This window comes from Enterobacter sp. CP102, assembly GCF_025152625.1.
In the GTDB taxonomy this organism is placed as follows: domain Bacteria; phylum Pseudomonadota; class Gammaproteobacteria; order Enterobacterales; family Enterobacteriaceae; genus Enterobacter; species Enterobacter soli.
In genome coordinates, this window is the sequence record NZ_CP104014.1 from 2,755,077 (window position 1) to 2,870,419 (window position 115,343).

Genomic DNA, 115,343 nt, shown 5'->3' on the forward strand with positions numbered 1-115,343 from the left:
CGAGAAAAGAGGGATCGGCGTTTCATTTTTGTGAAATTTACAATACGGCCTTATTGCCCTCCCGGGTGTTGAATTTGCGTATACTAATGCTTTGGTTGTCTTGATGGAGAGGGAAATCTGTAGTGGAAATCTCATTTGGGCGCGCACTGTGGCGCAATTTTTTAGGCCAGTCACCTGACTGGTACAAACTGGCACTCCTGGTATTTCTGGTCGTTAACCCCATCATTTTTATCGTCAGTCCCTTTTTTGCCGGGTGGCTGCTGGTGGCAGAGTTCATCTTTACCCTGGCAATGGCGCTGAAATGCTATCCATTATTGCCTGGCGGCTTGCTGGCATTTGAAGCGGTGGTCATCGGTATGACCAGTGCTGAACATGTCAAAGAAGAGCTGGCATCGAATCTTGAAGTGCTTCTGCTGCTAATGTTTATGGTGGCAGGCATCTATTTCATGAAACAGCTTCTGTTGTTTATATTCACGCGCCTGCTGTTAAGCATTCCTTCGAAAATGCTGCTCTCACTCGCCTTCTGCCTTGCCGCAGCCTTCCTGTCTGCGTTTCTCGATGCCTTAACGGTGGTCGCGGTAGTGATAAGCGTGGCGGTCGGTTTTTACGGTATTTACCATCGGGTTGCCTCATCCCGCCAGGGCGATGACCTCCAGGACGACAGCCACATCGACGCACATAATCGTGCGGTGCTGGAGCAGTTCCGCGCTTTCCTGCGCAGCCTGATGATGCACGCCGGTGTCGGTACCGCGTTGGGCGGTGTAATGACCATGGTCGGTGAACCGCAAAACCTGATCATCGCGAAAGCTGCAGGCTGGCATTTCGGCGAGTTCTTCCTGCGCATGGCGCCTGTCAGCGTACCGGTGCTTTTCTGCGGCCTGGCCACCTGCATTCTGGTCGAGAAGTTCAGCGTCTTCGGTTACGGAGCCAAACTCCCGGAGCCGGTACTCCAGGAGTTACGCAAATTTGACCAGCAAAGTCGTAGCCAGCGCACCCGGCAGGAAAGCTTGCGCCTTATCGCCCAGGGGATTATCGGCGTCTGGCTTATCGCCGCACTGGCGTTCCATCTCGCGGAAGTGGGCTTAATCGGCCTGTCGGTGATTATTCTGGCCACGTCGTTTACCGGCGTGACAGACGAACATGCTATCGGCAAAGCGTTTACCGAAGCCCTGCCGTTTACCGCACTGCTGGCGGTATTTTTCGCGGTTGTAGCGGTCATTATTGACCAGCAGCTGTTCTCGCCGATCATCGCCTTTGTGCTCAAGGCTGCTCCTGATTCGCAGCTTACGCTCTTCTACCTGTTTAACGGCCTGTTGTCGTCTATTTCGGATAACGTCTTTGTCGGCACCGTGTATATCAATGAAGCAAAAGCCGCGATGGAACATGGCGCTATCAGCGCCGGGCAGTTTGAGCTTCTGGCGGTCGCCATTAATACCGGGACGAATTTGCCCTCGGTTGCAACGCCAAACGGACAGGCGGCCTTTTTATTCCTGCTGACGTCTGCCCTCGCCCCACTCATACGACTTTCTTATGGAAGAATGGTATGGATGGCGCTGCCTTACACGCTGGTGCTGACGCTCGTGGGATTGCTTTGCGTCAAAATTACCCTCATTCCCTATACGCACTGGTTGCTACAAGCAGGTATACTTGCGGCGCAGTAAATCAGGCATATCGGGCAGTTCGCTGCCCGTTTGCGTTTTCGCATGATAAACATCCGATTACGCTTTAATTCGCAAGGCACAGGTGGCGCAGGAAACGAATTCGTTTACACTGCGCTTTCCAAGCATGTTCCAGGGAAATGATTATGTTGAGATTTTTAAACCAGTGCTCTCGCGGTCGCGGAGCGTGGTTGTTGATGGCCCTGACCGCCTTTGCGCTGGAAATGGTCGCTCTGTGGTTCCAGCATGTTATGGGGCTTAAGCCTTGTGTGCTGTGTATCTACGAGCGTTGCGCACTGTTCGGCATTATGGGTGCGGGTCTGGTTGGGGCTATTGCGCCAAAATCCCCGCTTCGCTATGCCGGCCTCGCCATCTGGATTTACAGCGCCTGGAAAGGCATTGAGCTGTCCTGGCAGCACACTATGATGCAGCTGCATCCGTCACCGTTTATGACCTGTGATTTTGCCGCCCGCTTCCCGAGCTGGCTGCCGCTGGATAAATGGCTGCCGCAGGTGTTCGTGGCATCCGGTGACTGTTCTGTGCGTCAGTGGGAGTTCCTGACGCTGGAGATGCCTCAGTGGCTGGTAGGGATTTTTGTTGCTTACTTCGTGGTAGCGCTGCTGGTACTGATTGCTCAGCCGTTCAAACCGAAGAAACGTGATTTGTTTGGGCGCTAATTTGCCCGGCGGCGCTTCGCTTGCACAGCAGCGCACATAAAAAAACCCGCTTCGGCGGGTTTTTTCGTATCAACGGTTGGGATGATTCATGATGTGGTCTTCCCAGTCCCGCACCTCTGACTCTTTCACCGCAATATGGCGCACGGAAATACGCTCGCCGTGCATCGCCGCTTTCGACCCCGTCAGCAACGGATGCCACGTCGGCAGGTCCTGACCTTCCGCCAGCAGGCGATAAGCGCAGGTATGCGGCAGCCATTCGAAGGTTGGCAGGTTATCGCGGGTTAACTTGATGCAGTCCGGCTCAAACTCGAAGCGACGCTCATAGTTGCGGCACTGGCAGGTTTTAATGTTCAGCTGTTTGCAGGCAACGTTGGTGAAATAGATCTCGTCTGAGTCTTCATCCATCAGCTTATGCAGGCAGCACTGCCCGCAGCCATCACACAACGATTCCCACTCCTCGTCGGTCATTTCGTCGAGAGTTTTGCTTTGCCAGAAAGGGATGTCGTTCATCAGGATGTCCACACGTCAAAAGAAAGCGCACCTTATAACGAGTCTGGCACGTTGATGCAAGTTTTGCCGCCCGAAGAAGGCGGCAAGTTGCTTTTACAGCACGCGGGTTTTCAGCGACTGGCCGTTAAAACTCACTTCCAGTTCGTCACCGCTGTTGAGCGGGCCAACACCTTCTGGCGTACCGGTCAGGATCACATCACCCGGTTTCAGGGTGAAGAAACGGCTCATATAGGCAATCAGCGGCAGGATCTTGTGGATCATATCGGCAGTGGTGCCCTGCTGGCGGAATTCACCGTTAACCTTCAGGTAAAGCGGCGTATCCTGCGGGTCAGCAGTGAACTCGCCCACTGGCACAAAACCGGAGATCGGGCAGGAATTATCAAACCCTTTGGCCTTTTCCCACGGCTGCCCGGCTTTTTTCATTTTGCCCTGCACATCACGCAGGGTAAGGTCCAGCGCGACGCCGTACCCAGCAATCGCTTTTTGCACGTGCTCTTCAGAGGCCTGACGCAGGGTTGCGCCAATCAGTACGGCCAGCTCCACTTCGTGATGAACCGAACCTAACCCCTGTGGCAACGCCAGCGGCTGGCGAATGTCACAAAGCGCAGTTTCCGGTTTAATGAACAGCACCGGCTCTTCTGGCGTGGCACTGCCCATTTCCTGAATGTGTTTCGCATAATTGCTGCCAACGCAGACAACTTTGCTGACGGGATAATCCAGTAATGCACCTTGCCAGTTATGATGTTGATACATTTACGACCCCTAAACGGTTGATGTGTTGTTCCCGGGCCTACCCGGGACTATTTCTTTCCGTTCACCTCAAGATGCTGTTTTAATAAATTCTCGGGTGGTGGCGGAAGCTGTAAATAATAGCCCTGTTCAGCTAATGCGGATTTCACTTTTTCCAGATCGGCATTAACCAGTTTCTTGCGCCCATCCAGCGGCAACAGCATCGCCAGCTGCGGACGGCCAAAGCTTTTCATTAATTCTTCAGGCACGCGGGAGAAATCGTCTTTCTTTTCGACATAAAGGTAGGTCTGGTCGCGGCTGGTACTTCTGTAGATCACACAAAACATGTTTTTACTCTGAATTCTCGGGTGGTTGCTTGCCTCAATATACTCCTGACTATAACATGCCTGATACTCTTCGGAATATCGCAACGACTGCGTTGTGGTTAATAGCAAATTGAGTAAGGCCAGGATGTCAAACACGCCCATCGAGCTTAAAGGCAGTAGCTTCACCTTATCAGTGGTTCATTTGCATGATGCAAAACCCGAGGTTATTCGTCAGGCGTTAGAAGACAAAATCGCGCAGGCTCCCGCTTTTCTGAAGCACGCCCCCGTCGTCGTCAATGTCAGTGGTCTTGATGCCCCGGTTAACTGGAAACTTCTCCAGCAGGCAGTGTCATCGACCGGGCTGCGCATTGTCGGCATCAGCGGTTGCAAAGACGCCGAACTGAAAGCCGAGATTGACCGCGCTGGGCTGCCCATTCTGACAGAAGGCAAAGAAAAAGCCCCACGTCCGGCACCTGTTGCCGAGCAAACACCCCCGCCGGCGGTGCAGAATGTTACACCTGTCACAAAAACGCGATTGATTGATGTGCCGGTTCGTTCCGGTCAGCGGATTTATGCACCAAACTGTGATCTGATTGTTACAAGTCACGTCAGCGCCGGTGCAGAACTCATTGCGGATGGCAATATTCACGTCTACGGTATGATGCGTGGGCGTGCGCTTGCAGGTGCAAGTGGCGATCGGGATGCACAAATATTTTGTACTCACCTGACGGCGGAACTGGTTTCCATCGCAGGTGAATATTGGCTGAGCGACAAGATCCCAGCCGAATTTTATGGCAAAGCGGCTCGTCTGCGACTGGCAGACGACGCGTTGACCGTTCAACCGTTGAATTGATCCCTTTTTAACAAGGAATTTCTATGGCACGCATTATTGTTGTTACTTCGGGTAAAGGAGGCGTTGGCAAGACCACCTCCAGCGCGGCCATCGCTACTGGTTTGGCCCAGAAGGGAAAGAAAACCGTCGTTATCGATTTCGATATCGGCCTGCGTAACCTGGACCTGATCATGGGTTGTGAGCGTCGTGTGGTGTATGACTTTGTGAACGTCATTCAGGGCGATGCCACGCTGAACCAGGCGCTGATTAAAGATAAGCGCACCGAGAATCTCTATATTCTCCCGGCCTCTCAGACACGTGATAAAGATGCCCTGACCCGCGAAGGCGTGGAAAAGGTGCTCGACGATCTGAAAAAGATGGAGTTCGACTTTGTGGTCTGTGATTCCCCTGCCGGTATCGAAACAGGTGCACTGATGGCGCTCTACTTCGCTGATGAAGCGATCATCACCACTAACCCTGAAGTGTCGTCCGTGCGTGACTCTGACCGTATTCTGGGTATCCTCGCCTCTAAATCCCGCCGTGCGGAAAATGGCCAGGACCCAATCAAAGAGCACCTGCTGCTGACCCGTTACAACCCAGGTCGCGTGAACAAAGGTGACATGCTGAGCATGGAAGACGTGCTGGAGATCCTGCGCATCAAGCTGGTGGGTGTTATCCCGGAAGATCAGTCCGTGTTACGCGCCTCTAACCAGGGTGAGCCGGTTATTCTGGATACGATGGCAGACGCAGGTAAAGCTTACGCCGATACCGTTGATCGTCTGCTGGGAGAAGAACGTCCTTTCCGCTTCATTGAAGAAGAGAAGAAAGGTTTCCTCAAACGCCTGTTCGGAGGATAAGTTATGGCATTACTGGACTTTTTTCTCTCGCGGAAAAAAAGCACCGCCAACATCGCTAAAGAGCGTCTGCAAATCATCGTTGCGGAGCGTCGTCGTAGTGACGCCGAGCCACATTACCTGCCGCAGCTGCGCAAGGACATCCTGGAAGTGATCTGTAAGTATGTGCAGATTGACCCGGAAATGGTCACCGTACAGCTGGAACAAAAAGACGGGGATATTTCGATTCTGGAGCTGAACGTTACGCTTCCGGAAGCGGAAGAATCACGCTAATCGTTTGTGATTTTGTAGGCCGGGCAAGCGTTCCGCCGCCCGGCAATCCCCCGGTGGCGCTGCGCTTACCGGGGCTACAGTTTCTTAACGCGGGTAGGATTCGAGCAATTTATTCAGACGTTCAGCCATCAGTTCCCCGCGCCAGCCTGCCATCATTTCCGGCAATCCATTCTGTGTTTTCAGCTTCCAGTGCCAGTTCAGCAACTGATTAATCTGACGACGCGACGCCAGCAATTCAGCGCCCAGTTTGCTCTCAGTTGCCACTTCCTGCACCAGAGCCTTAATGTCTTTAAACGCTTTGCGGTAACCCGGCATGTCCATCAGGTTCAGCAGCGGCTCTGGCAGCGCGTCATCCGGCGTTTGCTGGGCTTTTTCCACCAGCGCCAGCAGGGTTTTACCGTGGAAACGGATCTCGCTCCCGGAAAGGCCAATGCTGTCCAGCTCACCCATGCTGCCCGGCATATAACGTGCAACCGCCCAGAGATGTTCTTCACGAACCACAAAATTAACGGCCAGATCGCGCTCGCGCGCTTTACGCAGGCGCCAGTCGGCCAGCAACTGCAAACAGGCCAGCTGACGCGTACGCAGCTGCCACGCGTTGCTGATGTCACGCCAGGCCTCTTTCGGATCAACCACTTCCTGACGACGCTGTTGCGTCATACGACACTCGTCCAGCGCCGCAGGCAACCAGCCAGACGCTTCGGCTTCTTTCATCAGCTGGCCGGCAATCGGTAGCAGATAAAACACGTCTGCCGCAGCATATTCCAGCTGACGTTCGGTTAAGGGACGCGCCAGCCAGTCGGTACGGGATTCGCTTTTATCCAGTGCGATCCCCGTGTACTCCTCAACCATGGCCGCGAAGCCCCATGAGAGCGGACGATTGCTGAATGCCGCCAGGATCTGCGTATCAATCAGAGGTTGTGGCATGATGCCAAAGGTGTTGAGAAACACTTCCAGATCTTCACTGCCGGCGTGCAGGTATTTGGTGACGCCAGTATCCAGCAGCAGCTCTCGCATTGGCGACCAGTCGGTAATACCAAGAGGATCGATAAGTGAAACATGTTTACCGTCGTACATCTGAATCAAACCCAGCTGCGGGTAGTACGTTCGGGTGCGGACAAACTCGGTATCCAGCGCGATGGCGGGAAAATCACGCGTAACCTCGCACAGCGAAGCCAGCTCGTCGTTGGTGGTGATCATCTGGTAATTCAAAACGGTTTCTCTTTTGTTTGCGCCCATAAAAAACGCCGGCTAAACCGGCGTCTGGGCGATTAGCGTGAAGCTCATGCCTTATTGTCCACTTTGGCACGGGCTTCGTCACGTAATTCTCGTCGTAATATCTTCCCGACGTTGGATTTTGGCAGTTCATCGCGAAACTCAACCAGCTTCGGCACTTTATAGCCCGTCAACTGACGGCGGCAGAAGGTGATAAGTTCCTCTTCACTAAGCGAAGCATCTTTTTTGACCACAAAAATCTTCACCGCTTCGCCGCTGCTGCCGGAAGGGACACCCACAGCCGCTACTTCCTGCACGCCAGAGTGCTGCATGACCACGTCTTCAATTTCGTTCGGATAAACGTTAAAGCCGGACACCAGGATCATGTCTTTCTTACGGTCAACGATGCGCAGGAAGCCCTCTTCATCCATTACGGCAATATCACCGGTGTGCAGCCAGCCATCTTTGATGATTTCGTCGGTCGCATCGGGACGCTGCCAGTAGCCCAGCATCACCTGCGGGCCTTTCACGCACAGCTCGCCCGGCTCGCCCGGCGCGACTTCGTTATCGTTATCGTCGACCAGTTTGGCCTCGGTGGAAGGGACCGGCAGACCAATGCTGCCACTGTGGTAGTCGATATCGTGCGGGTTTACGCTGACCAGCGGTGCACATTCGGTCAGGCCGTAACCTTCCAGAAGATACTGTCCGGTGAGTTTCACCCAGCGCTCGGCCACCGCCTGCTGAACCGGCATCCCGCCGCCGGCAGAGAGATGCAGCGTTGAGAAATCGAGCTGCTGGAACTCTTTGTTATTCAGCAGCGCGTTAAACAGGGTGTTTACCCCGGTCATGGCGGTGAACGGGTATTTCGCCAGCTCTTTCACCAGCCCCGGAATATCCCGCGGGTTAGTAATCAGTACGTTCTGACCGCCGAGTTCAATAAACAGCAGGCAGTTCATGGTCAGCGCGAAAATGTGATACAGCGGCAGCGCGGTGATCACCAGCTCTTTACCCGGATGCAGCAGCGGCCCGTAGGTCGCATTAACCTGCTCGAGGTTCGCCAGCATATTGCGGTGGGTCAGCATCGCCCCTTTGGCCACGCCGGTGGTGCCGCCGGTGTATTGCAGGAAGGCCAGGTCTTCTGCAACCACTTCCGGCTTCACGTACTGCATCCGGTAGCCAGCATGAAGTGCACGGCGGAAAGAGATGGCATCCGGCAGGTGGTATTTTGGCACCAGACGCTTGACGTATTTGACGACAAAGTTAACCAGCGTGCCTTTGGCGGTGGAGAGTTGATCCCCCATGCGCGTCAGAATGACGTGTTTCACCTGGGTTTTGTCGACCACTTTTTCCAGCGTATGGGCAAAGTTGGACACAATCACAATCGCGGCCGCGCCGCTGTCGTTCAGTTGGTGCTCCAGCTCGCGCGGGGTATACAGCGGGTTGACGTTGACGACAATCATCCCGGCACGCAGGATACCAAACAGCGCCACCGGGTATTGCAGCAGGTTTGGCATCATCAGCGCGACGCGGTCCCCTTTTTGCAGCCCAAGCCCTTCCTGAAGATAGGCCGCAAACGCGCGGCTACGCTCCTCAAGCTTACGGAACGTCATTACCTCACCCATATTCACAAATGCGGGCTGGTCCGCGTAGCGCCTTACCGAGTGCTCAAATAATTCCACCAGGGATTGATAACGGTCAGGATTGATCTCCGCGGGGACATCTGCGGGATAACGGTTAAGCCAAACCTTCTTCAATGCATCACCTCTGAAATGAGTGTTCGTCGTCATCACAACCCCGATAATAAACAGTTTGTTAACATTATATTAACTCAGCGTACCAGTTTATTAATTGTTCAGATTTAAGGTTGCGAAGCGCGTCACTCTTTTTTTTCGTTTTATCCGTAAAAAAACAGAGACAGCGGCTGAGCCGCTGTCTCTTTCCTATTAATAACAGTTAGTTACTCGGTTACAACGGTCTGAACATGCGCCGGACCTGGGTTATACCAGCCCCATCCCGGATAGCCGTAACGGTATGGATGTGGGCCCCACATCCACGGGTCGATAGGCTGTGGTGGCATAATCACCTGCTGCTCAAGCCGCCAGCGTTTATAACCGTTGACCTGCATGGTCATGAATTTATACGGCGTACTGCCGATTTTGCCCTCTACCGTGCCGGTAATGGGGCCGACAACGGTCACCAGCTGTCCGCGGAAATCAACCGGGTCGAGGAAGCCGCTGACGTCAGCATAGATACGCCCGCGCGAGGCTTCGCCCAGGACCGGCCTTGCGCCGCTATCCAGAGGGACGGTGGCGATCTCCAGGCGGGTTTTCCCCTGCTGGTTTAAGACCTCAACCACCTTGCCGCCAAAACGCGCTTCCTGGCCAACGTAGAGCTCAGGCGCATTCATCACGCGCACCAGATCCTGCTGTGGCGTTGGGCTTGTTCCCTTGATCGCATCAGGAACGGTAACGCACCCGCTCAGCGCTGCGGCAACAATACCCGCCATCATCAGACGTACTACTTTAGTTTGAACCGCCATGGTGCGACTCCTTTTTCTCAGTTCCTGTTACTGAGATTCACTCGCGGCCCGGAAGTTTCTTCCACGCAACGGTGTTTCGCAAATAAACTGGTTCAGCTTGTTCAACTGCAACGGTTTTTCCTGCGCCGAGCAGCTGACAGGCGATAGGTAACATGTCTTCCGCGGCAGGCAGAAGCATGTTGCCGTCTACCAGCGTCACGCCGGTATCGTTCGCCATTTCCGGCCATGCTGGCCAGCCGGTCCCCACTGTCGCCCATTCGCCTGAGAGCTGTAGCAGACGTTCGGTTACGGCTTCCGGTTTAAGTACCGCTTCCGTCTCTTCACCGTGCCAGACGCCGTTTTCGTCGCGGGTATATTCCGCCCAGTAAACTTCGCCCATACGTGCGTCAATGGCCGCCAGCACGCGGGTTGCACCGGTCATGCGCCATGCGCCCTGCGCCATGGTTGCCAGTGTAGAAACACCGATCATCGGCAGTTCTGCGCCCAGGGCAAGCCCCTGCGCAATGCCGATACCAATACGTACGCCCGTAAAACTGCCCGGGCCCCGGCCGTAGGCCAGCGCATCAAGGTCGGTTAAGGCGGTGTTGCCCTGGGTGAGGATCTCTTTTACCAGCGGCAGGATCCGTTGGGTATGTTCTCGTGGGCACTCTTCGAAATGAGCACAGATAGCACCGTCGTTCCACAGGGCAACAGAACAGGCCTCTGTGGCGGTATCAATAGCCAGAATTCGCATGAGTCGTCGCGCTCTCGCAGTGGTCAGTCACAAAATGGCGCGCATTTTAGCACACCCCGGAGCAAATTACTCCGCCGTTGGGTTCGCGAGGAACCGAACCGCGCGTTTAATGTCCCGCGTGCGCGGCGCGGGCGGCAGGCTCGCCAGGAAAGTGGCACCATACGGACGCATCACCAGGCGGTTGTCGCAGATAACCAGCACGCCACGGTCGGTGACATCGCGAATAAGACGCCCTACCCCTTGCTTCAGGGTAATCACCGCATCAGGCAGTTGCACTTCGTCAAAGGGATCGCCGCCGCGCAGACGGCAGTCTTCCATGCGCGCTTTCAGTAACGGGTCGTCCGGCGAGGTGAACGGCAGTTTATCGATGATCACCAGCGATAGCGCATCACCGCGCACATCTACCCCTTCCCAGAAACTGCTGGTCGCCACCAGCAGGGCATTACCGGCGCTGACAAACTGTTGCAACAGTTGCCCTTTGCTGGTTTCGCCCTGCAGCAGAACCGGCAGCGTCATGGTGGCGCGGAACTGCTCGGCAAGGTCACGCATCATGGCGTGAGAGGTGCAGAGCATAAAGCAGCGGCCGTTGTTGGCCTCAATCATCGGTTTTAACATCGCCGCCAGATGGCGCGCCGCGCCCGGCTGGTTCGGCAGCGGCAGATTACGGGGAACGCAGAGCAGCGCCTGTTTTTCGTAATCGAACGGGCTTGGCAGCAGCAGGGATTCGGCCTGCTCAATCCCCAGGCGTTCGGTGAAGTGGTGCAAATCGTCATTTACCGACAGCGTTGCCGAGGTGAAAATCCAGCTCCCCGGTTTTTGCGCCATCACCTCTTTGAACTTATCCGCCACGGTCAGCGGCGTGAGCGCCAGCGTGAAATGCCGTGAGGTGCACTCATACCAGTAGCTGAAGCCCGGCTGGTTAATCTCTTTCAGCCGTTTGAGCCGCCCGCGATACAGCGTGGCGCGTTCAAACGCCGCATCTAACAGCGCGGAGCGTCCAAGCGAGAGTTTCGCCACGTCGTAGCAGAGTTCCAGGGCATCATCGAGCAGCAGCAGCGCGCGCTGGATATTTTTGTCCGCCAGCAGTTCACGCAGGTTACCGCGATAACCCGGCTCCCCAAGCTGTAAGCGGAAATCCTGCGCGCTTTGCGCCAGCCGGTCAGCGCACTTCTGCAGCTGTTGGGTGTCTTTCAATTCTGTGCGATAGGCAATGGTGAAATCTTTCGCCAGGTCCTGAAGCTGGCGGCTAGAGAGCGACTGACCGAAATACTGGCTGGCGATATCCGGGAGCTGGTGCGCTTCATCGAAGATCATCACGTCAGCCTCGGGGATCAGCTCGCCGAAACCGCTGTCTTTGACCACCATATCAGCAAGAAACAGGTGATGGTTTACCACCACGACGTCGGCGTCCATTGCAGTTTTGCGGGCTTTAACCACAAAGCAGTCTTTGTACAGCGGGCAGTCGCTGCCAAGGCAGTTGTCGTTGGTGCTGGTCACCAGCGGCCAGGCAGGAGAGTCTTCCGGCACGCTCGCGCAGGTGCTGATGTCCCCCTCTTCGGTCTGGTTCGCCCATGACCGAAGGATAATGACGTCGCTCAGCGTCTGTACCGGCAGATCGCCACCCGCCAGCGCCTGCTGTTCGAGACGCTCAAGGCAAAGGTAGTTAGAACGCCCCTTCAGCAGAGCCAGACGCCCTTTGTATTTCAGCGCTTTCGCCACCGTGGGCAAATCGCGGCTGTAGAGCTGATCCTGCAGCGCCTTCGATCCGGTGGAGATAATCACCTTCTTCTTCGCGCGCAGCGCCGGAGCAAGGTAAGCATAGGTTTTACCCGTGCCGGTTCCGGCTTCGACCACCAGCGGCTGAGCCTTATCGATAGCGTGCGCAACGGCGTGCGCCATCTGTCGCTGCGGCTCGCGCGGTTTAAAACCGGGGATAGCCTGCGCTAATTGACCTTCAGGGGAAAAATCGTCTGCCACGGTGCTCTCTCACTGTATTTTTGCACAGGGATTATGTCAGCCCATCCTTTCATGTGCCACCCCAAATAGTGACGACAGATGCACAATATGGCAGTCTTGCCGCCTGATACGAAAAATAACGAGGAAACGTTTATGACAATTGTGCGCATTGATGCCGAAGCACGCTGGTCTGATGTGGTTATCCATAACCAGACGCTGTACTACACCGGCGTGCCGGCAAACCTGGATGCCGATGCCTTCGAACAGACGGCCAACACCCTGGCACAGATTGACGCGATACTGGAAAAACAGGGCAGCGACAAATCCCGCATTCTGGATGCGACCATTTTCCTTGCCAGTAAAGATGACTTCGCGGCGATGAACAAAGCCTGGGATGCGTGGGTAGTGGCGGGTCACGCGCCTGTACGTTGCACCGTACAGGCCACGCTAATGAAACCGGAATATAAGGTAGAGATTAAGATCATCGCGGCGGTCTGAGCCCGATTACTCTTCGTCTTCATCCTCGAAACGCGCCACGATCCGCTCGCCGGTATGGGTGGCGCGAAGTTCATCTGCCACCTGTGCGATAGCCTGGCCGCTGCTCATCCCCTGGGACATCAGCTCCTGGATTTGCTCAACCGCTTTCTGCTGCTGCTCATGGCTCAGAGAAGGTAAACCTGCAAACATCGTCAACTCCTGCTAAATTGTCTGCGCTAATTATTTCACGCTGCCCGGTTGTTTGCCACACATGAAGATGCGCTTTCCCACTGTCATAACTTTACCCTGGCGTTCAGACGCCGCTGAATTCTGGTTTGCACGCCTGAGCCACCTCCCTTTTGCGATGCTGCTGCATTCCGGCCATGCGGATCACCCCTATAGCCGTTTTGATATTCTGGTGGCCGACCCGCTGAAAACGCTGACGACCAGTGACCTGCCGTTAACGGACGATCCGCTGATGCAGCTTCAGCAAGAAATTAACGCGCTGGGTTTATCTGCCACGCCCAACCCGGACCTCCCCTTTCAGGGAGGCGCACTGGGCCTGTTTGGCTACGATTTAGGTCGCCGTTTCGAAACGCTGCCCGAGATTGCACAGGCGGATATTCCCCTGCCAGACATGGCCGTAGGGCTGTATGACTGGGCGTTAATTGTTGATCACCAGAAAAAAACGGTTTCACTTCTTAGCCATGGTGAGGCTCATGCGCGTCTTGCCTGGCTTGAGGATCAGCAGCCTGCACCGGCGGAGACATTCAGGCTGACCTCAAAGTGGCGTTCGAACATGACCGAACAGGAATACGCGGATAAATTCTCCCGTGTTCAGGCCTATCTGCAAAGTGGCGACTGTTATCAGGTTAACCTGGCGCAGCGATTCCAGGCGACGTATCAGGGGGGTGAGTGGCAAGCGTTTACTCGTCTGAATGCCAGCAATAAGGCGCCGTTCAGCGCATTCCTGCGCCTGGAGCATGGCGCTATCTTAAGCCTGTCGCCGGAGCGCTTTATTCATCTGGCTGAAGGGACCATTCAGACCCGGCCAATTAAAGGTACGCTGCCGCGTCTGGCCGACCCTGTCGCCGACCGTCAGCAGGCAGAAAAACTCGCTGCTTCCCCGAAAGACCGGTCGGAGAACCTGATGATTGTGGATTTGATGCGTAACGATATTGGCCGGGTTGCGGAACCAGGCAGCGTGCGCGTACCTGAGCTGTTTGTGGTCGAACCCTTCCCGGCCGTACATCATCTGGTCAGTACCATTACCGCTCGCCTGCCGGGCTCGCGCACCGCCTGCGACCTGCTGCGTGCTGCCTTTCCGGGTGGCTCTATTACCGGTGCGCCAAAAGTGCGAGCGATGGAAATTATCGACGAACTGGAGCCCCACCGTCGCAATGCCTGGTGCGGCAGTATTGGCTATGTGAGCCTGTGCGGCACAATGGACACCAGCATTACCATTCGCACCCTCACGGCCTGCGACGGAGCGCTGTACTGCTCCGCCGGAGGAGGCATTGTTGCCGACAGCCAGGTTGAGGCGGAATATCAGGAAACCTTTGATAAAGTTAACCGTATCCTGAAACAACTGGAGAACTAACGGGTGGAGAACGATAACCTGACGCTGGATGATTTTTTGTCACGCTTTCAGCTTTTGCGTCCACAGACGCACCGCGAAACCCTGAATAACCGCCAGGCCGCCGTGCTGATCCCGGTGGTGCGGCGCGAGCACCCCGGATTATTGCTCACTCAGCGCTCACCGCACTTACGTAAGCACGCCGGCCAGGTTGCGTTTCCGGGCGGTGCGGTGGACAGCACCGATGCATCGCTAATTGCCGCGGCGCTGCGTGAAGCACAGGAAGAGGTCGCCATCCCGCCAGAGTCAGTGGAAATCATTGGCGTTTTGCCGCCGGTGGACAGCGTAACGGGTTTTCAGGTCACACCGGTGGTGGGCATTATTCCACCCGACCTTCAGTATCACGCCAGCGTGGATGAAGTCTCTGCGGTATTTGAAATGCCGCTGGAAGAGGCCCTTCGACTTGGTCGCTATCATCCTCTGGATATTCAGCGTCGTGGACATGCTCACCGTGTGTGGCTCTCCTGGTATCAGCATTATTTTGTCTGGGGCATGACGGCGGGCATCATTCGTGAGCTGGCGCTGCAAATCGGCCTGAAGCCTTGACTATACTTTACATTCCACCCTTTTCTGCCAGGTTTGCGATCGCTGTCGCGCTATTAGCAAAACAGGTGTTATCCATTAGTTTAATTCATGTGAATAGTTAAGCCGAGGCCAGTGTTCCCTCTTACACTATGCGCAGTTATAACATCGTTACTGGAAACCCGGTAACCCTGTCAGGAGTGTGAAAGTGATTAGTATATTCGACATGTTCAAAGTGGGAATCGGTCCTTCTTCTTCCCATACTGTAGGGCCGATGAAGGCCGGTAAACAGTTCGTCGATGACCTGGTCGAAAAAGGATTACTGGAAAGCGTTACCCGTGTTGCCGTGGATGTCTACGGCTCGCTGTCTTTGACGGGTAAAGGCCACCACACCGATATCGCCATTATTATGGGTCTGGCGGGCAATATGCCGGACACCGTTGATATTGATGCCATCCCGGCATTCATCCGCGACGTGGAAACGCGCGGTCGCCTGCTGCTGGCAAACGGCCAGCACGAAGTGGATTTCCCTCATGATGACGGAATGCGTTTTCGCAGCGACAACCTGCCGCTGCATGAAAATGGCATGACCATCCACGCGTGGAACGGCGAAAAAGAGATTTACAGCAAAACGTATTACTCCATTGGCGGTGGCTTCATCGTTGATGAAGAGCATTTTGGCAAAGACAGCGCTGGCGACGTCAGCGTGCCGTATCCGTTCAAGTCTGCCACCGAGATGCTGGCGTATTGCAAAGAGACGGGGCTGTCGCTCTCCGGCATGGTGATGCAGAACGAACTGGCGCTGCACAGCAAGAAAGAGATTGAAGACTACTTTGCTAACGTGTGGCAAACCATGCGTGCCTGTATCGACCGTGGTATGAATACCGAAGGCGTGCTGCCTGGCCCACTGCGCGTGCCGCGCCGTGCCTCTGCACTGCGCCGGATGCTTGTCACAACTGATAAGTTCTCCAATGACCCGATGAATGTGGTCGACTGGGTGAACATGTTTGCCCTGGCGGTAAACGAAGAAAACGCCGCAGGTGGCCGTGTTGTTACAGCACCAACCAACGGCGCGTGCGGTATTGTTCCGGCGGTGCTGGCCTATTACGACCACTTTATTGAATCTGTCAGCCCGGATATTTATATCCGTTACTTCCTGGCGGCAGGTGCGATTGGCGCGCTGTACAAAATGAACGCCTCAATCTCTGGCGCTGAAGTGGGTTGCCAGGGTGAAGTCGGCGTGGCCTGTTCTATGGCCGCAGCCGGTCTTGCGGAACTGCTGGGCGCAAGCCCTGAGCAGGTATGTGTTGCTGCCGAAATCGGTATGGAGCATAACCTCGGTCTGACCTGTGACCCGGTCGCAGGACAGGTGCAGGTGCCGTGCATCGAGCGTAACGCAATCGCATCCGTGAAAGCGATCAATGCGTCTCGCATGGCGATGCGCCGTACCAGCGAACCACGCGTATCGCTGGATAAGGTTATCGAAACCATGTACGAAACCGGTAAAGACATGAACGCCAAATATCGCGAAACCTCGCGTGGCGGGCTGGCCATTAAGGTACAGTGCGACTAATACCTCGCTCTCGCCCATCTGCAACGGATGGGCGAATTTTCCCCTTCTTTCTCGTCGCCTTACCATTTCCCCACTACACTATCTCTGTTGCTTCTGGCTTTTGGTGCTGGTGGCGTATCAGGCGACCGTTTTATGCAGACTGCACAAACGATCATAAAAAACTACCGCCGAAAACGCGTTATCGTCAGTGTCACGGTCGCGCTTCTTACGCTCATCCTAACGCTGGGAATTCGGTTTATTTCACAGCGCAATTTAAATAGAGAACAGATCCGCGACTTTACCAGCCACACCGTTAATTCAATGGATAAGGTTTTACTTTCGTTAGAAAACCATCGCGGGGTGCTGCAATCGCTGGTCGGGCAGCCCTGCACGCAAGCTCACCTTGTGCTGCGAAAACAGGCCGCCATTTTGCAAACCGTCCGCTCCATCGCCCTGGTCAAGGATGGTGTCCTGTACTGTTCGAGTATCTTTGGCACGCGGGACGTTCTGGTGCGCGAGATACAGCCCACGTTACCCGCTAACGCCCCCCGGCTCATTTTATCGACCGACCAGTGGCTGCTGAAAGGCAGCCCAATCCTCATCCAGTGGTATCCCGTTTCACAAAGCGGCGAAGATGGGGTGATGGAGGTTGTTAACATTGATCTCCTCACCCGAATGATGCTGGAGCCGCAACCCCCGCTGATTACTGACGTTGTCCTGACCGTGGGCAACAATTTCCTGCGCTACGGGCAAGAGGTGACGGATACCCTGACCTTTGATGATGGCGATTCGCTCCTGCACAAAGCGTCATCACGCTATCCCTTCAGCATTACGGTAAGTGGCCCCGGCCCCGGAAAACTGGCGCTGAAAAACCTGCCAACTCAGTTACCGCTGGCGCTCATGCTCAGCCTGCTGCTGGGCTATGTCGCCTGGCTTGCCACGGCCAGGCGAATGAGTTTCACGTGGGAAATTAACATGGGGCTGGCGACACGCGAATTTGAACTCTTCTGTCAGCCGCTGGTGAATGCCCGAACGCAGAAATGCGTTGGCGTTGAAATTTTACTGCGCTGGAATAACCCGCGTCAGGGCTGGATTTCCCCCGAAGTGTTTATCCCTCTGGCAGAAGAGCACAACCTGATCGTCCCGCTCACCCGCTATGTTATTTCCGAAACGGTTCGCCAGATTGGTTTTTTTCCTGCCTCCTCCGGGTTTCAGATAGGCATTAACGTTGCCGCGAGCCATTTTCGCCGCGCCACTCTGCTACAGGATCTCAACCGTTTCTGGTTTAACGTGCATCCGGTGCAGCAGCTGGTGATCGAATTGACAGAGCGCGATGCGCTTATGGATGTGGATTACCGGATAGTGCGCGAGCTTCACAATAAAGGGGTGAAACTTGCGATTGATGATTTTGGTACCGGAAACAGTTCGCTCTCCTGGCTGGAAAAGCTGCACCCGGATGTGCTGAAAATCGATCGGTCATTTACCACGGCGATTGGTACGGACGCGGTGAATTCAACCGTGACGGACATCATCATCGCGCTCGGTCAGCGGCTGAATATTGAACTGGTTGCAGAAGGTGTGGAAACCGGGGAGCAGGCGCAGTATTTGCGCCGCCACGGTGTGGATATCTTGCAGGGATTTTTTTACGCCCGGCCGATGCCGTTGCGGGAGTTTCCTGAATGGCTGGCGGGGAGCTCGCCCCCGCCAGCGCGTCATAACGGGCACATCGTGCCTTTAATGCCGTTACGTTAGAAACACTTACTCATCTTCGTCGTGTGCAGATTGCTCTTTAACAATACGCACCAAATCAACGCGATAGTCGTTCGCTTCGACAATCGTGATGTGCAGCGGCGGCAGTTCGATAACGTCACCGGTACGCGGAATTTGTCCGTTCACCGAGATGACCAGACCTGCCACGGTGGCAATGTCTTCTTCATCGTTGACCACGTTTTCCACGCCCAGCGTATGGGATAACGCGTGCAGGTCAGTGGTCCCTTTAACCAGCCATCCGTCACCATCGGCGACGATTTCCGGGGTTTCATCCGCATCAGGGAATTCACCGGCGATGGCTTCCAGCACATCCAGCGGCGTGACCAGCCCCTGCACAACGCCAAACTCGTTGGTGACGATAACAAAGCTGCCGCGGGCACGACGTAACACGCCCAGCAGGTTGATCGGATCCAGCGTTTCCGGCACCACGATAGCAGGCGACGCAGCAGCAATGGCTTCAACGTTGCCACCCTCTTCCAGGGCCACCAGCAGCTCTTTCGCGCGCACGATACCGACAATCTCGTCCAGCTCACCACGGCACACCGGGAACAGGCTGTGCGGTGATGAGAGCAACTGCTGGCGAATTTCATCCACGCTCAGGTTCGCGTCTACCCAACTGATTTCACCGCGCGGGGTCATGATGCCACGTAGCGAACGGGAGGCCAGAGAGAGCACGCCGTTAATCATGTAACGCTCTTCTTCAACAAACGCCCCTTCAGGCACCGGAACCGGGTTACGGTTGTCTGAATCAGACTGCACGTTCACCTGACGGCGACCCCCCATCAGACGCAGAATGGCATCTGCCGTGCGGGCGCGCAGCGGCTGATTCGACTGCTGTTTGATAAAGTTACGGCGCGCAATCTGGTTAAACAGCTCGATGATGATCGAGAAGCCAATTGCGGCATACAGGTAACCTTTCGGAATATGGAAGCCAAACCCTTCTGCCACCAGGCTCAGGCCGATCATTAGCAGGAAGCTCAGACAGAGTACAACCACCGTCGGGTGCTGGTTCACAAAACGCGTCAGCGGTTTAGACGCCAGCAGCATAACCGCCATCGCAATGACCACAGCTGCCATCATGACCGGCAGATGGTTCACCATACCGACCGCAGTAATCACCGCATCCAGCGAGAACACGGCATCCAGCACCACAATTTGCAGGACCACAACCCAGAAGCTGGCATAGCCTTTACCGTGGCCATCATCGTGCTGTCTGTTCTCTAACCGTTCGTGAAGCTCCGTCGTCGCTTTGAAAAGCAGGAATATACCCCCGACCAGCATGATCAAATCACGGCCGGAGAAGGTGTAATCCATCACGGAGAACAGCGGTTTGGTCAGCGTTACCATCCACGAAATGACGGACAGCAGCGCCAGTCGCATAATCAGCGCCAGCGAGAGGCCGATCAGACGCGCTTTATCACGCTGTTTCGGCGGCAGTTTGTCCGCAAGAATGGCAATAAACACCAGGTTGTCGATACCGAGAACAATCTCCAGTACCACCAACGTGAGTAATCCCACCCAGATTGACGGGTCCATTAAGAATTCCATGACAAGCTCCTGCTAAAGGAATGACGAAACGGTGCCCCACTCAACGTGGGCAAATCAAGGGTAGACAGAATTGATGCGTGGCGAGGAACGCCGGTGAAAAAGGCATGAAATAGCCTGAAAGATGTCTGACGTCGGTGACGGTCCATACAGTGGGCTGCTGCCCTATACTCCTGAACAATTAAACGGAGGCTAAACATATCAGAGACAATGGGTTTTTAGCAAAGATTTACGTTCCTTTGCAAACATCTGTAACACAAGTGCTTTAACTTACAGGAATTTCTGTAATGCGTAGCTAAATTACGGATCTTCATCACATAAATTATTTTTTCACTATCTAAAATAATTCGCGGAAGTCTTAGTTAATTTAACTCTAACCCTTATCTGAATCGATTCGGTTCACCTAATACGATTCTCAGTACGAATGCCTGGCAGACGTATTAATGATAATAAAAGGAGGTAGCAAGTGACCATTGCTATTGTAATAGGCACACATGGTTGGGCTGCAGAGCAGTTACTCAAAACAGCAGAAATGCTGTTGGGCGAGCAGGAAAACGTGGGCTGGATCGATTTCGTTCCCGGTGAAAACGCCGAAACGCTAATTGAGAAATACACTGCTCAACTGGAGAAGCTGGATACCAGCAAAGGCGTGCTGTTTCTCGTCGATACATGGGGCGGCAGCCCGTTCAACGCTGCCAGTCGCATTGTCGTCGATAAAGAGCACTATGAAGTCATCGCCGGGGTTAACGTCCCGATGTTGGTGGAAACCTTCATGGCGCGTGACGACAATCCGTCTTTCGATGAACTTGTAGCATTGGCCGTTGAAACCGGTCGCGAAGGCGTGAAAGCGCTGAAAGCACAGCCGGTTGCGAAGCCAGCTCCTGCGGCCGTAGCACCCAAAGCCGCCGCACCAGCCAAACCGATGGGTCCGAACGATTATATGGTTATCGGCCTCGCGCGTATCGATGACCGTTTAATCCACGGCCAGGTGGCAACACGCTGGACCAAAGAAACCAATGTTAAACGCATTATCGTGGTCAGCGACGAAGTTGCCGCCGACAAGGTGCGAAGCACCCTTCTGACTCAGGTTGCCCCACCGGGCGTAACCGCGCACGTTGTGGATATCGCCAAGATGCTCCGCGTTTATAACAACCCGAAATATGCGGGTGAGCGCGTGATGCTGCTGTTTACTAACCCGACAGACGTCGAGCGCATTGTTGAAGGCGGCGTGAAAATCTCCTCCGTTAACATTGGTGGTATGGCTTTCCGTCAGGGGAAAACTCAGGTCAACAACGCGATTTCAGTCGATGAGAAAGATATCGAAGCATTCAACAAACTGAATGCACGCGGTATTGAGCTGGAAGCCCGTAAAGTTTCCACAGACCAGAAACTGAAAATGATGGATTTGATCGGCAAAGTTGGGAAATAACCCCGCGCTGATTTTTCACATAAAGCTTATGTAATAGGAGAAGTGCAATGGAGATTACCACTCTTCAGATTGTGCTGGTGTTCGTCGTCGCATGTATTGCGGGTATGGAATCCGTACTTGATGAATTTCAGTTCCACCGCCCTCTGGTGGCCTGTACGTTGATTGGTGCCGTTCTCGGTGATATGAAAACCGGTATCATCATCGGTGGTACCCTGGAAATGATCGCCCTCGGCTGGATGAACATCGGTGCGGCGGTTGCGCCAGATGCCGCACTGGCATCCATTATTTCTACCGTTCTGGTTATTGCCGGTCACCAAAGTATCGGTGCAGGTATCGCGCTGGCGATCCCACTGGCAGCAGCAGGCCAGGTACTGACCATCATCGTTCGTACCATCACCGTAGCCTTCCAGCACGCGGCGGATAAGGCGGCCGAAAATGGCAACCTGACGGCGTTGTCCTGGATCCACGTTTCATCCCTGTTCCTGCAAGCAATGCGAATTGCAATCCCGGCCGTGATCGTTGCTATCTCTGTCGGTACCAGCGAAGTGCAGAGTATGCTGAACGCCATTCCTGAAGTGGTGACCGGCGGCCTGAACATCGCAGGTGGCATGATCGTGGTAGTAGGTTATGCGATGGTCATCAACATGATGCGCGCAGGCTATCTGATGCCGTTCTTCTACCTCGGCTTCGTTACCGCTGCGTTCACCAACTTCAACCTGGTTGCTCTGGGTGTGATTGGTGCGGTCATGGCGATTCTCTACATCCAGCTCAGCCCGAAATACAACCGCGTAGCGGGTGCTCCGGCACAGGCTGCTGGTAATAACGATCTCGATAACGAACTGGACTAGCAGGTGAGCGAAATGGTTGATATGACAAAAAATACCACTGAGAAGAAACTCACTCCGGGTGATATTCGTGGCGTGTTCATCCGTTCTAACCTGTTTCAGGGTTCATGGAACTTCGAACGTATGCAGGCGCTTGGCTTCTGCTTCTCCATGGTACCGGCGATCAAACGCCTGTATCCGGAAAACAACGAAGCACGCCGTCAGGCGATTAAGCGTCACCTGGAATTCTTCAACACCCATCCTTATGTAGCAGCGCCGGTTCTGGGCGTTACCCTGGCGATGGAAGAACAACGTGCTAACGGCGCAGAGATTGACGATGGTGCCATCAACGGCATCAAAGTCGGTCTGATGGGACCGCTGGCAGGCGTGGGCGACCCAATCTTCTGGGGTACTGTTCGTCCGGTATTTGCGGCGCTTGGCGCAGGTATCGCGATGAGTGGGAGCCTGCTCGGCCCACTGCTGTTCTTCATCCTGTTCAACGCCGTGCGTCTGCTGACCCGTTATTACGGCGTGGCATACGGCTACCGTAAAGGGGTGGACATCGTTAAGGACATGGGCGGCGGCTTCCTGCAAAAACTGACCGAGGGGGCGTCTATTCTCGGCCTCTTTGTCATGGGGGCGCTGGTTAACAAGTGGACGCACGTGAACATCCCGCTGGTGGTGTCGACCATTACCGGTCAGGATGGTCAGACGCGCGTCACCACGGTGCAAACCATTCTGGATCAGCTGATGCCAGGCCTGGTTCCACTGCTGTTGACCTTCGCCTGTATGTGGCTGCTGCGTAAGAAAGTGAACCCGCTGTGGATCATCGTTGGCTTCTTCGTCATCGGTATCGCGGGCTACGCTGTCGGCTTGCTGGGTCTGTAAGTTACTGCTTTATATACCGGGGGCTTGCCCCCGGTTTTTTTATCTGGAGGATGAATGACTGCCACGGACATCGTACTGGTTCTTTTTATTGCGGCCCTTCTGGCTTACGCCATTTATGATGAGTTCATCATGCCCCGCCGCCATGGCGAATCATTGCTCACCATCCCTCTTCTGCGCCGTAACCGCATCGATGCCGTCATCTTTGTGGGTTTACTGGTCATCCTGATTTACAACAACATCATGAGTCACGGTGCATTATTAACCACATGGTTATTATGTGCGCTGGTATTAATGGCAATTTATTTGTTCTGGGTCCGTTCACCAAAGGTCATCTTTAAAAGCCAGGGATTTTTCTTTGCTAATGTGTGGATAGAATATAACCGCATTAAAGAGATGAATTTATCGGAAGATGGCGTTCTGGTGATGCAATTAGAACAACGGCGTCTGCTTATTCGGGTCAAAAATATTGATGACCTCGAAAAGATATACAAGTTACTCGTTAAAACTCAATAAGTTAAATTTATAGCACTGGCTATATATTGCGGTATTTTCGCGCAAACAATATAGCCTTAGCTATATTACTAAACCAAAAAACACTTATATTCATTAACGATAATTTTACGCTTAAATCTAAATGAAAATCGTTATCAACTGGTTAATGGGATAATACTTTCCTGTTGTTGTTTTATATTCTAAAAATATGTTAAGGTTGCGCCCGTCGTTGGGGAGTAGCTGATTTCCTGTTTTCCAGGAAATGTACGTGTCAACATACTCGTTGAAAAACGTGGCGCGTACGGATCTTTCTGCACAGTTGCTGTGTACGAAAAGATCAGGCGAGACCATAGATACATTAACTGCTGTTTACTGGGGGCAGTGATGTGTCATATGGATATCTCCCGGTCTGGACGCTCTTATGAATATCTCTGCAACAATTCTTCTTGCTTTCGGCATGTCCATGGACGCTTTTGCAGCTTCCATTGGTAAAGGCGCCACTCTCCACAAACCAAAATTCTCTGAAGCATTACGCACCGGTCTTATCTTTGGTGCTATCGAAACGCTGACGCCGCTGATTGGCTGGGGTCTGGGTATGCTCGCCAGTCAGTTCGTCCTGGAGTGGAACCACTGGATCGCCTTTGTTCTGCTGGTGTTCCTCGGCGGGCGAATGGTTATCGAAGGTTTTCGCGGCAACAGCGATGAAGATGAAGCGCCGCAGCATCGACATGGCTTCTGGTTGCTGGTCACGACCGCTATCGCCACAAGTCTTGACGCGATGGCGGTAGGGGTTGGTCTGGCATTCCTTCAGGTCAACATCATCGCCACCGCTCTGGCGATTGGCTGTGCCACCCTGATTATGTCGACGCTTGGCATGATGGTTGGCCGCTTTATCGGCCCGCTGCTTGGCAAGCGAGCCGAAATCCTGGGCGGTATCGTGTTAATCGGGATTGGCGCCCAAATCCTGTGGGCACACTTCGCCGGTTAAACTTCGCGCTGCCAGCAGTGGATACTGAAATCTGTCTGGCAGCGAAACTCGTCCTGTTTCGCTAACGTTTCCCACACAGCCGGTTTCGCCCGCCATGCAAAGGGCGTCATCTGCAGCAAGGCTACCGCTTCATCCCCTTTGAGTTTCATCTCATACGCGACCGTCTGTTCCTGTTGCAGGCTAAAACCCGCCAGCTGTTCAGAATGCGGAGCATGTAAACGCACGTCATCGTAAATCATACCTTTCAACTCCATCAGATGACGCGGGCCCGGCGTAACGGTAATCACCCAGCCACCGGGTTTAACGACCCGTGCCAGCTCTTCAGCTTTACAGGGCGCATAAATTCGCACCACGGCATCCATGCTGGCATCCTCAAACGGCAGGCGATGGCTTGACGCCACGCAGAACGTCACCGACGAATAGCGCCTGGCCGCCGCGCGGATAGCCACTTTAGAAACATCCAGACCGTAGGTTTCAGCACCCTTCTCGCGAGCCACATCTGCAAACAGCGCCGTGTAGTAACCTTCACCACAGCCGATATCCAGAATGGCTGAAGGCGACGAGAGGTTGTCTGTCAGAAGCTGTGCAACGGTGTCTCTCAGGGGCTGATAGTGTCCGGCATCAAGAAACGCGCGGCGCGCCTGCATCATCTCTGCGCTGTCCCCCGGGTCACGCGAGCGCTTATGTTGCACCGGAAGAAGATTCACATAGCCCTCTTTCGCCATATCAAACTGGTGCCCTTGCGGGCAGGTAAAACTTTTCTCAGAACGCGTCAGGCGCGCGTGGCAAAGTGGGCAACTGAAGGACATGGTGGCTCCGGGCAATCATAAAGGGCGAAAGTGTACCGCTATTCGCCCGGGTTATAAACGCCTGGCTAACGCATGACGATAAGGTGAGTGGAATCCGCCGCTAATCCATCGGGTTTGACGTTTTCAAGCCGTAACACGTTCCCCATGATCTCGCTGAAAACCGGTGCTGATACCGCCCCACCGTAATAATCCCCGTTTTGCGGATCGTTAATCACCACCACTAACGCAAAACGCGGCTGGCTGGCGGGCGCAACGCCTGCGGTGTAAGCCACGTATTTATCGACATATTTACCGTCATCACCGATTTTTTTCGCCGTCCCGGTTTTAACGGCAACACGATAATCGCGTACCGCCGCCTTAATGCCACCGCCGCCCGGCAGCGCCACGCTTTCCATCATATGCTCGACTTCATGGGCAATCTCCTCAGACATTACCCTGTGCCCGATTACCGGAGGATCAATCCGGGTTATCGACAAAGGTCGCTCCAGGCCAAAGCTGCCGATGGTGGCGTAGACATGCGCCAGTTGTAGCGGCGTGACCATCAGCCCATAGCCGAACGCGAAGGTGGCCCGGTCGAGCTGGCTCCAGAATTTGCGCTGCGGCAGCAAGCCCGAGCTCTCCCCCGTTAAGCCAAGCCCGGTGTTCGTCCCAAAACCAAAGTTCTTATAGGTATCGAGCAACCGCTGGATCGGCATCGCCAGCGAGAGCCGCGACACACCTGTGTCGCTCGATTTTTGCAGGATCCCGGTCATCGTCAGTTCCGGGTAATACCCCACGTCCCGGATGCGGTGACCATCAAGCATGTACGGATGGGTATCTATCACGCTGTCTGGCTGCACCAGCCCTTGCTGTAATGCGGTCATCAGCACCAGAGGTTTGACGGTAGAGCCGGGTTCAAAGGTGTCACTGATGGCGCGATTGCGAAAATCGTTCAGCGTCGCTCCATCGCGGTTGTTTGGGTTGAAATCAGGGAAGCTTGCCATCGCCAGGATCTCGCCCGTCTGCACGTTAATCAGAACAGAGGCGCCTGATTCGGCTTTATTCCACGCGACGGCGTTATCCAGCGCATCTTCCGTAATGGTTTGCAGACGCTCATCAATGCTCAGCTTGATGTTATGCGCAGGAACCGGTGCTATTTCCGTCAGGTTTTCAACCACGCGCCCGTAGCGATCTTCCCTCACCTGCCTGACGCCGGCTTTCCCCGAAAGTTGAGCGTTAAAGCTTTTCTCAACCCCTTCAATGCCCTGCCCGTCAATATTCGTGAACCCTATCAGGTTGGCCGCAACATGCCCGGCGGGATAAAAGCGCCGGGATTCATCGCGCAAATTGATGCCTGGCAGATTCAGTTTATCGATCCATTGCGCCTGGGAAGGATCAACCTGGCGGGCAAGATAGATAAAGCGTCCCTGCGGGGTGCTGTTAATTCGGGCAGAGAGTGTGCCTAGAGAGAGATGCAGGGCATTCGCCAGCGCCTGCCAGCGTTCGTCATACCCCACACCGCCTTTTGCCAGCACGGTTTTCGGATCGGCCCAGACGGCTCTGACCGGTACACTGACGGCAAGCGGTCGATTTTCCCTGTCGACAATCATCCCGCGCGGTGCATCAATCGCCACCTCACGCAGCGAGCGCATATCTTCCTGCTTAACGAGATTGTCAGGTTTAATGATTTGCAACCAGGCAACACGGCCCAGTAAGAAAGCCAGACTACAAAAAATAGCAAGACATAGCAGCGCAAAACGAGCCGGGGTGAAGTTGCCGGCTGTCGTTATCGTTTTCTTTTTCACCTGAACCCCAGGTCCGTTGAACAACGCCCTGATTTAACGGGAAAAGACTGGCTGACGCGGTGAAAACAATGCTAATAACCTCGTAGCTTTGCAACAAGTTGCTAACAAGGCGTTCATTCGTAATATTTTGAAAGATAAGGTAATAAAAAAGCCCCGCATAAGCGAGGCTTTATATCTGAGATCGAAGCGCAGAAGCACTTCAGTCAGCAGTGGTTCGATCAGATAGCAGTTACGTTAACTGCAGCTGGGCCTTTCTGGCCGTCCTGAATTTCGAACTCAACGTTCTGGCCTTCAGCCAGAGTTTTGAAGCCGTTACCCTGGATTGCAGAGAAGTGTACGAACACATCTTTGCTGCCGTCAGCAGGAGTAATGAAACCAAAACCTTTAGACTCGTTGAACCACTTAACTTGACCTTTAATCTTTGCCATTTGCAAAATTCCTTAGAGTGTTTTCTTAGCCCGCAGGCATTGACTTAGATAAAACTGAGACATTACTGCTTGAGGCACTAATATAAGGTTCGGCAGAGAAGCGGTATTCAACGACAACGTGTTTACTCAGGACTTCTTTACTGAAAATGCCACACATAAACAGAACTGTACCTCGTTTGACCCAAAACGTGTTATCACACACAACGTTAATTATGGCAAGCCATTTTTAAACGTGTCTCGATCCGCCGCACAAATTCTGGCGCTGCCTCGTAACCTTCTGCACAATTATGCGCAATGTTTGCGGTCAGCATTACCAGCCTGAACTGCCTTAACGATGTTATCACAACCGCTGTAATCTAAGACTTTTTTACCTTAGCTCAATCACTTCGGTACGTCCAGCGCCGGGCAAAAGAATCCTCAATGCAATGATTGAGTTAGAACAAATTGTGAAAAGTTATGCTTAAATCATTGCAACGCGCAGGAACAGTTGTAATGAAAATACGATGTTAATAAACCCGCCTGAATTGTATTAAAATTCACCGCTTAATAAATGTCGTTATGCACCAAAATAATGAAATTTTTATGACTCTGCCTCAAAAGAAGGCAAGCAAAACGTTTCGATAAAAATAAAACTCTCGTTGAATGATTCAAATACAGAATATATGCAACACATCAGCGCTGCGTTTAGAAGGATAAATATTCACCAATTTTCAGTGTCCTGAATGAATCATTAACTGGTGCTAAATTAGCGAGCGCCTGATTTAACTCCTGCACAGGTTCTTCCAGCGATTCATCCCCCAGTTCAAACACACCCCAGTGAATAGGAAACGCCAGCGGGGCACCCAGTTGTTGCCATAAGGCAACGGCGGATTGTGGATCCATATGATGTACGGACATGAACCAGCGTGGTGCATACGCGCCAACCGGCAATGCGGCAGCGTCAATCTTGCCAAGGCGTTCGGGAATAGTGAGCAGCTCCGGCGTATACCCCGTATCACCGCTGAACCAGAAGCGATGTTGACGGCTTTCAAACACCCATCCACACCAGAGGGAACGATTTCGGTTCCATGGCGTGCGCATACTCCAGTGCTGCGCGGGTACAGCCGTTAGCGTCATCCCCTGCCAGCTGATGCTTTGCCACCAGTCGAGTTCAGTCACATTTTTTGCCCCTCGCCGACGAAACCAGCTCGCCAGACCTAATGGCACAAACACGTGCAGATCGGGGAAACGACGCAACAGATGACGAACGGTGGCGGCATCAAGGTGATCATAGTGATTATGGGAAATGACCAGAGCATCAAGCTGCGGGAGTTTATCGACAGAGATAGCCGGGGGCGTTTTACGCTCGGGCCCAACAAAAGGTAACGGCGAGGCGCGTCGGGAAAAAACGGGGTCGGTCAGGATATAATTCCCGTCCATACGCAACAGCAGACTGGCATGACCCAGCCACCATACGCCATCTTCGGGTAGCGCGTTAAGAATTACAGGCTGCCACCACTGGTTAAGAAAGGCGTCATATCCCAATGCGGGAGGTTTAGGCAAACCGGCTAATTTCCGCTCTTTTCGCCAGCGATCAATATCGCCCTGCTGATGGCCAGCGGGGAGCGTATTGCGAAAACCTGCGGGGGTGTGATGCTTCAGGGAGGGGTCATACCAGGGATTTTTCCAGACCACAGCCACCTCCCGTAAATCACAGATTAACGTTCAGCCACCAGGCGAATAAAATCGTCGTCTTCTTCTTTATCTTCAACAGCCGCTTCTTTTGCTTCTTCTTTCTCTTCTGGCTCGTTGGCTTCGCACAGACGGCGCAGTAAAGCATTCTGTCGTTTCTGCTGATCGAGCAACGCTTCCAGTAACTCAATTTGCTCGTTCGTGCGGGAGCTGGCACGGTTTACGAAGAACCACAGAACCAAACCCACAACCAGAATAACCAACGAGACAACCAGGGACGCCATACTCAGCAGCCCTGAATTCAGTAACTCACCCATTTCACCACCTCAATAAAAACGTCTATTTTACCACTGGTGCGAAGGAAGGAAATCACCTTGAGAAAAAATGCGTCTTACCACGGAATAAACTTATTGATTGCACAAACGCCACTGAAGAACTGTACATCCTGATCGCACATCACATTGATAGTCTGCGTCCATAGCACTACGCACGCTATCAGCACGATAACCAGAATTACCCAGCGTATTTTTTTCACTCCACACTCCGTCTTATGACCTGATGCAACCAGGTTAGCATGGCTATCTTAAACAGGGGCTAACTGTACTGTCATCAAGTACTTTTCGGAATAGTGCACTTGTTTCATTGCGTAAACCCGTTACGCTTAACAGCATGACAACTAACAAAAAGAGGCAATGATGCATTTAATCATTCGCACCATTATTGCGCTGGCCATTATCTGGATTGGCCTGTTATTAACCGGATACGGTGTCCTCGTGGGAAGCACAGAAAATGCGGCGGGCTTAGGCATTCAGTGTAAGTATGTGACCGCTCGTGGAGTCAGCACTGCACAATACCTGCATTCAGATAGCGGTTTCATTGGGTTAACCAACTGCCCGGTACTGCGCAAAATGACGGTCGTTATCGATAACGGCTAACTCCGCAAAGGGAATTCACAAAAAACGCCGCGTAAACGCGGCGTTTTTTTATTTTAGCCGGGATTAAAACGGATACTCGTTATAACCCATCTGCTCAGAGATTTTACGCGCAGCAGTATGCAGCATCGCCACATACTCGTGCAGACGTTCCTCAGAGAAACGCAGCGTCGGGAACGAAATACTCAGGCCGGCAATCACCACGCCGAAGCGGTCAAACACCGGCACCCCTATGCAACGCAAACCTTCTTCCTGCTCTTCGTTATCTTCGCCGTAACCCTGCTCGCGCACCTTATCGAGAACCGTTAACAGCTCATCAGTGCTGGTGATGGTTCGCTCGGTGCTGCGCTTATATTCCACACCGTCGAGGATCTGGGTCACTTCTTCACGATCGCGCCAGGCCAGCAGCACTTTACCGATTGCGGTACTGTACAGCGGGTTACGACGACCAATGCGCGAATACATGCGCAGGTTGTACATGGAGTCAATTTTGTGGATGTAAACAATGCTGTCTTCATCCAGCGCGCCCAGGTGAACCGTCTCTTTGGTTAAACGCGACAATTCACGCATCTGGATATCGGCGCTACGAATCAGATCGACATTCTGGAGTGCGCGGGCACCCAGTTCGAACAGTTTCAGCGTCAGAGAATATTTTTCAGATTCGCCTTCCTGCGCGACATACCCTAAAGACTTCATGGTTTGCAAAAAGCGATAAACGGTGCTTTTCGACATCATCACACGCTGCGACAACTCTGTAATACCAATTTCACGCTCTTCTCCGAGCGCCTGTAAGATGCCAAACACCTTCAGCACGGAAGAAACAGAATCTGGCTGCTTATCCAAATCCGCAATTGCCATTTATCACCTCATGGAGAGTGTTTTATAAAAATCAGAACCGGTTTTTATTATAAATTCCTGTCATCCTGCCTGCAATCAATCCGCGTTTACTTCGTTACAAATCTGCGACATAAAACCGAATTAACAATGCTAAAATAGTTACCCTGAGAATAATTTCACGTTGAGCTTTTCATTCCCCATGGAAAAAAATCCTTCTGATGGGCTGCCCTTGCCCCAGCGGTACGGCGCCATTGCCACCATTATTATCGGTATTTCGATGGCCGTCCTGGACGGTGCAATTGCTAACGTTGCCCTGCCAACCATCGCCAGCGACCTTCATGCCTCACCCGCGAGTTCCATCTGGATTGTGAATGCGTACCAGATTGCGATCGTGGTTTCTCTGCTTTCGCTCTCATTCCTCGGCGATATGTTTGGCTACCGTCGGGTCTATCAGTGTGGCCTGGTGGTCTTTACGCTCACCTCCCTTTTCTGCGCCCTGTCGGATTCCCTGCATACCCTGACGCTCGCCCGTATCGCACAGGGGTTTGGCGGCGCGGCCCTGATGAGCGTGAATACGGCTCTGATACGCCTTATCTACCCGCAGCGCCATCTGGGGCGCGGCATGGGGATAAACTCCTTTATTGTCGCGGTCTCCTCGGCGGCCGGGCCAACCATTGCCGCCGCAATCCTCTCCGTTGCGTCGTGGCAGTGGCTTTTTGCCATCAACGTGCCGCTGGGCATCATTGCTATCGTTTTTGCCCTGCGTTACCTCCCGGCAAATGGGCCGAAAAGCACAATGCCGAAATTCGATTTACCCAGTGCGGTGATGAATGCGCTGACCTTCGGTCTGCTGATCACCGCCCTGAGTGGTTTTGCGCAAGGTCAGTCCATCACCTTAATCGCCGCAGAAATCGTCGCAATGCTGGTTATCGGCTTCTTCTTTGTCCGCCGCCAGTTGTCCTTACCCGTGCCCCTGCTACCGGTTGATCTGTTACGCATTCCACTGTTTTCACTCTCTATTGGTACATCAATCTGTTCGTTCTGTGCGCAAATGCTGGCGCTGGTTTCTCTGCCCTTCTTCTTACAGAGCGTGATTGGCCGTACTGAAGTGGAGACGGGGCTGTTATTAACCCCATGGCCGCTGGCCACGATGGTGATGGCACCGCTGGCAGGTTATCTGATTGAGCGGGTTCATGCCGGTCTGCTGGGTGCGCTTGGTCTGGTGGTGATGGCGACAGGACTGTTCGCTCTGGCACTTCTCCCCTCCTCGCCTTCTGACCTGGATATTATCTGGCGAATGATCCTCTGCGGCGCCGGGTTTGGCCTGTTCCAGTCACCGAATAACCACACCATTATCACTTCCGCCCCACGCCATCGCAGCGGCGGTGCCAGCGGGATGCTGGGTACGGCGCGTTTACTGGGGCAAAGTACCGGGGCGGCGCTGGTCGCACTGATGTTCAACCTTGCCGGCCAGAATGGTACGCACGTGGCATTGTTTACCGCCGGGACGCTGGCAACCATTGCCGCGATTATCAGCGGGCTTCGCGTCACTCAGCCAGGCGTTCAGGCATAAAAAAAGCCGGGCAGAGTGACTCCTGCCCGGCTCTTCGTCCCACACTGCGTTACTTCAGGTATTCCCCGCTACGCAGCGCTTCGATACGTTTATCCAGCGGTGGGTGAGACATAAACAGCTCACTCAGCGATTTCGATTTACCGTTGATGCAGAATGCCATCATGCTGGTTGCTTCCTGCGGCTCGTAGCTGGTTTTCAGACGCTGCAACGCGGCAATCATCTTCTCACGCCCTACCAGTTTCGCAGAGCCCGCATCAGCGTGGAATTCACGGTGACGGGAGAACCACATGGTAATGATGCTTGCCAGAATACCGAACACCAGCTCAAGCACCATCGACACAGCGAAATAGATCAGCGGGTTACCGTTGCTCTCTTCGCCCTCGTCACGGTTGCCACTCATAAACCCTGCGGCAATCTGCGCCAGGATACGCGAAATAAAGATAACAAAGGTGTTCACCACGCCCTGAATCAGGGTCATGGTCACCATGTCACCGTTGGCAATATGGCTAATCTCGTGAGCGATTACCGCTTCGGCTTCGTCACGGCTCATGTTCTGCAACAGACCAGTACTGACCGCAACCAGGGACGCATCGCGGCGCGCGCCCGTGGCGAACGCATTGATGTCCGGTGCATGGTAAATGGCGACCTGTGGCATGGCGATACCCGCCTGCTGCGACTGCTGCGCAACGGTGTTCATCAGCCACTGTTCCATATCGTTACGTGGCTGCTCAATGACCTCACCACCCACGGATTTCAGTGCCATCCACTTCGACATCAGCAGAGAAACGAAGGAGCCACCAAAACCAAACAGCAGCGCCATAATCAAAAGGCCCTGAACGCTGCTCGACTGAATTCCTGTCAGGCTTAGCACGAGCCCGAATACCACCATAACCGCCAGGTTGGTGAGCAGGAAGAGCGCGATTCGCATCATAATTTTCTTTTAACCTCAGTTTAACAAAGCGCACTATGCGATTACCCACATCGTATGGGTATTGCGGCTATTTTCAAGGATTCGACGGGCGTAAGTCACCAGAAAGACACAACTTTACACAATTGAAAAGCTGATTGACGGGAGGATGCAGAACTAAAAAGAACAGGCACAATTACTTGTGCCTGTCTGGGGGGTTATTTTGCCGGTGCGGGTTGAACGGCAGGCTTGTCTTTTTCAAGATTCGCCAGGTCGAGAGCGATATGCACCGTCTCGTCCAGATACGGATCTGGCTCCTGGTAATCTTTAGGCAGATCGTCCAGTTTTTTCAGCAGCGGTTTGCCTTCACGTTTGAAGCGATCGTTGATACGCGCCAGACGGGTTGCATCATCCTCCGTGTTCTCTTTCTCACGCTGGGCGTAGTTAAGAGAAGCAATGTTCCGTTTATCTTTCATGGCATTGAAACGCGCAATGTCTTTCATGATGTACTGGAACTCAGGATCTTTTGCGATACGTTCGTTATGATCTTTCAGCAGTTCAGGACCAAACTGGGTCATGTCACCGGATTTCACATAGGTCGCAGCATTGATGCTATCCCACGGCAGTGCGTTATCTTCAAACTTCTCGCCGCTTTCAGTCTCTTCCGTGCCCGTAGGCATCATGATATCCGGCGTGACGCCTTTACGCTGCGTACTGCCGCCATTCACACGGTAGAACTTCTGAATGGTGTACTGTACTGAGCCCAGCGCTGGCCATTCAGGGCGCAGCATCTGATCGTAAATACGGTTCAGAGAACGGTATTGCTGAACAGTACCTTTACCGAAGGTAGGCTCACCCACAATCAGCGCACGGCCATAATCCTGCATTGCAGCAGCAAAGATTTCAGAGGCAGAAGCACTGAAGCGATCGACCAACACCACCAGCGGGCCTTTGTAATAAACCACGCCATCGGTATCAGAGTCTTCACGCACTTTACCGTTGTTATCGCGAACCTGAACCACCGGACCGGACGGAATGAACAACCCGGAAAGTGAGACGGCTTCAGTCAATGCACCACCACCGTTGCTACGCAGGTCGATGATAATGCTGCTGACGTTTTGCTTTTCCAGTTTCTGCAACTGTACTTTTACGTCATCCGTCAGGCCAACGTAGAAGCCAGGGATATCCAGAACACCGACCTTCTCTTTACCCACGGTTTTGACCGACATTTTCACCGCACGGTCTTCCAGACGGATACGTTCGCGGGTCAGGGTAACGATACGGGTTTTGGTGCCTTTACCAGCAGGCAGGATTTCCAGGCGAACTTTGCTGCCTTTAGGTCCCTTGATCAGCGCGACAACGTCATCCAGACGCCAGCCGATGACATCAACCATGCCCTGACCCGTCTGGCCAACACCAACAATGCGATCGCCAACGCTAATCGCTTTGCTCTTGGATGCAGGACCACCCGCCACCATGGAGTTGATTACTGTGTAATCGTCGTCCATTTGCAGCACCGCACCAATACCTTCCAGAGACAGGCTCATTTCAGTATTGAACTGTTCGGTATTACGTGGGGAAAGGTAGTTGGTATGCGGATCGATTTCGTGGGCAAACGCGGTCATGGCCAGTGAGAACACATCTTCACTGTTGGTTTGCGCCAGACGGCGAATGGCCGATTTGTAACGACGCGTCAGCGTGTCACGGATCTCTTTTTCGTCTTTGCCGGCGAGCTTAAGGCTCAGCTCGTCATATTTTACTTTTCCGTCCCACAGCGCATTCAGCTCGGCTTCATCTTTAGGCCACGGAGATTTGCTGCGATCCAGATTAAAGGTGTCGTTACCGGTGAAGTCCATCGGACGTTCCAGCACTTTCAGTGCGTACTGGTAACGTTCAAAACGACGCTTCTGTGCCAGGTTATACAGGTCGTAGAACAGATCCAGCTTACCGGAGCGCAGTTCATCGCCCACGTCAGCCTTACGTTTTGCGAACTGTTCAACATCGCTGGCCAACAGCACGTTATGGCTGTAGTCCAGCAAGTTTAAATAGCGGTCGAAGATTTTGGCCGAAAAGGCCTGATCGAGATCGAACTGACGATAGTGCGAACGAGTAAAGCGTGACGTCACACGCTCACTCACCGTCGCGTGCTGGGTCTCTTCCTTTAAAACCGGAATTTGATCAACACGCGTAATATCGTCCACTGCGAAAGCGTAACCTGTTATGGCAAACAGGCCCGCCAGCGCGGTGAGCTTAAAAAAAGTGTTCATGCCAGGCTTGGCCTCCGTTTCAGAACAACAAGTGTTCTGCGCGTACAATCATTGACATACCAGAAGTCAGCTGTACCCGAACGCCATCTTTGGTGATTTCCAGTACGGTGGCGTCCATCGCATTGTTACCCGCTTTAACCTTCAGAGCCTGACCTACGCTCAGCGCGTTGATGTCAGAAACTGGGGTGTGGCGCGGCTCTTCACGCGGAGCTTTCGCTGCTGCTGGTTTGTCAGTACGCGGTTTGCGATCGTTATTATCATTGCGACGTGGTGCAGGACGCGGTTTACGCTCACGACGAGGCGCTTCTTCCTGACCGTTTGCCGCTGCGGCTTCGCGTTTTTTCGCTTGCTGCTCAGCACGTTGTGCCTGAACACGGGCTTTCGCTTCTTCCAGCTGCTTGCGTGCGTGCTCTACGTGCTGCTCGTCCAGCTCACCGCAAGGGTTGCCGTCGAGATCGACACGCGTCGCGCCCGCTTTGATACCGTACAGGTAACGCCAGCTCGAAGTATAAAGACGTAAGGCAGAACGCAGCTGAGTTTTGCTGAGATTCATCTCACCTTCAACGCGTGCTACCAAATCCTGAAAAATACCGACTTTCAGGGGACGAGCTTCACCTTCAGCGCTAAAGCACTGCGGGAAACGCTCGGCCAGAAATGCGATAACTTCTTTACTGCTATTCAACTTAGGTTGATTTTCCATGAAATTTCCTGATTACAACGGACGTTGCCAACAAGCGCAGGCATGAACAGGCGACATTATAATGACGCCATCAGTAAATGCTACGTTATCCGTTGATTATCCTGCGACGCTCGCAAAGAATTTTTGATAATCGGTGGCTGCTAGTACTTTTTCAAGATGAGCGACCAGCTCGCGCAGCCCCTGTTCATCCTCGATCGTGAAGCGGCTAAAGACCGTGCTGTCAATGTCCAGAACGCCAATAATCTGATTTTTCACCACCAGCGGAAGGACGATTTCAGAATTACTGGCCGCATCACATGCAATATGTCCGTCAAAGGCGTGAACATCTTCTACACGCTGAACCTGGTTTGTCGCAACCGCAGTGCCGCATACGCCACGCCCCACAGGAATACGCACACAGGCGATTTTTCCCTGGAATGGCCCAAGCACCAGCGTTTTATCTTCAAGAAGATAAAAACCGGCCCAGTTAACATCGGAAAGACGTTCAAACAGCAACGCACTTGTATTTGCCAGAGTGGCTAAAAAGCTGGTTTCACCTGCCATTAATGCCTGGAAGTCGCGGTTGAGATCCGCGTAGAATTCTGTTTTGTTCATTATTCAATCACTTGGTTGTCTTACAAAATTACCGCATAGCCTATTAAAATAAGCATTAAATGCGCTCATGCTCAAGATGAATCAGTTCATGAGTTAATATAACCTTCAACAATACTTATCTGTGCGCGACTGATGGCTCTAAAAACACCCAAAATTACGCCGGCAAAAAAGATAACAGTTCATACGGTAAGCGATGCGCTGCCTCGTGCACATTATCAGCGTTGCCCTCAGTGCGATACGCTTTTTATGTTGCCGAAGATGAAATCGCACCAAAGTGCATTTTGCCCTCGCTGCGATGCAAAAATCCGCAGTGGTCGCGACTGGTCGTTAACCCGACTCGCGGCAATGGCGGTGACCATGCTGATGCTGATGCCCTTCGCCTGGAGCGAGCCGCTGCTCAAGCTCTATCTGCTTGGCGTGCGCATTGATGCCAACGTATTGCAAGGTATCTGGCAAATGACCCGTCAGGGCGATCCATTGACGGCAGCGATGGTGCTGTTTTGTACCGTTGGTGCGCCGCTAATACTGGTCGCGGCCATTGCTTACATGTGGTTTGGCAACATTCTGGGGATGAACCTGCGCCCTGTGCTGCTGATGCTGGAAAAGCTCAAAGAGTGGGTAATGCTCGATATCTATCTTGTCGGCGTTGGCGTTGCCTCTATTAAGGTACAGGACTACGCATTTTTGCAGCCAGGCATTGGCCTGGTGGCATTTCTCTCGCTGGTGTTGCTCAGTATTCTGACGCTTATCCATCTCAACGTAGAGCAACTCTGGGAGCGGTTTTATCCCCAGCGCCCTGCCACGCGCCCCGATAACAACCTGCGCGTGTGTCTGGGTTGCCACTACACCGGCCTGCCCGACGCTCGTGGACGCTGCAAGCGCTGCCATATCCCGTTAAGATTACGCCGCAACAACAGCCTGCAAAAATGCTGGGCGGCGCTGATTGCCTCGGTGGTATTCCTGATACCTGCGAACATGCTGCCAATTTCAATCATTTATGTTAACGGGGGGCGACAGGAAGATACTATCCTCTCAGGGATTATCTCACTGGGTCACAGCAACGTAGCCGTGGCTTCCATCGTATTCATCGCCAGTATTCTGGTGCCATTTACCAAAGTCGTGGTGATGTTTACGTTGCTTATCAGCATTCACTTTAAATGTGAGCAAGGATTACGCACGCGTATCCTGCTCCTGCGCCTGGTCACCTGGATTGGGCGCTGGTCGATGTTGGATCTGTTCGTGATTTCGTTGATGATGTCGCTCATCAATCGCGATCAGTTACTTGCTTTTACAATGGGACCCGCAGCTTTTTACTTCGGCTCTGCGGTGATATTGACTATTCTTGCAGTGGAATGGCTGGATAGCCGCTTACTTTGGGATGCACATGAGTCAGGAAACGCCCGCTTCGCCGACTGAAGCGAGAATTAAAACAAAACGCCGCATTTCACCATTCTGGTTGCTGCCGGTCATCGCGCTGATGATTGCTGGCTGGCTCGTCTGGACGAGCTATGAAGATCGCGGGAATACCATCACCATTGATTTCCAGTCTGCGGACGGCATTGTCGCCGGGCGAACCCCTGTTCGCTTCCAGGGTGTAGAAGTGGGTACGGTTCAGGATATTACGCTGGCGAAAGGGCTGAATAAGATTCAGGTTCGCGCCAGTATTAAATCCGATATGCAGGACGCCCTGCGCAGTGAAACACAGTTCTGGCTGGTGACACCAAAAGCCTCACTGGCTGGCGTATCGGGCCTGGATGCGCTGGTGGGCGGGAACTATATCGGCATGATGCCCGGTAAAGGCGATCCCCAGGATCACTTCACCGCGCTGGATACCCAACCCAAATACCGTCTCAACAACGGTGATTTGATGATTCACCTGCAATCCCCGGATTTGGGCTCGCTGAACAGTGGCTCACTGGTCTATTTCCGTAAAATCCCTGTCGGGCGTGTCTACGATTACACGATCAACCCCAACAAACAGGGGGTGACCATTGACGTCCTGATCGAGCGCCGCTTCACTAATCTGGTCAAAAAAGGCAGCCGTTTCTGGAATGTTTCTGGCGTGGACGCCGACCTGAGCCTGAGCGGTGCCAAAGTGAGACTGGAGAGTCTGGCGGCCCTGGTTAATGGTGCCATCGCGTTCGACTCCCCTGACAACTCCAGTGCCGCAACGGCAGACGACACTTTCGGGCTGTATGCCGACCTGGCCCACAGCCAGCGTGGCGTTATCGTCAAACTCGCCCTGCCGGATGCCAAAGGCCTGAAAGCCGGATCCACGCCGCTGATGTATCAAGGCTTGCAGGTGGGGCAACTCACCAAAATGACGCTTAATCCTGGCGGCTCGGTTACCGGAGAGATGACCGTCGACCCTGGTGTGGTCGACCTCTTGCGTGAAAAAACGCGCATTGAAATGCGTAATCCGAAGCTATCCCTGAGCGATGCGAACATCAGTAGCCTGTTGACCGGCAGCACCTTTGAGCTGATCCCCGGTGACGGCGAGCCTGCCAGCAGTTTTGTTATCGCCCCTGCAGATAAATCACTGCTGCAACAGCCTGGTGTCATCACGGTGACGCTGAATGCCCCGGAAAGCTACGGTATCGAAGCGGGCCAGCCGTTGATCTTACACGGCGTCCAGGTCGGCCAGGTGCTGGAGCGTAAACTAACGGAACAGGGCGTGACCTTCTCCGCTGCCGTCGAGCCGCAGTATCGTGACTTGCTGCATGGCGACAGTAAATTTGTGGTTAACAGCCGTGTCGATGTAAAAGTCGGTCTGGATGGCGTGGAGTTTCTTGGCGCCAGCGCCAGCGAATGGGTTAACGGCGGCATCCGTATTCTGCCGGGCGACAAAGGCCCGCTGCGCGACAGTTATCCACTGTATGCCAATCTCGATAAGGCGATTGAAAACAGCCTGAGTGATCTACCCACCACCACACTGACGCTCAGCGCTGAAACTCTGCCTGATGTGCAGGCGGGTTCGGTGGTGCTCTACCGTAAGTTTGACGTAGGTGAAGTGATTACCGTGCGCCCGCGTGCCGATGCCTTTGATATCGAATTGCATATTAAACCGGAATACCGTCATCTGCTGACCCCGAATAGCGTTTTCTGGGCAGAAGGTGGCGCGAAAGTGCAGCTCAATGGCAGCGGTTTAACCGTTCAGGCCTCCCCGCTCTCCCGGGCCCTGCGCGGGGCGATCAGCTTCGACAACCTCAGCGGTGCAGGTGCAAACCTGCGTAAAGGCGATAAACGTATTCTCTTCCCGTCAGAAACGGCAGCACGCGCGGTCGGTGGGCAGATAACGCTTCATGCATTCGATGCGGGCAAGCTGGCGGAGGGAATGCCCATTCGCTATCTGGGTATCGACATCGGGCAGATCCAGAAGTTAACGCTTATCACCGCCCGTAACGAAGTGCAGGCAACCGCCGTGTTGTATCCGGAGTATGTGCAGACCTTCGCCAGAACAGGCAGCCGGTTCTCGGTGGTCACACCGCAGATTTCTGCTGCGGGTGTTGAGCATCTGGATACTATCCTGCAACCGTATATCAACGTCGAACCCGGTCGTGGCAATGCCCGTCGTGACTTTGAACTACAGGAAGCCACCATCACCGACTCCCGTTATCTTGACGGCCTGAGCATTGTGGTTGAAGTGCCGGAAGCGGGCTCCCTGAATATCGGGACGCCGGTACTGTTCCGCGGGATTGAAGTGGGTACCGTCACCGGCCTGACGCTCGGGACATTGTCTGACCGCGTGATGGTAGCCCTTCGGATCAGCGAACGTTACCAGCATCTGGTGCGGAACAACTCGGTGTTCTGGCTGGCCTCAGGTTATTCGCTGGACTTTGGTCTGACGGGAGGCGTGGTGAAAACCGGGACCTTCAACCAGTTCATCCGCGGTGGCATCGCCTTCGCCACCCCGCCTGGTACGCCGCTTGCGCCAAAAGCGCAGCCGGATAAACACTTCCTGCTGCTGGAGAGCGAACCAAAAGAGTGGCGTGAGTGGGGAACCGCGTTACCGCGTTAATCTCAGGGCTCCGGTGTCAACGCGCCGGAGCCTTTATGTTACACTGCGCACCTGAATTATTCCCAGTGGTGTGCCCGTGGCTCAAAACTCCGTATTTCTTCCTGAACAATTCCTGGCGCAGATGCGCGAGGCGCTTCCTTCTCATCTCTCGTTTGACGATTTTATCGCGGCCTGCCAGCGTCCGTTACGCCGCAGTATTCGCGTCAATACACTGAAAATCAGCGTGGCCGATTTTCTGGCGCTGGTGTCGCCCTACAACTGGCAGCTGACGCCCGTCCCCTGGTGTGAAGAAGGTTTCTGGATTGAGCGTGATGATGAAGAAGCCCTGCCGCTGGGCAGCACCGCCGAACATCTGAGCGGGCTGTTTTATATTCAGGAAGCCAGTTCCATGCTGCCTGTTGCAGCGCTGTTCGCCGACGGCAATACGCCTGAACGGGTTATGGACGTCGCCGCCGCGCCTGGGTCAAAAACCACCCAGATTGCCGCACGCATGGGTAACCACGGGGCAATACTCGCTAACGAATTCTCCGCCAGTCGCGTTAAGGTGCTGCACGCCAATATCAGCCGCTGCGGTATCCACAACGTTGCTCTTACGCACTTTGATGGCCGCGTGTTTGGCGCGGCATTGCCTGAAGCGTTCGATGCCATTTTGCTGGATGCGCCCTGTTCCGGTGAAGGTGTGGTACGAAAAGATCCCGATGCGCTTAAGAACTGGTCCGTTGAAAGTAATCTGGATATCGCCGCCACGCAGCGTGAACTTATCGACAGCGCATTCCATGCATTGCGCCCTGGCGGCACGCTGGTCTACTCCACCTGCACATTAAACCGCGACGAAAACGAAGACGTCTGCCTGTGGCTCAAGGCGCAATATCCGGATGCTGTCGAATTTCTGCCGCTTGGCGAGCTATTTTCTTCGGCAAAAGAGGCGCTGACGCCTGAAGGCTTCCTGCATGTCTTCCCGCAAATTTACGACTGCGAAGGGTTCTTCGTTGCCCGTTTGCGTAAAACCTCCGCAATCGCACCGCTGCCCGCCCCGAAATTCAAAGTCGGCAATTTCCCCTTCACCCCCTTAAAAGGACGCGAAGCAGCACAGGCCGAAGAGGCTGCACGTAAGGCCGGGATTTTCTGGGATGAGAGCCTGCGCCTCTGGATGCGTGATAAAGAGATTTGGCTGTTCCCGGTCAACATTGAGCCGCTGATCGGAAAAGTTCGTTTTTCGCGTATTGGTATTCGCCTTGCAGAGGTACATAACAAAGGTTATCGCTGGCAACATGAAGCGGTGATTGCGCTTGCCGGTGAGGCAAATACTTTTGCCCTGACGCATCAGGAAGCCGAAGAGTGGTATCGCGGCCGGGATGTTTACCCTGAAAATACACCTGCGTCTGACGAAGTCGTCGTCACCCATCAGGGATATCCTATAGGGCTGGCGAAGAAGGTGGGTTCGCGCCTGAAAAACAGCTACCCGCGCGAACTGGTACGCGATGGCCGCCTGTTTACCGGTAACGATCGCACTGCCTGAAAAAAGCGCACTTTTTTACTGGCGATTTTGCTTCACCTGGCTACTCTAAAATCTGGGTGACCTACTGGTCATACCAGATTTTTAGCACAAACCCCGGAGAGCATTATGACGAAAACCAGCGTGCGTATTGGCGCTTTTGAAATCGACGATGCAGAATTGCGCGGCGAAACACAAGGCGACCGAACGTTAAGTATTCCCTGCAAATCCGACCCGGATTTATGTATGCAACTGGATGCCTGGGATGCCGATATCAGCATTCCTGCAATTCTTGATGGCGAACACTCTGTTCTTTACCGTGAGCACTACGATCGTAATTCCGATGCCTGGGTCATGCGGCTTGTCTGACCTAAAGAGAACCCGCCCGAAGGCGGGTTATTTATGCGTTACTGTAACTGCGCCAGCGTAAAATACCCGTCAAAGACTGCACCGGTATCGATATAGTGCAGATTATTAAAATCATAGCGTTTATCGAGGGGCGTATGCCCAAACCAGAAGTGATCCGCACCGCGAATCCCCTGCCCTTTACCCGCCATAAACCCCATTAAGCGGTTACGGTCCCACAAGACCCGCTGCTCGCTGACGGGTTTGTTCCATGCATACTCTTCTGAGGGGTAGTCTGCATGGGCAATTACGTTGAGACCGTTTGCACAGGTGATTTCAATAATCAGCGGTAACGTACGACACTCCTCAAGCAGCGTAAGCGCTCTTTTTTGCTGTTCGCTCTCAAGCCTGGCAAACCAGATGCCACCATTCATCGTCCAGAGCGAAAAATCATTATCCTGAAGGCTATCGAGGGCCATTTGTTCATGGTTACCCCGTACCGCACGAAACCACTTTTCGTGCATCAGTGCGAGGCAACTGACACTGTCCGGCCCACGGTCGATTAAATCCCCAACCGAGATAAGTAGATCCTCATAGGGATTAAAATGCCGACGCTTAAGTTCGTCCATAAGCCATTGATAGCAACCATGTATGTCGCTGACAACCCAGATATGACGCCACTGTGAACCATCGATTCGTTGATACATAACGCCTCCTCACAGGAGTATAGCCGCAACATAAAAGTCCATACGGAGCGACCAGGGTGATGTACCTTTTCATAAAGCTAAACAAACAGTAAACTAAGGGAAAATAAAACTCTCACCAGTATTAATCCACTTTTGCATGCCCCCTAAAATATGCAATGCATAAAATCTGAGGTTCTCACGTGTCAAATTCGCGCCTGCAAAACGATGTAGCACATTCTCATCGCGCAACTATTATTTCCGATCTGGTGAAAGGTAAACTCGTCCCAGGCCCAATCTGGCAAAAACGCGAGTATCGACTGAAGTTTCTGCTGCGCTCTCTGCTGTTCTGGTCTTCAACTCACCGGATGCTGGAAGCGCTGTCTCGTCGTGACGATTTTGATCAGCTTCTGGCCTCGCAAATCACCTTGCCGAGCAAAACTCACCGTCAGTATCTGATGCGCGGCATGAATGCCAACGATCGTGCTGAAGCCATCGTCAGCCACTATGAGTGGATCGATTCCCTGAAAGACGCCAGTCTGGTCAAGGCATTAACGGGCCCGCAGGAACAGTCGATTGTTGAGTTTCATGCTAAAGAAGGCGTCAGCTATAACGTCAATGCCATGAATGCCAGCAAAGCGGAACGTGAAGGTGAATGTACGTTGTGGCTGCGCGATAACGAAAATACCCTGCTCGCGAGCCTGACGTTCTGTGTGGCCCGTGAAAACGGCCAGCCGGTGCTGGTGATTGGCGGTCTGCAAGGCCCGCGCCGCAGCGTGTCGCGTGATGTAATTAAACAAGCTACCCGCGCCTGTCATGGCCTGTTCCCGAAACGCGTGCTGATGGAAGTGCTGTTCCAGCTGGCAACGCTTTCCGGCATCAAAGCCATTTACGCCGTTAGCGATGAAGGTCACATCTTCCGTGCGCTGCGTTATCGTCTGAGCAAAGGCCGCCATTTCCACGCCAGCTACGATGAGTTCTGGGAGTCTATCGACGGCAAAAAACTGTCCACATTCCGCTGGCAGTTACCTTTGCAGATGGAACGTAAATCCCTGGAAGAGATTGCCAGTAAAAAACGTGCTGAATACCGCCGCCGTTTTGAACTGCTCGATGAAATTGAAGCGTCAGTAAAATCACGCTTTTAAGCCTGAAACGGGTCAAAACCCGTTGTAAGATATGCCGCTTCTGGGCGGCATTTTTATCTCGCCCTCGCCCCGCATCCCATCTCCGAATCGCTTAAACACGAAAACGTAACAATGACAAAAAATACCTGGACGAACGCGGTGCAGAGTATGTTATGGTTGAGAAAGGATATGGAAAATTCGAGAAATTTTCGGGTGGTTTCGGGTTAACACCGGTAAGCACTGTGAAAAAACAAGCACATAAAAAGAGACCGAATACGATTCCTGTATTCGGTCCAGGGAAATGGCTCTTGGGAGAGAGCCGTGCGCTAAAAGTTGGCATTAATGCAGGCTAAAATCGCCTTGCCTTTTAAGAATAGATGAGAGCGCCAGGTTTTCCAGTCCACGGTAAAAGTGGCCTGAAAAAAAGCGCATCGACATCATAAAAACTAAAAAACCGCAGAGCTCTCGCAAGCGCCTGCGGTTTTTTTATTGGAAACCAGAATGCTAGCAGAGCTTGTCGGCGCGCTCGATAAACGGCGCCAGGCTCATTTTGTGGCCCGGGTTTGCCGGATCATCAATCTGGATCACGCTGATGGGTTTCCCGCTGCTTTTGCCGCTGGCGACCTGTTGCTCCGCAATATCATTAAGCGGGTATTGCACCAGAGTGCTTGGGTTAATGGCATACAGAGCATGACCAGGACGACAGGTCAGCATCACCTCTTCACGATCGAACGCCCATTTCTCTTTACCCACTTCAAAACGGCTGACCGTAATCACCTGCTGCGCTGCCAGTGCATTTCCGGCGCTGGCCAGCAGTAAGAGCGAAAGTAGTGTCTTTTTCATATGTTTTAACCTTCTCAGAAGGGTTCCCAGGTGGCGAAAAGACTGACCGTTGCCAGCACCAGCGCCCCCAGCACAACCTCTGCCTGTGTCATCCTGATAAAAATCTGTTGTTCTCGTCCGGCATCCGGTCGAAATCGTGGAACCAGAAAATACCGATTCGTCAGCGCAATTACCACCATCATTGCCACCAGCGCACATTTGAACAACAAAAGTTGTCCGTAGTGCGTATCCCAGGGAACATTTAGCCCAAGGATAAACAGCGCATTGATTACCCCGGTAAAAATGACGCCTGCCACCGCATAATGCCCCACGCGTGAAAAACGCATCATGGTGTAGATGGCAGCAACGTGCCAACGGCCTTTGGCCAGCTGCATACAAAACAGCAGTGGCAGCAATCCGCCGATCCAGGTTGCAGCACACAGCAGGTGCACTGCATGGTTTACGCGCTGCACGCCTCCGGCAATGCCTTCGTTCATCGCAGCGTGTCCGACGCCCGCCAGCAGGAAAAATTGCCCCATCGCCAGTAACAGTAATCGTGCCCCTTTCTGCGGCGCAATCCAGGCGGTTGCGGTGGTGACTAATGCCAGAATTACCTGCCACACCCAGACGCTGCCATATTGCGTCGAGGCCACCCTCCCCCAGATTTCCGGGCGCCACACGTCACTCCAGCCATTCCCCATCAACCCGCCCTGAAGACCAAACATCAGGAGCGCCGACAGCAGGCTAACTACTGCCATGATTTTTTGCTGTTGCTGAAAACGCCGCGTCATCAGCCTGTGCAGCGAAAACGGCGCGAGCCAGGCGCTGTACAACGCATTGCCGAAGATCAGCATTAGCGCGCCGAAGTGGATAAAACGCAGAACAACGTAGCTTAACGCCAGCATGTTATTTCACGCTGAAACGGTAGCTGCCTTTGGTTTTGTGGCCATCCACAGAAACCACATGCCATTCGACGAGATACGTCCCCGTCGTCAGCGTTTGATCTAAGGGCACAATCAGCTGCGTTTTGTCTTTCTCATCACGCTTAACCGCGCCTGTTTTGACCGTTTGCTGCTGATCCCCTGTCACGGTCACTCCGCTAAACGCAGGTTCAATGCCTTCTGAAAAATGCAGGGTTAACGCCCGTGGTGCCGTTGCGGCCACGGCGTCTGCCGCCGGAATTTGCTGTTTAAGATGCGCGTGCGCCAGGACAGAAGGTGTTACCACCGAAGCAATCAGAAAGGTTAACGCGCAAACCGCGCGGGTCGAGGAAAAAACCATCGCAATCATTCCTTTTTGTTATGTCTACATGACAGAGAATAACTCTGTATAATAAACGAGTCGAGGATCATCCTGCGCCTGCTTGTCAACGCCGTGCAATCGCGGTAACGTTGCCGCCGCAAAAAAAGGAGAAGGAAATGAAGATCAATCTGGCCGCCCTTCCTCAGGACGAGATGGACAAAGTGAATGTCGATCTCGCTGCCGCAGGCGTGGCATTTAAAGAGCGTTACAACATGCCTATCGTGGCCGAAGTTGTCGAACGTGAACAGCCTGCGCACCTGCGTGACTGGTTCCGTGAACGCCTCATTGCCCACCGTCTTGCTTCCGTCAATCTTTCGCGTTTACCCTACGAACCTAAAGTTAAATAACCTTAACGACGTGTTACATTTCCTTACACGGATTGTGGCAGGATAAGAAAACCCTGATATTTTAAGGTGTATTCTTAAAGCCTGCGACTCTGTGTATAAGGATGTCACGATGTCACGATGGAATATTGCTGCCGCCCAGTATGCCCGCCAGCATAACTGCGTGGATGCGCACGTTGAGCACCATTTACGCTTCATTGCCGAAGCCGCACGACAGCAGTGCGATTTGCTGGTTTTCCCTGAGCTTTCGTTAACCGGCCCGGGTGATGAGGTTCTGCCAGCCCCACCCAGCGATCGCCAGCTGGAGCCTCTGCTTCGCGCAAGCCAGATTTACCGTATTACCGTTATCGCCGGGATCACGCTGGAAAACCAGGGTCAGCGCCAGAAAGGGTTAGCCCTGTTTAGCCCGTGTTGCGATACCGCTCTGCGCTACCCGCAGGGAAGCAGCGCGAGCCTTACCCGCGATGATACGCAACTCACTATAATAGATACCCACTCCGACACGCCAAACCTCGACCCACTGGCCGCATTATTAACCAGCAGCCAGGATGTAGGCGATCACCGCTGGCGTCAGTCTATTAGTACCTTACAGCGATTTGCCCACAAATATTCGATTGCCGTGTTGATGGCGAATGCCCGCAACGGCAGCGCGCTGTGGGATGAAAAAGGGCAACTCATCGTCCGGGCCGATCAGGGTGAACTGTTATTGACTGGCTCCAGGGGAAGACAGGGTTGGCAAGGCGATATCATTCCTTTAGGCTAAGCGTTTTAGGGTCAGGAGCGATCAATGCTGCGCGTAATCGACACCGAAACTTGCGATCTTCAGGGCGGAATCGTGGAAGTTGCCTCTGTGGACGTGGTTGACGGTAAAATAGTCAATCCCATGAGTCACCTGGTGCGTCCCGATCGTCCGATTAGCCCGCAGGCGATGGCCATTCACCGCATTACGGAATCGATGGTGGCGGATAAACCCTGGATTGAAGAGGTCATCCCCCACTATTACGGCAGCCTGTGGTACGTGGCGCATAACGCCAGTTTTGACCGCCGCGTGTTGCCGGAGATGCCCGGCGAGTGGATCTGCACCATGAAGCTGGCCCGCCGCTTATGGCCGGGGATCAAATACAGCAATATGGCGCTCTACAAATCGCGCAAGCTAAGCGTGAGAACCCCTGAAGGGTTACACCATCACCGTGCGCTGTATGATTGCTATATCACCGCGGCACTGCTCATCGATATTATGAATACCTCGGGCTGGACGCCGGATGATATGGCAACCATAACCGGGCGCCCGGCACTGTTAACGACGTTTACCTTCGGCAAATACCGTGGAAAAGCGGTGTCTGAAATTGCCGACAAGGATCCGGGCTATCTGCGCTGGCTGTACAACAACCTCGACAGAATGAGCCCGGAGCTTCGTTTAACCCTTCGGCACTACCTGGGCGAATCCTAATTCCCGGCATGGCCAGGCAGCGTATCCTGCGCCAGGCCAATCAAAAAGGCATACTCCAGCGCGACCCCTTCGTACGATTTAAAACGCCCCGATTTTCCCCCGTGGCCGGAATCCATGTCCGTACAGAGCAACAACAGATTATCGTCGGTTTTTAACTCGCGGAGTTTAGCGACCCATTTTGCCGGCTCCCAGTATTGTACCTGCGAGTCATGTAACCCGGTGGTCACCAGCAGGTGCGGATAGGCTTTGGCCTCCACGTTGTCATAAGGGCTGTACTCTTTCATGTAGCGATAATAGGTTTCGTCCTGCGGATTGCCCCACTCCTCAAACTCGCCGGTGGTCAGCGGGATGGACTCATCCAGCATCGTGGTTAGGACATCAACAAACGGCACCTGGGCAACAATGCCCTTAAAACGCTCGGGTCGTGCGTTAATCACCGCCCCCATCAGCATTCCCCCGGCACTGCCCCCCATACCGAAACAGAGCCCCGGATCGCCATAGCCCTGCTCTATTAGCGCATCGCAGACATCAAGATAGTCATTGAAGGTGTTTTTCTTCCTGAGGAATTTCCCCTCTTCGTACCAGTGATGGCCCAGCTCACTGCCGCCACGCACATGGGCGATTGCAAAAACAAAACCACGATCGAGGAGGCTCAGCCTGCTACTGCTAAAATCGGCATCCATGCTGGCGCCATACGAGCCGTAACCGTAAACCAGCAATGGATTTTTGCCCTTACGAAAATGTTCCGGCCGATACACCAGCGATACCGGCACTTCCACGCCATCCCGGGCTTTCACCCACAGGTGTTCACTGCGATAGTTTTCCGACTCAAAACCCGCAACCGCAGCCTGTTTCAGCACCTGACGTTGCCCGGTGTCCATATCCAGCTCAAACAGCGTGTCCGGCGTAGTCATTGACGAGTAGCCGTAGCGCAGACGAGACGATTCCGGTTCCGGGTTGAAGCCAATCCACGTTACATAGGCCGGATCATCAAAGGCAATCCCCACCACTTCCCGCGTTTTACGATTGATCTGCCGCAGGCTGGTCAGACCGCGCTGGCGTTCTTCCACTACCAGCCAGTCAGTGAACAGCGTAAAACCTTCCAGCATCACCTGTTCGCGGGCAGGTATTAACACCTCCCATTTCCGCTCGTCGCGCACTTTGGTTTTATAAAGGCCGAAGTTTTTACCCTCGCGGTTTGAGCGCAGGTAAAAGCTGTGCTGGTAGTGATCCAGGCTGTACTCATGATCTTTACGACGCGGCAGAAAGCACAAAGGCTGCGCGTCAGGAAGCTCAGCATCCAGCAGCAGCACTTCTGAGGTGGTCGCACTGGCAAGGGAGATAACAACATAATGGCGGGACGTGGTTTTACTCAGGCTGACGTAAAAGGTTTCGTCTTTTTCTTCATACACCAGCTCATCCTGAGCGGCGGATGTCCCAACGGTATGGCGCCAGACCTGGTAAGGCAGCAATGTCACCGCGTGTTTTTTCACGTAGTAGACCGTTTCGGAATCATTGGCCCAGACAAAATCCGGTGACACGTTATCGAGCATTTCGGGATACCAGTTTCCGCTTTCAAGATTGCGAAAACGCAGGCCGTACTGCCGACGCGAAAGATAATCCTCGGCCAGCGCCATAATGGCGTTATCCGGGGAGATGGACATGCCGCCCAGAGTATAGAATTCGCTGTGGGCTGCGCGCTGGTTGGCATCCAGCAGGATTTCCCAGTCATCCCATTCCGCGCTCAGGGCAGACTGGCGTTGATACACCGGGTATTCGTTGCCGGGTTCGTAGATATGGCGATAGCGATAGCCATTTTTGGTCCAGGGGGCGGAGATATCGCGCTGCGGGATTCGCTCCACCATTTCGGCTAATAACCGGTCCTGAAGCGCCTGCTGACTGGCCATAACCTTGCGGCCATAGTCATTTTCCTGGTGAAGATAGTCGAGAACCTCCGGCCGGGAACGCGAATCGTCCCGCAGCCAGTAATAGTTGTCTATGCGTGTATCGCCATGCGTGGTAATGGCGTGAGGCTCGCGTCGGGCTTTTGGTGACATGTTATTTATTCGTTTTGGTTTTACACCCTATAAGGTTGGCAAAACACACGCACGATGCAAGCGAAACATCGCCGTTGGCCCCATCACTTAGCCCTGAAATCGGAAAGCGCAATTTCTTACCCACCTCATCAGGCCAGAGACAAGACAGACGCAAACGTTTTCGTTTATACTGCCCGCAACTTTTTCAGGGGGATTATTATGACTCGTTTAGGAACCGCGCTGCGTCCGTCAGCCACTCGCGTAATGCTGCTGGGCTCAGGTGAACTGGGTAAAGAAGTCGCCATTGAGTGCCAGCGTTTAGGCGTGGAAGTGATTGCGGTCGACCGTTATGCCGATGCGCCTGCCATGCATGTTGCCCATCGCTCACATGTCATAAACATGCTGGATGGCGATGCTCTGCGTGCGCTGATTGCACAAGAAAAACCGGATTTTGTGGTGCCTGAAATCGAAGCCATTGCCACCGATACGTTGATTGCGCTTGAGCAGGAAGGCCAGCGCGTTGTGCCTTGTGCGAAAGCGGCAAAGCTCACCATGAATCGCGAAGGCATTCGCCGCCTGGCGGCAGAAGAGCTGGCCCTGCCAACCTCCAGCTACCGTTTTGCCGACAGCAAAGAGACCTTTATCAGTGCCGTGGAAGAGATTGGCTACCCGTGCATCATTAAGCCTGTGATGAGTTCTTCCGGTAAAGGACAAAGCTTTATCCGCGACAGCGCCACGCTGGATAAGGCCTGGGATTATGCGCAACAGGGTGGCCGCGCAGGCGCCGGACGCGTAATTGTTGAAGGCGTGGTGAAGTTTGATTTCGAAATCACCCTGCTGACCGTCAGCGCCGTGGACGGTGTGCATTTCTGCGAAGCAATCGGCCACCGTCAGGAAGATGGCGATTATCGTGAATCCTGGCAGCCTCAGCAGATGAGCGCCCTGGCGCTGGAGCGCGCGCAGGAGATAGCCCGCAAAGTGGTTCTGGCTCTGGGCGGTTATGGTCTGTTCGGCGTTGAGCTGTTTGTTTGTGGCGACGAAGTGGTGTTCAGCGAAGTCTCCCCTCGCCCGCACGATACCGGGATGGTGACGCTGATTTCACAGGATCTCTCTGAGTTCGCCCTGCACGTCCGTGCATTCCTTGGCCTGCCTGTTGGCGGCATTCGTCAGTACGGTCCGGCAGCGTCGGCGGTGATCCTGCCGCAGTTGACCAGCCAGAACGTAACGTTTGATAACGTTGACAGTGCCGTCGGCGCAGGGTTGCAGGTACGTCTGTTTGGCAAGCCGGAAATCGACGGCACGCGCCGTCTTGGCGTGGCATTAGCCACCGGTGATAACGTGGACGATGCCGTGGCAAGAGCCAAAACAGCCGCGGCGAATGTTATCGTCGCAGGATAAAAAAACGGGCCAAAAGGCCCGTTTTTTATTTCGCAGGCCGGGTCACCCGGCTAGCAAACTTACTGTTTCGCGCCTTCAACCGCTTCGCGAGCCAGTTTAGTGATGCGATCCCAGTCGCCCGCTTCCAGCGCATCCGCAGGAACCAGCCATGAACCGCCGATGCACAGTACGCTTTTCAGCGCCAGGTAGTCACGGTAGTTCGCCGGAGAAATGCCGCCAGTCGGGCAGAAACGAACCTGAGAGAATGGGCCAGCAATTGCCTGCAACGCTTTGGTGCCGCCGTTAGCTTCAGCCGGGAAGAATTTGAACTCTTTCAGACCATAGTCCATACCCAGCATCAGTTCAGAAACGGTGCTGATACCCGGGATCAGCGGAATAGTGCCTTCGGTTGCGGCTTTCAGCAGTGGCTCAGTCAGGCCCGGACTGATAGCGAACTGTGCGCCAGCTTCAGTCACGTCAGCCAGCTGTTGTGGGTTCAGAACCGTGCCCGCACCGATAATCGCTTCCGGTACTTCTTTGGCGATCGCACGGATCGCGTCCATTGCACAGGCAGTACGCAGGGTCACTTCCAGCACGCGAACACCGCCAGCAACCAGCGCTTTTGCCATAGGTACGGCGTGTTCCAGCTTATTCACCACGATTACCGGCACGACAGGGCCAGTTTTCAGGATTGCTTCTGCACTTGTTTTCCAGTTTTTCATCAGAGTTTCTCTCGCCAGATCGATAATTCAGGTCGTCTTAAAACGTAATACAGGTCGCACCCTGTTCCGCGCCGGAGAGTTTCTCGCGCAGCGCGCTGAACATTTCGCGTCCGGTTCCCACGCGCGATGCGCTCAGGTCAGGAATATGCGGTTTACGGGCAGCAAGTTCAGCTTCATCCACCAGAAGGGTTAACTCGCCTGTCTGGCCATTGACGCGAATCATATCGCCGTCACGGACTTTCGCCAGCAGCCCACCATCGTATGCTTCGGGCGTCACGTGGATTGCAGAAGGCACTTTACCTGATGCACCAGAGAGGCGTCCATCGGTAACCAACGCAATTTTGAAACGGCGGTCCAATAATACACCAAGTGGTGGCATAAGTTTATGTAATTCTGGCATCCCGTTCGCTTTTGGCCCCTGATGACGCACGACCACCACGCAATCCTTGTCGAGAAGACCGGCATCGAAGGCAGGTAAAACATCGTGCTGGCTTTCAAATACCACAGCCGGAGCTTCGATAATCTGGTTCTCTTCCGGTACGGCAGAGGTTTTCATTACCGCGCGCCCCAGATTGCCGCTCAGCACTTTTGTGCCGCCGTGACGGGAGAACGGGGTATCGAAGGTCGCGATAACCTGTGCGTCCAGGGAGGCAGTCGCCCCATCACGCCAGTCCAGCGCGCCATTGTTCAGCCACGGCTCCATGGTGTAACGCTGCAAGCCAAAGCCTGCCACCGTATTCACATCTTCATGCAGCAAGCCGCCTTTGAGCAGTTCGCGCATCAGCACCGGTACGCCACCGGCCGCCTGGAAGTGGTTAATGTCTGCCGGGCCATTTGGGTACAGACGCGCCATCAGCGGGACTACGGCAGAGATGTCAGAGAAATCATCCCAGTTAATCAGAATGCCCGCCGCACGCGCCATCGCCACCAGGTGCATGGTGTGGTTGGTAGAACCGCCGGTTGCCAGCAGGGCAACAATCCCGTTGACGATAACTTTTTCATCCACCATTTTGCCCATCGGCATCCACTCGTTACCATTTCCGGTAAGGCGAGTAACCTGGCGGGCAGCGGCTTCGGTCAGTGCCTGACGCAGCGGCGCATCCGGCTGAATGAAGGACGAGCCAGGAAGCTGCATCCCCATAAATTCCACCACCATCTGGTTGGTGTTGGCCGTACCGTAGAAAGTACAGGTACCGGGAGCATGGTAGGAGGCGGCTTCAGCTTCCAGCAGCGCCTGGCGATCCGCTTTGCCTTCAGCATACAGCTGGCGGATACGCACTTTTTCTTTGTTTGGCAGGCCACTTGCCATTGGGCCTGACGGCACAAAAATCGCAGGCAGATGACCAAATGAGAGCGCCGCCATCACCAGGCCCGGGACAATTTTGTCACACACGCCCAGATAAAGCGCACCATCGAACATATTGTGCGATAACCCTACAGCCGCAGACATGGCAATCACTTCACGGCTCAGCAGGGACAACTCCATCCCATCCTGGCCCTGGGTCACGCCGTCACACATGGCCGGTACGCCACCCGCAACCTGCCCCACCGCATTCACGCTGTGCAGCGCATTACGAATGATGTTCGGGTAGACCTCATACGGCTGGTGCGCCGAGAGCATATCGTTGTAGGAGGTAATGATGGCGATATTGTTACGCAACATGCTTTTCAGCGAGTCTTTGTCACCCGGCTGGCAGGCCGCAAAGCCGTGGGCCAGGTTACCGCAAGCCAGTTGTGAACGATGTACGGTATCGCTTTTGGCCTGTTCAATACGGGCGAGGTAGGCAGAACGCGTCTCTTTTGAGCGCTCGATAATGCGTTGTGTTACGCGTAACAATGTCGGATTCATAAAAGCTCCTCTAATTTATCTGTCCGCGCTCGGGAGTTTACAAAGTCTCTGGCAGTTGTTAACAACGCTGAAACGCTTGGTGTCCGGAGCTCAGGGGCAAAATCGCTTCCGGCAGTGTAATAAAAAAAGCTCCGCGGGGAAATCCACGCGGAGCTTAAAAGATTAAAAATTGTGCCACTAACTGTGTTAGATCATGTTACCGGTAAAATAACACCTTCGGGCTAGAGGATTATCCTACTCAAACTCATTCCAGGAGCGGCCATCACGGGTGATCATCGCCACAGAGGCGACAGGTCCCCAGGTGCCCGCCTGATACGGTTTTGGCGCGTCCTGATCGGCAGCCCAGGCTTCGGTAATGGAATCGACCCATTTCCACGCCTCTTCCACTTCATCGCGACGTACGAACAGCGCCTGAATACCACGCATGGTTTCCAGCAGCAGACGCTCGTAAGCATCCGCGAGGTGCGTTTCATTGAAGGTTTCGGAGTAGCTCAGATCAAGCTTGGTGGTTTGCAGGTTGTGTTTGTGATCCAGGCCTGGCACTTTGTTCAGGATCTGGATATCCACACCTTCGTCCGGTTGCAGACGGATGGTCAGCTTGTTCTGCGGCAGTTCCTGCCAGGACTCTTTGAACAGGTTCAGCTCAGGGTTTTTAAAGTACACCACCACTTCAGAGCATTTGGCCGGCAGACGTTTACCGGTACGCAGGTAGAACGGAACACCCGCCCAGCGCCAGTCGTCGATATCCACGCGGATTGCCACGAAGGTCTCGGTGTTGCTGGCCTTGTTCGCGCCCTCTTCTTCCAGGTAGCCCGGCACTTTTTTGCCCTGGGCAAAGCCTGCAGTGTACTGGCCGCGAACGGTTTTCTCACGCACATTTGAACGGTCAATGCGGCGCAGAGATTTCAGCACTTTCACTTTGGCATCGCGGATGCTGTCAGCCGTCAGGTCAGACGGAGGTGACATGGCGATCATGCACAGAATTTGCAGCAGGTGGTTCTGGATCATGTCGCGCATCTGGCCGGCCTGGTCAAAGTAACCCCAACGCCCTTCGATGCCCACCTCTTCGGCCACGGTAATTTCCACGTGATCGATAGTACGGTTGTCCCAGTTGTTCACAAACAGGGAGTTCGCAAAGCGCAGCGCCAGCAGGTTCAGTACCGTCTCTTTACCGAGATAGTGGTCGATACGGTAAACCTGGCACTCTTCAAAGAACTCGCCCACCTGATCGTTGATTTCGCGGGAGGTCGCAAGCGAAGTCCCCAGCGGTTTTTCCATCACCACGCGTGCAGGTTTGGCGTTCAGTTTTGCTTCGCCCAGACCTTTGCAGATGGCGCCGAAGGTGCTTGGCGGCATCGCGAAATAATTGATGGTGACGCGGTTTTTCTGATCCAGCATATCGCCCAGGCGGGAAAACGCGCTGACGTCGTTCACGTCCAGGTTACAGAAATCGAGGCGTCCGCTCAGCGTATCCCACAAACTTTCATCGATTTTCTCTTTCATGAAAGTTTCGAGCGCTTCACGCACGACTTTGGTATAAGCGTCCTTGTCCCATTCGGCGCGCCCGACACCCAGGATACGGGTATCCGGATGAAGTTGACCCGCTTTTTCCAGTTGATACAGGGAAGGCAGCAATTTCCGGCGTGCAAGATCGCCTTTAGCGCCGAAAATGACCAGGTCACATGCCTGGGCTGTTTGCGTTACCGCCATGTCATTCTCCTCAGTTGGATAACCTGGTACTTCTGCCAGGTATCGTTGTAATTTTATTACAATGCACTGTACTGCTTTTACGTCATTCCCGAAACCATTAGCGCTTAACGTCACGTGCGATACCGTGATTTTTCGCCAGTCAAACGCCTGCGGCACGGCAAAAACGCTGGATCCGTTGAATCTTTGTACTGCCCGGTCACGACAAAACCCGACAGCGATCAAGTAATGAAAAAAAACAACAACATTTCTTGTCGTACATTACCCTTTAAGGAAGCCCGAGGGGTAATATCGACTAAATCGAATCATGATTTCATCAATCAATGAAATCGTTTCCACCCATGAGCGCCTGGTTAACGATGAACATGCTGGAAAAAATCCAGTTTCAACTGGAACACCTTAGCAAATCCGAGCGAAAAGTGGCTGAAGTTATTCTCGCCTCCCCCGCTCAGGCGATTCATTCAAGCATCGCCGCTCTGGCACAGGAATCGGGCGTTAGCGAACCAACGGTGAACCGGTTCTGTCGAAGCCTTGAAACGCGTGGCTTCCCCGATTTTAAACTGCATCTGGCACAAAGTCTGGCAAACGGTACGCCGTATGTTAATCGCAATGTGGATGAAGACGACAGCGTTGATGCCTATACCGCGAAAATATTTGAATCCGCGATGGCAACGCTCGATCATGTCCGTCAGTCGCTGGATATGACGTCGGTTAATCGCGCGGTCGATTTACTGACCCAGGCGAAGAAGATAGCCTTCTTCGGTCTGGGCTCGTCCGCCGCGGTTGCTCACGATGCCATGAACAAATTCTTCCGCTTTAATGTTCCGGTCATTTATTCCGATGACATTGTGCTGCAACGCATGAGTTGTATGAATTGTAGCGAAGATGATGTGGTGGTTCTTATCTCGCATACCGGACGCACCAAAAGCCAGGTGGAACTGGCCCAACTGGCGCGAGATAATGATGCTATGGTGATAGCGCTTACAACCGCAGGCACACCGCTGGCACGAGAAGCGACTCTCGCCATCACGCTGGATGTGCCGGAAGACACCGACATGTATATGCCAATGGTGTCACGTCTTGCGCAACTCACCGTGATTGACGTACTGGCGACCGGTTTTACCTTGCGTCGTGGGGCAAAATTCAGAGATAACTTGAAGCGGGTCAAGGAAGCGCTCAAGGAATCGCGTTTTGATAAAGAATTGCTCATAAAGAGCGATGTTCCCTAATAGTTAATAATGATGTTTTAACGATTTACGGCACTCGGTCAGTTCCCTGTTGCCTTGCAGCAGACAGAACGCCGATTCAATGTTCACGCAACACCAAAATTGTTTCAGTCAACGGAGTATTACATGTCCAGAAGGCTTCGCAGAACCAAGATCGTAACCACCTTAGGCCCGGCTACCGATCGCGATAATAACCTCGAGAAAATTATCGCCGCAGGCGCCAACGTGGTACGTATGAACTTCTCTCACGGTACGCCAGAAGACCATAAACTGCGTGCAGATAAAGTGCGTGAGATCGCGGCTAAACTGGGCCGCCATGTTGCTATTCTCGGTGACCTGCAAGGGCCAAAAATCCGTGTATCAACATTCAAAGAAGGCAAAGTTTTCCTCAATGTTGGCGATAAGTTCCTGCTGGATGCCAACCTGAGCAAAGGTGAAGGCGATAAAGAGAAAGTTGGCATCGACTATAAAGGTCTGCCTGCTGACGTGGTACCTGGCGACATTCTGCTGCTCGACGATGGCCGTGTTCAGTTGAAAGTGCTGGAAGTTCAGGGCATGAAAGTGTTCACCGAAGTGACCGTGGGCGGCCCGCTTTCCAACAACAAAGGCATTAACAAACTCGGTGGCGGCCTCTCTGCGGAAGCGCTGACCGATAAAGACAAAGCCGACATCGTTACTGCTGCGCAGATTGGTGTGGATTACCTGGCGGTCTCCTTCCCACGCTGTGGCGAAGATCTGAACTACGCTCGCCGTCTGGCACGTGATGCAGGCTGCGATGCGAAAATCGTTGCCAAAGTTGAGCGTGCAGAAGCCGTTTGCGATCAGGACGCGATGGATGACGTTATCCTGGCCTCCGACGTGGTGATGGTTGCCCGTGGTGACCTGGGCGTTGAAATCGGCGACCCGGAACTGGTGGGTATCCAGAAAGCGCTGATCCGCCGTGCGCGTCAGCTGAACCGCGCCGTGATCACTGCGACCCAGATGATGGAATCGATGATTACCAACCCAATGCCAACCCGTGCAGAAGTTATGGACGTGGCAAACGCCGTGCTGGATGGTACCGATGCGGTCATGCTGTCTGCTGAAACCGCAGCAGGCCAGTACCCGGCTGAAACCGTTGCTGCCATGGCGCGCGTGTGTCTGGGCGCTGAGAAGATCCCAAGCATCAACGTTTCTAAACACCGTCTGGACGTGCAGTTCGACAACGTGGAAGAAGCTATTGCGATGTCCGCAATGTACGCGGCAAACCACCTGAAAGGTGTTACCGCCATCATCACCATGACCGAATCTGGCCGTACCGCACTGATGACGTCCCGTATCAGCTCCGGTCTGCCAATCTTTGCGATGTCCCGTCATGAGCGTACTCTGAACCTGACTGCGCTGTATCGTGGCGTGACGCCGGTTTACTTCGACAGCACCAGCGATGGCGTTGCCGCGGCGAACGATGCCGTTAACCTGCTGCGCGACAAAGGCTACCTGGTGTCCGGCGATATCGTTATCGTGACTCAGGGTGATGTGATGAGCACCGTGGGTTCAACCAACACCACCCGTGTTATGACCGTCGAATAATTCCGGTGGTGTTAAAAAGCCCCCTCCTTGCGGAGGGGGCTTTTTTTATTTCTTCGGGAAAAGCTCTTTGCGTTTATAGGGCTCTTTTTCGCCCGGCTTACGCGTTTTAAGCAGCTTGAGTATCCACGTGTACTGTTCCGTATGCGGCCCCACCAGCAGCTCAACCTCTTCATTCATCCGGCGCGCAATGGTGTGATCGTCTGCCGTCAGCAGATCATCCATTGGCGGGCGCACCTCAATGCTCAGGCGGTGCGTGTTACCGTCATAAACAGGGAACAGCGGAATAACGCGGGCGCGACAGACTTTCATCAGGCGGCCAATCGCTGGCAGCGTGGCTTTGTAAGTGGCAAAGAAATCGACAAACTCGCTGTGCTCAGGCCCGTGGTCCTGATCCGGCAGATAGTATCCCCAGTAGCCCTGACGCACAGACTGAATAAAGGGTTTGATACCGTCGTTACGCGCGTGCAGGCGGCCACCAAAACGGCGGCGGACGGTGTTCCACACATAATCAAAGATCTTATTCCCCTGATTGTGGAACATGGCAGCCATCTTCTGCCCTTGCGATGCCATAAGCATGGCCGGGATATCAACGCCCCAGCCGTGAGGAACGAGGAAGATCACCTTCTCGTCATTGCGGCGCATCTCTTCGATGATTTCGAGCCCTTTCCAGTCAACACGGCTGAGCAGCTTCTCCGGCCCGCGCAGCGCCAGCTCTGCCATCATCGCCATTGCCTGCGGTGCCGTGGTGTACATCGCATCGATGATGGCTTCGCGCTCGGCGTCGCTTTTCTCAGGGAAGCAATAGTAGAGGTTAATTTGCGCGCGGCGACGGGCGCTTTTGCCCATCCGCCCGGCAAGGCGGCCTATCTTGCCGAGAACAGGATCGCGGACAGAGGCCGGCAGCAGTGCGATACCGGCAAACGCATAGACACCCAGCCAGGCGCCCCAGTTGGAGGGATGGCGAAACGACGGCTCAAACTCAGGAATGTACTCAATGTTATTTTTTTTTGTTTCCATGCTGATTCCAGGGAAGATGACGCAAAATAAAGAACAATGCGGATAGTGTAGCGAGGCTGGCGCTTACGCACAAAAGAAAAAGCCGGTGCGCGAAGGCACCGGCTTTACAAAACACGAGGTTAGTCAAAACGCAGTTGCGGCATCACTTCTTTCACCTGCGCCAGATAATCGGTGCGATCTTTACCGATCAGGCCTTCGGTGCGCGGCAGCTTCGCCGTCAGCGGGTTCACCGCCTGCTGGTTGATCCACACTTCATAGTGCAGGTGCGGCCCGGTTGAACGTCCGGTATTGCCGGAAAGCGCGATACGATCGCCACGTTTCACCTTCTGCCCCGGCTGAACCAGCAGTTTACGCAGGTGCATATAGCGGGTGGTGTAGGTACGACCATGGCGCACGGCAACATAGTAACCCGCGGCACCACTGCGTTTCGCCATCACCACTTCGCCATCACCCACCGCCAGTACAGGGGTGCCCTGCGGCATTGCGAAGTCAACACCACGGTGCGGCGCAACACGGCCGGTTACCGGGTTCAGACGGCGCGGGTTAAAGTTAGAGGAAACACGGAACTGCTTCGCGGTCGGGAAACGCAGGAAACCTTTCGCCAGACCCGTACCGTTACGGTCATAGAACTTGCCATCTTCAGCACGGATGGCGTAGTAATCTTTGCCATCAGAACGCAGACGCACGCCCACCAGCTGGCTTTGCTCGCGCTTACCATCCAGCATCTCGCGGGACATCAGCACCGAGAACTCATCGCCTTTCTTCAGCTTACGGAAGTCCATCTGCCACTGCATCGCTTTGATCACCGAGCTAATTTCCGCGCTGGTCAGGCCCGCATCACGCGCGCTGCTGACGAAACTCGCCCCTACCGTGCCTTTCAGCACGCTGTTGACCCAGTCGCCCTGCTGCATTTCACTGCTCATTTTGAAACCGTTTGCAGTGCGATCGTAAGTACGGGTTTCGCGGCGAGAAACTTCCCACGTCAGACGTTGTAAATCGCCTTCTGCGGTTAAGGTCCAGGAGAGTTGTTGGCCGATTTTGAGGTTACGTAAGTCTTTATCGGCGGCGGCGAGCTGGCTGATATCCCCCAGCTCTATGCCGTACTGGTTCAGTACGCTGCTGAGCGTGTCTCCGGTAGATACCACATATTCGTGGTTACCCGCTTCGGTGTCGGTTTTGTCGTCCAGTTCATCCTGAGGAATCGCTTCGTCTTCCTGAGCTGCCTGATCGATAGGCTCGCTGGCCTCAGGCAACAGGGAACGGATTTCGCTCTTCTCAAGCTCAATGGTTTTGATGACGGGCGCAGAACTCGGATGGTAAACATAGGGCCGCCATACGGCGACCGCCAGAGTGAGAACTGTAAGCGACCCCAGCATAACGCGATGGGGTCGGGGCAGATTGTTAAATGCCAGGGCGACAGAGCGGGCTATCTGTTGCACGTATTCACTTCCTCGTTAATCTCCTTTCAGGCAGCTCGCATACTGGTTCGCCAGTTGGCTGAGGAACTGCGAATAGCTCGCTTTGCTCAACTGGATATTCGTTCCTAGCGGGTCAAGGGTTCCCATGCGCACGGATGTTCCCCTGGCCACGGCTTCTACGACCGCTGGCCTGAACTGTGGCTCAGCAAAAACGCATGTCGCTTTCTGCTCAACCAACTGTGTTCTGATTTCATGTAAACGCTGCGCACCAGGCTGAATTTCAGGGTTGACGGTAAAGTGCCCGAGCGGGGTCAAACCGTAGTGTTTTTCGTAGTAGCCATAAGCGTCATGAAAAACGAAATACCCTTTGCCTTTCAGCGGTGCGAGCTCGTAACCCACCTGTTTATCGGTTGCGGCTAAACTTGCCTCAAAATCCTTCAGGTTGGCGTCTAATTTGGCTCGACTTTGCGGCATAAGTTCCACTAATTTGTCATGGATTGCAACCGCCGAAAGCCGCGCTATCTCTGGCGAGAGCCAAAGATGCATGTTGTACTCGCCGTGATGGTGATGGTCGTCACCTTTTTCACCTTCAGCGTGGTTGTGCTCACTTTCGTGTTCGTCGTCGTCAGTCCCTTTCATGAGTAACGGTTTCACGCCTGCAAGGTCCGCAATGGTGACCTGCTTTTGCGCCGGAACCTGCTGGGCAGACTTCTGCATGAACGCTTCCATCTCCGGGCCAATCCAGACGACTAAGTCCGCGTTTTGTAAGCGTTTTACATCAGATGGGCGCAAGGAATAATCATGTTCAGAGGCACCGTCAGGGAGCAAAACCTGGGTCTCCGTTACGCCATCTGCAATGGCAGAGGCGATGAAGCCAAGGGGTTTAAGCGAAGCGACAACGGCAGCGTTAACATCTTGTGCTGTTGTACCCCAAAGGGCAGCGGATAATGCTGCGAAAAGAAGCGTATTTTTATGTAACATAATGCGACTATTCATCGTAATAAGTTCGGGGAATGTGATATTATAACATTCGATGACTTCTGCAAGCTTAAATTGACATGACGACTTTGGTTTCTCTCGAAAATATTTCGGTGTCATTCGGTCAGCGCCGCGTCCTTTCTGACGTTTCGCTGGAACTGAAACCCGGTAAAATATTGACACTGCTCGGCCCTAATGGTGCCGGGAAATCCACCCTGGTGCGCGTGGTTCTGGGTCTGGTAGCACCCGATGAAGGTGTTATCAAACGTGATACCAAACTGCGTATTGGCTATGTGCCGCAAAAATTACACCTGGACGCCACTCTGCCACTGACGGTGAGCCGTTTCCTGCGGCTGCGTCCAGGCACGCGTAAAGACGATATCCTTCCCGCGCTGAAACGCGTGCAGGCCGGACATCTGATCGACGCCCCTTTGCAGAAGCTCTCTGGCGGCGAAACGCAGCGCGTTCTGCTGGCTCGCGCATTACTGAGCAGCCCGCAACTGCTGGTCCTCGATGAACCAACTCAGGGTGTTGACGTGAATGGCCAGGTTGCGCTGTACGATTTAATTGATCAGCTTCGCCATGAGCTTGACTGCGCGGTGCTGATGGTTTCTCACGACCTGCATCTGGTGATGGCAAAAACCGACGAAGTACTGTGCCTGAACCACCATATCTGCTGCTCCGGCACGCCGGAAGTGGTGTCGATGCACCCGGAATTTATCTCTATGTTTGGCCCTCGTGGAGCCGAACAGCTTGGCATCTATCGCCACCACCACAATCATCGCCATGATTTGCAGGGACGGATTGTACTGCGTCGGGGAAATGGACACTCATGATTGAACTGTTACTGCCCGGCTGGCTGGCCGGGATTATGCTTGCCTGCGCCGCAGGGCCGCTGGGCTCTTTTGTTGTGTGGCGCAGAATGTCCTATTTCGGCGATACGCTGGCGCACGCTTCTCTGCTTGGCGTTGCCTTTGGTCTGCTGCTGAATGTAAACCCGTTTTATGCGGTGATCGTGGTGACGCTGATGCTGGCCGCCGGTCTGGTGTGGCTGGAAAAGCGCCCTCACCTCGCCATTGATACGTTGCTCGGCATTATGGCACACAGTGCGCTGTCACTGGGTCTGGTGGTCGTAAGCCTGATGTCGAATATTCGCGTTGACCTGATGGCTTACCTGTTTGGGGATCTGCTGGCCGTGACGCCGGAGGACCTGATCTCTATCGCCATTGGTGTGGTGGTCGTGCTGGCGATCCTGTTATGGCAGTGGCGCAACCTGCTGGCGATGACCGTTAGCCCGGATCTGGCATTCGTCGATGGGGTTAAGCTTCAGCGCGTGAAACTGCTTCTGATGCTGGTGACTGCCCTGACCATTGGTGTGGCGATGAAGTTCGTCGGGGCGCTGATAATCACCTCCCTGTTGATTATCCCGGCAGCAACCGCCCGTCGTTTTGCCCGTACGCCAGAGCAAATGGCCGGCGTGGCAGTTATTGTAGGGATGATTGCGGTAACGGGTGGGTTGACCTTCTCGGCGTTTTACGACACGCCAGCGGGGCCATCAGTGGTGCTGTGCGCAGCTGTACTGTTTATTTTCAGTATGATGAAGAAGACCGCACAGTAGCGGGTATGTCTCCCCGGTGGCGCTTCGCTTACCGGGGCTACAAAAGCCAAATTGTAGGCCCGGTAAGCGAAGCGCCACCCGGCATTATTTACGGCATTGCCGGTGGCGTAATTCCGAAATGATTCCACGCCCGCACCGTCGCCATACGGCCACGTGGGGTGCGCTGTAAAAAGCCCTGCTGGATAAGATACGGCTCCAGCACATCTTCGATGGTTTCGCGCTCTTCCCCAATCGCTGCCGCCAGGTTATCCAGCCCCACCGGCCCGCCAAAGAATTTATCCAGCACCGCCAGCAGCAGTTTACGGTCCATATAGTCAAAACCTTCGGCATCCACGTTCAGCATGTCCAGCGCCTGTGCGGCAATGTCTGCCGAAATGCTGCCATCATGCTTCACCTCAGCGAAGTCACGCACACGGCGCAGCAGGCGGTTGGCGATACGCGGCGTGCCGCGAGAGCGTTTTGCCACTTCAAATGCCCCTTCCTCGCTCATCTCCAGCCCCATGTAACGTGCGCTGCGGCTGACAATATGCTGGAGATCAGGCACCTGATAAAACTCAAGACGCTGCACAATGCCGAAGCGGTCACGCAGTGGTGATGTTAACGAACCGGCGCGGGTCGTGGCGCCAATCAGCGTAAACGGAGGCAGGTCGATTTTGATGGAGCGCGCAGCCGGGCCTTCACCAATCATGATATCCAGCTGATAATCTTCCATCGCCGGATAGAGCACCTCTTCCACTACCGGGGAAAGACGGTGGATCTCATCAATGAACAGGACATCATGCGGTTCAAGGTTGGTCAGCATCGCCGCCAGATCGCCAGCTTTCTCCAGCACCGGGCCGGATGTGGTGCGCAGGTTTACGCCCATTTCATTGGCAACAATGTTTGCCAGCGTGGTTTTACCTAACCCCGGCGGGCCAAAAATCAGCAGATGATCGAGCGCATCGCCGCGCAGTTTTGCCGCCTGGATGAAGATCTCCATCTGAGAGCGAACCTGCGGCTGGCCAATGTACTCATCAAGCAGCTTCGGGCGGATTGCGCGATCCACCACATCATCTGCCTGAATAGTGCCTGCCGATACCAGGCGGTCTGCTTCAATCATCCTTTACCTCACAATGCAGCGCGCAGCGCTTCACGAATCAGGGTTTCACTGCTGGCATCCGGTTTGGCGATTTTGCTCACCATACGGCTGGCCTCCTGAGGTTTATAGCCCAGTGCTACCAGAGCAGCAACCGCTTCCTGCTCGGCATCATCAGCCGTTGGCGCGCCCGGTGATGTCAGCACCAGGTCTGCCGCTGGGGTAAACAGATCGCCGTGCAGGCCTTTAAAGCGGTCTTTCATTTCCACAATCAGGCGCTCTGCGGTCTTCTTGCCGATGCCAGGCAGTTTAATCAGGGCGACCGGATCTTCGCGCTCTACGGCATTCACAAACTGCTGTGCTGACATGCCGGATAAAATCGCCAGCGCCAGTTTCGGCCCGACGCCGTTGGTTTTGATTAGCTCGCGGAACAGGGTGCGTTCCTGCTTGTTATTGAAACCGTAGAGCAGCTGCGCATCTTCGCGCACAACGAACTGGGTGAAGACAATGGCTTCTTTGCCCGCGTCAGGGAGTTCATAGAAACAGGTCATTGGCATATGGACTTCATAGCCTACGCCTCCCGCTTCAAGCAGCACTAACGGGGGTTGTTTTTCAATGATGATGCCTCTGAGTCTGCCTATCACGTGACGCTCCTGCGTTCTGGAAGAGTTAACTGCGGGTATAATAAAAAAAGGCTGGATAAACATCCAGCCTCATTTGTCATTATCGTAACCTGCCTCGCGCCAGATTGAGCCGTGAATCACTCATCTGCATCGCATTCTGGCTGACATGACAGTGGGTTATGGCGATTGCCAGCGCATCGGCGGCATCAGCCTGTGGGTTAGCGGGGAGCTTCAGCAGCGTGCGCACCATGTGCTGCACCTGACTTTTCTCCGCGCCACCATTTCCTACCACCGTCTGCTTAACCTGTCTTGCCGCGTATTCGAACACCGGAAGATCCTGGTTTACGGCCGCAACAATCGCCACGCCGCGCGCCTGGCCAAGCTTCAGCGCCGAATCGGCGTTTTTCGCCATAAAAACCTGCTCGATAGCGAAATAGTCTGGCTGAAACTGGGTGATAATCTCGGACACGCCTGCGTAGATCAACTTAAGACGTGACGGCAGATCGTCCACTTTGGTGCGAATACAGCCACTGCCCAGGTAGGTTAACTGGCGTCCAACCTGACGGATGACGCCATAACCGGTGACGCGTGAGCCGGGGTCAATCCCGAGGATAATCGACATCACGCGCCTCCTGTAAACGGTTTAAACGCTCTCATCAGAGAGTCGCTGCAACCTCATCAGAGATTTCACCGTTGTGGTACACTTCCTGCACATCGTCGCAGTCTTCGAGCATGTCGATCAGGCGCAGCAGTTTAGGCGCAGTTTCTGCATCCATGTCCGCTTTGGTTGACGGGATCATAGACACTTCAGCGTTGTCTGCTTTCAGGCCAGCCGCTTCCAGCGCATCACGCACCGCACCCATCTCTTCCCACGCGGTGTACACGTCGATAGCACCGTCATCAAAGGTCACAACGTCTTCAGCACCGGCTTCCAGCGCCGCTTCCATGATCACATCTTCGTCGCCTTTCTCGAAAGAAATCACGCCTTTTTTGCTGAACAGGTAAGCCACGGAGCCATCAGTACCCAGGTTGCCACCGGTTTTGGTGAACGCGTGGCGCACTTCGGCAACGGTACGGTTACGGTTGTCAGACAGACATTCAACCATGACCGCAGTACCGCCAGGGCCGTAACCTTCATAAATGATGGTTTCCATGTTCGCGTCTTCATCGCCGCCCACGCCACGAGCGATTGCACGGTTCAGGGTATCACGCGTCATGTTGTTAGACAGTGCTTTATCAATCGCCGCACGCAGACGTGGGTTAGAACCCGCATCGCCGCCGCCCAGACGCGCTGCTGTTACCAGCTCACGAATGATTTTGGTAAAGATCTTACCGCGTTTGGCATCCTGTGCCGCTTTGCGGTGTTTGGTGTTGGCCCACTTACTATGACCTGCCATAAAAAGTTCTCCAAAAATCGCGCCTTCTCAGGCAGCGTTAATTACAAATTCTTCAATCGCCTGCCGGTTGCTCCACGACTTGGTCAGTGCGGCGGCATCCACCGCATCCACCCAGCGGTAGTTCAGATGTTCAGTGAACACGATCTCCCGTTCATGGGGAAGCGCGAGACAGAACCACGATTCCGTATTGCGCTCGATATCCGGAGCATAGCGATGACGTAAATGGCTAAAAATTTCAAACTCCACCGTGCGCTGACAGTCCTTCAGGGTCAGTTGCTCGCAAGCAACATCAATCGCGACCTCTTCCTTTACTTCGCGCGCGGCGGCCTGCGGCGCAGTTTCACCCTCTTCCAGGCTGCCGGTAACCGACTGCCAGAAATCAGGATCGTCACGCCGCTGCAACATCAGCACCCGCTTCGTGTCCTGGGCATAAATGACAACTAAGACAGAAACGGGGAGCTTATATGTCATATCAGTTTTTCTCTTCCTTTTTCACCACGTCGATGCCCAGCTCAGCCAGTGAGGCCGGGTTGGCAAAGCTTGGTGCTTCCGTCATCAGACACGCCGCGGCGGTCGTTTTCGGGAAGGCGATAACATCACGGATGTTGTCGGTACCGGTCAGCAGCATGGTCAGACGGTCAAGGCCGAATGCCAGACCCGCGTGCGGAGGCGTACCGTATTTCAGGGCATCCAGCAGGAAGCCGAACTTCTCGCGTTGCTCCTGCTCGTTAATACCCAGGATACCGAACACGGTCTGCTGCATTTCACCGCTGTGAATACGTACGGAACCGCCGCCCACTTCGTAGCCGTTGATTACCATGTCGTAGGCGTTCGCCACAGCATCTTCCGGTGCTGCTTTCAGCTCTGCCGCGCTCATGTCTTTTGGCGAGGTGAACGGGTGGTGCATTGCTGTCAGGCCGCCTTCACCGTCGTCTTCAAACATCGGGAAGTCGATAACCCACAGCGGCGCCCATTTGGTTTCGTCGGTCAGGTTCAGGTCTTTGCCCAGCTTCAGACGCAGCGCGCCCATCGCATCGGCAACCACTTTTTTGTTGTCTGCACCGAAGAAGATCATGTCGCCGTCCTGCGCGCCAGTGCGCTCAAGGATAGCTTCCACGATCTCTGCGTTCAGGAATTTAGCGACCGGGCTGGTAATGCCTTCCAGACCTTTTGCACGCTCGGTAACCTTAATATAGGCCAGACCTTTCGCGCCGTAGATCTTGATGAAGTTGCCGTAGTCGTCAATCTGCTTACGGCTCAGGCTTGCACCACCTGGTACACGCAGGGCAGCAACGCGGCCTTTCGGATCGTTAGCCGGGCCGGAGAACACCGCGAACTCAACGGCTTTCACCAGGTCTGCCACGTCCACCAGCTCCATCGGGTTACGCAGGTCTGGTTTATCAGAACCGTAGCGACGCTCGGCTTCGGCGAAGGTCATGATTGGGAAATCGCCCAGCTCAACGCCTTTCACGTCGTTCCACAGGCCACGCACCAGCGCTTCCATCACTTCACGCACCTGTTCGGCGGTCATGAAGGAGGTTTCAACGTCGATCTGGGTAAATTCTGGCTGACGGTCAGCACGCAGGTCTTCGTCACGGAAGCACTTAACAATCTGGTAGTAACGGTCGAAGCCGGACATCATCAGCAGCTGTTTGAACAGCTGTGGTGACTGCGGCAGCGCGTAGAATTTGCCTTTATGCACGCGGGACGGGACCAGGTAATCGCGCGCGCCTTCCGGCGTGGCTTTGGTCAGCATCGGGGTTTCAATATCGAGGAAACCGTGGTCGTCCATAAAGCGGCGCACCAGGCTTGTGATCTTCGCGCGCGTTTTCAGGCGCTGAGCCATTTCCGGGCGACGCAGATCAAGATAGCGGTACTTCAGACGCGCTTCTTCGGTGTTGACGTGGTTAGAGTCCAGCGGCAGCGCTTCTGCACGGTTGATGATAACCAGGTCAGACGCCAGCACTTCGATTGCGCCGGTCGCCATGTCTGCGTTGATATTTTTCTCGTCACGCGCACGAACGGTGCCAGTGACCTGAATGCAGAACTCATTACGCAGCTCAGAAGCCAGTTTCAACGCCTCGGCGCGATCTGGATCGAAGAACACCTGAACGATACCTTCGCGGTCGCGCATATCGATGAAGATAAGGCTACCAAGATCACGACGACGGTTGACCCAACCACACAGGGTAACCTGCTGCCCGACGTGGGACTGACGCAGCTGCCCGCAATATTCTGTACGCATGAGATATCCCTTAATTAGCCGCAGGCTGTTTGTCGCCTTTAAATCAGGCTACGTTGTCGCAGCTTTAACTGTATGTCACAACTGGATGAAAAAAGGCGGCTATTATACTGGAAATTCCGCCCGACGATAAGAGAGAAGCGCGGCCTGAGGCACGTTTGCTGCACTCTTATTGCGCATTCTCACAAAAATTAACAAAATTATCCGCCCGGTAACAGGCAGGAACATCGTAAGGTGTAGCCGAAGCGATTAATTTGACTGGAGTTACTATGTTTACACTCGATGCCACCAAAACCGCCCTTGTGGTGATTGATTTACAGGAAGGGATCCTGCCATTTGCCGGAGGCCCGCACACCGCTGACGACGTGGTCAGCCGTGCCGCCCGTCTGGCGGAAAAATGCCGCGCCACTGGCGCGCCTGTTGTCATGGTGCGTGTCGGCTGGTCTGCGGATTTCGCCGAAGCGTTAAAACAGCCTGTCGATGCCCAGGCCGCAGGACATGCGCTGCCGGAAAACTGGTGGACATATCCGGTATCCCTTGGCAAACGCGACAGCGATATCGAAGTCACTAAACGCCAGTGGGGCGCATTCTATGGCACCGACCTGGAGTTGCAACTGCGTCGCCGCGGAATCGACACCATTATCCTGTGCGGGATCTCCACCAACATTGGCGTGGAATCAACGGCCCGCAACGCCTGGGAGCTGGGTTTTAATCTGGTCATCGTGGAGGATGCGTGCAGCGCAGGCTCTGCAGAACAACATCAGGGAAGCATGACCAACATCTTCCCGCGTATCGGTCGTGTGCGCAGCACCGATGAGGTGTTAAGCGCCCTATGATGTATGTGGGCCTGCCCCAGTGGTCGCACCCGAAATGGGTGCGCCTTGGGATAACCAGCCTCGAAGAGTATGCCCGCCACTTTAACTGCGTGGAGGGCAATACCACTCTGTATGCCCTTCCCAGAGCAGAGATTGTCGAACGCTGGCGAGAGCAAACCCGCGATGATTTCCGCTTCTGCTTTAAGTTTCCGGCAACCATCAGCCATACCGCGGCATTGCGTAACTGTGGTGATTTAACCGCTGAATTTTTTGACCGAATGTCGCCACTGGCAAATCGTATCGGCCAGTACTGGCTCCAGCTTCCTGCGACATTTGGCCCGCGCGACATGCCTGCCCTGTGGCAGTTTCTCGATGCCCTGCCCCGGGAGTTTACCTACGGCGTTGAAGTGCGCCATCCCGATTTTTTTGCCAAAGGCGAGGCTGAAAAAGCACTCAATCGCGGCCTGCATGAACGCACGGTTAACCGCGTGATCCTCGACAGCCGCCCGGTGCATAGCGCCATTGCGCATAACGACGCCATTATTGACGCGCAGCGTAAGAAACCGAAAGTGCCCGTCCATGCCGTAGTAACGGCCAGCAACCCGATGGTGCGGTTTATCGGCAGCGATAACATGCAGCAAAATCAGGACATGTTCGCCGTCTGGCTGCAAACCCTGCCGAAATGGGAACAGACCACCACGCCGTTCCTGTTTTTGCATACGCCTGATATCGCCCAGGCTCCTGAACTGGTCGATGCACTCTGGCAGGCCTTGCAGAATGCGGTTCCGTCCGTAGGCGACGCGCCCTCTATCCCACAACAATCTTCTCTTTTCTGATATCACCCCCTATCATGTAGACGTGCCATCTGCCAAAAACAGGGAGTTTGTATGGTCAGCGCGCTCTATGCGGTGTTAGGTGCATTATTGCTGATTAAATTTTCGTTTGATGTTGTGCGCCTCAGAATGCAGTACCGCGTGTCCTATGGCGACGGTGGTTTTTCCGAGCTGCAAAGCGCGATCCGTGTCCACGGTAATGCGGTTGAGTACATCCCCGTTGCGCTGATATTGCTGCTGTTTATGGAGATGAACGGCGCGGAAACCTGGATGGTCCACATCTGTGGCTTGCTTCTGATTGCAGGCCGGTTAATGCATTATTACGGCTTTCACCACCGCTTGTTCCGCTGGCGTCGTTCCGGTATGAGCGCAACCTGGTGTTCGCTTTTGCTGATGGTGCTGGCTAACCTTTGGTATATGCCGTGGGAGTTGGTTTTCTCCTTCCATTAGCGCACAATACGCCACTTTATTTTTCCCGGATTTTTACGTTATGTCTGATCGCGACACGCTTTTTTCCGCGCCTATCGCCAGTCTGGGCGACTGGACCTTTGATGAACGGGTAGCCGAAGTCTTCCCTGACATGATCCAGCGCTCTGTACCTGGTTACTCCAATATTGTCTCCATGATCGGGATGCTAGCTGAACGTTTTGTTCAACCCGGCACGCAGGTTTATGATCTGGGGTGTTCGCTTGGCGCATCAACGCTGTCGGTTCGTCGTAACGTTCGTCAGGAAGGCTGTAAAATCATCGCCGTTGATAATTCTCCGGCCATGGTCGAACGCTGCCGTCGCCATATTGACGCGTATAAGGCCCCAACACCGGTTGAAGTTGTGGAAGGTGATATCCGCGATATCGACATTCAGAACGCCTCAATGGTGGTTCTGAATTTCACCCTTCAGTTCCTGGTGCCGGAAGACCGCCAGCTGCTGCTGGACAAGATTTATAAGGGCCTGAACCCGGGCGGTGCGCTGGTGTTATCCGAGAAATTCAGTTTTGAGGATGCCGATGTGGGCGAGCTGCTGTTTAACATGCACCACGACTTTAAACGGGCGAACGGCTATAGCGAGCTGGAGATCAGCCAGAAGCGCAGTATGCTTGAAAACGTCATGCTGACGGATTCCGTTGAAACCCACAAAGCGCGTCTGCGTAAGGCCGGGTTTGAGCACAGCGAACTCTGGTTCCAGTGCTTCAACTTTGGCTCTCTGGTGGCGCTGAAAGCCGGGGATGCGGCATGATCGAGTTCGGTAATTTCTATCAGTTGATCGCCAAAAATCACCTTTCCCACTGGCTGGAAACACTGCCTGCGCAAATCGCCACCTGGCAGCGCGATCAGCAGCATGGTCTGTTAAAGCAGTGGTCGAATGCAGTGGAGTTTTTGCCGGAACTGACGCCTCATCGTCTTGATTTGCTGCACAGCGTAACGGCCGAAAGCGCAGAACCACTCTCCGCTGGCCAGACGAACCGTATCGAAACGCTGATGCGTAACCTGATGCCGTGGCGCAAAGGACCGTTTTCGCTTTACGGCGTGAACATCAACACGGAATGGCGTTCAGACTGGAAATGGGATCGCGTTCTGCCGCATCTGTCTGACCTCAGCGGGCGCACCATTCTGGATGTGGGCTGTGGCAGTGGTTACCACATGTGGCGCATGATTGGCGCAGGCGCGCATCTGGCGGTCGGCATCGATCCTATGCAGCTGTTCCTGTGTCAGTTTGAAGCCGTGCGTAAATTACTCGGCAATGACCAGCGTGCGCATCTGCTGCCGCTGGGTATTGAGCAATTACCGGCGCTGAAAGCCTTTGATACCGTGTTTTCCATGGGCGTGCTTTATCACCGCCGTTCCCCGCTTGAGCATCTGTGGCAGCTGAAAGATCAGCTGGTCAGCGGGGGTGAGCTGGTGCTGGAAACGCTGGTTATCGAAGGTGATGAGAATGCCGTTCTGGTGCCTGGCGACCGCTACGCGCAGATGCGCAACGTCTACTTTATTCCTTCCGCACTGGCGCTGAAAAACTGGCTTGAGAAGTGCGGTTTTGTGGATGTACGTATTGCCGATGTGAGCGTGACCTCAATTGAGGAGCAGCGCCGTACAGACTGGATGATTACCGAATCGCTGGAGCAGTTCCTCGACCCGGCAGATCACAGTAAAACCATTGAAGGCTATCCGGCACCGATGCGTGCGGTGTTGATTGCGACAAAGCCGTAGTCTTTTAGCCGGGTGGCGGCTACGCCTTACCCGGCCTACTCATAGATGGTTTTCTCCAAAATAGTTCAAGTTGCAGCAAGGCGGCAACGTAGCGAATCCCCTGGAGCTTACATCAGTAAGTGACCGGGGGGAGCGAGGCGGCCAACGCAGCTGCGGCTTGAAATATGAAGGAGAAAAAAAGGCCCCTGTGTAATTGGCAGGGGCCTGGTACAAGCAAGCATCATATTGGGCGACATGATGCGCGGTAAAAAGCGGTACGTTGCTACACGTGATGACGTTCAATCATCGATTTCATTACCGCAACCGACTCTCCATCTACACCGTAGCGTGAATACTCATCCGCTTCAGCATCCGTCGACATTGACAACCCTGTATTGCGATAACGCATAGGTGAAGGCATCCACTTGCCTGCTGAGCTATGAAGCTCTTCTACCCCTGCGTTTAAAAACAGATTCAGATTGCTGGCGCGAACTCCTGCGCCTGCCATTATTTTTAGAACACCGGAATGTGCTTTTAGTTCCCTAATTAATTGCAGTCCTTTTTCTGCGGACGACTGCTGACCCGATGTCAGGATACGCGCAACACCCAGTTCGGCAAGATTATCAAAGGCTTGCACCGGGTTCTTGCACATATCAAATGCACGATGAAAAGTGACTGCCAGCCCTTTCGCCGCATCCATAACCTGACGCATTCGCGGCATATCGACATTGCTGTCTTCATCAAGCAGGCCGATAACCAGGCCCGGGAATCCCAGGTCGCGAACGAGGGCGATATCTTCCAGCATGGCACTGAACTCACCCGCCGTATAACAAAAATCACCGCCGCGCGGACGAATGATCGGGTGAACCGGAATGGAAACCGCCTGACGGGCAGACTTCAGCATCCCGTAAGAGGGTGTTAAGCCCCCTTCTTTGGGCGCCGCGCACAATTCAATGCGATCGGCCCCCTGTTGTTGTGCGGTCACGGCACACTCCACGCTGTAACAACAAATCTCCAGCAGCGCCATTCAATCCTCCTTAAAGATCCACGAAACACACCATCATGACACGCCTGCCGCTGTGGGTCCTGGCGTGAGCTCACAAGTCTTACACTCAGGCTTCGCTGGCAACAATCTGTTCAATCGTCCACGGATGAAACTTCACGGTAACCTGCCCGTCGGTCACGGCAAGCGTCGGGTTTGGCAAACGCTCGAGCTCCCCTTTTGGTGAACTGGTTTTCACGAAGATACCCGGCTTGCTTAACCCTTCGTCAGACAACAGGGCCAGCGCGCGCGCGTTCAGGGTTTCAGGCTCGCCAGGCAGCACAATTTCGATGTGTTCCCAGCCTTCATGCGGATAGCGTTTTTCACCCGGCCACGGCAGCTCAACCACGCTGAATTGCCAGTGGGCAACGCAAACCGGTTCGTGCAGCTTAAACAGGCAAATTGGGCGTCCGTTGATGATGTTTTCGGACAGCAGCTCCCCACACTGCTCAAACCCACGACGCCAGCGCTCGGCGGTGGCATTCTGGTGGCAGCGCAGTGAAATGTGATCGGCCTCAAGCGGCGCAATATCCAGACCAAGACGGGTGGCAAGTTCTGTGAACGCCTGGGTGAAACGCGGGAGATCTGCTGAAATATCATGCAGTTCGTCAATAGATTGCCAGTTCGCCATAAAATCGTCTCTCAATATGTCGCAAAGCCGCTAATTTACTCTGTTGGCTCGTTTCTACCAACCGCAGCGTTGTGGTTTTTACGACTGCATGATTATGCACACTGCCTTAGCCTGGATTCTGCACAATCAAAGGCCCCCGCAATGCTGACGCCAGAAGGCATTTGCAGTATACTCCCGCCCTAAATTCTTAAACTGGCGCGGATGTGTTGTGTCCGCATCAAAAATGTAAGGTATCCAGGTGAATATTCAGGCTCTTCTCTCAGAAAAAGTCAGTCAGGCACTGATTGCCGCAGGCGCACCTGCGGATTGCGAACCGCAGGTTCGTCAGTCAGCAAAAGTACAGTTTGGCGACTATCAGGCTAATGGCGTGATGGCAGTGGCTAAAAAACTGGGAATGCCGCCGCGACAACTCGCTGAGCAGGTGCTGACTCATCTGGATCTCGCCGGTATTGCCAGCAAAACGGAAATCGCCGGCCCGGGCTTTATCAATATCTTCCTTGACCCGGCATTCCTGGCAAGCAACGTTGACGCGGCGCTGAAGTCCGATCGTCTGGGCGTAACCCAGCCAGAAGCACAGACCATCGTGATTGACTACTCTGCGCCAAACGTGGCGAAAGAGATGCACGTCGGTCACCTGCGCTCCACCATTATTGGTGATGCGTCCGTACGCACGCTGGAGTTCCTCGGCCACAACGTTATTCGTGCGAACCACGTGGGTGACTGGGGTACACAGTTCGGGATGCTGATTGCTTACCTGGAAAAACAGCAGCAGGAAAATGCAGGCGAAATGGCGCTGGCGGACCTGGAAGGCTTCTACCGCGAAGCGAAAAAGCACTACGACGAAGATGAAGTCTTCGCCGAGCGTGCCCGTAGCTACGTGGTGAAATTACAGGGCGGCGACGCGTACTTCCTCGAGATGTGGCGCAAACTGGTAGACATTACCATGTCCCAGAACCAGTTAACCTATAACCGCCTGAACGTGACCCTGACCCGTGACGATGTGATGGGTGAAAGCCTGTACAACCCAATGCTGCCAGGTATTGTGGCTGACCTTAAAGCGAAAGGTCTGGCGGTAGAGAGCGAAGGCGCAACGGTGGTGTTCCTTGATGAGTACAAAAACAAGGAAGGCGAACCGATGGGCGTGATCATCCAGAAAAAGGATGGCGGCTATCTGTACACCACCACCGATATTGCCTGCGCGAAATACCGTTACGAAACCCTTCATGCCGATCGCGTGCTGTACTACATCGATTCCCGTCAGCACCAGCACCTGATGCAGGCGTGGACGATTGTGCGCAAAGCGGGCTACGTGCCTGATTCTGTTCCGCTGGAACACCACATGTTCGGGATGATGCTCGGCAAAGACGGAAAACCGTTCAAAACCCGCGCTGGCGGCACGGTAAAACTGGCTGACCTGCTGGATGAAGCGCTGGAACGCGCCCGTCGTCTGGTGGCAGAGAAGAACCCGGATATGCCAGCCGATGAACTGGAAAAACTGGCTAACGCGGTCGGTATTGGTGCAGTAAAATACGCGGATCTGTCCAAGAACCGTACCACTGACTACGTTTTCGACTGGGATAACATGCTGGCGTTCGAAGGCAACACTGCGCCGTACATGCAGTATGCCTACACCCGTGTGTTGTCTGTGTTCCGTAAAGCGAATATCGACGAAAGCGTACTGGCAAATGTCGCAGTTCAGATCAGCGAAGATCGTGAAGCCCAGCTGGCCGCCCGCCTGCTGCAATTCGAAGAGACGCTGTCCGTCGTTGCACGCGATGGCACCCCGCACGTGATGTGTGCATATCTGTACGACCTGGCGGGTCTGTTCTCTGGCTTCTACGAACATTGCCCAATCCTGTCGGCAGAAAACGAAGCGGTGCGCAACAGCCGCCTGAAGCTGGCGCAGTTGACGGCGAAGACCCTGAAACTGGGTCTGGATACCCTGGGTATCGAAACCGTAGAACGTATGTAAAAAAGAAACCCGGCAATCGCCGGGTTTGTTGTTTTGTAGCCCCGGTAAGTGCAGCACCACCGGGGATCTCCACAAGATCAGAAGTACTTCCGCAGATACTCCGTCAGACACAAAATGGCCATCGCCTGACCATAAGGCATCGACGTCAGCGGGATCTGGCGATAAAACTCCAGGTTGCTGCCCATCCCCGTACCGAATGACGTTTGCAGTAACTCCCCTTCCGGCGAAATATTTTTCACGATGCCGCGAATCGCTTTATCGGCGACCTCTGCATACTCCGCCCCGACATAACGCTTACGCACGGCTTTCAGGATCCCGTAGGCAAACCCAGCGGTTGCTGAAGCCTCCAGATAGGAGTCAGGATCGTCAAGCAGCGTGTGCCACAGGCCGCTGTTGTCCTGACATTTTGCCAGGGCCGCAATCTGCGCGTTCAGAACCTGGACCAGGTAACGCCGCACGGCGTTGTTTTCCGGCAGATCCACAAGCTCGAGGAAATCCGGGATGACAATGGTCAGCCAGCTGTTGCCGCGCGCCCAGCGGGCCCTGGCAAAGTTATGGTTGCCTTCGTAGTTCCAGCCGTGGAACCACAGCCCGGTTTCCCTGTCCATCAGGTTCTGCACGTGCAGCAGGAACTGATACACCGCTTCTTCAACGTATTCCGGTTTGTTCAGCAACTTGCCGATTTTCGCCAGCGGCAGAACCGTCATCATCAGCGTGTCATCCCACATCTGCTGATGATTCTCTTCGGCCAGAGTGATGTGCTGCATCCCGCCGTGATCGGTGCGCGGCATCTCGTTCATCGCCCATTCTGCCCAGCTTTCCAGCCACGGTAGCCAGGCCGGGTTTTCCGTCTCTTCGTAGCGATAAGCCAGGGTCAGAAACGGTGACATCGTGTTGACATTTTTAGTGGTCGCCCCTTCCGCGAAGCGATCGGTAAACCAGCTGTCGATAATGTCTCGCATCGCGACGTCACCGGTCTGGCAGTAATACTGCCAGATGCCGTATAAGCCGACGCCATGCGTCCACTCCCATCCCGCCCAGCCTTTGGTGTCGATCACGCGCCCGTCGTCCAGTCGCAGCAAAAATTCGCCCGTTTTATCGTGAATGTTCACCAGATTATGCGTCACCTTCTGAATCAGTGATTTCAGCTCATCCCTGGCGATAAAACGCTCTGGCTGACGCAGTAACGGACTCTGTTTGACAGGCCACACTTTCATAATCTTAACCTCTGTTGTATGTCGAATTCAGTACCGCGCGATCCTTCAGAGAAGGTGCCGCGGGTTTATTACGATTCAGGTAACCGATGTTGTTATTGCCCCACAGTGACTCGTACGGCATCCCGGCGAGCATCTCCACCGTCTCACGGGCTTGCGGGGTTGCTGTTTCAGGCATCGCCCGGCCAGACTCACGCATTTTGGCGGTCTCTTCACGTAGCGTGCTGTGGGTCTGCAAATTGAGTTTGAAACGCAAGGACACCAGGAAGCCGCAGAACAGCACCAGGACGGTGCCCACGCTCAGGATCATCAGGATGGTGTGGCTCACCTCAGCAGGCTGAACCTTCTGGCCACTGACAAAGCCGGACATCTGCATCACGATACCGACCAGCATTACCGCCCCCGCCTGAGAGGCTTTACGGGTCAGAGTCATGATGCCGGCAAAGATCCCTTCGCGGCGCTGGCCGGTGATCACTTCGTCCACGTCAGCAATATAGGTGTAGGTATTCCACGGCACGTAGTTGATACCGCCACGGCCCAGACCCGCTACCGCGGAAACCAGCAACAGCAGCGAGTAAATGTCACTCAGACCGGCGTAATACAGCACGGCGTATGAAACAGACGCCAGACCGAACAGTACCACCACCATGCGGTAGGACGGCGCAGGCCCGAAGCGGATACACAGCGGGATCATGGCGATGACCGCAATGAACTGGAAGCTCGCCATCGTGCCGAGCAGGGTCGACGCCGTTGACGCTTCCTGCATCAGGACAAACACCACGTAGTAGGTGAACACGGCATTGAACACGTCCTGGGCGATGTAACCCCCCAGGTACATGCCCAGATGCTGACGGAAGATTTTAATGCGCAGCGTAGAGCTTAACTCCACAAACAGGCGGTTAAGGCTCTGCCCCAGAGACAGCTTTTTCTTCTCTTCTTCGGCACGCAGCGCCGCTTCGGTCCATTCTTCACGCGGGCGTTCCCAGGTAAAGCACCAGACGAAGATCAGCATCACCGCACAGAGCACAGAGAAGACCAGGCTTGCATAGAAGAAGGACACCGCGTTGTCTTTACCGAAGTGGGTCAGTAATACGCCCGGCAGGAATGAAGCCAGAATGGCCGACATCTGCGCCATTGAGATACGCGCGCCAGAGAATTTGGTTTTCTGTTTGAAGTCATCGGTCATCTCCGGTACCAGCGTTTCGTATGGCACCAGAATCATGGTGTAGACGACATCGAACACCAGATAGGTCAGTAGGTAGTACCAGAAGTTCATGTCCCCTACCCACATCAGTGAATAGCTGAACACGCAAGGAATACCGAGCAGGATAAAGAACTTACGCCGCCCGAAGCGTTTGCCAAACCAGGTCGTACCAAAGTTATCGGTTAAAAAACCCATTAGCGGGCTGACCACAGCATCCAGTACCCTTGCGGCGGCAAAGATAAAGGTTGCCTCGATAGGCGAGAGTCCACAGAAGGTCGTATAAAAATATAAAAGCCAGGCGGAGGTCAGCGCAGTCGTCCCTGCGCCAAGGAAATCGCCCGAGCCATAAGCAAGGTAATTTGCGAGTCCAATTTTACGTGTTTTCATTGCCGTCAACCCTAATCAGTGTTGGGAGACTCCCTGTAAACAACCTCATCCGGGAGTTTTTACACGGCTACAGTAAAAGTATCGCTGGGGTGATACCTTTCTGTTTCTGCCACCCTAAACAAGGGGATGGCAAAAATGCAAAGAGTGTCGCTACGCGTGTCACTGATTTATAAAACAGCGTTTCTTTTGCATCAAAAGCAGGTGTCATTTTTGCGAGCCAGCCACCAGAATCACCTGATGGCGGGCGTTAAGGCGGGTAGTTAGCGGTAGTTGACGATGACAGAGTTGCTCTGAACTTTCAGCGCCGGGATCAAACGCCCGCCGCCAGGAACTTCCCAGATAAAGCGGAGTGGCTCAAGAGCCGATACGCCGTTAAACGCCTGAGTTGTGCCGTTTTCTCCGTCGATTTCCGCACAGCGGGTCTGCGTACACAGGCGTACACGCAACCCTGCGGGCGTTGGGCCAATCAGCTTATAATTCCAGGCCACCAGCGTCATCAGGCCGGTGGCCGGTTCAGAAGGTGATAGCGGGCGTGAAGACATCGACTCACCGCGATGATTGAGCGTAATCCCCATGCTGCTGGCCTGCCATGTCCCCTCACCTGCGGCCTGCGCAGCCAGCGGGAAGAACAGTATCCAAAGCCACTTACGCATTATTTACCTCCAATGGTTGCCGTCATGCGGATATGGCGGTTATCCGACAGCTCCATGTTCGACAGCACCACCAGCTGCGTCAGGCTACGGCGCAGGAAGCGGGACAACAGCGGACGCAACGCGTGGTTCACCAGCAGAACCGGTGGCGCACCCAGCATCTCCTGACGCGCCAGCGCTTCCTGAGTTTGTGCCAGCAGTCGGTCTGCAAGACCCGGTTCCAGGCCACCACCGCCCTGTAAGGCCTGAAGCAGCAAGCGCTCCAGCGGAGTATCAAGGCCAATAACCTGTACTTCGCCTGTTCCCGGGAACCACTGTTGGGTAATCGCACGTCCCAGCGCCACGCGAACCACTGCCGTCAGCTCATGCGGATCGCTTTGCAGCGGCGCATGTTCCGCCAGGGTTTCCAGAATGGTCCGCATATCACGGATTGGCACTTTCTCATCGAGCAGGTTTTGCAGCACTTTGTGCAGCGTGGTTAACGTCACTACCCCCGGTACAAGATCTTCGGTCAGTTTCGGCATCTCTTGCGTGACGCGATCCAGAAGCTGCTGCGCTTCCTGGCGGCCAAACAGCTCCGCCGAGAATTGGCCGATCAGATGGTTAAGATGGGTTGCCACGACGGTACTGGCTTCCACCACGGTATAGCCCTGGATCTGCGCCTGCTCTTTCAGGGCACTCTCGATCCAGATAGCGGCCAGACCAAAGGCCGGATCGATGGTTTGCTCGCCCGGCAGAGTCCCGGCAGCCGTACCCGGGTTGATAGCCAGCCAGCGTCCCGGATAAGCATCACCGCTGCCAATTTCCACCCCTTTCATCAGAATGCGGTAGCGCGCCGGCGGTAAATCCATGTTGTCGCGGATATGGACAACCGGAGGCAAAAAGCCCATCTCCTGTGCGAATTTCTTACGGATACTGCGAATACGCCCAAGCAGCTCACCATCCTGCTGGAAATCCACCATCGGGATCAGGCGATATCCCACTTCCATCCCCAGTGAATCCTCCAGCTGGACATCGTTCCAGGTGGCTTCGACCGCCTGCGTATTCTCCTGTACTTTAACAGGAGCAGGCTCGGCCGCGGGTTTGGCTTCACGCCCGCGCATCCACCAGGCAAGGCCTAGCAGAGCGCCGGTAAACAGCAGGAACACCAGGTTTGGCATCCCCGGAACCAGACCGAGCAGCCCCAGTACCGCCGCAGCCAGCAGCATCACGCGCGGGTTGCTGAACAGCTGGCCAACCATCTGCTCGCCAACGTCCTGGTCTGTGCTGACGCGGGTAACGATAACACCCGCAGCGGTAGAGATAACCAGCGCCGGGATCTGTGCAACCAGGCCGTCACCGATGGTCAGCAGCGTATAGCTTTCCGCCGCGTGGCCCATGTCCATGCCGTGTTGCAGTACACCGACCAGCAGGCCGCCCACCACGTTGATCACCATAATCAGGATGCCCGCGATGGCATCCCCGCGCACAAACTTACTCGCACCGTCCATTGAGCCGTAGAAGTCGGCTTCCTGGGTCACTTCCGCACGGCGCTTTTTGGCTTCGTCTTCGGCAATAAGACCCGCATTAAGGTCGGCATCGATCGCCATCTGCTTACCTGGCATCCCGTCAAGCACGAAGCGCGCGCCAACTTCCGCAATACGCCCTGCACCTTTGGTGATTACCATAAAGTTGATGATAACGAGGATCACGAACACCACGATACCGATGGCAAAGTTACCGCCCACCAGGAAGTGACCGAAGGCTTCAACCACTTTACCCGCCGCCGCCGCACCGGTGTGCCCTTCCATCAGGATGATACGCGTGGAGGCCACGTTCAGCGCCAGACGCAGCAAGGTGGTAAACAGCAGAATGGTCGGGAACGCTGCAAACTCCAGTGTCCGCTGGGTAAACATCGCCACCAGCAGCACCATGATGGACAGTGCAATGTTGAATGTGAAAAGCAGATCGAGGATGAATGCCGGGAGCGGCAGTACCATCATCGACAAAATCAGCAGGATGAGAATCGGCCCGGCCAGAATCTGCCATTGCGTCGATTTCATGTTGCTCGGCAGGCGCAACATTGCCACCAGATTAGCCATCAGTGTCCTTCTCGTTCATAAAATCCAGCGCTTCTGGCACTGGAAGGTTTTCAGGTTTCACAGGTCGTTGACCACCTGCTAAACGCCAACGTTTCAATTGCCATACCCAGGCCAGCACTTCCGCCACTGCGGCGTAAAGCTGCCCCGGGATTTGTTGTCCGATTTCCGCATGGCGGTATAAAGCACGCGCCAGCGGTGGAGCCTCAAGAATGGGAACGCGATTCTCCGTGCCGATCTCACGAATACGCAGCGCAATCAGCCCGGCCCCTTTCGCCACCACTTTTGGTGCGCTCATTTTGTTTTCGTCATACTGCAACGCCACCGAGTAGTGCGTCGGGTTGGTGACAATGACATCGGCTTTTGGCACGTCTTCCATCATGCGACGGCGGGCAGCAGCACGCTGCATCTGGCGAATACGCCCCTTCACATGCGGGTCACCTTCCATCTGCTTGTATTCATCACGAATATCCTGACGTGACATGCGCAGTTTCTTGAAGTGGCTGTACAGCTGGAAGATAACGTCGAATCCCACCATCGGGATAATGCTCAGCACCACCAGCAGAGCACACAGCCCGACCAGATTCATGGCGTTACTCATGGCGGTGAGTGGCGATTCGCTGATAAGGCGCATCATTTCCGGCCAGTTGTGCAAAAGATAAAAACCCGCCGCGCTGCCCATCAGCGTGGATTTCAGAATGGCTTTCACCAGCTCTGCGCCGGTCTGGGCGGAAAACAGACGCGCGATGCCCGGCAGCGGATTAAGTTTGGAAAATTTAGGTTGCAGCGATTTGGCGCTGAACACCAGGCCGCCCAGCATAACAGGCGAGACGATAGCCACCAGTACCACGCCGGTTATCAGCGGCAGCAAGGCAATCATCGCATCTTTGATAAGCAGGATAATCTGGCTGAGGATAAGGTTCGGATCGTTGACCATGCTGTGATCAAAACGTAATCCGGTAGAAAGCATTCCGGCCAGTCTTCGGGCGAGCGACTCCCCACCCAGCCAGATAATACAAACACCCACCACTAAAATAAGCAGGGATGTCAGTTCTCTGGAACGGGGGATCTGCCCTTCCTCACGCGCTTTTTCAAGTCGGTGGGGTGTGGGGGCTTCCGTTTTGTCGTCGTTTTCTTCTGCCACTGTACGTGCTCGCAGCCCATTGAGTCACGGGTATCATGCCAGAGGTCAGGGCAATCAATGGCCGGAAAAGGGTCTATAACTCATCGTTTTTACCTGGTTTACTCTTCACAACGCTTTTTCAACACTACTTCATTTTTCAGAAAAGTGCCTGGATGTATTATTCGTTAACAATATTTGTTAAACCCTTACGTGTCTAAATACTTATTACTACAACTCATAAACAATAAGTTTACGGCAGCAACCATAATACGCAGAAATATCCATCGCAATGCAGAATTACATTTTTGTGATTTATATAATCAAATGCAAAGATCAATTCGATCAATAAAATCAAAAGATTCACCAAAGAAATAACTTGTTTATTAAGGCCATTTTATCCCCACCGTTCTTTTCAGCCCAAAATAAGGGTGTATACTCCCCGCAGAATCAGCACCACTATTACTAACCCCTTAATACTCAACGAGTAGATGCATTATTTATTAAAGGACACTATTTATGAAACGTACCAAAACTATGGTAGCCAGTTTTATTCTTAGCCTCGTTTCTGTTAGCGCTATGGCTGCGGAAATGAATGCAGGGACAATTCACTTTACCGGGCAAATTATTGAACCAAGCTGCACGATTGATGGTGATAACGGCACAGACAGTACTGTGCCTTTGGGTACGTATCCGAACTCAATATTTACTGAGGTGGGTAAAGAAAGCGAATTGATCCCTTTTAGTATCACGCTCTCAGACTGCCCGGTTAAAAGTGATGGGCTGCCATCAGTACAGCTAACGTTTAACGGGAGCACTGCTGTCACAGGTTCAACAACCTTGCTGGACGTCAGTAAAATCACCACCGAAGGCGACACCGCCGCGACAGGTATTGGCATTGCCGTGAGCCCGGAAGATGATAATACAGACTATATTGCCTTCGATGGCAGCGAAGATCAGGTGCATATTACACTACCCACGACGAAAGAAGATCAGGTTCATGCTGATTTCAATGCGCGGTATAAATCTTTTGCATCTGATGTCACACCAGGCGCGGCAGATGCCGACATGACAATTAACATTATTTACCATTAACAGGTTGTATCGGGCATTTATCCGTTCAATTTTTAACTAAAAAAATACACCCTCAGAATACTAAATAGAATAGTCCGAATAAGCCCGGATTATTCTATTTTATTTTAAAATCACGAACAGCAGGCTGACCATGCGTAAATTGTCGCAAGCATTTATCTATCTATCACTCATGATACCTACATTGAGCCATGCAGCAGGTGTCCAGATTGGCCGCACGCGTATTATTTACAATGCCGAAAAAAAAGAGATAGCCCTTCCGCTCGTCAACAAAGATAACGCACTTCCCTGGCTCATCCAGTCCTGGACGGACACTGGCGACGAGACAACGCGTGGCCCCTTTATTGTCACCCCCCCGCTTTTTCGCCTGGATGCACAAAAAGAGCAAAGTCTTCGCATCGCCTGGAATGGCGCCTCACTCCCTGAAGACCGCGAATCGTTGTTTTATATGAACATCCGCACCATTCCTGCAACCGCAAAAGAGGACAGCGATAAAAACATGCTGCGCCTTATTTATAAGACGCGCCTGAAGCTGTTCTGGCGTCCTTCAGGGCTTAAAGGGACACCCGGTGATACCTGTAAAAACCTCCATTTCCGCCAGGTTAAGAGTGACCTGATTGTCATTAACGATGGGGCATTTTACAGCGTTTTTGACAGCCTACAGTTCGGGAATATCCCACTACCGAAGGCCGATATGGTTGCGCCATTTTCTCACGTCTCGGTCCCTCTTCCGGCGAAGGCCTCAGGCGCTCAGGTTAGCTGGCGTTGTATTACGGATTACGGGAATGCATCGGAAAAATACACATCCACAATGATTCAGGGATAAATCAACAAAATGACGAATGGACTATGTCAGTTATTCGACAACCAACAGCGGTGATCTTGAGGTGACGGTGAAAGAAGCCGACGGCAGCGAGCACCGCTTCACCCAGCCCTATTCCAGCATCGCCGTAATGCAGCGCCCCGGTCATCTGAAGTATGAAGTGACCGCCGCACGCTACCGGGCCGACAGTGGCAGCGGGCAAAAAGAACCCGCGTTTGTTCAGGGAAGTGCCATCTATGGTCTGAACAATACCATGACGCTGTTTGGCGGCATCACCGCGTCTGAAGACTATCAGGCGGTCAACAGCGGCGCGGGTATGGCATTAGGCGAACTGGGTTCACTTTCAGCGGACGTAACGGTGGCCAAAACCCGTCTGGATAATGGCGAAGAAAGCACCGGGCAGTCTTACCGTCTGCTTTACTCAGGGAAAATCGATGCCACAGAGACCAACTTCACGCTCGGCAGTTATCGCTACTCCACGGCGGGCTATTACAGTTTTGCTGACGCCAACCAGAAGTATGAGGGTAATGAAAACGACTGGCTGTATCAGTACAACAAACGCAGCCGTCTTCAGGCCAGTATCAGCCAGAGCCTGTTTGGCAGCAGTTTTTACCTGAATGGCTATCAGCAGGATTACTGGGGAAGCTCGCGTAAAGAGCGCAGCCTTTCCGCTGGCGCGAACACCATCGTGGAAGGGGTCAGCCTGCACATGGCTTACACCTACAGTAAAACCAGCGACGACAGCAGCGACCAGATGGTCTCCTTTGGCTTCAGCATCCCGCTCAGCAAATGGCTGCCGCGAGCGTGGAGCAGTTATTCCTTAAGCAACAGTAAAAAGGGTTATACGCGACAAAATCTGGGTATCAGCGGCACCCTGCTGGACGATGAACGGTTGAGCTATTCGTTGCAACAGAGCCATGCCAACCACGATGCTGACGATAGCAGTAGCCTGTACGGTAGTTATCGTTCGCAGTACGCCAACCTCAATGCTGGCTATTACTACTCATCGGATAACAGCCAGCAGCTCAGTTACGGCGCCAGTGGCGCAATCGTCGCCCATCCACATGGGATCACGCTTGCTCAGCCATTAGGCGATCAGTTTGCCATCGTCAGTGCTTCCGGTGCGGCGGGTGTTCGTTTCAAGAATCAGCGGGGCGTCCGGACCGACTGGCAGGGAAATGCGGTGATCCCCTCTCTCACGCCCTATCAGGAAAACCGCATCCGTATCGATACAACCAGCCTGCCACAAGATGTAGATACCAGCGACACCGCCATTACCGTAGTGCCTTCGCGTAATGCTGCCGTGGCCGCGAGTTTTGACGCCCATGTCGGTTACCGTGCCCTGATCACGCTTGTCCGCCAGGATGGAAGGAACGTTCCTTTCGGGGCGATAGCGACGGAGAGAACGTCCAGTATGACCGGAATTGTCGACGATACGGGCACGCTCTACCTTGCAGGAATAAGCAAAAATGCTGAGCTTGACATCGTCTGGGGTGACACCAGCGATCAACGCTGCACGGCACCTGTCATGCTTACCGATTTGCAAATATCAAAAAACCCCACGGGGATCCGCCAGGCCCGCGTGCTATGTCAGCAGGAACAACCGCATGATCACTAAACGCCAGAAATTTGTTTTGACGCTCCTACAGGTCGCCCTGTACGGCTTCGCCTTCCCCCTTACAGGACACGCCGCCACGGCATTAACGAATTGTTTCACGGCCCCTCAGGATTACCAGATTTCCTATAGCCGGGAGCTCTCCACCACGGAGAACGTGGTGGGTAATGCAATCAATGATAACGAGCACCTTGTCGGTAGCGGCGCCGAAATGGAGGCTAACTGCAGCTGCCCAAAGGATCTGGATGAAAATACTACGATCATGGAGCTGACGCTTGCCGGTAGCCCTCTTAGCGCCGGCGCCAGCGGCTATGGCTATCTTACGGACTCTCTGGATATTCACGTATCTGGATACAGCGATGCAATTAATTCTCCTGATGGGGCAAATTTAACCAAACTCGATATCAACGATTACCCTTCGTCGCTCTCGTCGATGGAAAAAATGATCGAAAAGATAAAAACAACCGAGGGCACCGCCAGCGTTTGCAGTGAAAGCACCCGCCCTGAAAGCGATCCCCCCGTGAAACGGCAGTTCAGATGGAATGTCATTGTCGCAAGCTTTCTGGTCAAAAAAACCATTCTGGGAGAAGCGACTATTCCCCCGACCATCGTGGTACAAAACTATGCCTGCCTCTACTATGGATCCGGCAGCTGTGACCCAACCAACGCTGAGCAGGTATCAAACATCTGGTTAAGCGGTTCTCTTACTGCCCCATTAAGCTGCACAATAAACGAAGGAAGTACCATTGAGGTCGATTTTGGCGATCTGGTTTCCAGCCAGTTTGTTGCTAAGGGGCTCCAGCCCAAAGGCTTTACGCTGAAAGATGTCGACATTTCGTACCAGTGCGGCAATAACACGGTAGGTAAAAATGACAGGATTAAACTCACGCTGAGTGCCGATCAGGGGGTTGTGGACAGCAGCAATCCTGTGATCGCGAAAATGATCGGTAGGGATGATATCGGCGTCAGGGTGTTCGATGAGCGGAATCAGGATATTGCGCTGGACGGCAGCTACGAGTTTCCTGTCACGGTGGATGAACAAGGAAAAGGTGTGATTCACATCAAGGCAACGCCGGTCAGCACCACCAGTACGATACCTGAATCCGGGAGCTTTGAGGGTAACGTAACGGTAAAAATGGATCTTCGATAGACTACATCCCCTCAGGTTGAACGAACAACCTGAGGGGAATAACACTATCAGAAACCAAGGCTGTCCAGCAGATCGTCCACCTGATCCTGGCTTGCCACAACGCCCGCTTTGGTGGCGTCGAGCTGTGGGCCATTGAGCAGGCTTTCGTTCTCGCGTTTCGGACGCGCAGCCGGTTCCGGGATGTTCTCCAGCAGAACCATCAGCAGCTGACGCTCAATCTCCTGAATCACATCCATCATGCGCTTGATGACCTGACCGGTCAGGTCCTGGAAATCCTGCGCCATCATGATGTCCAGCAATTGCGCGTTGGTGAAGCTGGTGTGACCCGGCACATCCCCCAGGAACTGACGGGTATCGGTCACCAGCTCACGGGCATCCGCCAGCTCGATTGGGTTCTCGAACCACTCATCCCAACGCCTGGTCAGGGATTTCGCCCCTTTCTCCATCGCGTCCTGGTGTGGCTGTGATGCTTCAACGCTGTTCAGCGCACGTTCAGCCGCCTGAGCGGTCATCTGCACCACATAGTCCAGACGATCGCGCGCATCCGGAATCGCTTCCGCCGCTTCAGCAATAGCCTGATCCAGCCCTAATTCACGCAGGCTGTCACGCAACATGCGCGTCAGGCTACCAATGCGGGCAATAATGTCGCTCGGTGAATGTTCTTCAACGGGTTTCATAGCAGGTTGCAACATATCCATCACCTCACATGCCGAGTTTCTCGAAGATCTTACCGAGCTTCTCTTCCAGGGTTGCAGCGGTGAATGGCTTCACCACATAGCCGCTTGCGCCCGCCTGTGCTGCTGCAATGATGTTCTCTTTCTTCGCTTCTGCAGTCACCATCAGAACCGGCAAAGAGGCCATACCCGCATCTGCACGAATGGTTTTCAGCAGTTCCAGACCATCCATGTTTGGCATGTTCCAGTCAGAAATCACAAAACCAAATCCGCCAGCCTGAAGTTTGTTCAGCGCGTCCACGCCATCTTCTGCTTCTTCAACGTTGTTGAAGCCCAGCTCTTTAAGCAGGTTACGCACGATGCGACGCATGGTGGAAAAGTCATCCACAACCAAAAACTTAAGCTCTTTATCCGCCATAAAATAATACTCCTGAGTCAAATACGTATTGCCTGTCCGGCACTGATTTTCGCCAGCATCTGCTGGCTTACCTGGCTAAGATCGACCACTTCGCTCACGCCACCCATATTGATGGCCTCGCGCGGCATGCCGAACACCACACAACTTGCTTCATTCTGCGCAATCGTCCAGGCGCCAGCCTGGTGCATCGCTAACATTCCGGCGGCCCCATCGTTGCCCATCCCCGTCAGGATCACCCCGACGGCGTTGCGCCCCGCATGTTTCGCCACCGAATGAAACAGCACATCCACCGACGGACGGTGCCGGTTAACCGGCGGCCCGTCATGAATTTTGATTTGATAGTTCGCGCCACTGCGCGCCAGCTCCATATGCTTGTCACCCGGCGCGATATACGCGTGCCCCGGAAGAACACGCTCACCGTCTTCCGCCTCTTTCACGCTTATCTGACACAGTTTGTTCAGACGTTCCGCGAACGAACGGGTGAATCCTGGCGGCATATGCTGCGTAATAAGAATACCTGGGCTTGAAAGCGGCAATGGCTGGAGTACATGGCGAATTGCCTCTGTTCCCCCGGTTGACGCACCAATCACCAGCAGTTTTTCCGAGCTGAGTAACGGGCCTGCTTTCAACGTTGCCGGCGCGGCCGTCGGTTTATGCGCCGCCAGCTTCGCGCGCGACGCGGTGCGGATCTTCTCGGCAATCATCTCGCTGTAGGCCAGCATCCCTTCACGGATACCCAACTGCGGTTTGGTGACAAAATCCACCGCCCCCAGCTCCAGCGCGCGCAGCGTGATTTCAGACCCTTTCCCGGTCAGGGATGACACCATCACTACCGGCATCGGGCGCAGACGCATTAATTTTTCCAGAAAATCGATGCCATCCATGCGCGGCATTTCGACATCCAGCGTTAGCACGTCGGGGTTATATTTTTTGATCAAATCCCGCGCAACTAACGGATCAGGCGCTGTTGCCACCATCTCCATATCGCTGTGGCTATTGATAATTTCAGTCATGATCTGGCGCATCAGCGCCGAATCATCGACAGACAACACCCTGATTTTGCTCATGCTTTTTCCTTACTCAGCGCATATACCGTTTGCCCACGCAGGCTAAACTCACGCACGAGGTTGCTAAAGTTTTCCGAGTGCCCGGCAAACAGTAAACCGTCAGGCTTGAGCAACGGAACAAAGCGACGCAGAATGTCCTGTTGCGTCGTTTTATCAAAATAAATCATCACGTTACGGCAAAAAATGGCGTCAAACGGCCCCGGAACGTTGTACTGCTTATCCAGCAGGTTTACAGAGGTGAATTCCACGCAGTTCGCCAGCTCCTGGCGTACGCGCACCAGCCCTTCATGCGGGCCTGTGCCACGCATAAAGTAACGCTGGAGCTGCTGAGGCGAGAGCGTCTTCAGTTCATCCTGGCGATAGACCCCGTTACGCGCTTTTTCCAGCACTTCGGTGTCGATATCACTGGCGAACACTTTCCAGCGCCCGGGCGCCATACCCAGCGTGTCCGCCAGGGTGATCGCCAGCGAGTACGGCTCTTCGCCGGTTGAGGCTGCCGCACTCCAGACGCGATACTCCCCGCTACGACGACGCGCGTGATCCGCCAGCACCGGGAAGTGGTGCCCTTCGCGGAAAAACGCGGTCAGGTTAGTGGTTAACGAGTTAATAAATGCCTGCCATTCCGCGCTGTTCTGGTTCGCTTCGAGCATACTCAGATAGCGGCCAAAATCATCCAGCCCGAGGGTGCGCAAGCGCCGCACCAGCCGGTTGTAAACCATGTCTCGCTTATGATCGGCAAGCACGATCCCCGCACGCTGGTAGATTAACTGACATATCCGACGAAAATGCGCGTCGGACAGCGCGAGGCGCTGTGTCATCTGTAACAGTAATGACGTTTGCCCTGAGGGCATTGGTGATGTCATAGCGCCTTCTTAATCACATTCAGGTTCCAACTGGCACGGCCTGCGACCGCCCGACTTCTGTTACTGCTTCAACGTGCTCTTTTACATTAAATACCGCGACCAGCCCGGTCAGGTGATCGGCCTGGTTTGCCAGCTGATCGGTTGCCGCGGCCGCCTCTTCCACCAGCGAAGCGTTCTGCTGTGTCACCTGATCCATCTGGCTGACCGCCTGGGCTACCTGCTCAATCCCGCGACGTTGTTCATCGGACGCGGAGGCAATTTCACCCATGATGTCGTTAACCCGGGTCACTGAGGTGACAATCTCGGTCATCGTTTTTGCTGCCGTATCCACAAGCGCAGAACCTTGCTCAACGCGAGACACCGACTCTTCAATCAGCACCTTAATTTCTTTAGCCGCGTTAGCGCTGCGGCTTGCCAGGTTACGAACTTCACCGGCGACGACCGCAAACCCTCGACCCTGTTCCCCTGCGCGCGCTGCCTCAACGGCGGCGTTCAGGGCCAGAATGTTGGTCTGGAAGGCAATACCGTCAATCACGCTAATAATGTCGCCAATTTTCTGTGAGCTGGCGGCTATCTCATGCATGGTGCTGGCAACGTGAGTCGCCTGGTCGCCCCCTTTCTTCGCCGTTTGCGCGGCCTGTTTCGACAGATCCGATGCCTGGCGCGCGTTATCGGCGTTCTGGCTTACCGTCGCCGTCAGTTGCTCCATGCTGGCAGCCGTTTGTGCCAGCGAGGCGGCCTGCTGCTCGGTTCTGGAAGAGAGATCGTTATTGCCTGCTGCAATTTCAGATATCCCGGTGTGCATGGCATAACTGCCCTGACGCACATCGGTCACCGTTTCACGCAGCGATCCCTGCATCGCCTTCAGGCTGGCGAAAATTGCCGAAATCTCGTTCTTACCGTACACCGCCACCGGGCGCGCCAGATTGCCCTTCGCAATGCTGTCGAAATGGCTGCTGATGATCGCCAGCGGCTGCACAATCATCCTGCGCGACCAGAACAGCGCGCCCCCGGTCAGCAATGCCGCCAGAATCACCACTACGGCAAAAATCACGCCGGACATGTGGTAGCTGGTGCGGCTGTCTGCCCCTGCACGCTCAACAAACTGATTGATGTCCTGCTGCCAGGCGTTAAAGCTGCCATCAAAGGCCGCCTGCGATTCCTGCACCGGCGCGGTCATAAAATCAGAGAGCTGGTTGTTCTCAAGCCAGGTCGCCTGGTGATCCAGATCGCTGTGCCACTGATCAAAGTTCTTCTTCATGGCAACTTTCAGCGCTTTGCCCTTCTCGCTGACATCCTCCTGAGACGCGAAGGCTTTAAACTGCGCGTCGGCCTGTTTAAGGCTTTCGCGCGCCGTTGCCATCAGCGCTTTGATGTCATCTGGCGGATAACTTAACGCGGTTAAGGTCCCTGCCTTGTTCAGCGCAGTGCTTGCCTGCAACAGCACGGCACGCGTTTGTGCCAGTGCGGAGCGCTGTTGATTACTCGCCTCAACTTCCTGCAAATTCTGATAGCCATCGCGAAACGCCCAAAAAGACAACCCGTTACTGCCAACCTGCAACACACCGCAAAGGATCAGAATCAAAAACAGTGTGGTCGAGATACGAATACGATTTAACATCCACGCTCCCATTAAGCGGCAAGCAGCCGCGGTTTAAAGTTCAGTCAAAATGTTTCCCAGTTTTCATCTTGTCCGGTCGTCACGGTGCGGGTGCGAGCCGCTGCCGGGGCAGTTGCCGATTCACTGTGCACTGCACGCGCGTTGACCGTATTTGTCGTTTTCGAAGCAAGACGGAACGCCGAGACGGCCATCTTCAGACGGCTCGCCTGGTCTTCCAGCGCAGCCGCCGCCGTGGCGGACTCCTGCACCAGCGCGGCGTTTTGCTGTGTCACGCGATCCATTTCAGATACCGCCAGGGCGACCTGGTCAATACCACGACTCTGCTCATCCGATGCAGAGGCGATTTCACCCATGATGTCCGTTACGCGGGTAACGGCATTCACGATGTCATTCATGGTTTCCCCTGCGCTTTCCACCAGCACAGAGCCGGTATCCACACGGGAAACGGAATCTTCAATCAGCGCTTTAATCTCTTTCGCCGCGTTAGCACTGCGGCTTGCCAGATTACGCACTTCACCGGCCACTACCGCAAACCCACGGCCCTGTTCACCGGCGCGAGCGGCTTCAACCGCGGCGTTCAGCGCCAGGATGTTGGTCTGGAAGGCAATACCATCGATAACGCTGATGATGTCGGCGATTTTCTTCGAGCTGTCGGCAATTTCATGCATGGTTTTCACCACACCATCCACCACACGGCCACCGCGCTGAGCGGTTTCAGAGGCGCTTTCGGCAAGCTGAGAAGCCTGACGGGCGTTGTCGGCGTTCTGCTTCACGGTCGCCGTTAACTCTTCCATGCTGGCGGCAGTCTCTTCCAGCGCCGAAGCCTGCTGTTCGGTACGTGAAGAGAGATCGTTGTTGCCCATCGCAATTTCACTGGTGCCGGTATAAATGGCATCCGATCCCTGACGCACATTGGTCACGGTATCAATCAGCGAGCGCTGCATATGGTCAACGGAGTTCGCCAGCTCCGTGATTTCATTACGCCCGGACACGGTCAGCGTTTTGGTCAGGTCACCGCTGGCGATTTCACGGATATGGGCAATCACGCGGCCCAGTGGATTCAGCAGAATGTGGCGAATGCCATACCACACGCCAACCAGCACAATCACCAGCGCCAGCGCCAGTACGGCCATCTGCCATTTGGCGAAGCGGTAGTCGTTCTGACTTTCGGTAAAGGAGGTGTGATACAGGTCGTTACTGGCTTTGGCGTATTCACCCAGCGCTGTGCCGAGGGCGTTTTGCATCCCCTGGGTTGGCTGTGCGAAGTAGGCATCCATGTTGCCGCTTTCCAGGAACTGAATCAGCTCCGTCAGGCCCGCAAAGTAGGCCGTGTATTTTTCATCGATGTTGCTGCTCACCTGCTCCATGGCAGGCTGCGGGGCAATTTTCTTGAAGGCGTCGTAGTGTTTCGCGGCATCGGCAAGCGTTGCTCGGGCATTTTTCAGCAGATCCGTTTTCGCAGTGCTCTGCTGGTTATTGGGGTCCATCATCATGCGGGCAGAAGAGCGGCTCAGGTTAATGCGCGTTTGCAGCATCAAATCCCAGGTCGATGTCAGTTCGCTCTGCTGTAAACGCAGATCGTTTGATGCGGCAAAGCTGTCCTGATTATTTTTTAACGACGAGAAAAAAAGCCCGCCCGAAATGAGCTGAAGAAGCGCGAAAATGACCAGCACCATCATAAGCATTGTGACAACGCGGATACGGTTCAACATACAACACCTTCTCATAGATTTATTAACGGTGTTATCGGCACTGACCACAGGAACTTTACATTTGCGAAAGGGAAAACGCCGTTAAAACGCCACATCGACAATCAGGGTGTCGGTGTAGGTTCCGGCAGGTGGGGTGGTCTGGTTGGTGAGCACTTTGGCCGTGTAGTTATAGGTGCGCAGCAGGCCGTCTGTGCTCAGCTGCGAAGAGGCTGAGCTGGCCCAGCGCTCGGTGCCGCTACCGCCCCAGCGGCTGGTAGTGGCTTCTTTATAGATGTCGTAACTCATATAGTTACTGCCGTTAACCATACGGCGAACATTGTTCAGCGCGTTGGCACCATTGTTAATTCCTATGGTGTAAGTGCTGCCTTTGGTGCAGGTCACGGCGATAGCTTGTGAAATGGTAGGGAAATTTTGTACCAGCGGCGCGCTGTTGAAGTTCACGTCCGGTGCGGTCATGGCGCTACAGTCGTTGGTCACGGTCATGTTGAGCAGAATACTTGTCGTCGCCGTCCCCGTTTGCGGCGTAGTACAGAGTCCCAGAACGCCCACAGAACAGACGTTATAGTTGATGCTGAAGGTCAACAGCACCTGATACGGTCCGGCCGTGACGTTCTGCCCGGCCACGGTACGGAAATAGAGCGGGATGTTGTACTGCTTCGACCCCAGCAGCCCCAGCAGCGTGTTGCCACTCCAGGTGTAGGTCTGACTGATTTGCACTTCACTGTTGCTTGCACAGCCCGATAAACCACACAGGCGCGTGGGGATTACGTCAGTGATGGTTGCGTTGTCGGTGCGTTTCATCGTGGCGCGACTGTTACCGGACACCGATGCCGAGGTGTAACTCAGCGTCACCGAATCGTTAGTCAAAAGATTGAGTATCGCATCGCAGGAAACCACCAGAGTTCCGGTGGTTTCCACCTCCCCGGTTCCGCTGAGGGAAAATGACCCAACGTTGCCAAAAGCGGCATTTACCGTACTGATAGTACAGACCGCCCAGCTGCCGCCGGAAAAGAGCAGCAATAGCAACAGCAGCAGGCGCTTCACGGCCCCTCCCGGCACACCAGTGGCCCGTAGGTTTGCAGCTTATGTTCCGGGTTTGCGCCAATGGTCAGCGTCACCGTGCAGTGTTTTCCGTCCGGGGTGGTGATATCCAGCGGATTCACATCGCTGAGATTTTCCAGCCAGGCAATACCGTCATACCCCACCACCGCATTACTTCGCGAGGCGCGTCGCACCTGGCTTCCCACCGGGATATCCTGCCCCTGCGCATCATGCAGGATCACGCTTGCCACCCGCTCTTGCTCCATCGGGAAATCGACCAGATAGCCACTGTGACGGCGGATCGCCACCCGCCGCTCGGTCTCTTTCAGCCGGGTGTCGGCAGGCAGATTCAGGGTATCAATACTGTAGCTCGCCGGATAATAGGCCGACACGCCGCTCACCAGCAGATAACCGTTGTTATTGGTTTTGCCGACCGGCTGGTTCTCATAGCTGACGGGAACATCCGGGTGGCCATCGGTGCTGATCACCACGAACGCATCATTGATTTTGTTGGCGGCAAACAGCTCGCCGTCCATCAGCACAAGGGAGCCCATCGCCTCGCCCCACCAGGTCATCATGTCCTGTTCGCCGTAACCGCCGCCCTGCAATTCAATATTATTGTTGCGCCAGCCCAGCGTGCTCTGCTGATAGTTATTCGCCCGCGACTGGTTAGCCCACGCCATATTCCAGCTGAACCCACCGTCGGAAGGCATGGAGTGGTTGTAGTTGATGCGCTGTGTGCTGCCTGCATCCGGCGTATTTTCAAAGGTGACGGCGGCGCTGTCACGTTCACCCAGCGGCACCTGTAGTGAGAGCGCAACCGTCCAGTCACCCCGCTGCTGGTCGCGGCTGGCGGCCAGATAGATGCTGCTGGCCCCCCACAGATTGCGGCTCCAGGAGAGATTCAGCAGCTCCGTTTTCTGGTTATCAAAACTCTCGACACCGATCCAGGCCGCGCCGATATTGCCGTACTGCCCAAGGTTAAAGGTCAGGGAATACTGGTCAGTATTGCGGCTAAAACTGGCAATTGGACGGTTGTTTTCATCATAGACCGTCGGCTGGTCGTACAGGGCCAGGTTGCCATAGCCGCGGCCGCGCCGGCTATGCTGGGTCGCCAGGCTAAACTCACTGGTGCTGTATTGATACCCCCAGTTGATTTGCCCGCCATCGTCCCCGCGCATATGACTGCGGGTATATGAGGTATTCACCACGCCAAAACGTCCGAGCTTCACTACCGTACCTGCCCCGCCCAGCGCCAGCTCTTGCGCGCCTTCTGCGTGTCCTTCCAGCGTCAGCCAGTCGGTAAGACCATAGCGATACGATCCGCTGCCTGCCGCCGGGCCATAGTCGAAACTCTTAATTCCGTAATTTCGCCGCAGGCTCCCGAGCGTTACCGCGCCGTCGCTCAGCCCTTGTTTGAGCACATCACTGGTGACATAAAACGGCAGCGTTGTGCTGACCTGTCGCCCCAGCGCATCAGTGGTCACCAGCACCGCATCCCCTGCACCGTTGATATAGGGCAGGTTTGTCAGGGTGAACGGCCCCGGCTGAAGCTGAGTCGAGCCCGAACGATAGCCGTTGATAAACAGATCGACGGAAGTGGGCACGGCCGCTTCCCCCGAGAACTCCGGCAGCGGCCAGGTCACCAGATCCGGGCGCAAGGAGAAATCACGCCCGTAGCTTATCCCGCCCATCCGCACGCTGCTGCTCCAGCTCAGGGCATCGCTTATCACATCCCCGGCAGTCCAGGTCGTTGCATCGTCTTCGTTGGTCATCAACAGGGTGGTGTCATAGCGCACGTAACCTTCCTGTTGACCATTGTCCCCGGAGAAATTTTGCCGGGCGTAGCCGGTAGATGAAAAGGAGCCGTTTTCGTTGAAGTAGCGGAATTCATGCCAGAGAGACGCCTGGCCGCCAATGTGGTCGGTGTGGTTGGTATAGAGATCGTAATTAAACAGCGCCCCCCGGCCATAGTGGGGTTTGCTCTGCGCCGCCATGCCGCTAAACGGCGTTACGCGGGATGAAACCCAGTCGCGGGGCACGGTTAACAACAGCCGCTGGGCGGCGCTGTCGTACTCCACGCGCACCTGAGAAAGCGTGGACAGATTGACGTCCCCATTCGGCACATGCTCGGGGGGAAGCCCGGCGCGCAGCAGATCGGCGCTGGAGATAAAATAAGCACCATCGCGCTGCGTGACAGGCACCACCAGCCCGGTGTCGTAATGGTTCAGTACGAGAGCAAGCTGGAAAACGGCCTCACCATTTATCGCCTGGGCTTGCGGTGGCGGTGGCAAACTGTCATCGCCAGGCTCGGCCCAGGTGCTGGTACTGACGCAGAACAGGATAATCATCGCCGGTTTCAGTTGACGGGCGTCGACTGCCATTGCGTATCCCTGGCATTAATCTGCGCGCTCATCTGCTCTGGCTGGCGAATTCCCGCCGGGATCGGCCAGCTGCGGGTACTGCCGGGCAGCACGTAACCCAGCAATCCATCGGCAACCGTGCGTTTCTGCCCGCCCTGATCCAGCGTGACCTGACTCAGCCTGACGTGCACATCCCCCTGATTGCGCACCTCAAGCACAGGGTGCCCTGCTTCCTGCGTCACCCGCCAGCTCAGATTTTTACTCTCTACCAGCGCATGATGTGCCCCCTCTTTTATGGTCGGGATCCCTTGCCCGTAGACAAAGAGCGGAATGGAGTAGCGCATCTGGAGTTTAAGGCCGATGGCCGGTTCGGCTTTGGCATCTGGCTGGGGAATTTCATCCACGATAATGCGGTAGGCTTGCTCGACCCCCATCGGGACAGAGCCTTGTTTGATCAGACGGATAAGCTGCTTGCTGCCTTTACCGATGGTGACAATCGGCGGGCTGGCGACAACATCCTGCTGTGCGGTATAGCGTTCAAACCCCGCTTCCTGCTTCCAGCGCACAATGCGCACCTGCATGGTCGTCGCGCTGTTGCCCTGATTCTGGATCCACAATTCCGTGGCTTTGGTCTCTGCCGAAAGCCACGGGTCGATGGGCCATAACAGAATGGTCGCCGCCGCCTGCGCCTGGCTCGTTGCAGCAGCGGTGGCCCCCAATATACTCACCAGACAAAGATGCCTGAATAATGGCTGCATCGATTCTCTCCCTTTATCACCATGACAACGTCACGACGAGTTGATCAGAATACGCACCAGCCGGGCTAAACCCGGTCAGGAGCGCCACACCGAAGAGCGGCAGTGAGATGTTGTTGCTGTTGGTATAGGTCACCGCAACCGCCTGGTTGACCCCAATCTCACTGTTCGCGGCCAGAGAACTGCTGCTGTAGAGTCGGTACGCCACAACATCGGTTCCGCCTGAACGTTTCATTCGCCGTACAGAAGCGTAATTCTGCCCGCTATCGATGCTCATACTCAGCGCCACGCCTGGCGTACAGGCAATGGACAATGCCCCGTTGGGCACAAAGCTGGTGCTGACCGGGGCGCTTTCCACCCCGGTATGTGTGCCAAAATCCAGAGTCCCCAAAATCCCACCGGTTCCGGAGGTGACCGAGCAGCCCGGCACAATGGTCGCAGTGACTTTAAACGGCTGTGACGTCACCGCCCCGGCGATGGGTGCCAGCATCAACCCCATCGCGAGGCCAAAAAAAGGTTGCACGAAACCCTCTGCGCTTTTGCGCAGACATAACCAGAATGCCTTCATGGCTGGAACTAGTAGGTTACGCTGACGTTGATGGTGTCAGTGTAGGTTCCCGGGACAACCGTAACGCTGTTGCCGCCTCCGGTGATGCGTCCGTACAGGGTGTAACTGCTCACCCCGCCCGTCGTCGACGCTGCCGGCAACGCTGCGTTATTGGCGATAATGTTGTTAAATCCGCTGTCGCTGTACAGGCTATATGCCACACCCTGTGCCGCATTGGCGGTATTGATCAGGTAACGCGCGGGCGTTCCCGGTGTTCCGACAACGGTACCCGGCGCGGTGGAGTTGGTATTGCCGGTTATCGCTACCGTGAAGCTGGCGGTGGTGCATTGGATCGTGAAGGTGTTACCGCCGCTGGCCCCGGTCAACTGGGTAGTCAGGGTGGAAAAGGTCGCTGGATGGGTCCCGAAATCCAGCGTCCCGAAGTTAATTCCGTTTTGAGTGGGGGATCCGTTGATCAGGCAACCGTTGGTCAGCGTCAGCGTCGCGCCGATGGTGCCGCTACTGGTTACGGCCTGCGCCTGCCAGGCGGTCGTTGCGATCAGCAGGGTGCCTGCAAATATCAAAAGGCGTTTTCTTTTCATTTTCCACCCTCCAGAAGATGTCGCCATTCGCTTGCTACATTTTATTGATACTGTTCAATATGTTAGCCCCACTGAACTAACGCGAGAGGGGGTTAATGAGAATTTAGTTGATGGTTACCGCTTCAACCACTCTTGCCAGGGGACGTACAACTTTTGCCGTATTGACAAGTTAGTTAATGAAAAAACAAACAGTTAACACGATTTAAAAGAATTAAACGCGTCGCATTCTGAGGATATATCCATAAAAACGTGATGAGCGTCACAATATATCGTCACGGCATTAGCAACAAAATTAATAAAAATTAAAAAGCAGTTGTATCCCCCCTCGCTTTACGTCAATTTATGTGCCGAATATTTTCCTGCGCTGTAATAAAAAATCTATATGTATCGGCGCGGGGATGAATCTTTAGCGCATAGAGGGTCTTTTTTCGTGGCAAGTGCAAACAAACTCACACTCTTCATCGTGATATTCATGCTGGCGGGTATTCTTTCAGGGGCAGCCATTCACGAGTACGCATCACAGGATGTCATTACCGCCTGGGCGGATAACATCACGCTGCTGACCGATATTTTCCTGCGACTGATTAAAATGGTGATAGCGCCGTTGGTATTCAGTACGTTAACCGTCGGCATTATGAAGCTGGGCGAAACTTCGACCATTGGCCGTGTTGGCGGTAAAGCGATGGTGTGGTTTATCAGCTCCTCCGTGCTCTCTATTCTGGTGGGGCTGTTTATTGTCACCCTGGAACATCCGGGGAGCGGCCTGAACCTGGCGATCCCGACCGAAGCGGTTGATACCGGTCTGGCCGTAGGCGGGATGACGCTGAAAGCCTTCCTGTCCCACACCATTCCAACCAGTATTGCGGGTGCCATGGCAAATAACGAGATCCTGCAAATCGTGGTGTTCTCGATGTTCTTCGGTATTGGTGGTGCATCGCTGGGTCAAAAATTCAATGCTCCGCTGGTTGCCGCGCTGGATGTGGTTTCTCACATCATGCTGAAGGTGACGGGCTACGTGATGTACGTTGCGCCACTGGCCATTTTCGCGGCTATCTCATCCGTTATTGCCACCCAGGGTCTGGGCATTCTGCTGAACTACGCGTCATTTATCGGCGGTTACTATGTTGCCATCCTGCTCACCTGCATGGTGCTACTGGCTGTGGGTTACATGGTGCTGAAAAAAGAGGTGTTTCGCCTGGTCAGTATGCTGAAAGATCCGGTGCTGGTCGCGTTTACCACCAGCAGCTCTGAAGCGGCGTATCCAAAAACGCTGGAGCAGCTGGAGCGTTTTGGCTGTTCACGCAATATCGCCTCTTTCGTTCTGCCAATTGGTTATTCCTTTAACCTGGTCGGCTCAATGGTGTACTGCTCTTTCGCCTCTATGTTTATCGCCCAGGCGTACAACATCCATCTGAGTTTCTCCGAAGTGACGGTGCTGATGCTGACGCTGATGCTGGCCTCCAAAGGGATTGCGGGTGTTCCGCGTTCTTCCCTGGTGGTGCTGGCGGCGACCATTCCAAGCTTTAATATTCCGGTGGCGGGTATTCTGCTGCTGATGGGAATTGACCACTTCCTGGATATGGGTCGTTCCGCGATTAACGTGCTGGGTAACGGGATTGCGACGGCGATGCTGTCGCAGAACGAAGGTGCGCGGGAAGCGGAAACCGAGCTGGTGGAGCAGGAAGCTTAAGATGTAAAAAAAGGGTGAGGTCTGTTGCCCTCACCCCGTCCCTCTCCCACGGGAGAGGGTGCAAACACTAAAAACGGCAACCAGGTTGCCGTTTTGCATTTACCTATGCTACATGACTCGCAGCGATATCCAGCAGCGCCATCTCATCGCTGTTCAGCAGCTTCTCGATATTCACCAGAATCAGCATACGCTCGCCGAGCGCACCCAGACCGGTCAGATATTCGGTAGACAGCGTTACCGCAAACTCCGGCGCAGGGCGAATTTGGTCGGAGGTCAGCGACAGCACATCAGATACGCCATCAACAACAATACCCACAACGCGCTGACCCAGATTCAGGACAATCACCACGGTGTTGTCATTGTAATCCACATCGCCCTGGCTGAACTTCACGCGCAGGTCAACGATTGGCACAATCACACCGCGCAGGTTCGTCACGCCCTTGATAAAGGCGGGGGTGTTAGCAATACGGGTAACCTGATCGTAACCACGGATCTCCTGCACTTTAAGGATGTCGATTCCGTACTCTTCATCGCCTAAAGTGAAGACCAGGAACTCCTGTCCAGATGGCTCGCCCGCCAGTTTCGTTACATTACTCATACCGGTCATGTTATTACCTTTTCTTAATCAGGCGGCTGTGTATGCCACACGTTGTTCACGATTTAATCCCTGAAGCGCTGAAACATCAACGATCAGCGCAACGCTACCATCGCCCAGGATGGTGGCGGCAGAAATTCCCGGCACCTTGCGGTAGTTGCTTTCGAGGTTTTTCACCACCACCTGATGCTGACCAATCAGCTGATCGACCAGCAGTGCATAGCGGCGGCCGGCGCTTTGCAGAATAACCACGATGCCTTGCGTCGCTTCGGTTTTCGCGCCATTAACTTCGAATACTTTCCACAGTTCAACCAGCGGCAGATACTCGCCACGTACTTCCAGTACGCGCTCGCCACCCGCCAGTGGGTGCAGATCTTCTTCACGCGGTTGCAGGGATTCCATTACCGCATTCAGCGGCAGAATGAAGACTTCGTCGGCCACTTTGACCGACATCCCATCCAGAATCGCCAGCGTCAGCGGCAGCAGGATGCGAATAGTTGTACCGGAACCTTGTTTAGACTGGATCTCAACGTGACCACCCATTTCCTGGATATTACGTTTCACCACGTCCATGCCTACGCCACGGCCGGAAACGTCCGTCACCTGTTCAGCTGTCGAGAAGCCAGGTGCAAAGATCAGCATCCCTACTTCTTCGTCGGTCATATTTTCGCTAACCGCCATGCCCTGAGACATCGCTTTCGCCAGAATACGCTCGCGGTTCAGGCCAGCACCGTCGTCGGTCACTTCAATACAGATATTGCCGCCCTGGTGTTCCGCAGACAAAATCAGGTTACCGACCGGTGATTTACCCGCAGCAACGCGGTTTTCCGGCAGTTCGATACCGTGGTCAAGGCTGTTACGCACCAGGTGCGTTAATGGATCGATGATGCGTTCGATCAGACTCTTATCCAGTTCGGTAGAGCTGCCCATCAGCGTCAGTTCGATTTGTTTGTTCAGTTTACCAGCCAGGTCACGTACCAGACGCGGGAAGCGGCTGAAGACATATTCCATCGGCATCATACGGATGGACATCACCGATTCCTGCAAATCGCGGGCGTTACGTTGTAACTGACCCATGCTGGTGATGAGATCGCCGTGAGTGACCGGGTCCAGTTCGTTGGAACGCTGGGCCAGCATAGACTGGGTGATCACCAGTTCGCCCACCAGGTTAATCAGCTGGTCAACTTTCTCGACCGCCACGCGAATACTGGTGGATTCACTTGAACGTGCCGCCGGTTTTTCTCCGCGGCCAGGTGCAGCTGGTTCTTTTGGCACCGCTTTCAGCGCGGGTGCCGCAGGAACGACAGCGGGTGCTGCCACTTCAGCAACCGCCACCACCGCTTCGGCTGGCGCAGGGGCCTGAGCCGTTTCTGTCTCAAAATCAATCTGATCGGCTTCGATGACGAAGCACAGCACCGCCACGATATCGTCCTGGCTAATGCCGTCTTCAAGCGTTGCGGCAAGGCTGTCTTTGCCTTTCACCACATTGCTTAATTTGGCCAGATTACCCAGCTCTTCTTCCAGCAGATTGACTTCGCTCTCTTTCAGGCGAGACAGCACAACGCGCAGCTTGCTGGCAGCAGCGGCAGGCGCTGCGTCTTCAACGGCATCGACAACGCTCAGGGTTGCCGGGCTAACAGCGGGAGCCGCTGCTTCACCTTTTGCTTCCAGCGCTAACTGACGCAGCGCGTTGCAGATGTATTCAAAGCTGGCGGCATCAGGCTCTGCCGAGCTTTTATAGGCGTCGAGCTGTTCCTGCATAATATCTTTGGTTTCCAAAAACAGGTTAATAATGTCGGTATTGAGCTGCATCTCACCGCGGCGAGCTTCATCGAGCAGGTTTTCCATTAAATGGGTTGTTTCCTGCAAGATGGTAAAACCAAACGTCCCTGCTCCGCCTTTAATAGAATGCGCCGCACGGAAGATGGCATTGAGCTGCTCTGAATCCGGTGCTTCAGGCACCAGATCCAACAGGTGTTGCTCCATATCAGCCAACAATTCGTCGGCTTCATCAAAGAATGTCTGATAAAAATCGCTAATATCCATGCTCACGCTATCACCTCGGATTGGCTGGTGGCGATGTTGGAACGGCAGCCGAAGGTACGGCCCCAGGCTGTTTTAAATCGTCCAGTGACTCATTCTGACTTTCGGCGTTTTCATGCAGGATGGCCTGCTCCGCCTGCTGGTTCAGCACTAAAAGACTGATACGACGGTTGATGGCATCATCTGGCCCGCGGTCGGAGACGCGCATCGTTGCGGCCATGCCGACCACGCGCAGTACCTTGCCATCATCAAGCCCACCCGCCACCAGCTCGCGACGCGAGGCGTTGGCACGGTCGGCAGAAAGTTCCCAGTTGCTGTATCCCTTCTCACCCGAGGCATACGGGAAATCGTCCGTGTGTCCTGACAGGCTGACGCGGTTTGGGATCCCGTTCAGAACCGGCGCAATGGCACGCAAAATGTCGCGCATGTAAGGTTCAACTTCGGCACTGCCGGTTTTAAACATTGGGCGGTTCTGACTATCAATAATCTGAATACGCAAACCTTCCTGCACGAGGTCAATCTTCAGGTGCGGGCGTAATGCGCGCAGTTTCGGATCGGCTTCAATCAACTGATCCAGATCGCCACGCAGTTTTTTCAGGCGCGCCTGTTCCATCCGTCTTTTCAGCTCGTCAATGTTCGGCTCCTTTTTCACTTCACCCTTTTGTTGGGTGTAGTCGTCACCGCCGCCAGGAATTGGGCTGTCGCTGTTCGCGATACGCTGCCCACCTGTTACCGCTGTCGCCAGCGGGGTTCTGAAATATTCGGCAATCTGGATAAGCTCTTTCGGGCTGGAGATGGAAATAAGCCACATCACCAGAAAGAACGCCATCATTGCGGTCATAAAATCGGCGTAAGCTATTTTCCAGGAGCCGTGCGAGCCATGCCCGCCGCCCTTGTGCTTGCGCTTTTTTACGATGACGATCGGATGGGACTGGTTTTTCATGCGTCCTCAGTTGTCGTCTGTTGATTTGGGTTTTTCACCGCACGTACGTGTTCTTCCAGCTCGATAAACGATGGACGTTCGCTGGAGTAAAGCGTTTTACGACCGAATTCGACAGCGATCGGCGGTGCATAGCCGTTGAGGTTAGAGAGCAGCGTGATCTTCACGCACTGCATCATTTTGGTGGTTTCGGCGCTCTTCTGACGCAGCACGCTTGCCAGCGGAGAAATAAAACCGTAGGCCAGCAAAATACCGAGGAAGGTCCCGACCATTGCGTGTGCAATCAGGGCACCCAGCTCCGCCGCCGGACGATCCGCAGACGCCAGGGCGTGTACTACCCCCATGACCGCTGCAACGATACCGAAAGCCGGAAGCGAGTCGCCCACAAGTGCCAGGCTGTTTGCCGGCACTTCGGATTCGCTTTCGTGGGTTTCGATCTCTTCGTCCATCAGCGCTTCGATTTCGAAGGTGTTCATGTTGCCACTGATGATAAGACGCAGATAATCAACGATAAAATCCAGCATCATGGCGTCGGCAATAATGCGCGGGTAGCTGGCAAAGATTTCGCTCTCTTTTGGATTTTCAATGTCTCGCTCCAGCGAGAACATCCCCTGCTGGCGCGACTTCGCCATCAGGCGATAGAGCAGCGCCAGCAAATCCATATACATGCTTTTGGTGTATTTCGAGCGACGGAACAGCAGTGGAATAGCTTTCAGCGTCCCCTTGATCGATTTACCGTTGTTACCAACGATAAAAGCCCCTACCCCTGCGCCGCCGATGATAATAAGTTCGGCCGGTTGATAGAGTGCTCCAAGGTGCCCGCCGGTCATCATATAACCGCCGAAAACTGTACCGAGAACTACCAGGTAACCTAATAAGATAAGCACGACATCATCCTTCCGCTAGTGACTAAGGCAGGACGTTCATTTCGAGTGTGTGACCGGAATGCGGGGTAAAAAAAAGCAGCGGTAATTTCTTACCGCTGCTGGAATCTTGCCCACACGTTCGGGTTAAACAGCTTGTTCGATCTGTTCATCCAGCAGTTGTGGAATAATATCGGCAGCATCCCGGGAAAGTTTACGTCTTTTTACGGCCCGGGATGGAGGCTGGCATAAACTACAGGCAAAGCTGCCAGCAGGCTGATGAGCATGGGTAATAAAATTACCGTCACAGCAGTTGCAGCGTGACAGTTCAAGCATTCCGCTTTCAACAAAACGCACCAGTGTCCAGGCGCGGGTTAAGGCCAGCAGTGGACCATCGTCATTCTGCTGTGGGCATTGCTCAAGGTAGAGTTTATACGCTTTGATCACGGCATCAACGCCGCTGCACAGACCTGTTTTCAGCAGGTACTGCCAGGCGTTGCAGAACATCGACGCGTGGATGTTCTGTTCCCAGGTCATAAACCAGTCCGTTGAGAACGGCAGCATCCCTTTTGGCGGTGGGCTGCCACGTAATTCTTTATACAGTTTGATGAGGCGACCACGGCTCAGCTGGGTTTCACTTTCCAGCATTTGTAAACGAGCACCCAGCGTAATCAGTTCCATTGCCAGCTGTATGTCACGCGCTTCCTGAACAATGCTTTTTTCGCTCATTTTTACGCCCTTTTCTTACGGGCTGCGTCATCAGGCTGGCTGATTTCGCTGAGCAAGCGGGTCGAAAGTAAAATACCGGTATGGATCTGTTGCAGATCATCAACACGGGATTCCTGAGTCAAACGCGTGATAGTCTGAGGATTATCAAAACGGAACTGACATACAAGTTGATTTGTTTCCGCCAGCTTTACCATCTGTGGAAGGGTTAACCCGCCCAGCATGGTTGCCATTTCTTCGTTAATACCCAAACGAAACATCGCGGACGCCTTGTCCTGACTTATCAAACGCTGCGCGAGCAGTAAATATGACAAGTTGATGTCATAGATATGTTTTAGCAACTCGGATGTATGCATTTTTCCCATCCCGAATAACTACTATTATTTTTATGCGGAAAGACCGCACCCCGTGATGTCGCCGGGAAATCACCCGGTATAAAAAAGAAAAGGCCAAATGCATAGTTGAATTAAGGTTTGTATGCAGCAAAACGCGCAATATCCCAGCACTCTGCTGAGTTGGTTACACGTTTTATCATTTCTTACAAATAACTAAGATTTTTCCTAATTCGACGCAAACTCTACTCGTCAGCTCTGACACATACAATGCGACCTCACCCAAAATTTAAAAAAAATGTGATCTCCATCACATAATTTAAGCGAATGTTACCGATAAATCCATCAGCATGACTTGTAAATTGGTTATATATTGACCTGTTGACACTATTTTATATTCTTAATGGACGAATACTCATGCAGAAGTATGAAGAGGTTGGGTATGACAATTGCTTAGCGACCCGCTGTTTAGCAGGTTTGCCACTGATGATATCTCTAAGATAGAGACATGCACTTATAATCCATTAAAAACATATAGTTATATATATATTGCATTTAACAAATTTCCATGCGTTATCATCCCGCCTGGGTTGATAACCCGTTATAACGATTTAACAGTCCAACACTATCTTTGTTTTATTTACGTTAAGTTGTTAATTTTTATCATTCAGAAGCATTATTTGATTATTCCTCTTATAAGAATAATTAATGAATAATTATGATAAGGTTCACACTAATGTCGTATTCACCTCTTGCAGAAGCGGCAAAATCGCGGTAATGCTGATTGAAACACTGTGTTTCAGATGCCAAAGGAGTGCGTGATGAGCTACACCCATCTTCTTGTTTCTGTTGCTGTTTCACCCGAAAGCCACCAACTTGTCGCCCGTGCGGTCTCCATCGCCAGGCCCACCAATGCCCGGATAACCCTGATAACCCTTGCGGCTGAGCCAGAGATGTACAATCAACTGGCCGCACCGATGCTTGAAGATATTCGTGACGTATTGCAGGAAGAGACGCAGCAATTTCTGCGGGAGCTGGTTGAGAAGGCACAATATCCTGTTTATGACACCGTCATTGCCACGGGTGAATTAAACGAACATATTCTTAGCATGTGTCAAAAACAGAATATTGACCTGGTTATTTGCGGTAATCATAACCACAGTTTCTTTTCCAGAGCGGCCTGTTCTGCAAAATCGATTGTTGCATCAAGCCAGGTTGACGTGCTGTTAGTGCCTCTCGGGGGTAAATAATACCCCCGGAAGGTGTTATGCCAGCTTAGGGAATGTCGCGACTTTTTTTTGTAAACGTTGCTCCGTATCCCGCGGCGTGATACTGCGCAGATCGCGAATAAAACGCGCCTGCCAGTGGTTAATGTCATTTTTATGGATGGTATCCAACATCTCCGCATGACGTGAAATACGCTCAGTAAGCGGCATATTCAGCGCACGATCGAGTGCATTAGCCACATCATCGCGATCGTAAGGATTCACGATCAGCGCAGAGGTCAATTCGTTTGCCGCCCCGGCAAACTGTGACAACACCAACACCCCAGGATCGGCAGGATCCTGCGCGGCGACATACTCTTTCGCTACCAGATTCATGCCGTCTCGCAAAGGTGTCACCAGCCCGACATCGGCATAGCGGAAAACCTTCATCAGGATCTTCCGCTCAAAATGCTGGTTTAAATAAAAGAGTGGCGTCCAGCCTAATTGCCCGTAACGACCGTTAATGCGCCCCGCTTCCGTCTCTAACTGATGACGAATATCCTGGTAGGCCTGCACTTCACCACGTGAGGTGGGCGCTATCTGGGTGTAGCGAATTTTACCGTGATGCTGAGGGAATTTTTCCAGCAGTGCTTCATAGGCAAGAAAACGCTCCGGCAAACCTTTGGAGTAATCTAATCGTTCAACCGAAAAGATATTCTTAACATGCTTGAGTTCATTCTTAAGCTGCGCCAGTTTTGGCGGCAACGGCCCAGCGGCCTGCCCGGCAATTTCATCAGGCTCGATACCGATAGGATAGACATCGGTATGGAACGGTTTGCCCCACGCGGTATGCGACTTGCCGCCATTGGTTACCAGCCGGGTTTTGCCTGAGACGCTATCGAGGAATGCCAGCCGGTCATTTTCGGTCTGAAACCCCAGCAGATCGTAGTCACATAACCCTTCCAGCAGCTCTTCATGTGGCGGCAGCGCGTTGAATATTTCTGGCGTAGGGAACGGAATATGCAGGAAAAAGCCGATCCGGTTATTCACACCGCGATTTCGCAGCTCTCTGGCAAAGGGGAGCAGATGGTAATCGTGCACCCATAAAATATCGTCCGGCTCGATTAATGGCAGCAGTTTATCCGCCAGCAGCGCATTAACCCGCGTATAGCCCTCAAAGGAACCGCGCTGAAAGTTCACCAGATCCAGACGATAGTGAAACGCAGGCCATAACACGGCATTCGAGAACTCAGAGTAATACTCTTCGTAGTCTTTCTCATTGAGAGCGAAGGACGCCCATGTAATGTTGCCCCGCGTCACTTTCTTCAGGGGCTTATCTTCATTACTGATATCACCGCTCCAGCCAAACCACAGGCCTCCGGCGGCTTTTAAGGCACCTAACACCCCTACAGCCAGACCCCCTGCGCTGGACTTCTTATCGTCCGGTGGTGCAATCCGGTTAGAGATGACGACTAAGCGACCCATACTGGCTCCTCCCGCTGTGTTGTGCGATTTGCTGATTAGCGACATCCGTTATCCACTGCCAGACACTGCCGACATTACCCAGACGCCATCCGGCGTTTGTTTCACCCGGTCCAACTTTTACCGATATGCCTTTGGCCCGGTTGACGACTGCAAACCCGGTTTCATCCGTCAGGTCATCGCCGATAAATACCGGCGTCCGCCCTTTAAACGGCGCGGTTCCCATAAAGGCACTGATTGCCGCGCCTTTGTTGATCCCGGCAGGTTTTATCTCGACCACGCATTTCCCTGGCTGAAGCGCCAGTTGAGGATGTGCATCCACCAGCGTCTTTGCCAGCGCAAGCACCGCGGCTTCATGCTGCGGCGCCTGACGATAGTGCAGCGCAAAGGCCATGCCTTTGGCTTCAAGCTCCGTGCCTGCAAGCCGGGCAAGCTCAGACGTAAGCTGCGTGTGCAGCAGAGCAATTAAATCATCCGGGAGAGAAACGATATGGGTTTGGTCATGGATGTCGCGGCGCTCCGCTCCGTGGACACCCGCCAACGGAAAGCGATAAGGCCTGGCGAGCGTATCCAGCTCGGCCATTGAACGCCCTGATATCAATGCCAGTGCTCCCTCATTCATCTGCGAGAGCTGATCCAACATCTGAAGAACCGCAGTGGGTATGACCACCTGGTCGGGATGCGGTTTTATCTCGGCGAGTGTGCCGTCGAGGTCAAAAAAGAATGCAAAGTGTCCGGGCCGTACAGGCGGTGCAGTTAACAGGTCAGCCACCCTCTTCCTCCTTACAGGGTTTTGTGAGGTAAAACCGTTACCCCATCATTAGCCATGTAAGTATAGACAGTGTGACGTTGCTCGCCATTCAGGAACCCACCAGCCAGGGAAACTGGCCGGTGGGTTAGAGGGTCAACTACAGTTATAGGTTGGGTCGTAAAAAGGTGGGAAATGGCTTAAACGGTGCGCTTCGCTTTTTGCTTGTAACGGTCGAAGATTACCGCTGCCAGCAGGATCAGGCCACGTACCACATACTGCGAGAACGGCGAGATGTTCAGCAGGTTCATGGCGTTTTCTACCGTCCCCAGGATCAGAATACCGGCCACCACATATGAGATTTTTCCGATGCCGCCTTTCAGGGATACCCCGCCCAGAACACAGGCTGAAATCACAATCAGCTCATAGCCGATAGAGGTCATTGGCTGACCGCTGGTCATACGCGATGCCAGGATAATCCCCGCCGCTGCCGACACCAGTCCGGACAATACAAAGATGATTATCTTGGTGCGTACCACCGGAACCCCCGCCAGACGCGCCGCTTCTTCATTACCGCCAATAGCCAGCGTATTGCGACCAAAGGTGGTGCGGTTAAGCAGGAAGCCGAACAGGATAAGACAGGCCACCGTCAGCCAGATTGGCGCAGGCAGACCTAACCAGTTGGCATAACCCAGGGTAAAGAAGCGCTCGTCTTCAATCCCGACCGCTTTACCGTCAGAGATGATATAAGCCAGACCGCGCACAATTTGCATTGTCGCAAGGGTGGTGATCAGCGCGTTAATCTTAAGGCGCGCAATCACGAAGCCGTTCACCAGACCGCTTATCACCCCAAGCAGCAGCCCGGCAAAGACACCAATCCACAGGCTTTCGGTCATATTGATGACCACCGCCGTTGTGACGCCAGCACAGGCAATCACAGAGGCAACAGACAAATCAAAATCGCCGGACGCCAGGCAGAACAGCATCCCACAGGCCACCATGCCAGACATGGAAATCGCCAGTCCCAGCCCCTTCATATTAATGAAAGTGGCAAAGTTCGGGACAAACAGGGAACAGGCGATGAACAGGGCGGCAAAAACCACCAGCATCCCGTACTGATCCCAGATGCGGCCAAAACTGAATGCCGACTTTGGTGATCCAGATGTAGTAACAGAGGACATCATTAACTCCTTACTCAGGCGACAGCCTGGCTAACTTTAGGCATGGCGAGACTCAACGCCTGTTGTTCATTCGCCTGTTCATGAAGCAATTCACCGGCAATTTCACCTTCACGCATCACCACAATGCGGTCGGCAACCCCCAGCACCTCTGGCAGATCGCTTGAGGCGAACAGCACTGCCACACCGCGTTTTGCCAGTTCATAAATCACGTTATAGATTTCGTGCTTTGCCCCAACGTCGATTCCGCGGGTGGGTTCATCCAGCAAAATGACCTTCATATCTTCCGACAGCCAGCGGCCTAAGATCGCCTTTTGCTGGTTACCGCCGGAGAGGTTCATGATTAACTGCTCCGCCCCCGGAGTTTTAATATTTAACGACCGGATGTGATGATCGGCGTTGCTCGACTCCCAGCCATCGTTAATCAGGCAGCCAGCGCGGATAAACTTACGCCTTGCTGAAATGTTGATGTTGTCGCGCACCGAGTGCACAGGAATGATCCCTTCGGCTTTGCGGTCTTCCGGGCAGAGCATCATCCCTGCCCTGATGGCGTGGGCGGGTTTGCGGATATCGACCTGCTCGCCGTCGATAGTGACCTGCCCTTCGGTGATGCGCGTCCCGCCAAACAGCCCTTTCATTAGCTCGCTGCGCCCCGCCCCGACAAGGCCAAACAGCCCAACGATTTCACCGCTGCGTACCGATAATGAAATCGGCGTACGTACGCCAGGCGCTTTGACGTTATCCAGACGCAGGCGTTCAGGACCATACTCTCTGGATTTCCAGTGATAAATATCCCCCAGCTCGCGTCCGACCATCGCCTGCACCAGCTGATCGTGATTGACCTGCTGCATGTCGCTAAAGGTGCGGACATAACGCCCGTCTTTGAACACCGTAATCGCATCGCTGAGGGCGAAAATTTCTTCCATGCGGTGCGAAACGTACAAAATAATGCGACCTTCTTTACGCAGCTCGCGTATTACGCGGAACAAGTTTTCAATTTCGCGCGCAGAGAGCGAACTGGTAGGTTCATCGAAGGCAATAATCTTGGCGTTACGCGCCAGCGCCTTCGCAATTTCCACCATCTGCCACTGGCCAATAGAGAGATACTTCAGGGGCGTTTGTGGATCGACATCCAGCCCAAGGTGTTTTAATTGCAGCCCCGCTTCATAATTGAGTAGCGAACGATTTACCACGCCACTTTTGTGCGGGAGCTGGCCTAAATAGATGTTTTCAGCCACCGTCATTTCAGGGATCAGGTGCAGCTCCTGATAAATGATGGCCACACCCGCATTCAGTGCGGCTGTGGTGTCGGCAAATGCCACCTCTTCGCCGCGAATGGCAAGCGTACCGGTGGTTGGGGTGTAATTGCCGCTGAGGATTTTCAACAGCGTGGATTTCCCCGCGCCATTCTCCCCCATCAGGGCGTGAACCTGGCCGGCATAGCAATCGAAGCTGATATCGGTCAGCGCGTTTACACCGGGGAATGTTTTACCTATGCCGCGAAAAGAGAGATACGGTAAGGACTGTTGCATAACGACTCCGTGATTCCTGTAGTGTGTACGTCTGGCCCCTCACGGCGACATGAGGGGCACAATCACAGCGAATTACTTATGACTTACCGCCCAGTCCTTTTTTCGCCAGCTCCTCTTTGAAGTTATCGCGGGTGATCAGCACCACGTCGGTTACTTCGGTGAATTTCGGCGGTTCCGCCCCTTTGGTCACCCAGTTGTAGAGCATTTCACTGGATTTATAGCCGTGTACGTCCGGGCTTGGCAGCAAAGAGCCGTAGAAGCCGGTCGCCTGGGCTTTAGAGAGTTCGCTCACGGCGTCAACGCCGTTGATACCAATACCGATAACGTCTGGTGCTTTGAAGCCCTGGCCTTCTGTTGCACGCACACCGCCGAGCACGGTGTTGTCGTTCATACCGACCACCAGCCAGTGTTTCACTTCAGGATGCTGTACCAGCATGGAGTTAGCCGCATCAAACGCCCCCGGAATGTCGTTGGATTTGGTCGGCACTTTATAGATCTGTTTTTCAGGGAAACCGGCCGCTTTCAGGGCATCCATCGAACCGGTGGTGCGGCGGCGGGCAGTGTCCAGCTCATCCGCGGTAATGGCCATCACGCCTGTTTCTTTCACATCCCAGCCGCGTTTTTGCATCTCTTTATAGAGTTCCTGGCCCTGGCGTTCACCGATTTTGGTGGCTGCCATCATCACCAGCGGCACGGAGTCCATTGGTTTGCCTTTGGCATTGACGAACTGGTCATCAACGGCGATGACTTTCATGTCATAGCCACGCGCTTTTGCGGCAATCGCGGAACCGAGTTTTGGATCAGGCGTACAGATGACGAATCCTTTCGCGCCGCTGGCTGCCAGGCTATCAATGGCATTCAGGGTCTTTTCACCGTCCGGCACCGCAATTTTAATGACGTCAAACCCTAAATCTTTCCCGGCTTTATCAGCGAATTTCCATTCTGTCTGGAACCAGGGTTCTTCAGGTTGTTTTACCAAAAAACCGAGTTTTAAATTTTCTGCGATAGCGGATTGTGACATAACAGCAGCCAGTCCAACGGCCGCCAGAGCTTTAGTAAATTTGTGCATGGTAAACTCCAGCTTTAGCATTCTTTTCTGTAGGGAATATTTGCGTGCTTCTTATTTAATCGGACTTAAAACAAGGCATTAGCGCTTACCTTGTCATAAGCGTTAGTGCTGGTGATAGTTTTAGCGGGAAATTAATCATCCATAAGAGAGCGCCATCACACCGCAGAATTACAGTAATTGCGTACATAAATTCAGCGGAAAATGACATAAAAACGGCAGATATTGTCGGACAAATGAAAGACAGCTAAGCAGAATTATCCATAAGGTCAGCTAAGAAATCCCTGTAAGCCGGACGCCATAACGCCCGGCCAGAAAATTACCAGGCGTAATAGATGTGATCGGCGTGATCGCGCACCGGAATTTCGTCACCCAGCAGACGCGCAGAAAGGGTCAGCGCAAAATCAAAGGCGTGTCCAAGCCCTTTACCACTGATGAGATTTTTGTCCTCCACCACCGGCGCATCGACATAGACGCCGTCGCTGGCCTGCTGCCATAAATCACCGGAACAGACGTAACGACGCCCCTTCAGCAGGCCATTCGCGCCGAGCACCCGGGCGGCAGCAGAGCAGATCGGGCAGATAAATTTGCCGCTTTCATCATGCGCCGCGACAAAACGCAGGACATCCCTGTTGGCCGCCAGATTTACGCTCCCCTGCGGCCCGCCGGGCAATACGACGGCGTCATACAACGTATCGATACGTTCCAGCAACGTACTGTCTGCCACCATGGGGATATCGTGGTAGCTCACCACGGCACGAGACTCCGCACAGGCGAGCGTTTCCACTTCAATATTCATGCGACGCAGAATATCAATCGTAATAATTGCCTCTGCTTCTTCAAACCCTGGTGCCAGCAGCACCGCAACCTTAGCCATTTTTACCTCACCATTTAATAAAAAGATAAAACGATGTTTCATTTTTTCATAATGCGCGAGAACAAACTTCCGTTCGGATCACAGAAATAGGCACAGGGAAGAAAAATGATCTGGCGCAATTTTTCGATAACATCATATATTTTCGGAAAGATATATTGTTTTCCCATTGATTATCGCGCTGCACATTACACCCATCTCCTTGTTATTTTCTCATTGCGATAATCTATATGAT

The 115,343-nt window shown here is 54.0% G+C and carries 110 protein-coding genes and 1 pseudogene; 42 read left to right on the forward strand and 69 right to left on the reverse strand.

The features are described from left to right. Positions 1-122: 122 nt before the first annotated feature. Positions 123-1,661: a Na(+)/H(+) antiporter NhaB gene (nhaB, locus tag N1249_RS13050; RefSeq protein WP_259829921.1), complete on the forward strand. Its 1,539-nt coding sequence runs from the start codon at positions 123-125 to the stop codon at positions 1,659-1,661. A 143-nt stretch (positions 1,662-1,804) separates the two neighbouring features. Next, entirely contained in the window at positions 1,805-2,335 is a 531-nt protein-coding gene (dsbB, locus tag N1249_RS13055; protein ID WP_014070634.1) for a disulfide bond formation protein DsbB, read from the forward strand. Positions 2,336-2,404: 69 nt separating this feature from the next. On the opposite strand, the gene N1249_RS13060 is transcribed toward dsbB, so the two are convergent. The 3 genes from N1249_RS13060 to N1249_RS13070 all read right to left on the reverse strand — a co-directional run bounded on the left by N1249_RS13060 (position 2,405) and on the right by N1249_RS13070 (position 3,921). Continuing rightward, a complete protein-coding gene (locus N1249_RS13060) occupies positions 2,405-2,845 on the reverse strand; it encodes a YcgN family cysteine cluster protein (protein WP_257273322.1) in 441 nt (146 codons plus the stop codon). A 93-nt stretch (positions 2,846-2,938) separates the two neighbouring features. After that, a complete protein-coding gene (locus N1249_RS13065) occupies positions 2,939-3,598 on the reverse strand; it encodes a fumarylacetoacetate hydrolase family protein (RefSeq protein WP_257273323.1) in 660 nt (219 codons plus the stop codon). Positions 3,599-3,645: 47 nt separating this feature from the next. Further along, positions 3,646-3,921, reverse strand: a complete 276-nt coding sequence (locus N1249_RS13070) for a YcgL domain-containing protein (protein ID WP_014070637.1) — start codon at positions 3,919-3,921, stop codon at positions 3,646-3,648. A 124-nt stretch (positions 3,922-4,045) separates the two neighbouring features. Here N1249_RS13070 and minC point away from each other — a divergent pair, with 124 nt between their 5' ends. The 3 genes from minC to minE are packed head-to-tail and all read left to right on the forward strand — an operon-like array spanning position 4,046 to position 5,859. Continuing rightward, on the forward strand, positions 4,046-4,753 hold the full coding sequence (gene minC, locus N1249_RS13075; protein ID WP_257273324.1) for a septum site-determining protein MinC: 708 nt from the start codon (positions 4,046-4,048) through the stop codon (positions 4,751-4,753). 23 nt (positions 4,754-4,776) lie between these two features. Further along, positions 4,777-5,589, forward strand: a complete 813-nt coding sequence (minD, locus tag N1249_RS13080) for a septum site-determining protein MinD (protein WP_014070639.1) — start codon at positions 4,777-4,779, stop codon at positions 5,587-5,589. A 3-nt stretch (positions 5,590-5,592) separates the two neighbouring features. Then, on the forward strand, positions 5,593-5,859 hold the full coding sequence (gene minE / locus N1249_RS13085) for a cell division topological specificity factor MinE (protein ID WP_003859937.1): 267 nt from the start codon (positions 5,593-5,595) through the stop codon (positions 5,857-5,859). A gap of 84 nt (positions 5,860-5,943) precedes the next feature. Here minE and rnd read toward each other — a convergent pair whose 3' ends face one another. From rnd to N1249_RS13110, 5 genes are all read right to left on the reverse strand, one after another. Beyond that, a complete protein-coding gene (gene rnd / locus N1249_RS13090; RefSeq protein WP_257273371.1) occupies positions 5,944-7,059 on the reverse strand; it encodes a ribonuclease D in 1,116 nt (371 codons plus the stop codon). An 83-nt stretch (positions 7,060-7,142) separates the two neighbouring features. Then, on the reverse strand, positions 7,143-8,828 hold the full coding sequence (gene fadD, locus N1249_RS13095; RefSeq protein WP_257273325.1) for a long-chain-fatty-acid--CoA ligase FadD: 1,686 nt from the start codon (positions 8,826-8,828) through the stop codon (positions 7,143-7,145). 203 nt (positions 8,829-9,031) lie between these two features. Next, the gene (locus tag N1249_RS13100) at positions 9,032-9,613 is read right to left on the reverse strand and encodes a Slp family lipoprotein (protein WP_014070642.1); all 582 of its coding nucleotides are present in this window, start codon (positions 9,611-9,613) and stop codon (positions 9,032-9,034) included. Positions 9,614-9,650: 37 nt separating this feature from the next. Further along, a complete protein-coding gene (tsaB, locus tag N1249_RS13105) occupies positions 9,651-10,346 on the reverse strand; it encodes a tRNA (adenosine(37)-N6)-threonylcarbamoyltransferase complex dimerization subunit type 1 TsaB (RefSeq protein WP_257273326.1) in 696 nt (231 codons plus the stop codon). Positions 10,347-10,412: 66 nt separating this feature from the next. Beyond that, on the reverse strand, positions 10,413-12,323 hold the full coding sequence (locus N1249_RS13110) for an ATP-dependent DNA helicase (protein ID WP_257273327.1): 1,911 nt from the start codon (positions 12,321-12,323) through the stop codon (positions 10,413-10,415). A gap of 132 nt (positions 12,324-12,455) precedes the next feature. Between N1249_RS13110 and N1249_RS13115 the strand changes: the two genes are divergently transcribed. Beyond that, a complete protein-coding gene (locus N1249_RS13115; protein WP_217186474.1) occupies positions 12,456-12,800 on the forward strand; it encodes a RidA family protein in 345 nt (114 codons plus the stop codon). A gap of 6 nt (positions 12,801-12,806) precedes the next feature. Here the strand turns inward: N1249_RS13115 and N1249_RS13120 are convergent, their stop codons facing one another. Then, entirely contained in the window at positions 12,807-12,989 is a 183-nt protein-coding gene (locus tag N1249_RS13120; protein ID WP_259829927.1) for a YoaH family protein, read from the reverse strand. A 61-nt stretch (positions 12,990-13,050) separates the two neighbouring features. On the opposite strand from N1249_RS13120, the gene pabB reads away from it, so the two are divergent. The 4 genes from pabB to N1249_RS13140 all read left to right on the forward strand — a co-directional run bounded on the left by pabB (position 13,051) and on the right by N1249_RS13140 (position 18,241). Beyond that, a complete protein-coding gene (pabB, locus tag N1249_RS13125) occupies positions 13,051-14,379 on the forward strand; it encodes an aminodeoxychorismate synthase component 1 (protein ID WP_259829929.1) in 1,329 nt (442 codons plus the stop codon). Positions 14,380-14,382: 3 nt separating this feature from the next. Beyond that, the gene (locus N1249_RS13130) at positions 14,383-14,961 is read left to right on the forward strand and encodes a CoA pyrophosphatase (protein ID WP_257273329.1); all 579 of its coding nucleotides are present in this window, start codon (positions 14,383-14,385) and stop codon (positions 14,959-14,961) included. 184 nt (positions 14,962-15,145) lie between these two features. Continuing rightward, complete coding sequence (sdaA, locus tag N1249_RS13135) at positions 15,146-16,510, forward strand: L-serine ammonia-lyase (RefSeq protein ID WP_257273330.1); 1,365 nt, start codon at positions 15,146-15,148, stop codon at positions 16,508-16,510. A gap of 132 nt (positions 16,511-16,642) precedes the next feature. After that, positions 16,643-18,241: an EAL domain-containing protein gene (locus tag N1249_RS13140; protein ID WP_259829932.1), complete on the forward strand. Its 1,599-nt coding sequence runs from the start codon at positions 16,643-16,645 to the stop codon at positions 18,239-18,241. A 6-nt stretch (positions 18,242-18,247) separates the two neighbouring features. Here N1249_RS13140 and yoaE read toward each other — a convergent pair whose 3' ends face one another. Continuing rightward, entirely contained in the window at positions 18,248-19,807 is a 1,560-nt protein-coding gene (gene yoaE, locus N1249_RS13145; RefSeq protein WP_166715794.1) for a CNNM family cation transport protein YoaE, read from the reverse strand. Between the two features lie 463 nt (positions 19,808-20,270). On the opposite strand from yoaE, the gene manX reads away from it, so the two are divergent. From manX to mntP, 5 genes are all read left to right on the forward strand, one after another. Continuing rightward, the gene (gene manX / locus N1249_RS13150; protein WP_217186471.1) at positions 20,271-21,233 is read left to right on the forward strand and encodes a PTS mannose transporter subunit IIAB; all 963 of its coding nucleotides are present in this window, start codon (positions 20,271-20,273) and stop codon (positions 21,231-21,233) included. Positions 21,234-21,280: 47 nt separating this feature from the next. Beyond that, complete coding sequence (gene manY / locus N1249_RS13155; RefSeq protein WP_008500490.1) at positions 21,281-22,081, forward strand: PTS mannose transporter subunit IIC; 801 nt, start codon at positions 21,281-21,283, stop codon at positions 22,079-22,081. A 12-nt stretch (positions 22,082-22,093) separates the two neighbouring features. Continuing rightward, positions 22,094-22,945 (forward strand): PTS mannose transporter subunit IID, encoded by an 852-nt coding sequence (locus N1249_RS13160; RefSeq protein ID WP_014070653.1) that lies wholly within the window; start codon positions 22,094-22,096, stop codon positions 22,943-22,945. Between the two features lie 54 nt (positions 22,946-22,999). Continuing rightward, positions 23,000-23,458: a DUF986 family protein gene (locus N1249_RS13165; RefSeq protein WP_257273333.1), complete on the forward strand. Its 459-nt coding sequence runs from the start codon at positions 23,000-23,002 to the stop codon at positions 23,456-23,458. A gap of 400 nt (positions 23,459-23,858) precedes the next feature. Beyond that, positions 23,859-24,425 (forward strand): manganese efflux pump MntP, encoded by a 567-nt coding sequence (gene mntP, locus N1249_RS13170; RefSeq protein WP_217186469.1) that lies wholly within the window; start codon positions 23,859-23,861, stop codon positions 24,423-24,425. On the opposite strand, the gene rlmA is transcribed toward mntP, so the two are convergent. The 7 genes and pseudogenes from rlmA to mgrB form a co-directional block, all read right to left on the reverse strand. Then, a complete protein-coding gene (gene rlmA / locus N1249_RS13175; protein ID WP_257273334.1) occupies positions 24,422-25,234 on the reverse strand; it encodes a 23S rRNA (guanine(745)-N(1))-methyltransferase in 813 nt (270 codons plus the stop codon). The two genes, mntP and rlmA, sit on opposite strands and share 4 nt — an antisense overlap. Positions 25,235-25,299: 65 nt before the next feature. Further along, positions 25,300-27,018 carry a peptidoglycan glycosyltransferase FtsI gene (gene ftsI / locus N1249_RS13180; RefSeq protein ID WP_259829942.1) on the reverse strand — a complete coding sequence of 573 codons (1,719 nt, stop codon included), beginning with the start codon at positions 27,016-27,018 and terminating at the stop codon, positions 25,300-25,302. Positions 27,019-27,236: 218 nt separating this feature from the next. Continuing rightward, positions 27,237-27,446, reverse strand: a complete 210-nt coding sequence (gene cspE, locus N1249_RS13185) for a transcription antiterminator/RNA stability regulator CspE (protein WP_001062678.1) — start codon at positions 27,444-27,446, stop codon at positions 27,237-27,239. A 12-nt stretch (positions 27,447-27,458) separates the two neighbouring features. Then, positions 27,459-27,603, reverse strand: a pseudogene (locus tag N1249_RS13190) (DUF2627 domain-containing protein). Between the two features lie 527 nt (positions 27,604-28,130). Next, positions 28,131-29,120, reverse strand: coding sequence for an MBL fold metallo-hydrolase (locus N1249_RS13195; RefSeq protein ID WP_257273336.1), 990 nt, complete (start codon positions 29,118-29,120; stop codon positions 28,131-28,133). A gap of 23 nt (positions 29,121-29,143) precedes the next feature. Then, positions 29,144-29,434 (reverse strand): YebO family protein, encoded by a 291-nt coding sequence (locus tag N1249_RS13200; RefSeq protein ID WP_257273337.1) that lies wholly within the window; start codon positions 29,432-29,434, stop codon positions 29,144-29,146. 74 nt (positions 29,435-29,508) lie between these two features. Continuing rightward, on the reverse strand, positions 29,509-29,652 hold the full coding sequence (mgrB, locus tag N1249_RS13205) for a PhoP/PhoQ regulator MgrB (protein ID WP_013096124.1): 144 nt from the start codon (positions 29,650-29,652) through the stop codon (positions 29,509-29,511). A gap of 160 nt (positions 29,653-29,812) precedes the next feature. Here mgrB and N1249_RS13210 point away from each other — a divergent pair, with 160 nt between their 5' ends. Continuing rightward, positions 29,813-30,052 (forward strand): YobH family protein, encoded by a 240-nt coding sequence (locus N1249_RS13210; protein WP_014070660.1) that lies wholly within the window; start codon positions 29,813-29,815, stop codon positions 30,050-30,052. A gap of 63 nt (positions 30,053-30,115) precedes the next feature. Here N1249_RS13210 and kdgR read toward each other — a convergent pair whose 3' ends face one another. Further along, positions 30,116-30,907 (reverse strand): DNA-binding transcriptional regulator KdgR, encoded by a 792-nt coding sequence (gene kdgR, locus N1249_RS13215; protein WP_182061473.1) that lies wholly within the window; start codon positions 30,905-30,907, stop codon positions 30,116-30,118. Between the two features lie 178 nt (positions 30,908-31,085). Between kdgR and N1249_RS13220 the strand changes: the two genes are divergently transcribed. Then, entirely contained in the window at positions 31,086-32,459 is a 1,374-nt protein-coding gene (locus N1249_RS13220) for an MFS transporter (protein ID WP_257273338.1), read from the forward strand. Between the two features lie 49 nt (positions 32,460-32,508). Here N1249_RS13220 and htpX read toward each other — a convergent pair whose 3' ends face one another. From htpX to N1249_RS13240, 4 genes are all read right to left on the reverse strand, one after another. Then, the gene (gene htpX / locus N1249_RS13225; protein ID WP_014070663.1) at positions 32,509-33,390 is read right to left on the reverse strand and encodes a protease HtpX; all 882 of its coding nucleotides are present in this window, start codon (positions 33,388-33,390) and stop codon (positions 32,509-32,511) included. A gap of 194 nt (positions 33,391-33,584) precedes the next feature. Further along, a complete protein-coding gene (gene prc / locus N1249_RS13230) occupies positions 33,585-35,633 on the reverse strand; it encodes a carboxy terminal-processing peptidase (protein WP_259829944.1) in 2,049 nt (682 codons plus the stop codon). 19 nt (positions 35,634-35,652) lie between these two features. Continuing rightward, on the reverse strand, positions 35,653-36,333 hold the full coding sequence (gene proQ / locus N1249_RS13235; RefSeq protein ID WP_259829953.1) for an RNA chaperone ProQ: 681 nt from the start codon (positions 36,331-36,333) through the stop codon (positions 35,653-35,655). Between the two features lie 96 nt (positions 36,334-36,429). Continuing rightward, positions 36,430-36,927: a GAF domain-containing protein gene (locus tag N1249_RS13240; protein WP_257273340.1), complete on the reverse strand. Its 498-nt coding sequence runs from the start codon at positions 36,925-36,927 to the stop codon at positions 36,430-36,432. 132 nt (positions 36,928-37,059) lie between these two features. Between N1249_RS13240 and yebS the strand changes: the two genes are divergently transcribed. The 4 genes from yebS (at position 37,060) to N1249_RS13260 (ending at position 42,809) form a co-directional block, all read left to right on the forward strand. Next, positions 37,060-38,343 carry a membrane integrity lipid transport subunit YebS gene (gene yebS, locus N1249_RS13245; RefSeq protein WP_257273341.1) on the forward strand — a complete coding sequence of 428 codons (1,284 nt, stop codon included), beginning with the start codon at positions 37,060-37,062 and terminating at the stop codon, positions 38,341-38,343. Beyond that, positions 38,312-40,945, forward strand: a complete 2,634-nt coding sequence (locus N1249_RS13250) for a PqiB family protein (RefSeq protein WP_259829956.1) — start codon at positions 38,312-38,314, stop codon at positions 40,943-40,945. Before yebS ends, N1249_RS13250 begins: the two co-directional genes overlap by 32 nt. A 121-nt stretch (positions 40,946-41,066) precedes the next feature. Beyond that, complete coding sequence (rsmF, locus tag N1249_RS13255; RefSeq protein WP_409193178.1) at positions 41,067-42,464, forward strand: 16S rRNA (cytosine(1407)-C(5))-methyltransferase RsmF; 1,398 nt, start codon at positions 41,067-41,069, stop codon at positions 42,462-42,464. Positions 42,465-42,569: 105 nt separating this feature from the next. Beyond that, positions 42,570-42,809 carry a YebV family protein gene (locus N1249_RS13260; RefSeq protein WP_014070670.1) on the forward strand — a complete coding sequence of 80 codons (240 nt, stop codon included), beginning with the start codon at positions 42,570-42,572 and terminating at the stop codon, positions 42,807-42,809. 38 nt (positions 42,810-42,847) lie between these two features. Here the strand turns inward: N1249_RS13260 and pphA are convergent, their stop codons facing one another. After that, entirely contained in the window at positions 42,848-43,492 is a 645-nt protein-coding gene (gene pphA / locus N1249_RS13265; RefSeq protein WP_259829960.1) for a protein-serine/threonine phosphatase, read from the reverse strand. Between the two features lie 179 nt (positions 43,493-43,671). Between pphA and N1249_RS13270 the strand changes: the two genes are divergently transcribed. Beyond that, positions 43,672-44,613 carry a VirK/YbjX family protein gene (locus N1249_RS13270; protein WP_014070672.1) on the forward strand — a complete coding sequence of 314 codons (942 nt, stop codon included), beginning with the start codon at positions 43,672-43,674 and terminating at the stop codon, positions 44,611-44,613. Between the two features lie 483 nt (positions 44,614-45,096). On the opposite strand, the gene N1249_RS13275 is transcribed toward N1249_RS13270, so the two are convergent. Genes N1249_RS13275 through yobA form a run of 3 tightly spaced genes read right to left on the reverse strand, consistent with a single transcriptional unit; the run spans position 45,097 to position 46,695 of the window. Then, positions 45,097-45,435 carry a YebY family protein gene (locus tag N1249_RS13275; protein WP_014070673.1) on the reverse strand — a complete coding sequence of 113 codons (339 nt, stop codon included), beginning with the start codon at positions 45,433-45,435 and terminating at the stop codon, positions 45,097-45,099. A gap of 14 nt (positions 45,436-45,449) precedes the next feature. Beyond that, positions 45,450-46,319 carry a copper homeostasis membrane protein CopD gene (gene copD / locus N1249_RS13280; RefSeq protein WP_257273346.1) on the reverse strand — a complete coding sequence of 290 codons (870 nt, stop codon included), beginning with the start codon at positions 46,317-46,319 and terminating at the stop codon, positions 45,450-45,452. Position 46,320: 1 nt separating this feature from the next. Next, positions 46,321-46,695 (reverse strand): CopC domain-containing protein YobA, encoded by a 375-nt coding sequence (gene yobA / locus N1249_RS13285; protein ID WP_259829970.1) that lies wholly within the window; start codon positions 46,693-46,695, stop codon positions 46,321-46,323. A gap of 137 nt (positions 46,696-46,832) precedes the next feature. On the opposite strand from yobA, the gene N1249_RS13290 reads away from it, so the two are divergent. The 3 genes from N1249_RS13290 (at position 46,833) to exoX (ending at position 48,510) form a co-directional block, all read left to right on the forward strand. Continuing rightward, a complete protein-coding gene (locus N1249_RS13290; protein ID WP_013096102.1) occupies positions 46,833-47,063 on the forward strand; it encodes a DNA polymerase III subunit theta in 231 nt (76 codons plus the stop codon). A 109-nt stretch (positions 47,064-47,172) separates the two neighbouring features. Next, a complete protein-coding gene (locus N1249_RS13295) occupies positions 47,173-47,823 on the forward strand; it encodes a carbon-nitrogen hydrolase family protein (RefSeq protein WP_259829972.1) in 651 nt (216 codons plus the stop codon). A 24-nt stretch (positions 47,824-47,847) separates the two neighbouring features. Next, a complete protein-coding gene (exoX, locus tag N1249_RS13300; protein WP_257273349.1) occupies positions 47,848-48,510 on the forward strand; it encodes an exodeoxyribonuclease X in 663 nt (220 codons plus the stop codon). Here exoX and ptrB read toward each other — a convergent pair. Continuing rightward, the gene (gene ptrB, locus N1249_RS13305) at positions 48,507-50,567 is read right to left on the reverse strand and encodes an oligopeptidase B (RefSeq protein ID WP_259829975.1); all 2,061 of its coding nucleotides are present in this window, start codon (positions 50,565-50,567) and stop codon (positions 48,507-48,509) included. The genes exoX and ptrB overlap by 4 nt on opposite strands. 198 nt (positions 50,568-50,765) lie before the next feature. On the opposite strand from ptrB, the gene purT reads away from it, so the two are divergent. Beyond that, positions 50,766-51,944, forward strand: a complete 1,179-nt coding sequence (gene purT, locus N1249_RS13310) for a formate-dependent phosphoribosylglycinamide formyltransferase (protein ID WP_257273350.1) — start codon at positions 50,766-50,768, stop codon at positions 51,942-51,944. A 59-nt stretch (positions 51,945-52,003) separates the two neighbouring features. On the opposite strand, the gene kdgA is transcribed toward purT, so the two are convergent. The 3 genes from kdgA to zwf form a co-directional block, all read right to left on the reverse strand. Continuing rightward, entirely contained in the window at positions 52,004-52,645 is a 642-nt protein-coding gene (gene kdgA / locus N1249_RS13315) for a bifunctional 4-hydroxy-2-oxoglutarate aldolase/2-dehydro-3-deoxy-phosphogluconate aldolase (RefSeq protein WP_014070680.1), read from the reverse strand. A 37-nt stretch (positions 52,646-52,682) separates the two neighbouring features. Beyond that, entirely contained in the window at positions 52,683-54,494 is a 1,812-nt protein-coding gene (gene edd / locus N1249_RS13320; RefSeq protein ID WP_257273351.1) for a phosphogluconate dehydratase, read from the reverse strand. Positions 54,495-54,728: 234 nt separating this feature from the next. Beyond that, positions 54,729-56,204 (reverse strand): glucose-6-phosphate dehydrogenase, encoded by a 1,476-nt coding sequence (gene zwf / locus N1249_RS13325; protein ID WP_257273352.1) that lies wholly within the window; start codon positions 56,202-56,204, stop codon positions 54,729-54,731. Positions 56,205-56,560: 356 nt separating this feature from the next. On the opposite strand from zwf, the gene N1249_RS13330 reads away from it, so the two are divergent. Together N1249_RS13330 and pyk are read left to right on the forward strand one after the other, a co-directional pair. Further along, on the forward strand, positions 56,561-57,430 hold the full coding sequence (locus tag N1249_RS13330) for a MurR/RpiR family transcriptional regulator (RefSeq protein WP_041162241.1): 870 nt from the start codon (positions 56,561-56,563) through the stop codon (positions 57,428-57,430). 123 nt (positions 57,431-57,553) lie between these two features. Beyond that, the gene (gene pyk, locus N1249_RS13335; RefSeq protein ID WP_014070684.1) at positions 57,554-58,996 is read left to right on the forward strand and encodes a pyruvate kinase; all 1,443 of its coding nucleotides are present in this window, start codon (positions 57,554-57,556) and stop codon (positions 58,994-58,996) included. 45 nt (positions 58,997-59,041) lie between these two features. Here pyk and lpxM read toward each other — a convergent pair whose 3' ends face one another. From lpxM to znuA, 3 genes are all read right to left on the reverse strand, one after another. Then, positions 59,042-60,013: a lauroyl-Kdo(2)-lipid IV(A) myristoyltransferase gene (lpxM, locus tag N1249_RS13340; protein ID WP_257273353.1), complete on the reverse strand. Its 972-nt coding sequence runs from the start codon at positions 60,011-60,013 to the stop codon at positions 59,042-59,044. 119 nt (positions 60,014-60,132) lie between these two features. After that, entirely contained in the window at positions 60,133-61,452 is a 1,320-nt protein-coding gene (gene mepM / locus N1249_RS13345; protein ID WP_257273354.1) for a murein DD-endopeptidase MepM, read from the reverse strand. 15 nt (positions 61,453-61,467) lie between these two features. Continuing rightward, a complete protein-coding gene (gene znuA, locus N1249_RS13350) occupies positions 61,468-62,412 on the reverse strand; it encodes a zinc ABC transporter substrate-binding protein ZnuA (RefSeq protein ID WP_257273373.1) in 945 nt (314 codons plus the stop codon). A gap of 77 nt (positions 62,413-62,489) precedes the next feature. On the opposite strand from znuA, the gene znuC reads away from it, so the two are divergent. Both znuC and znuB read left to right on the forward strand, forming a co-directional pair. Continuing rightward, entirely contained in the window at positions 62,490-63,245 is a 756-nt protein-coding gene (znuC, locus tag N1249_RS13355) for a zinc ABC transporter ATP-binding protein ZnuC (RefSeq protein WP_166715837.1), read from the forward strand. Next, positions 63,242-64,027: a zinc ABC transporter permease subunit ZnuB gene (znuB, locus tag N1249_RS13360; protein WP_257273355.1), complete on the forward strand. Its 786-nt coding sequence runs from the start codon at positions 63,242-63,244 to the stop codon at positions 64,025-64,027. The genes znuC and znuB overlap by 4 nt, the downstream gene beginning before the upstream one ends. Positions 64,028-64,115: 88 nt before the next feature. On the opposite strand, the gene ruvB is transcribed toward znuB, so the two are convergent. The 6 genes from ruvB to aspS all read right to left on the reverse strand — a co-directional run bounded on the left by ruvB (position 64,116) and on the right by aspS (position 69,367). Continuing rightward, positions 64,116-65,126 carry a Holliday junction branch migration DNA helicase RuvB gene (gene ruvB / locus N1249_RS13365; RefSeq protein WP_257273356.1) on the reverse strand — a complete coding sequence of 337 codons (1,011 nt, stop codon included), beginning with the start codon at positions 65,124-65,126 and terminating at the stop codon, positions 64,116-64,118. A gap of 8 nt (positions 65,127-65,134) precedes the next feature. Then, positions 65,135-65,746 carry a Holliday junction branch migration protein RuvA gene (gene ruvA, locus N1249_RS13370; RefSeq protein ID WP_014070691.1) on the reverse strand — a complete coding sequence of 204 codons (612 nt, stop codon included), beginning with the start codon at positions 65,744-65,746 and terminating at the stop codon, positions 65,135-65,137. Between the two features lie 79 nt (positions 65,747-65,825). After that, the gene (ruvC, locus tag N1249_RS13375; protein ID WP_182061500.1) at positions 65,826-66,347 is read right to left on the reverse strand and encodes a crossover junction endodeoxyribonuclease RuvC; all 522 of its coding nucleotides are present in this window, start codon (positions 66,345-66,347) and stop codon (positions 65,826-65,828) included. A gap of 34 nt (positions 66,348-66,381) precedes the next feature. After that, complete coding sequence (locus N1249_RS13380) at positions 66,382-67,122, reverse strand: YebC/PmpR family DNA-binding transcriptional regulator (protein ID WP_040075122.1); 741 nt, start codon at positions 67,120-67,122, stop codon at positions 66,382-66,384. 27 nt (positions 67,123-67,149) lie between these two features. Further along, complete coding sequence (gene nudB / locus N1249_RS13385) at positions 67,150-67,593, reverse strand: dihydroneopterin triphosphate diphosphatase (RefSeq protein WP_257273358.1); 444 nt, start codon at positions 67,591-67,593, stop codon at positions 67,150-67,152. 1 nt (position 67,594) lies between these two features. Continuing rightward, positions 67,595-69,367 carry an aspartate--tRNA ligase gene (gene aspS / locus N1249_RS13390; RefSeq protein ID WP_259829981.1) on the reverse strand — a complete coding sequence of 591 codons (1,773 nt, stop codon included), beginning with the start codon at positions 69,365-69,367 and terminating at the stop codon, positions 67,595-67,597. Between the two features lie 266 nt (positions 69,368-69,633). Here aspS and N1249_RS13395 point away from each other — a divergent pair, with 266 nt between their 5' ends. Genes N1249_RS13395 through cmoB form a run of 5 tightly spaced genes read left to right on the forward strand, consistent with a single transcriptional unit; the run spans position 69,634 to position 73,214 of the window. Next, positions 69,634-70,200, forward strand: a complete 567-nt coding sequence (locus tag N1249_RS13395) for a hydrolase (protein ID WP_257273360.1) — start codon at positions 69,634-69,636, stop codon at positions 70,198-70,200. After that, positions 70,197-71,015 (forward strand): DUF72 domain-containing protein, encoded by an 819-nt coding sequence (locus N1249_RS13400; RefSeq protein ID WP_259829987.1) that lies wholly within the window; start codon positions 70,197-70,199, stop codon positions 71,013-71,015. The genes N1249_RS13395 and N1249_RS13400 overlap by 4 nt, the downstream gene beginning before the upstream one ends. Positions 71,016-71,066: 51 nt before the next feature. Beyond that, entirely contained in the window at positions 71,067-71,462 is a 396-nt protein-coding gene (locus N1249_RS13405; RefSeq protein ID WP_182061505.1) for an MAPEG family protein, read from the forward strand. Positions 71,463-71,502: 40 nt separating this feature from the next. Continuing rightward, positions 71,503-72,246, forward strand: a complete 744-nt coding sequence (cmoA, locus tag N1249_RS13410; protein ID WP_014070699.1) for a carboxy-S-adenosyl-L-methionine synthase CmoA — start codon at positions 71,503-71,505, stop codon at positions 72,244-72,246. Next, entirely contained in the window at positions 72,243-73,214 is a 972-nt protein-coding gene (gene cmoB, locus N1249_RS13415; RefSeq protein WP_014070700.1) for a tRNA 5-methoxyuridine(34)/uridine 5-oxyacetic acid(34) synthase CmoB, read from the forward strand. Before cmoA ends, cmoB begins: the two co-directional genes overlap by 4 nt. A gap of 262 nt (positions 73,215-73,476) precedes the next feature. Here the strand turns inward: cmoB and cutC are convergent, their stop codons facing one another. Then, entirely contained in the window at positions 73,477-74,220 is a 744-nt protein-coding gene (cutC, locus tag N1249_RS13420) for a copper homeostasis protein CutC (RefSeq protein ID WP_259829991.1), read from the reverse strand. An 85-nt stretch (positions 74,221-74,305) separates the two neighbouring features. Then, the gene (locus N1249_RS13425; RefSeq protein WP_259829993.1) at positions 74,306-74,866 is read right to left on the reverse strand and encodes a VOC family protein; all 561 of its coding nucleotides are present in this window, start codon (positions 74,864-74,866) and stop codon (positions 74,306-74,308) included. 238 nt (positions 74,867-75,104) lie between these two features. On the opposite strand from N1249_RS13425, the gene argS reads away from it, so the two are divergent. Then, positions 75,105-76,838, forward strand: a complete 1,734-nt coding sequence (gene argS / locus N1249_RS13430; RefSeq protein ID WP_257273381.1) for an arginine--tRNA ligase — start codon at positions 75,105-75,107, stop codon at positions 76,836-76,838. Positions 76,839-76,915: 77 nt separating this feature from the next. Here argS and N1249_RS13435 read toward each other — a convergent pair whose 3' ends face one another. The 5 genes from N1249_RS13435 to flhB all read right to left on the reverse strand — a co-directional run bounded on the left by N1249_RS13435 (position 76,916) and on the right by flhB (position 83,515). Further along, a complete protein-coding gene (locus tag N1249_RS13435) occupies positions 76,916-78,055 on the reverse strand; it encodes a glycoside hydrolase family 105 protein (RefSeq protein ID WP_259829995.1) in 1,140 nt (379 codons plus the stop codon). Positions 78,056-78,059: 4 nt separating this feature from the next. Continuing rightward, positions 78,060-79,643 carry an MFS transporter gene (locus N1249_RS13440; RefSeq protein ID WP_259829997.1) on the reverse strand — a complete coding sequence of 528 codons (1,584 nt, stop codon included), beginning with the start codon at positions 79,641-79,643 and terminating at the stop codon, positions 78,060-78,062. Positions 79,644-79,903: 260 nt separating this feature from the next. Continuing rightward, the gene (locus N1249_RS13445; RefSeq protein ID WP_257273582.1) at positions 79,904-80,299 is read right to left on the reverse strand and encodes a flagellar protein FlhE; all 396 of its coding nucleotides are present in this window, start codon (positions 80,297-80,299) and stop codon (positions 79,904-79,906) included. Continuing rightward, the gene (gene flhA, locus N1249_RS13450; protein ID WP_014070707.1) at positions 80,296-82,374 is read right to left on the reverse strand and encodes a flagellar biosynthesis protein FlhA; all 2,079 of its coding nucleotides are present in this window, start codon (positions 82,372-82,374) and stop codon (positions 80,296-80,298) included. Before flhA ends, N1249_RS13445 begins: the two co-directional genes overlap by 4 nt. Beyond that, entirely contained in the window at positions 82,367-83,515 is a 1,149-nt protein-coding gene (gene flhB, locus N1249_RS13455; RefSeq protein WP_257273384.1) for a flagellar biosynthesis protein FlhB, read from the reverse strand. Before flhB ends, flhA begins: the two co-directional genes overlap by 8 nt. A gap of 495 nt (positions 83,516-84,010) precedes the next feature. On the opposite strand from flhB, the gene N1249_RS13460 reads away from it, so the two are divergent. The 4 genes from N1249_RS13460 (at position 84,011) to N1249_RS13475 (ending at position 88,171) form a co-directional block, all read left to right on the forward strand. Beyond that, entirely contained in the window at positions 84,011-84,586 is a 576-nt protein-coding gene (locus tag N1249_RS13460) for a fimbrial protein (protein ID WP_257273385.1), read from the forward strand. 130 nt (positions 84,587-84,716) lie between these two features. After that, positions 84,717-85,409 (forward strand): molecular chaperone, encoded by a 693-nt coding sequence (locus N1249_RS13465; protein ID WP_259830000.1) that lies wholly within the window; start codon positions 84,717-84,719, stop codon positions 85,407-85,409. 16 nt (positions 85,410-85,425) lie between these two features. Then, positions 85,426-87,024 (forward strand): fimbria/pilus outer membrane usher protein, encoded by a 1,599-nt coding sequence (locus N1249_RS13470; RefSeq protein ID WP_259830006.1) that lies wholly within the window; start codon positions 85,426-85,428, stop codon positions 87,022-87,024. Further along, positions 87,014-88,171, forward strand: a complete 1,158-nt coding sequence (locus N1249_RS13475) for a fimbrial protein (protein ID WP_259830008.1) — start codon at positions 87,014-87,016, stop codon at positions 88,169-88,171. Before N1249_RS13470 ends, N1249_RS13475 begins: the two co-directional genes overlap by 11 nt. 47 nt (positions 88,172-88,218) lie before the next feature. Here N1249_RS13475 and cheZ read toward each other — a convergent pair whose 3' ends face one another. The 11 genes from cheZ to N1249_RS13530 form a co-directional block, all read right to left on the reverse strand. Beyond that, positions 88,219-88,863: a protein phosphatase CheZ gene (gene cheZ, locus N1249_RS13480; protein ID WP_259830010.1), complete on the reverse strand. Its 645-nt coding sequence runs from the start codon at positions 88,861-88,863 to the stop codon at positions 88,219-88,221. 10 nt (positions 88,864-88,873) lie between these two features. Then, on the reverse strand, positions 88,874-89,263 hold the full coding sequence (gene cheY / locus N1249_RS13485; protein WP_000763862.1) for a chemotaxis response regulator CheY: 390 nt from the start codon (positions 89,261-89,263) through the stop codon (positions 88,874-88,876). 17 nt (positions 89,264-89,280) lie between these two features. After that, entirely contained in the window at positions 89,281-90,330 is a 1,050-nt protein-coding gene (locus tag N1249_RS13490; RefSeq protein ID WP_003859716.1) for a chemotaxis response regulator protein-glutamate methylesterase, read from the reverse strand. Continuing rightward, positions 90,327-91,193 carry a protein-glutamate O-methyltransferase CheR gene (cheR, locus tag N1249_RS13495; RefSeq protein ID WP_217186435.1) on the reverse strand — a complete coding sequence of 289 codons (867 nt, stop codon included), beginning with the start codon at positions 91,191-91,193 and terminating at the stop codon, positions 90,327-90,329. Before cheR ends, N1249_RS13490 begins: the two co-directional genes overlap by 4 nt. A 19-nt stretch (positions 91,194-91,212) precedes the next feature. Next, the gene (gene tap, locus N1249_RS13500; RefSeq protein WP_259830013.1) at positions 91,213-92,814 is read right to left on the reverse strand and encodes a methyl-accepting chemotaxis protein IV; all 1,602 of its coding nucleotides are present in this window, start codon (positions 92,812-92,814) and stop codon (positions 91,213-91,215) included. Positions 92,815-92,858: 44 nt separating this feature from the next. Further along, on the reverse strand, positions 92,859-94,526 hold the full coding sequence (tar, locus tag N1249_RS13505; protein WP_259830021.1) for a methyl-accepting chemotaxis protein II: 1,668 nt from the start codon (positions 94,524-94,526) through the stop codon (positions 92,859-92,861). A gap of 81 nt (positions 94,527-94,607) precedes the next feature. Beyond that, positions 94,608-95,570: a spore coat U domain-containing protein gene (locus N1249_RS13510; protein ID WP_259830023.1), complete on the reverse strand. Its 963-nt coding sequence runs from the start codon at positions 95,568-95,570 to the stop codon at positions 94,608-94,610. Continuing rightward, on the reverse strand, positions 95,567-97,951 hold the full coding sequence (locus N1249_RS13515) for a fimbria/pilus outer membrane usher protein (RefSeq protein WP_259830032.1): 2,385 nt from the start codon (positions 97,949-97,951) through the stop codon (positions 95,567-95,569). The genes N1249_RS13510 and N1249_RS13515 overlap by 4 nt, the downstream gene beginning before the upstream one ends. Next, positions 97,927-98,688 (reverse strand): molecular chaperone, encoded by a 762-nt coding sequence (locus N1249_RS13520; protein WP_259830034.1) that lies wholly within the window; start codon positions 98,686-98,688, stop codon positions 97,927-97,929. Before N1249_RS13520 ends, N1249_RS13515 begins: the two co-directional genes overlap by 25 nt. A gap of 16 nt (positions 98,689-98,704) precedes the next feature. Next, the gene (locus tag N1249_RS13525; RefSeq protein ID WP_257273389.1) at positions 98,705-99,253 is read right to left on the reverse strand and encodes a spore coat U domain-containing protein; all 549 of its coding nucleotides are present in this window, start codon (positions 99,251-99,253) and stop codon (positions 98,705-98,707) included. Positions 99,254-99,261: 8 nt separating this feature from the next. Further along, positions 99,262-99,834, reverse strand: a complete 573-nt coding sequence (locus tag N1249_RS13530) for a spore coat U domain-containing protein (protein WP_257273390.1) — start codon at positions 99,832-99,834, stop codon at positions 99,262-99,264. Between the two features lie 430 nt (positions 99,835-100,264). On the opposite strand from N1249_RS13530, the gene N1249_RS13535 reads away from it, so the two are divergent. Beyond that, a complete protein-coding gene (locus N1249_RS13535) occupies positions 100,265-101,524 on the forward strand; it encodes a dicarboxylate/amino acid:cation symporter (protein WP_257273391.1) in 1,260 nt (419 codons plus the stop codon). A gap of 103 nt (positions 101,525-101,627) precedes the next feature. Here N1249_RS13535 and cheW read toward each other — a convergent pair whose 3' ends face one another. From cheW to flhD, 6 genes are all read right to left on the reverse strand, one after another. After that, positions 101,628-102,131: a chemotaxis protein CheW gene (cheW, locus tag N1249_RS13540; protein ID WP_008500420.1), complete on the reverse strand. Its 504-nt coding sequence runs from the start codon at positions 102,129-102,131 to the stop codon at positions 101,628-101,630. Positions 102,132-102,149: 18 nt separating this feature from the next. Next, positions 102,150-104,171 (reverse strand): chemotaxis protein CheA, encoded by a 2,022-nt coding sequence (gene cheA / locus N1249_RS13545; protein ID WP_257273392.1) that lies wholly within the window; start codon positions 104,169-104,171, stop codon positions 102,150-102,152. Between the two features lie 4 nt (positions 104,172-104,175). Then, entirely contained in the window at positions 104,176-105,105 is a 930-nt protein-coding gene (motB, locus tag N1249_RS13550) for a flagellar motor protein MotB (protein ID WP_257273393.1), read from the reverse strand. Continuing rightward, on the reverse strand, positions 105,102-105,989 hold the full coding sequence (gene motA, locus N1249_RS13555; protein ID WP_094935636.1) for a flagellar motor stator protein MotA: 888 nt from the start codon (positions 105,987-105,989) through the stop codon (positions 105,102-105,104). The genes motB and motA overlap by 4 nt, the downstream gene beginning before the upstream one ends. A gap of 123 nt (positions 105,990-106,112) precedes the next feature. Then, positions 106,113-106,694 (reverse strand): flagellar transcriptional regulator FlhC, encoded by a 582-nt coding sequence (gene flhC / locus N1249_RS13560; protein WP_014070721.1) that lies wholly within the window; start codon positions 106,692-106,694, stop codon positions 106,113-106,115. A gap of 2 nt (positions 106,695-106,696) precedes the next feature. Beyond that, the gene (gene flhD / locus N1249_RS13565; protein WP_257273394.1) at positions 106,697-107,047 is read right to left on the reverse strand and encodes a flagellar transcriptional regulator FlhD; all 351 of its coding nucleotides are present in this window, start codon (positions 107,045-107,047) and stop codon (positions 106,697-106,699) included. A gap of 797 nt (positions 107,048-107,844) precedes the next feature. Here flhD and uspC point away from each other — a divergent pair. Next, the gene (gene uspC / locus N1249_RS13570) at positions 107,845-108,273 is read left to right on the forward strand and encodes a universal stress protein UspC (RefSeq protein WP_257273395.1); all 429 of its coding nucleotides are present in this window, start codon (positions 107,845-107,847) and stop codon (positions 108,271-108,273) included. Between the two features lie 15 nt (positions 108,274-108,288). Here the strand turns inward: uspC and otsA are convergent, their stop codons facing one another. The 6 genes from otsA to N1249_RS13600 form a co-directional block, all read right to left on the reverse strand. Next, entirely contained in the window at positions 108,289-109,713 is a 1,425-nt protein-coding gene (gene otsA, locus N1249_RS13575; RefSeq protein ID WP_257273396.1) for an alpha,alpha-trehalose-phosphate synthase, read from the reverse strand. Next, complete coding sequence (otsB, locus tag N1249_RS13580) at positions 109,688-110,482, reverse strand: trehalose-phosphatase (protein WP_257273397.1); 795 nt, start codon at positions 110,480-110,482, stop codon at positions 109,688-109,690. Before otsB ends, otsA begins: the two co-directional genes overlap by 26 nt. 176 nt (positions 110,483-110,658) lie before the next feature. Further along, a complete protein-coding gene (gene araH / locus N1249_RS13585) occupies positions 110,659-111,639 on the reverse strand; it encodes an L-arabinose ABC transporter permease AraH (protein WP_257273398.1) in 981 nt (326 codons plus the stop codon). A gap of 14 nt (positions 111,640-111,653) precedes the next feature. Continuing rightward, positions 111,654-113,168, reverse strand: coding sequence for an L-arabinose ABC transporter ATP-binding protein AraG (gene araG, locus N1249_RS13590; protein ID WP_014070727.1), 1,515 nt, complete (start codon positions 113,166-113,168; stop codon positions 111,654-111,656). A 76-nt stretch (positions 113,169-113,244) separates the two neighbouring features. Further along, a complete protein-coding gene (gene araF, locus N1249_RS13595; protein WP_166715898.1) occupies positions 113,245-114,237 on the reverse strand; it encodes an arabinose ABC transporter substrate-binding protein AraF in 993 nt (330 codons plus the stop codon). Between the two features lie 316 nt (positions 114,238-114,553). Continuing rightward, the gene (locus tag N1249_RS13600; protein WP_259830056.1) at positions 114,554-115,111 is read right to left on the reverse strand and encodes a DJ-1/PfpI family protein; all 558 of its coding nucleotides are present in this window, start codon (positions 115,109-115,111) and stop codon (positions 114,554-114,556) included. Between the last annotated feature and the right edge of the window lie 232 nt (positions 115,112-115,343).

What these genes read in the sequence shown, in the direction of transcription:
- N1249_RS13210 (WP_014070660.1), top strand. Translation starts at nt 29,813, where the DNA reads ATGCATTTAATCATTCGCACCATTATTGCGCTGGCCATTATCTGGATT.
- N1249_RS13520 (WP_259830034.1), bottom strand. Translation starts at nt 98,688, where the DNA reads ATGCAGCCATTATTCAGGCATCTTTGTCTGGTGAGTATATTGGGGGCC.
- kdgA (WP_014070680.1), bottom strand. Translation starts at nt 52,645, where the DNA reads ATGAAAAACTGGAAAACAAGTGCAGAAGCAATCCTGAAAACTGGCCCT.
- cutC (WP_259829991.1), bottom strand. Translation starts at nt 74,220, where the DNA reads ATGGCGCTGCTGGAGATTTGTTGTTACAGCGTGGAGTGTGCCGTGACC.
- nudB (WP_257273358.1), bottom strand. Translation starts at nt 67,593, where the DNA reads ATGACATATAAGCTCCCCGTTTCTGTCTTAGTTGTCATTTATGCCCAG.
- N1249_RS13395 (WP_257273360.1), top strand. Translation starts at nt 69,634, where the DNA reads ATGTTTACACTCGATGCCACCAAAACCGCCCTTGTGGTGATTGATTTA.
- zwf (WP_257273352.1), bottom strand. Translation starts at nt 56,204, where the DNA reads ATGGCGGTAACGCAAACAGCCCAGGCATGTGACCTGGTCATTTTCGGC.
- N1249_RS13470 (WP_259830006.1), top strand. Translation starts at nt 85,426, where the DNA reads ATGGACTATGTCAGTTATTCGACAACCAACAGCGGTGATCTTGAGGTG.
- araH (WP_257273398.1), bottom strand. Translation starts at nt 111,639, where the DNA reads ATGTCCTCTGTTACTACATCTGGATCACCAAAGTCGGCATTCAGTTTT.
- N1249_RS13100 (WP_014070642.1), bottom strand. Translation starts at nt 9,613, where the DNA reads ATGGCGGTTCAAACTAAAGTAGTACGTCTGATGATGGCGGGTATTGTT.
- uspC (WP_257273395.1), top strand. Translation starts at nt 107,845, where the DNA reads ATGAGCTACACCCATCTTCTTGTTTCTGTTGCTGTTTCACCCGAAAGC.
- znuB (WP_257273355.1), top strand. Translation starts at nt 63,242, where the DNA reads ATGATTGAACTGTTACTGCCCGGCTGGCTGGCCGGGATTATGCTTGCC.
- pphA (WP_259829960.1), bottom strand. Translation starts at nt 43,492, where the DNA reads ATGTATCAACGAATCGATGGTTCACAGTGGCGTCATATCTGGGTTGTC.
- araG (WP_014070727.1), bottom strand. Translation starts at nt 113,168, where the DNA reads ATGCAACAGTCCTTACCGTATCTCTCTTTTCGCGGCATAGGTAAAACA.
- exoX (WP_257273349.1), top strand. Translation starts at nt 47,848, where the DNA reads ATGCTGCGCGTAATCGACACCGAAACTTGCGATCTTCAGGGCGGAATC.
- N1249_RS13465 (WP_259830000.1), top strand. Translation starts at nt 84,717, where the DNA reads ATGCGTAAATTGTCGCAAGCATTTATCTATCTATCACTCATGATACCT.
- ruvB (WP_257273356.1), bottom strand. Translation starts at nt 65,126, where the DNA reads ATGATTGAAGCAGACCGCCTGGTATCGGCAGGCACTATTCAGGCAGAT.
- htpX (WP_014070663.1), bottom strand. Translation starts at nt 33,390, where the DNA reads ATGATGCGAATCGCGCTCTTCCTGCTCACCAACCTGGCGGTTATGGTG.
- N1249_RS13400 (WP_259829987.1), top strand. Translation starts at nt 70,197, where the DNA reads ATGATGTATGTGGGCCTGCCCCAGTGGTCGCACCCGAAATGGGTGCGC.
- otsA (WP_257273396.1), bottom strand. Translation starts at nt 109,713, where the DNA reads ATGGGTCGCTTAGTCGTCATCTCTAACCGGATTGCACCACCGGACGAT.
- N1249_RS13165 (WP_257273333.1), top strand. Translation starts at nt 23,000, where the DNA reads ATGACTGCCACGGACATCGTACTGGTTCTTTTTATTGCGGCCCTTCTG.
- N1249_RS13240 (WP_257273340.1), bottom strand. Translation starts at nt 36,927, where the DNA reads ATGAACAAAACAGAATTCTACGCGGATCTCAACCGCGACTTCCAGGCA.
- N1249_RS13275 (WP_014070673.1), bottom strand. Translation starts at nt 45,435, where the DNA reads ATGAAAAAGACACTACTTTCGCTCTTACTGCTGGCCAGCGCCGGAAAT.
- kdgR (WP_182061473.1), bottom strand. Translation starts at nt 30,907, where the DNA reads ATGGCAATTGCGGATTTGGATAAGCAGCCAGATTCTGTTTCTTCCGTG.
- yebS (WP_257273341.1), top strand. Translation starts at nt 37,060, where the DNA reads ATGGCTCTAAAAACACCCAAAATTACGCCGGCAAAAAAGATAACAGTT.
- yobA (WP_259829970.1), bottom strand. Translation starts at nt 46,695, where the DNA reads ATGGTTTTTTCCTCGACCCGCGCGGTTTGCGCGTTAACCTTTCTGATT.
- manY (WP_008500490.1), top strand. Translation starts at nt 21,281, where the DNA reads ATGGAGATTACCACTCTTCAGATTGTGCTGGTGTTCGTCGTCGCATGT.
- yoaE (WP_166715794.1), bottom strand. Translation starts at nt 19,807, where the DNA reads ATGGAATTCTTAATGGACCCGTCAATCTGGGTGGGATTACTCACGTTG.
- znuC (WP_166715837.1), top strand. Translation starts at nt 62,490, where the DNA reads ATGACGACTTTGGTTTCTCTCGAAAATATTTCGGTGTCATTCGGTCAG.
- purT (WP_257273350.1), top strand. Translation starts at nt 50,766, where the DNA reads ATGACTCGTTTAGGAACCGCGCTGCGTCCGTCAGCCACTCGCGTAATG.
- N1249_RS13060 (WP_257273322.1), bottom strand. Translation starts at nt 2,845, where the DNA reads ATGAACGACATCCCTTTCTGGCAAAGCAAAACTCTCGACGAAATGACC.
- N1249_RS13525 (WP_257273389.1), bottom strand. Translation starts at nt 99,253, where the DNA reads ATGAAGGCATTCTGGTTATGTCTGCGCAAAAGCGCAGAGGGTTTCGTG.
- N1249_RS13115 (WP_217186474.1), top strand. Translation starts at nt 12,456, where the DNA reads ATGACAATTGTGCGCATTGATGCCGAAGCACGCTGGTCTGATGTGGTT.
- N1249_RS13435 (WP_259829995.1), bottom strand. Translation starts at nt 78,055, where the DNA reads ATGAAAGTGTGGCCTGTCAAACAGAGTCCGTTACTGCGTCAGCCAGAG.
- N1249_RS13515 (WP_259830032.1), bottom strand. Translation starts at nt 97,951, where the DNA reads ATGGCAGTCGACGCCCGTCAACTGAAACCGGCGATGATTATCCTGTTC.
- ruvC (WP_182061500.1), bottom strand. Translation starts at nt 66,347, where the DNA reads ATGTCGATTATCCTCGGGATTGACCCCGGCTCACGCGTCACCGGTTAT.
- N1249_RS13160 (WP_014070653.1), top strand. Translation starts at nt 22,094, where the DNA reads ATGGTTGATATGACAAAAAATACCACTGAGAAGAAACTCACTCCGGGT.
- mntP (WP_217186469.1), top strand. Translation starts at nt 23,859, where the DNA reads ATGAATATCTCTGCAACAATTCTTCTTGCTTTCGGCATGTCCATGGAC.
- rnd (WP_257273371.1), bottom strand. Translation starts at nt 7,059, where the DNA reads ATGATCACCACCAACGACGAGCTGGCTTCGCTGTGCGAGGTTACGCGT.
- N1249_RS13120 (WP_259829927.1), bottom strand. Translation starts at nt 12,989, where the DNA reads ATGTTTGCAGGTTTACCTTCTCTGAGCCATGAGCAGCAGCAGAAAGCG.
- flhA (WP_014070707.1), bottom strand. Translation starts at nt 82,374, where the DNA reads ATGGCTAATCTGGTGGCAATGTTGCGCCTGCCGAGCAACATGAAATCG.
- N1249_RS13290 (WP_013096102.1), top strand. Translation starts at nt 46,833, where the DNA reads ATGAAGATCAATCTGGCCGCCCTTCCTCAGGACGAGATGGACAAAGTG.
- ptrB (WP_259829975.1), bottom strand. Translation starts at nt 50,567, where the DNA reads ATGTCACCAAAAGCCCGACGCGAGCCTCACGCCATTACCACGCATGGC.
- cspE (WP_001062678.1), bottom strand. Translation starts at nt 27,446, where the DNA reads ATGGCAAAGATTAAAGGTCAAGTTAAGTGGTTCAACGAGTCTAAAGGT.
- minD (WP_014070639.1), top strand. Translation starts at nt 4,777, where the DNA reads ATGGCACGCATTATTGTTGTTACTTCGGGTAAAGGAGGCGTTGGCAAG.
- N1249_RS13405 (WP_182061505.1), top strand. Translation starts at nt 71,067, where the DNA reads ATGGTCAGCGCGCTCTATGCGGTGTTAGGTGCATTATTGCTGATTAAA.
- tsaB (WP_257273326.1), bottom strand. Translation starts at nt 10,346, where the DNA reads ATGCGAATTCTGGCTATTGATACCGCCACAGAGGCCTGTTCTGTTGCC.
- lpxM (WP_257273353.1), bottom strand. Translation starts at nt 60,013, where the DNA reads ATGGAAACAAAAAAAAATAACATTGAGTACATTCCTGAGTTTGAGCCG.
- dsbB (WP_014070634.1), top strand. Translation starts at nt 1,805, where the DNA reads ATGTTGAGATTTTTAAACCAGTGCTCTCGCGGTCGCGGAGCGTGGTTG.
- N1249_RS13490 (WP_003859716.1), bottom strand. Translation starts at nt 90,330, where the DNA reads ATGAGCAAAATCAGGGTGTTGTCTGTCGATGATTCGGCGCTGATGCGC.
- pyk (WP_014070684.1), top strand. Translation starts at nt 57,554, where the DNA reads ATGTCCAGAAGGCTTCGCAGAACCAAGATCGTAACCACCTTAGGCCCG.
- N1249_RS13530 (WP_257273390.1), bottom strand. Translation starts at nt 99,834, where the DNA reads ATGAAAAGAAAACGCCTTTTGATATTTGCAGGCACCCTGCTGATCGCA.
- cmoA (WP_014070699.1), top strand. Translation starts at nt 71,503, where the DNA reads ATGTCTGATCGCGACACGCTTTTTTCCGCGCCTATCGCCAGTCTGGGC.
- N1249_RS13380 (WP_040075122.1), bottom strand. Translation starts at nt 67,122, where the DNA reads ATGGCAGGTCATAGTAAGTGGGCCAACACCAAACACCGCAAAGCGGCA.
- N1249_RS13295 (WP_259829972.1), top strand. Translation starts at nt 47,173, where the DNA reads ATGTCACGATGGAATATTGCTGCCGCCCAGTATGCCCGCCAGCATAAC.
- proQ (WP_259829953.1), bottom strand. Translation starts at nt 36,333, where the DNA reads ATGGAAAATCAACCTAAGTTGAATAGCAGTAAAGAAGTTATCGCATTT.
- copD (WP_257273346.1), bottom strand. Translation starts at nt 46,319, where the DNA reads ATGCTGGCGTTAAGCTACGTTGTTCTGCGTTTTATCCACTTCGGCGCG.
- znuA (WP_257273373.1), bottom strand. Translation starts at nt 62,412, where the DNA reads ATGTTACATAAAAATACGCTTCTTTTCGCAGCATTATCCGCTGCCCTT.
- pabB (WP_259829929.1), top strand. Translation starts at nt 13,051, where the DNA reads ATGAAGATGCGCTTTCCCACTGTCATAACTTTACCCTGGCGTTCAGAC.
- motB (WP_257273393.1), bottom strand. Translation starts at nt 105,105, where the DNA reads ATGAAAAACCAGTCCCATCCGATCGTCATCGTAAAAAAGCGCAAGCAC.
- N1249_RS13200 (WP_257273337.1), bottom strand. Translation starts at nt 29,434, where the DNA reads ATGGGTGAGTTACTGAATTCAGGGCTGCTGAGTATGGCGTCCCTGGTT.
- N1249_RS13260 (WP_014070670.1), top strand. Translation starts at nt 42,570, where the DNA reads ATGACGAAAACCAGCGTGCGTATTGGCGCTTTTGAAATCGACGATGCA.
- tar (WP_259830021.1), bottom strand. Translation starts at nt 94,526, where the DNA reads ATGTTGAACCGTATCCGCGTTGTCACAATGCTTATGATGGTGCTGGTC.
- N1249_RS13140 (WP_259829932.1), top strand. Translation starts at nt 16,643, where the DNA reads ATGCAGACTGCACAAACGATCATAAAAAACTACCGCCGAAAACGCGTT.
- flhD (WP_257273394.1), bottom strand. Translation starts at nt 107,047, where the DNA reads ATGCATACATCCGAGTTGCTAAAACATATCTATGACATCAACTTGTCA.
- N1249_RS13425 (WP_259829993.1), bottom strand. Translation starts at nt 74,866, where the DNA reads ATGGCGAACTGGCAATCTATTGACGAACTGCATGATATTTCAGCAGAT.
- cheR (WP_217186435.1), bottom strand. Translation starts at nt 91,193, where the DNA reads ATGACATCACCAATGCCCTCAGGGCAAACGTCATTACTGTTACAGATG.
- flhC (WP_014070721.1), bottom strand. Translation starts at nt 106,694, where the DNA reads ATGAGCGAAAAAAGCATTGTTCAGGAAGCGCGTGACATACAGCTGGCA.
- rsmF (WP_409193178.1), top strand. Translation starts at nt 41,067, where the DNA reads ATGCGCGAGGCGCTTCCTTCTCATCTCTCGTTTGACGATTTTATCGCG.
- N1249_RS13220 (WP_257273338.1), top strand. Translation starts at nt 31,086, where the DNA reads ATGGAAAAAAATCCTTCTGATGGGCTGCCCTTGCCCCAGCGGTACGGC.
- rlmA (WP_257273334.1), bottom strand. Translation starts at nt 25,234, where the DNA reads ATGTCCTTCAGTTGCCCACTTTGCCACGCGCGCCTGACGCGTTCTGAG.
- N1249_RS13460 (WP_257273385.1), top strand. Translation starts at nt 84,011, where the DNA reads ATGAAACGTACCAAAACTATGGTAGCCAGTTTTATTCTTAGCCTCGTT.
- N1249_RS13250 (WP_259829956.1), top strand. Translation starts at nt 38,312, where the DNA reads ATGAGTCAGGAAACGCCCGCTTCGCCGACTGAAGCGAGAATTAAAACA.
- N1249_RS13475 (WP_259830008.1), top strand. Translation starts at nt 87,014, where the DNA reads ATGATCACTAAACGCCAGAAATTTGTTTTGACGCTCCTACAGGTCGCC.
- N1249_RS13440 (WP_259829997.1), bottom strand. Translation starts at nt 79,643, where the DNA reads ATGAAAACACGTAAAATTGGACTCGCAAATTACCTTGCTTATGGCTCG.
- N1249_RS13065 (WP_257273323.1), bottom strand. Translation starts at nt 3,598, where the DNA reads ATGTATCAACATCATAACTGGCAAGGTGCATTACTGGATTATCCCGTC.
- tap (WP_259830013.1), bottom strand. Translation starts at nt 92,814, where the DNA reads ATGTTAAATCGTATTCGTATCTCGACCACACTGTTTTTGATTCTGATC.
- minC (WP_257273324.1), top strand. Translation starts at nt 4,046, where the DNA reads ATGTCAAACACGCCCATCGAGCTTAAAGGCAGTAGCTTCACCTTATCA.
- cmoB (WP_014070700.1), top strand. Translation starts at nt 72,243, where the DNA reads ATGATCGAGTTCGGTAATTTCTATCAGTTGATCGCCAAAAATCACCTT.
- cheY (WP_000763862.1), bottom strand. Translation starts at nt 89,263, where the DNA reads ATGGCGGATAAAGAGCTTAAGTTTTTGGTTGTGGATGACTTTTCCACC.
- cheW (WP_008500420.1), bottom strand. Translation starts at nt 102,131, where the DNA reads ATGACCGGTATGAGTAATGTAACGAAACTGGCGGGCGAGCCATCTGGA.
- N1249_RS13330 (WP_041162241.1), top strand. Translation starts at nt 56,561, where the DNA reads ATGAACATGCTGGAAAAAATCCAGTTTCAACTGGAACACCTTAGCAAA.
- araF (WP_166715898.1), bottom strand. Translation starts at nt 114,237, where the DNA reads ATGCACAAATTTACTAAAGCTCTGGCGGCCGTTGGACTGGCTGCTGTT.
- N1249_RS13070 (WP_014070637.1), bottom strand. Translation starts at nt 3,921, where the DNA reads ATGTTTTGTGTGATCTACAGAAGTACCAGCCGCGACCAGACCTACCTT.
- cheZ (WP_259830010.1), bottom strand. Translation starts at nt 88,863, where the DNA reads ATGTTGCAACCTGCTATGAAACCCGTTGAAGAACATTCACCGAGCGAC.
- prc (WP_259829944.1), bottom strand. Translation starts at nt 35,633, where the DNA reads ATGAACACTTTTTTTAAGCTCACCGCGCTGGCGGGCCTGTTTGCCATA.
- N1249_RS13600 (WP_259830056.1), bottom strand. Translation starts at nt 115,111, where the DNA reads ATGGCTAAGGTTGCGGTGCTGCTGGCACCAGGGTTTGAAGAAGCAGAG.
- minE (WP_003859937.1), top strand. Translation starts at nt 5,593, where the DNA reads ATGGCATTACTGGACTTTTTTCTCTCGCGGAAAAAAAGCACCGCCAAC.
- aspS (WP_259829981.1), bottom strand. Translation starts at nt 69,367, where the DNA reads ATGCGTACAGAATATTGCGGGCAGCTGCGTCAGTCCCACGTCGGGCAG.
- edd (WP_257273351.1), bottom strand. Translation starts at nt 54,494, where the DNA reads ATGAATCCGACATTGTTACGCGTAACACAACGCATTATCGAGCGCTCA.